This is a genomic window from Novosphingobium sp., assembly GCF_031417815.1.
Taxonomy (GTDB): domain Bacteria; phylum Pseudomonadota; class Alphaproteobacteria; order Sphingomonadales; family Sphingomonadaceae; genus Novosphingobium.
On sequence record NZ_JANOWI010000001.1, the window covers coordinates 1 to 110,768 of the forward strand.

Here is a 110,768-nt window from a genome sequence, read left to right on the forward strand (position 1 = left end):
GCGCGGGGTGCCCGCAGACAAGATCACGCTCAGCCCCAACGGGGTCGATCTGGCGCTGTTTGGCCACAGCGCCGCCCCAGACCCGCAGCTTCGCGCGCAACTGGGGCTGGGCGATGGGCCAGTGATCGGCTTCATCGGCAGCTTCTACGATTACGAAGGGCTGGACGATATGATCGCGGCAATGCCGCTGCTGTTGCAGCAGGTGCCGGATGCGCGGCTGCTGCTGGTTGGCGGCGGACCGATGGAGGCCGCGTTAAGGGCGCAGGCCGAAGCGAGTGCAGCGGCCGATGCAATCCGCTTTGCCGGCCGTGTGCCGCACAGCGAAGTGGAACGCTATTACGCGCTGGTCGATGTGATGGCCTATCCGCGCAAGCAAAGCCGCCTGACCGATCTGGTCACGCCTTTGAAGCCGCTTGAGGCCATGGCGCAGGGCAAGCTGGTTGCCGCGTCCGATGTCGGCGGGCACCGCGAACTTATCACGGATGGCGTCACCGGCACACTGTTTGCGCCTGATTCTCCCGCCGCACTGGCTGCGGCGCTGGGTGCCTTGCTGGCGGCCCCGGCGCGCTGGCCGGCACTGCGCGCGGCTGGCCGCGCCCATGTTGCCGCCGATCACGATTGGGGCCGCAATGTTCATCGTTATCACGTTGTTTACCAAACCTTGTTAGGCCGATCACCGGAAAACCCGGCGCGCCGCGCAGCCTGAATGGGCGGCGGCACCGGGGCAGGTAGATCGAAGGGGGGCACGCAACACCGTGGCCAAGCAAAAGCGAACACCGGTCAATAGCAAGCCAATTACCAGCAACCCGCTGTTCCCGGCGGTGGTTGCGCTGTGGTTTGGCGCCTTGTTCGGGCTTGGCAGCCTTGCGGTGCGCGCCTCGCTTATCGAAGAGCTGGTGCTGAGCAGCCGGATTGACCTGATCGTTCCGGCCGCCGCGCCGCCGCTGGGCGTTACCGCCCGGATCATGCTGGCCCTGATCCTTGCCACGCTGGGCGCCATGATCGGCCTTGTCTTTGCCCGGCGCCTTGCCCGGCCCAGAATCGAATTCAAAGAACGCAACCGGGGTGCCCGCGGTCTTGCCGAATCGGCGCCGAAAATCAGGGCGCGCGATGCCCATCCCGACGCGCCTTCGTGCACGCCGGTTTCGATCCGCGATCTCGATCCCGCCCTGCCGTCAGCACCCGACAACCTCATTGCCGGACGCCGCCGCGCGCTTACGGTCGATCATGGCGAAGACCATTTCGTACCGCACGAATTTGCACCGCTGCCTGGCGGCGAACCGCAGATCCTAGATATGGCCGGATTGGCGGCAATGCCGGCCCCGGCTGCGCATGTGGCCGATACGGCACCGGCGCTGCAAGGCTTTGATCGCTCCGCGCAGCTTGCGCCGGTCACCTTGCCTGCAGCGCTGCCCGTTGCAGAGCCGGCCCGGCAGGTCTTCCAGGCCGAAGCAGCCGCACCCCTGGCCGCTGCGGTTGCGGCGCTGGCACCTGAAAGTGCCGCTGCCCATGCCGATGGCCGCCAGGTCTTCGGGATGACCCAGCCCGCACCGCAGCCCGAGAGGCCGCGCCAGATCTTCGGCATGGCGGTGGCAGACGATCACGTTCCGCAGAATTTCGTCCGCGACGCGGGCTATGGCACCACCGTGTTCGATACCGAACTGCCGCAACCGCTGTTCGAGCGCGAAAGCGCGCTTGCAGCGCCACCGCAGCTGGCCGAGGTGGTCATTCCCGCACCGCAACACTTCGAAGCGTTTGCGCCTGGAGCTGCGCTGGTGGCGGATGCACCGGTTCTCGCCACACAACAGCCGCTGCCCAGTCCGGCCGACCTTGGCTTGACCGACCTTGCCACGCGCCTGGCCGAATCGATGCGCCGCCGCCGCGCCGCCCGGTCGGCTGCTGCAGCCGGCATGGCCGAACCGGTTATTCCGCAAGCCATGCCGCAAACCGCGCCAGTAGCGCAAACCGACGCGCCTGTGACTGAGCCAATGCTTGCTGTACCTGAGCCTCAAGGGTTCGCTGCTCCGATGGCGCGAGATCTCGCGGTCCACCAGATTGGCGCTGCACCGCAAGTCCCGCAGGATATCGTGGCTGCTGTGGTCTCGGCCGCGATTCTGGCACCGGTTGAAGCGGCGCAGATCGACGAACTTCCCAATGCCCTGCGACCGCTTGCGCTCGATGCCTTCCTTGAAGAAGACGTCGAATTTGAAAGCACATTGCTGCCCCCGCGGCGCATCGCCTTTGCGCCGACCACCCCGGCGCAGGTTCCGGTAGCGGCAGCAGTTCCCGTCGCTGCTGCGCCGATTCCGGCCGCCTATGAACCCGCGCCGATCGGCATCGAAGAGGTGGCCGAAGAAGCGGAGGCCGAAGAAAATTATGCCTCGCTGCTCGGGATCGCGCAGCCGCGCGCCGGGTTTGTCCGCATTGATCAGCCCGAAGCCGATGGCGCGGCGCCCGAACCGGTGGTGATTTTCCCGGGCCAGATGCCGCTCGGCCAGCCGCCGGCGGGGATTGCTCCGGCCGAACAGCCGCTGGCCGATGGCAGCGCGTTCCGCCGGTTCGACAGTCCGGCTGCTGCCGGTCACGGTCAGCCGGTCGAGATGGTCAGTGCGGCGCCTGCGGTTGCCGCGATCGAAGCCGATCAGGCGCTGCGCACGGCGTTGGCCAGCCTGCAAAGGATCAGCGGCGCGGCTTGAGCCCGCGAAGCGATCGTCCCAACCACATTGCTATTCAAGCACCGCCTGGCTCCAGCTCGGAGCGAAGCGTCGCTTTCGCAGTTGCAATAACAGCTTCCTGTCGTCATGGGAAAAGTCTGCGCAATATTCACTGCGTTTCGCAGCAAGGAATCTTGCGCAAAATTGCCGGAAAACCGCGATTTGCGCGTCCGCGTGCGCGAATCGTGCGCCGCTCCGGTGCGTGACAGGAAGATTGATCGATGGGCTACCCGAGGCCGCAAGGGCTGTATGATCCGGTGAACGAGCATGACGCGTGCGGTGTGGGTTTTGTCGCCCATATCAAGGGCGCGGCGAGCCACAGCATCATTACCCAGGCTTTGGAAGTGCTCAAGAACCTTGACCATCGCGGTGCGGTCGGGGCGGATCCCTTGCTCGGCGACGGCGCCGGGATCCTGATCCAGATTCCCGATGCGCTCTATCGCGGCTGGGCGAGCGGCGAGGGGCTGACCCTGCCGCCGGCCGGGGACTATGCGGTCGCGATGTGCTTCCTGCCGCAGGACCGGTCGGCGCGCGATTTCGTGATCGGCGCGTTCGAAAAGTTCATTGCCAAGGAAGGTCAGCGACTGATCGGCTGGCGTGATGTGCCGGTGAATGCCACCGGGCTGGGCAAGGCGGTGCTCGAACAGATGCCGGTGATCCGCCAGTGCTTTGTCGGCCGGGGTGAGCTGTGCCCCGATCAGGACGCGTTCGAACGCAAGATCCTGACGATCCGCAAGCAGACCCAGAACCCGCTGGCCGCGCTGGCGCAAAAGCATGGGTTGCCGGGGCTGACCGAACTGTACATGCCCAGTTTCTCGAGCCGCACCGTAGTCTACAAGGGACTGCTGCTGGCAACGCAGGTCGGCGATTTCTACCGCGACCTGACTGATCCGGCCTGCGTTTCCGCACTCGGCCTGGTCCACCAGCGCTTTTCGACCAACACCTTCCCCAGCTGGAAGCTGGCCCACCCCTATCGCCTGATCGCCCACAACGGTGAAATCAACACCGTGCGCGGCAACGTCAACTGGATGAATGCCCGCCGCCGCACGATGGAATCAGAGCTGCTTGGCCCCGATCTCGACAAGATGTGGCCGATCATCCCGCACGGCCAATCGGACACCGCCTGTCTCGACAATGCGCTCGAACTGCTGCTGGCCGGTGGTTACAGCCGGGCCCATGCGGTGATGTTGCTGATCCCCGACGCCTGGTCCGGCAATCCATTTATGGTTGCGCGGCGCCGCGCGTTCTATGAATACCACGCCGCCTTGATGGAGCCGTGGGATGGCCCGGCTGCGGTGGCTTTCACCGATGGCCGCCAGATCGGCGCGACGCTCGATCGCAATGGCCTGCGCCCCGCGCGCTTCGTGGTGACTGACGATGATCTGGTGGTGATGGCGTCTGAATCGGGCGTGCTCCCGATCAAGGAAGACAACATCGTACGCAAGTGGCGGCTGCAGCCGGGGCGCATGCTGCTGATCGATTTTGCCCAAGGGCGGATCATCGAGGACGAAGAACTGAAGGCCGAACTGGCCGCCGCCGAGCCCTATGAAGACTGGCTGGCGCAGGCCCAGTACAAGCTGAAAGACCTCGATCTGGTCGAGCCGGAACTGGCTGCGGTGCCGGTGGAAACCACCACGCTGCTCGATCGTCAGCAGGCCTTTGGCTACACCCAGGAAGACCTCTCGCGCTTCCTCGAACCGATGGCGGTCAATGCCGACGATCCGCTCGGTTCGATGGGTACCGACACGCCGATCGCCGTGCTCTCGAACCGCAGCCGGCTGCTCTACGACTATTTCAAACAGAACTTTGCGCAAGTCACAAATCCGCCGATCGATCCGATTCGCGAGGAACTGGTGATGAGCCTGGTTTCGATGATCGGCCCGCGCCCCAACATGCTGGGCAAGGAAGCCGGCACGCACAAGCGGCTCGAAGTCGATCAGCCGATCCTGACCAACGATGATGTCTCGAAAATCCGCTCGGTCGAAGCGGCGCTCGATGGCGCATTCCGCACCGAAACGATCGACACCACGTGGAATGCTGCCAGCGCAGCTGCGGGGCTCGAAATGGCGCTCAAGGAGATGTGCTGGGCGGCGACCGAAGCGGTGCTGCAGGACAAGAACATCCTGATCCTGTCCGACCGCGCGCAAGGTCCCGGGCGGATCGCGATGCCGGCGCTGCTGGCCACCGCGGCGGTGCATCACCACCTGGTGCGCCAAGGCCTCAGGATGCAGGCCGGGCTGGTGGTCGAAACCGGCGAAGCGCGCGAAGTGCACCATTTTGCGGCGCTGGCGGGATACGGCGCCGAAGCGATCAATCCCTATGTGGCGTTTGAAACGCTCGAAGATATCCGGGTGCGCAAGGGCCTCCAGCTTGACGCCAAGGCGGTCCAGAAGAATTACATCAAGGCGGTCGGCAAGGGTATCCTGAAAGTCATGTCCAAGATGGGCATTTCGACTTACCAAAGCTATTGCGGCGCGCAGATCTTCGATGCGGTGGGTCTGTCCAGCGTGTTCATCGATGCCTACTTCACCGGTACCGCCACCACGATCGAGGGTGTCGGCCTGGCCGAAGTGGCCGAAGAGGCGGTCCAGCGCCACCGCGCGGCCTATGGCGACAATCCGATTTACAAGACCATGCTCGATGTGGGGGGCATGTACGGCTTGCGTCTGCGCGGTGAGGAACATGCCTGGACCGCAGACAACATCGCCAGCCTGCAGCACGCGGTGCGCGGAAACGTGCCCGAAAAGTACAAGGCCTTTGCGCAGTCGATCAACGATCAGTCGGTTCGGATGCTGACGATCCGCGGGCTGATGGAACTGAAGTCGGCCGAACGCCCGATCGACATCAGCGAGGTCGAGCCGGCCAGCGAGATCGTCAAGCGCTTCGCCACCGGGGCGATGAGCTATGGCTCGATCAGCTGGGAAGCGCACACTACGCTGGCCGAAGCGATGAACCAGATCGGCGGCAAATCGAACACCGGTGAAGGCGGCGAGGATCCGGTGCGGTTCAAGCCGATGCCCGATGGCCGCAACTTGCGCTCGGCGATCAAGCAAGTCGCCAGCGGGCGTTTTGGCGTGACCACCGAATACCTGGTCAATGCCGACGATATCCAGATCAAGATGGCGCAGGGTGCCAAGCCCGGCGAAGGCGGCCAGCTGCCCGGCCACAAGGTTGACAAGACCATCGGCGCGGTCCGCCATTCGACCCCCGGGGTCGGCCTGATCAGCCCGCCGCCGCACCACGATATCTATTCGATCGAGGATCTGGCCCAGCTGATCCACGATCTGAAGAACGTCAACGGCGCGGCGCGGATCTCGGTCAAGCTGGTTTCGGAAGTGGGCGTCGGCACGGTTGCCGCGGGCGTTTCCAAGGCGCGCGCCGATCACGTCACGATCTCGGGCTATGAAGGCGGGACCGGCGCTTCGCCGCTGACCTCGCTCACCCACGCGGGCAGTCCGTGGGAAATAGGCCTGGCCGAAACCCAGCAGACCTTGCTGCTCAACAACCTGCGCAGCCGGATCTGCGTCCAGGCTGATGGGGGCCTGCGCACCGGGCGCGATGTTGCCGTGGCGGCCTTGCTGGGGGCGGACGAATTCGGCTTTGCTACCGCGCCGCTGATTGCGGCAGGCTGCATCATGATGCGCAAATGCCACCTTAACACCTGCCCGGTCGGCGTTGCCACGCAGGACCCGGTGCTGCGCGCGCGCTTCACCGGGCAGGCCGAGCACGTGATCAACTACTTCTTTTTCGTTGCCGAAGAACTGCGCGCGCTCATGGCCGAAATGGGCTTCAGGACCGTGGGCGAGATGGTGGGCCGGGTTGACCGGCTCGATGCCCGCCAGGCGGTCGGCCACTGGAAGGCCCGCGGGGTCGATCTCGGCCGGATTCTCTACCAGGCCCCGTTGGGCGACAGTGCCTCGCTCGGCTGGTCGGGCACGCAGGATCACGGGCTCGAAAAGGCGCTCGACAACGATTTGATCGCCGCCGCCGCCGATGCACTGGACAGCCAGTCTGCGGTGGTGATCGAACGCAAGGTGATCAACGTCAACCGCGCTGTCGGCGCGATGCTGTCGGGCGAAGTGGCGCGGCGCTATGGCCACGCCGGCCTGCCCGATAACACCATCAAGGTGAAGCTGACCGGGGTGGCCGGGCAAAGCTTCGGCGCCTGGCTGGCCCACGGGGTGACGCTCGATCTGACCGGTGATGCCAACGACTATGTCGGCAAGGGGCTTTCGGGCGGGCGCGTGATCGTGCGCCAGCCGGTCCACGTCGATCGCGATGCCGGCGAGAACATCATCGTCGGCAACACCGTGCTCTATGGCGCGATCGCGGGCGAGGCGTTCTTCAACGGCGTTGCCGGCGAGCGTTTTGCGGTGCGCAATTCGGGTACGGTGGCGGTGGTCGAAGGCTGCGGCGATCACGGCTGCGAATATATGACCGGCGGGGTGGTTGCCGTGCTGGGCAAGACCGGACGCAATTTCGCCGCGGGGATGTCGGGCGGGATCGCTTATGTTTATGATCCCGATGGCCAGTTCGCGGTGCTGTGCAACCAGGCCCAGGTCGATTTGCTGCCGATTTCGCCCGAGCGTGACGACGATGAGGGCATCGGCCGGCCGCAGCAACGCACCGTCAGCGCCGCCAACGCCGGGATGGGCGATATGCTGCGCCACGATGCCGAGCGTTTGCGCGTGCTGCTGGAACGCCACCACCTCCACACCGGCAGCAAGCGTGCCCGCATGCTCCTCGATGACTGGGCGGCAACGCTGGGCAACTTCGTCAAGGTAATGCCGAGGGACTACGCGCGGGCATTGCAGCAACAAGAGGCCGAGCGGCTTGAAGCCGCCTCGGTCGCCGCGGAATAGGGCCAAAGAACGATGGGCAAGGAAACCGGCTTTCTCGAGCTTGACCGCCACGACCGCACTTATGCGGATCCGAAGGAGCGGGTGCATCACTATCACGAATTCGTGGTGCCGCAGGCCGAACCGGCGCTGCGCGCGCAGGCCAGCCGCTGCATGAATTGCGGGATTCCGTATTGCCACAGCGGCTGTCCGGTGAACAACAACATCCCCGACTGGAACCACCTGGTTTACGAAGGCGATTGGCTCAATGCGCTCGAAGTGCTGCATTCAACCAACAATTTCCCCGAATTTACCGGCCGGATCTGTCCCGCCCCGTGCGAGGCGAGCTGTACGCTCAACATCAACGATGCCGCCGTAACGATCAAATCGATCGAATGCGCGATCGTCGACAAAGGCTGGGAACAGGGCTGGATCCAGCCGCAGCTGCCCACCCGCCACACCGGCAAAAGCGTCGCGGTGGTCGGCTCGGGTCCTGCGGGCATGGCCTGCGCCCAGCAGCTTGCGCGTGCCGGGCATTCGGTGGTGTTGTTCGAGAAAAACGACCGCGCCGGGGGCCTGCTGCGCTACGGCATCCCTGATTTCAAGCTCGACAAGCATCTGATCCAGCAGCGGTTGGTGCAGATGATGGCCGAAGGGGTCGAATTCCGCACTTCGACCGAAGTCGGCGTCACCGTCTCGGTCACTTCCTTGAAGGAAAACTTCGATGCGGTGGTGCTCTCGGGCGGGGCGGAAGAACCGCGCCCGTTGCTGATCCCGGGGTTCGAACTGCCCGGGGTGCGCTTTGCGATGGAATTCCTGACCCAGCAGAACAAGCGCAACGCGGGCGATGATGAAGTGCGTGCCGCGCCGCGCGGTTCGCTGACCGCCACCGGCAAGCACGTGGTGGTGATCGGCGGCGGCGATACCGGCAGCGACTGCGTCGGTACCTCGATCCGCCAGGGCGCGGCCTCGGTCACCCAGATCGAAATCATGCCGAGGCCGCCCGAAAAAGAAGACAAGGCACTGACCTGGCCCGATTGGCCGATGAAGCTGCGCACCTCGAGCAGCCACGAAGAAGGCGTAAGCCGCGACTGGGCGATCCTGACCAAGCGCGTGGTGGGGACCAACAGCCAGGTCACCGGACTCGAATGCGTCCGGGTCGAATGGGTCGGCGGCCAGATGGAGGAGATCGCCGGGAGCGAATTTACCTTGCCGGCCGATCTGATCCTGCTGGCGATGGGCTTTACCGGGCCCAAAAAGCAGGGGCTGGTCGATCAGGCCAAAGTCGATCTCGACGCGCGCGGCAACGTCTTTGCCGATACCTTCAGCTACCGCACCAGCGACCCGCAGATCTTTTCCTGCGGTGATATGCGGCGCGGCCAGTCACTGGTGGTCTGGGCGATCCGCGAAGGCCGCCAGGCCGCCCGCGCGGTCGACGAAATGCTGATGGGGGCAAGCGAGCTGCCGCGCTAGCGCGCCTGTGACGATCCGCACAAGGGCTGAACGAGGTCGCCGGGTTGCTGGATCTGGGCCTGTGCCAGCCGGTCTTCGCGGCGGCAGATAAAGTGAGCCAGATGATAGCTGGTCGAGGCCAGCAGCCAGCCGGCCGGAAGGTCGAGCAGATAGTGCCACCGCGAGGCGATTGAAGCCACCGCAATGAACAGCGTTGCCAGCACGAACGGCGGCACCAGCGGCTTGCCATAGGCCCGTGCGAACAGCAGGAACAGCAGTGCCCCGGCATTGTGGAGCGAGGGCATGGCAGCCAGCCCGCCGGTGAAGTTCTCGTCGCCATGTGCTGCCAGCCAGGTGGGGCCTTCATGCACCGAGTGGCGGTAGAAATCGAGCATGCCTTGCTGGTTCAGCGTGTTGAAGGGGTTGACCCCCGGTTCGAACACGAACGGCCCGATCGCCGGCATCGCGAGGTAGAGCAATCCGCCCAGGAACTGCATGATCATTACCGCGATTATCAGTTCGCGCACGCGCTCGGGTGTGCGCACGGCGTGGTAGATGAAGCTGGTGTAGAACATCATGATGAAGACCAGCATGTAGGCGTTGGCATCGGGTGGAATGATCGTCCACAGGGCTTCGCGGACCTTCATGCAAGCGCTCACCACACCAGAGAAATGGGCATCGAATGACCACAGCCACCCATCGAACAGCAGCGGATTGATGTGCGGAATCCATAGCTTCAGGTTGAAGTGCGCGAGCAGCACCGCGAGGTAGCACGGCAACGCAAACAACACCCGCAGGGTCTCGTCGCGCTTGCTGTAGAGATGGATCGCCGCGGCAATCACGATCGCTCCGGCCAGCGGGTAGATGTAATGGATGCCGAGGAACGCCGACCGCTCGCCGTTGGGGAAAGAGATCGGCAGGTGGTACACCAGCGACAGCGCCGCCATGACCGCCAGCGCCGCCACAGCGATAATCAGCTCTGGTAATATCCAGACCTTTTTCAGCACACCCGCCCCGCTCCATATTCAGCTGTTTCGCTAGCGGAAAATGGTTAATTATGGCTTTGCGGAACATTTTGACGCGGGGCCGGGCAGGGTGTTCAGCCCGGTTCTCACGCCGCGTCGACCAGCACCACTTCGCTGTCCTCGAGCGCGGTCACCGCGATGGCGCTCTCGCCGGTGATCGCCACCCCGTCGCGCGCCTGCGCCTCAACTGCGCCGATCCGCACCTTGCCGGTCGCGGGAACCAGGTAGAGGTGGCGGACCGGCGCGGTTTCATAGCGGACGGTCTCGCCGGCCTTGATGAAGGCCCCGGCAACGCGGCTACTGGTGTTGATTTTCAGCGCCTCAGCGTCTTGCGGCAGGCCCGAGGCGAGCGTCACGAACTGGCCGTCGCGGCCCTGCTTGGGGAACGGGCGGGTGCCCCAGCTGGGTGGGTGGCCGGTGCGGTCGGGCATGATCCAGATCTGGAACAGCGTGCAGTCTTCGTCCTCAAGGTTGAATTCGGCGTGCTGGATCCCGGTGCCTGCGCTCATCACCTGGACGTCGCCTGCGCCGGTGCGGCCCTGATTGCCCAGGCTATCCTTGTGGCTGATCGCGCCTTCGCGAACATAGGTGATGATTTCCATGTTGTCGTGGGCATGCGGGGGAAAGCCGCTGTTCGCCGCGATCACATCGTCATTCCACACCCGCAGAGCGCCCCAATGCGTCCGCGCCGGATCGTGGTATCCGCCGAACGAGAAGTGGTGATGGGCATCCAGCCAGCCGTGATTGGCGGCGCCGATGGTGCTGAACGGGCGAAGTTCGATCATGGCAAAGTCTCCAAGCGGCAGGGGCTGAAACCCGCCTCGCCGCACTAGATAAGCACTGCCACGGTCCGCGCCAGATGGTTACCGCCGCGATACTGCCTGCGGGGAATTGCAGACCGGCGGGACCTTGTGCTGTGCTGCCAGCCGGGAGGAGTTCACGCAAAGGCGCAAAGGCGCAAAGGCATTGATGTCGCGCCGCAGGCATGTCGCTCAATCGCCTCCGGTTGAACGATCCCCTGTTAAAACAAGGCTTCGCCTAAAACCTTGACTCTTCGCGCCTTTGCGCCTTTGCGTGAACCAAATTGCCCCAGCCCGCTGCCCCCGCTAAGCGCCGCGCATGACCAAACCCAAAATCGCCTTCCTCGCCTGCCCCGATACCCTGCCCGGATCGCCCAGCCGCCGCCCCGATGCGTTCGAACACGATCTGCTGCTGGGTGCGATCCGCGCCGGGCTGGATGGCCGCGCCGATCTGCACGCCATCGATTGGCGCGCGCCCATGGACCAGCTCACCACCTACGATCTCGCCTACCTCGGCACCCCGTGGGACTATACCGAGGCGAAGGACGAGTTCCTGGAACGGCTCGACATGCTCGAAGCCGCCGGAGTGATCGTCGCCAATCCGGCTCCGGTGATTCGCTGGAATTCGGACAAGCTCTACTTGCGTGATCTGGAACAGTGCGGCGCAGTCTCGATACCCACGCTCTGGCCCCAAAGCGCTGGGCCGGACGATGTCGTGGCCGCCTTCGATCACTTCGATTGCGACCGCGTGGTGGTCAAGCGCCGCGTTGGCGCCGGCGCGATCGGGCAAGACAGCTTCACCCGCGCTGCGCCGCCCCCGGCGGACTGGCGGATTGACCAGCCGGCGATGATCCAGCCGTTCCTGCCCGCGATCCAGCGCGAGGGCGAACACAGCTTCATCTTCGTCAGCGGCCAGTTCAGCCACGGCCTGATCAAGCGGGCGGCCCTGGGCGATTACCGCATCCAGTCGCTCTACGGCGGGATCGAAGTCGCGGTGGACCCCGCCCCGGCCGACCGCCAGGCCGCCGAAGCGGTCATGGCCATGCTGCCCTTCGCGGCACCCCCGCTCTACGCCCGGATCGACATGGTCCGTCTGGACAGCGGCGAACTGGCGGTGATCGAGGCGGAGCTGATCGAGCCGTACTTGTACCCGCTGCAGGGGGCAGAGTTTGGGGTAAAGATGGCGGAGGGGATGTTGGGGTTGGTGGGGTGAGCATCATCGGTTGTCGCCATTGAAGGCAATGGTTTCGCTGCCGGATTGTTTCGCAACTACAGGAACGAAAAGGCCCGGTCGTCTCAATTGCCCGGCCCTTGAAACCAAAGAGAATTGCAAAATAGTGGAGAAGATCTTCGCTTTGCAAGATTCAAGATGGTTTCGTTCCCACGATGTTCTATCATCACGCGATGGCGAAAAGGATCACCGACAACCAGCTGATGGGTGAATTGGGCGAGGCGGCCGTTCGTAAACGGTTCCTGTCCATTGGCTTCCAATTCGATTCTCGAAGCCGATTGGAGGCTGGTATCGACGGCCTAGCGGAAGTCATGATTGATGGAGAGCCGACGGCGCGGATGATCGCGGTCCAAATCAAGTCAACCCGAGCAGGTAGGTACACTTCTGAAACTGATTCTGCGTTTAGCTATCTGTTAGATGTGAAAGACTTAGCCTACTGGAAAACATCCAATCTTCCAGTCATCGTCGTAGTGTACCGTGAGAGCGATGATAGCCACTATTGGGCCCAGGTTCAGTTTCAGCCAGGTGTTGAGCAACGGAGGCTGAGATTCGACAAAGCTAAGGACGTTTTGGATAAATCCTCGCGCGACCGGCTTGCCGCTTTGACGGTCCCCATCAGCGGCTCTGGCTATTATGTCCCGCCGTTGGGTGGTGGCGAGACCGCCATCGTCAATTTGCTGCCGATCAAGCTTCCAGCAGAGATATTCGTCGCCAGCACACCCTTTGATCGTAAGAGTGCGATTAAAGAAATGTACAGCAGCGGGGAGACGGCACGTTACGACTGGGTTATTAAAGACGGAACATTCTGGTCGTTCCACGACCCACGCGAGGCGGTCACACGCATGATCGTTGATACCGATCAAGTAGAAGCCATCGAGACTGCCGTTATCGGATATCACGAAGACATCGACGAACAGAACAACTTTGCGTTTCTATTGCGTCAGACATTCCAGCATCAAATGCAGGTTGATTTGGCTTGGGACAAGGATAGCCGAATATTCTACGTGAAGCCGCATGGGGACAGCAAAACACGAACCTTCCACTACCAGTCGGCGAAGGTGAAAACGAAAGCGGACGTGGTAAACGTTACCATGAGCACGAAGATTGAGGGAAAGGTGGGCTTCGTCCGGCATCACGGCTTTGCCCCCAAGTTCGAGTGCATGATGGACCAGTGGTTTTTGATGGTAAGTCCGACCTACCACTTCACGACGAATGGATTTTCGCGTCATCCGTTCCCGGACGCATTACTCTCTGGGAAGAAACGTCTGGAAAACAATGCGGCGATCCGGGGCCAGGTGATCATGTGGCATCGCTTTATCACGAAGGATGAAGAAGGCGGAGACGATTTGTTTGCCGGATCAGCCGGGCCGCCTGTTGCTTTGCGTTTTGATCCACCACCAGAGATCGAGCTGCCTACCACCGTGCCAGACGATGTATGGGGTCGACGGCCGGTCGTAGAGGAAGTTGACGGCCAAATGGCGGGGTTGTTGATGTAATGAAATTTGACTGCCAGATATTCGATGAGCCACTGCTCGAATTTGGTGATCAGCATAGTCACCAAGATCCTCGCTTAGGTCTGATCGACGCCGGGCCGTTACAGGCACCGTTGGGAGACAAGATCCGTGTGGGCGTGGTGGGAGATGCAAAAACGGTCGAGGGCTCAAAGCAGTTCTTTGCTGCCGCTGCGAGTGGATTTGTAACGAAGGCAGAGAGCCACCCGAACATGAACCCGAATTTTCCGGGGCTGCATAACAACAATCCGTTTCGTTGCGGCTTCGACATTGACGATGAGGCCTGCGGCGTGCTCACGAAGGCGCAGATTGATCAAATCACGAAGGAGCCAAATCACGCAAAAGCTATCGAGATGGCCGTCGATGCCATTATGGATATACTTCGGACAATCGACGACAGCGGGAACCGGCCCGACGTTGCTCTCGTAGCGCTCCCAGTGGCAGTGATCGGGCGGGTTTGGAGCGCGAAGTCCGATGCTGAAGGTTCGACCGAACAGGATGACGCTGGCGGCCCCGACGCACCAAACTTTCGAGGCCTACTCAAAGCCAAGGCGATGCCTCTCAGCTTCCCGATTCAGATAATCTGGGAAGACATCATCGACGAGAAGGCGAAAATTCCACAAAAGGTGAAGGTCAGCAGCGACCGGAAGATTCAAGACCAAGCGGGCAGAACTTGGAACCTCCTTACCGCGCTCTACTACAAGGGCACCGGGCGGATTCCGTGGCGCCGGTTGCCCAAGGAAGGTGAATTCCTCGCATGTTACATCGGGGTAAGCTTTTACCGGGATATTAGCGGTCAACAGCTTTGGACCAGCGCAGCACAGATGTTCGACGAGCGCGGCCGAGGATTTATTCTGAAAGGCAAGCGTGCCCAGACAGAGAGCCGTGGTCGCCACCCCTACATGAACGAAGCTGATGCCCACGATCTCGTGAAGGGAGCGCTGAAGGCCTATCGCGACCACCATAAGCACCCACCTGCCCGTGTGATTATTCTCAAGACATCAAGGTTTCGCGCCGAAGAAGCAGTTGGAATCTTGCGTGCACTCAATGAGGCTGGAACTGCGTACCGTGACCTCGTGTGGGTGCAAGAGTCATATGATGCAAAGATTTTGCGCGATGGTGATTACCCGGTCCTGCGGGGAACGTTCGTAGAACTGGATGGTAAGGGTCTGCTCTACACGAATGGCAGCATTCCATATTATGGCACCTATCCCGGGCTGTATGTGCCACGCCCATTATTCCTGTGCCCACATCCCAGCAGCGACAGTACTATCGCCCAGATTGCAGAAGAGGTGTTATCCCTCACCAAGATCAACTGGAACTCAACGCAAATGAATCAGCGACTACCGGTCCCGATCCGTGCTGCTCGCAAGGTTGGTGAAGTTCTGAAGTATCTGGAGGAAGGTCAAGTTGTTAGTCCGGATTACCGGCGATATATTTGAGAATCCGACAAACCGGAACACTCAGCATCCCGACCAAAACCTTTCCTACACCCCCCAACCCTGTCATCATCCCCGACGCCGTCAGCTTACCCCGGCGGCGAGCGCCAGTGCGGGCTCCGGGCCGCGTGGTTCTCCTTAAAGCAGGCCGCACCGACGCTGTGCGGATGGGTTTCATCAACCAACTCGGGATTGTCGTGGAAAATCAGTGGGGCCTTTTACAGCTAGTGCAATTCGGACTGTGCGAAAGTACATCTCTGGTCGTGCCGGGGTGCTCGGTTCGCCGAAACGGGGACACTTTGCACAGGACCTTGTCCATAATGTCCAGTCGCTTGCCATCCGCCCCGCGCCAAGGCACTCTTCGCCGATGACTGACACCGCCGATCTCACCGCATTCCGTGCCGAAGTGCGTGCCTTCCTCGCCAATAGCTTGCCAGCCGATCTGGCGCGGGCCGGGCGGCGGGCGACTTCGGTGTTTTCGGAGCCGGAACATTCGATCGCCTGGCAGAAGATCCTCACCGCGCGGGGGTGGGGGGCGATTGACTGGCCGGTGAAATATGGCGGCACCGGGTGGTCGGCGCTGCAGAAGTATGTGTTTGCGGCCGAATGTGCGCGGGCCGGAACGCCCAATCTGTTGCCGCAGGGGCTCAAGATGGTCGCCCCGGTGCTGATGCATTATGGCACGGTGGAGCAGAAAGCGTTCTTCCTGCCGCGGATCCTTTCGGGCGAACATTACTGGTGCCAGGGCTTTTCCGAGCCGGGATCGGGATCGGACCTTGCCAGCCTGAAGCTGAAGGCGGAGCGGGACGGGGATCACTATGTGCTCAACGGATCGAAGATCTGGACCACCCATGCCCACCACGCCAACTGGATGTTCGCGCTGGTCCGCACCAGCGCCGAGGGCAAGCCGCAGGCCGGGATCTCGTTTGTGCTGATCGACATGGCGACGCCGGGGCTCAAGATCGATCCGATCATCAGCCTGGCGGGCGAACATGAGCTCAATCAGGTGTTTTTCGACAATGTCCGCGTGCCGATCGCCAATCGGCTGGGCGCGGAGAACGAGGGCTGGTCGGTCGCCAAGTACCTGCTGACCTTTGAGCGCGGCGGGCGCTATGCCCCCACGCTGTTCGCGGCCTTGGGCCGCCTGCGCGACGAGGCCGGCGATGATCCGCTGCTGCAGGAACGGATCGCCCGCGAGGCGGTGACGGTCGAAGCGCTGGAAGCGATCGAGCTCAAATCGATCGGGGCCAGCGGGGCGCAGGCCGCGCTCTATGCCTCGGTGCTGAAAGTGCAGGGGACCGAGGCCGAACAGCGGATCGCGGTGCTGGGCTGCGAGGTGGCGGGGCCGGAAGGCTGGGCGATCCCCGATGGCCAGTCGAGCGACCGGCTGGCCACCGCCGTGCCGCGCTATCTCAACGGCCGCGCGGCCTCGATCTATGCCGGGTCGAACGAAATCCAGCGCGATCTGATTGCGCGGGTTTCGCTGGGGTAAGGCACCACCCTCGAGATACGCAACGTCAGAGTGGAGGCTAGCCCAACGTCGCCGCATGCCGCGCCAGATGCGCAGTGCGCGGGCCAAAAGTGCTGGCGATCACCAGGCCGCGCTTGAACATGCCGCCGAGGTCCAGCTCTTCGGTCACGCCCATCCCGCCGTGCAATTGCACCGCGCCTTCGCCGACAATCCGCACCGCATCGGTGGTTTCGACCACCGCAGCGCTGACCGCGTGGTCCCAGCCCGGCGTGCCTTCGGCCAGCACCGCACGTTCGATCAGCGCCCCGGCTTTGAGCAGCGCCATGTGCATATCGGCCATGCGGTGGCGCAGCACCTGAAAGCGGGCGATCGGCTGGCCGAACTGCTCGCGGCTGTTGAGATACTGGGCGGTATCGTCCAGCATCCGCGCCATCAGCCCGGCGCATTCGGCGCAGCGTGCGGTGAGCCAGGCCCGCCGCGCCCATGTGGTGATTTCGGCCGCGTCGCCGCTCAGGTTTTCGCCTGCGGTGGCGGGAATGGTCAGATCGGCCGTTTCGGTGCCATCGAACATGGCGCGGACGCGGCGTTCGGCCTCGTCCGCCGCAACCAGACGGGCGCCCCTTCCGTCCAGCACTAGCAGCCAATCGGCCTTGGCTCCGCCCGCGACCAGTGCCGGATCGAGCGCCAGCGCGATCCGCGCCGATCCATCGGCCAAGCTGGGCAGCAGGGCGTGACCGGGGGCCAGCCGTGCCAATGCGCTGGCCGCCAGGTGGTGCGAAAGCCAATCGGACCCGGCCATGGCCGGACCCAGCGCCTCGGCCACCACCGCGCGCTCGATTGCCCCGCCGCCGGTGCCGCCGCTTTCTTCGGGAATGCCCACACCCATCAGGCCCAGATCCTGCGCCAGGCCCTGCCAACCGGGCCGCGAATTATCCGCCAGATAGCGCTGGAGTGCATCGCGCAGCATCGCTGCGGTGTCGGTCAGGGGAAGATCAAGGGCCATGGCGGCAGGTTGTGCCAAGATCAGACGCGCCAGTCCACTGCTGCGCGCCCCTTGGCTTCCAAAAAGGCATTGGCCTGGCTGAAATGACGGCAGCCCAGAAAGCCCGCATGGGCTGACAGCGGGCTGGGGTGCGGCGCGGTCAGCACCAGGTGATGGCTGTTCGCCAGACCAGGCACGCTGTGTGCCTTCTTGCGCGCATGGTTGCCCCACAGCAGGAACACGCAAGGCTCGCTTTTGGCGGCGACGGCGGCAACCACCGCATCGGTGATCTCTTCCCAGCCCTTGCCGTGGTGCGATGACGGCTTGCCGTCTTCCACTGTCAGCGCGGCATTGAGCAGCAGCACGCCCTGGCGCGCCCAGGGGGTCAGGTTGCCGCTGACGGGCCGCGGCAGGCCAAGGTCGCTGTGCAGTTCCTTGTAGATGTTGGCCAGGCTGGGCGGCACCCGCACCCCGTCCTGCACCGAAAAACTCAGGCCGTGGGCCTGGCCCGCACCGTGATAGGGATCCTGCCCCAGGATCACCACCTTGACCGCGTCCAGCGGGGCCAGTTCAAGCGCGGCCAGCCGCGTCCCTGGCGGGGGATAGATGGTCTTGCCCGATGCCGCTTCGGCTGTGAGGAACCGGCCCAGTGCGCGCGACTTGGGGGCGGCCAGCACCGCTTTGAGCGCGCCTTGCCACGAAGCGGGAATCGCTGCGCCGTTTTCCATCACCACTCTGCCGATTGCGGGGCTTTCCACACGGGTGCAATCAGCCTAAGCACCTTGGCGATATGGCTGTCTATCTCTACGAAGAAGATCTCCCCGAAGGCGTGCTCGCTCCCGGTCCGGTCGCTGTCGATACCGAAACCATGGGGTTGATGACCCCGCGCGACCGGCTGTGCCTGGTCCAGATTTCGGATGGCGGGGGTGATGAGCACCTGGTGCGTTTTGCGCCCGGATCTGCCTATGCCGCCCCCAACCTGCAGGCCGTGCTGGCCGATCCGGCGCGGCTCAAGCTTTATCACTTCGCCCGCTTCGATCTGGCCGCGATCGCGCACTATCTTGGGGTTACCGCCGCGCCGGTGTTCTGCACCAAGATCGCCAGCAAACTGGTGCGCACCTACACCGATCGCCATGGCCTGAAAGATCTGGTCCGCGAACTGCTGGGCAAGGAACTGTCGAAGCAGCAGCAATCGAGCGACTGGGGCGGCGCGGAACTCTCCGATGCGCAGCGCGAATATGCCGCATCCGATGTCCGCTATCTCCACGCGATGTACGCGATCCTGGCTGAACGGCTGGCGCGTGAACACCGCAGCGAAGCCGCGCAGGCGGCCTTCGATTACCTGCCACACCGCGCCCGGCTTGACCTGATGGGGTGGGCCGACAAGGACATTTTCTCTCACGAAGCATGAGCCAGAAGGCTGATCTTATCCGCGACAAGCGCCAACACTGGGCCGCGCCCGGGGGTTGGCATGATCGCAAAATCAGGCTTTTGGCCGTCGTGCTGCCGGGACTGCTGGGCATGGTGGCCGCGGCGATGGTGATCGGGCCGCTGTTCACCCACGGCGAAATCAGCTTCCTGCTCGATCGCACCAAGGTTGCCTCGACCAGCGAACGCATCCGCGTCAGCCAGGCGATGTACCGCGGCGAAGACAAGGATGGTCGGCCTTTCACGCTTACCGCGGGCAGTGCGGTGCAGAAATCGCTGGCTGATCCCACGGTGCGGATGGAGGACCTGGCGGCGCGCATCCGGCTTGACGATGGCCCCGCAGAGTTGACCGCGACGCGCGGCTTCTACGATTACAAGGGCGAGATTGTGCGGGTTGAAGGCCCGGTCCGGTTCAGCGCCGCCGATGGCTACCGGATCGTGACTGACAACGTGATGATCGATCTCAACAACCGCCGCTTGTTTGGCAGCGGCGGGGTCAGTGGGGCGATTCCGGCTGGCACCTTCAGCGCCGACCGGTTAAGCGCCGATCTTGACCAGCGGATCCTGACCCTTGACGGGAATGTCCGCATGCAGTTCCAGAACAACTCTTTCAGGATGCCGCGATGAGCCACAGCTTCGCCACCCTCCGCTCCACCATGCTGCGCTCGGCACTCGGCGGCTTCGCTATCGGCGCGGCGGCGATGCTGGCGCTGGCACCCAGCCAGGCGCAGGTCTTTGAAGGGCACAATTCGGATGCGCCGGTCAGCGTCGCAGCCGATCACGGCGAACTGCTCGGACGGCAGGACCGGGCAACGCTTTCAGGCAATGTGGTAATCACCCAGGGTGACCTTACCGTGCGCGCTGATCGTACCACGCTGGCCTTTTCAACCGGCGGCGGCAGTTTCAAGATCCACCGGCTCGATGCAGTGGGCGGCGTGCGCGTGACCCGCGGCAACCAGAGCGCGAGCGGCGATGTGGCGATCTACGATTTCGATCGGCGGATCATCACGCTGGTTGGCGGCGTGGTGCTGCAGCGCGGGTCTGATCGGCTCAGCGGCGGGCGGCTGGTGATCGATCTCGATAGCAGCATTTCCACGCTTGATGGCCGCGCCGGGGGCAGCTCGCCCGCGCTGGGCACACCGTCCAGCGGTTCAAGCAGCAGCGGCCGGGTGACGGGCACGTTCACGGTCCCCAAGCGGAACTAGATTTTGGGCAAGACCGCCCCCCGGCCTGAGCGGGTACTGCTGGCGCTGCTTGGCTCGGCCGATTGCCCTGCGGCTGGTGCCTTGCCAGGGCTTGATTCCAATGCCTGGGGGCGCATCGCCGAGATTGCCGAAACCCACCGGCTGGGGCCGTGGCTGCACAGCCTTCACCGTGACAATCCGCTGGTTCCCGTGCCGCTCAAGGCCGAATGGGCGGCAGCCTATCGCCAGGCTGCGCTGACCGCGCTGGCGCAGCGGGCCGATCTCGAAGCGTGCTGCGGCCTGCTCGAAACGCATGGCTTTGCCCCGCTCGCGCTCAAGGGTTCGTTCCTCGCCCGCCACGCCTGGCCCGATCCTGCTTTGCGGCCGATGCGCGATATCGATCTGCTGGTGGCGCAGGACCGGGTGCTGGCGGCTTACGACCTGCTGTTGGCTCATGGTTATGCCCAACCGGCGGGTTCGAAGCTTGATCTGGCCGACCATGCCCGGTTCGAACAGCACATGCCCGCGCTGCAGATGCCGCGTGGCAGCTGGCTTGAACTGCACATGCGCATGTCCGAACTCGACGGGCGGCTCGAATACGCCACTCCACAAGGCAATGAGGCCGCAGTGATCGCCCGCGCGGTTGTGATCGATAATGTCCGCTATCCCGCTGCTAATGACATGCTGAGGCATGTCATCACCCATGCGGTCTATGGCCACCGCTTCGATTGCGGGCCGCTGCTGCTGGGCGACGTGCGATACTTGATTGCGCGCCACCCGGTCGATTGGGACTCGTTCTGGGCCGAAGCACAAGCGGCGAAATGGGCGCCGGGTGCAGCGCTCGTGTTCGCGCTGGTCCGCGAATACCATGGGGCGGAAGCCGTGCCGAAACACGCTGATGAACCCGATGCGACGCCCGAAATGCTCGACCTTGCCCGCGATCTGATCGTGCAGGACTGGGAAACCAAGATGTTTTCGCGCTTTGCCGCCGTGCTCGCCACCGGCGGGTTCGGCTACGCCTGGCGGCGGATCACCGGGCAGGTCGCAGGCGGGGCCGAGGGCGGCGTGATGATTGACCGGGCGCAGGACGGCGGGCGGCTGCGCTGGGCCTGGCGGCGCGGGGCCAGCCTGCTGCGCGACCTCGCCGATCCGCGGATCCGCGCGCAGACCCGGCAACTGGCGCGCTATCGCCGCTGGCTGACCCGCTGATCACTCCATCGCCGGTTGTTCGGGGGTCAGGTCGGGGATCTTGATGACCTGCGCGTGATCGCCTTTGGCGTCCGGGTCCACGCGGTCCGGGACGGTGCAATAGGCAGTCAGCAGCACGCCGAGCGACCACAGCACCGCTTTCCAGCGGCTGGCAAAGACCTGATTGAGACGAACGCCAAACCCAAGCATGGCGCGCAGGCTAACCCCGCAAGGTTAAGGAAGCTTGCCCGCCGCGCGTTTCAATTCGTACAGCAGATCGAGCGCCTCACGCGGGCTCAGCGCGTCAACGTCGATCGCGTCCAGCCGGGCGCGCAGCTGATCGACCACCTCATCCTTGTGTTCCGCTGCAGCGGCGAACAGCGGCAGATCACCCAGCCCGGCAGCAATCCCGCCGGTCTGCTCGCGGCCCTTTTCCAGCCGGTCAAGCACCGCCTTGGCCCGCGCCACGACCGGCGCCGGAACCCCCGCCAGCTTGGCCACGGCAAGGCCATAGGAACGGTCGGCCGGCCCTTCGGCCAGCTCGTGCAGCAGCACCAGTTCGCCTTGCCATTCGCGCGCCCGGACATGGTGCAGGCTGAGCGCCTCGCAGCTTTCGGCCAATCGCGCGAGTTCGTGATAGTGGGTCGCAAACAGGCAGCGGCAGCGCGTTACCGAATGGACCGCTTCAACCACCGCCCAGGCCAGCGCGAGGCCGTCGTAGGTCGATGTTCCGCGCCCGACTTCGTCGAGGATTACAAAGCTGCGCTCGCTCGCCTGCGCCAGGATTGCGGCGGTTTCGACCATCTCGACCATGAACGTCGAACGCCCGCGCGCGAGGTTGTCTGACGCGCCGACCCGGCTGAACAGCCGGTCGACCAGCCCGATCCGTGCCGCTTCTGCCGGAACGAACCCGCCGGCCTGGGCCAGTAGCACGATCACCGCGTTCTGGCGCAGGAAGGTGCTCTTGCCGCCCATGTTGGGCCCGCCGATCAGCCACAGCCGGTCGGCATCGGACAAGGTGCAATTGTTGGCCACAAACCGCTCGCCGCGCGATGCCAGCGCCGCTTCGACCACCGGGTGGCGGCCGCCTGCGATCTCGAGCACGCGGTCTTCAAGGATTTGCGGACGACACCAGCCGCCCTCGGCCGCACGCTCGGCCTGCGATGCCGCAACGTCGAGCCGCGCCAGCGCCGCAGCGGTTTCGGCAATGCGATGGCGCGCGACAACCGCCATTTCGCACAGCTGGGCAAAATGCTCTTCCTCGCGCGCCAGGGCAAAGCCGCCGGCCTGCGCAATCCGGCTGGCTTCCTCGTGCAGCGCCACTGCGTTGAACCGCACCGCGCCGGCCATGGTCTGGCGGTGAGTGAAGCCGCTATCGGGCGCGATCAGTGGATCGGCATGCCTGGCCGGCACTTCGATGAAATAGCCGAGCACCCCGTTGTGCCGGATCTTGAGCGCGGCGATCCCTGTCTCGGCGCGATACTTGGCTTCAAGCGCGGCGATCGCGCGGCGTGCGTCGCCCGAAATCTGGCGCAATTCGTCGAGCCCGTGGTCGAAGAGTTCGGCGATGTAGCCGCCCTGGCTGCGTTCGGTCGGCGGGCTGGGAACCAGCGCGCGGCTGAAATGGTCGGTCAGCGCACCGTGCCCAGTGAGCGCTGGAAGCAGCGCATCGAGCAGCGCGGGGCGGTCCTTGCGGCCCTGCAGGTGATCGTGAATCCGCCGCGCTTCGCTCAGACCATCGCGCAATTGCCCCATATCGCGCGGGGATCCGCGCCCCGCCACCACCCGGCCCAGTGCGCGGCCAAGATCGGGAACGGTGCGCATCACCTCGCGCAGATCGCCGCGCTGCAACGGATCGTCGTGGAGCCACTGCACCAGCGCCAGTCGCGCTTCGATTTCCGCGCCATTGGTCAGCGGTGCCGAAAGATCTTCGGCCAATTGCCGCGCGCCAGCCCCGGTGACGCAGCGGTCAACCGCCTCGATCAGGCTGCCGCGCCGTCCGCCCTGGCTTGAGGCCAGCACTTCAAGGCTGGTCCGGGTCGCCTCATCCATCGCCAGGTGCGCATCGCCGATCCGCGCCACCGGCGGCAGCAACAGCGGCAGGGTGCCGCGCCCGACATGTTCAAGATAGCCGATCAGCCCGCCAGCCGCCGCCAGCATCGGGCGCGACAATGCTCCGAACCCGTCGAGCGTCGCGACTTCGTGCAGTGCCTTAAGCCGCGCTTCGCCCGCATCGCTGGAGAAATCGCGGGCCGGGCGGACGATCGCATCGAGCGGCAGGTCGGCCATGCCTTCGGGGGCGACCAGCTCGCTGGCCCCCAATCGCGCCAGTACCGCGCCAAGCCGGTCGGCCGGGCATTCTTCCAGCTCCATTCGCCCGGTCGATATGTCACACGCCGCCACGCCATAGCTTCCGCGCAGATCGCACACCGCAGCCAGCACATTGGCCCGGCGCGGCTCGAGCAAGGCTTCTTCGGTCAAAGTCCCTGCGGTGACGAAGCGGACGATATCACGCGCCACCAGCGTTTTGGAACCGCCGCGCTTTTTCGCTTCCTCAGGTGTTTCGGTCTGTTCGGCAATCGCGACGCGGCAGCCGGCCTTGATCAGCCGGGCGAGATAGCCTTCGGCCGCATGGACCGGCACCCCGCACATCGGGATTGGCACGCCCTGATGCTCGCCCCGGCTGGTCAGCGCGATATCGAGCACCTGCGCGGCGTGCCGGGCATCGTCGAAGAACAGCTCGAAAAAATCGCCCATGCGGTAAAACAACAGGCAATCACCGGCCTCGGCCTTGAGTGCCAGGTACTGCACCATCATCGGGGTTGGGGCGGAGGCGGCGGACATCACCCCCGCGATAGCCCACAATCGGCGATTCGCGAGGCTTTACCGCGCAGCTTTCCCCTATCGCGTTTGTGCGCCATCCGTTAGGGCAAGGCCCTGTTTGCGGGAGATACCAGTGTCAGACGAAGCCCGGATCAAATTCACCGAACGCGAAGCGCTGTTTTATCACAAGACGATCCGTCCGGGTAAGATCGAGATCATCGCCTCGAAGCCGATGGCGACCCAGCGTGACCTCAGCCTGGCCTATTCGCCGGGGGTGGCCGTGCCGGTCCAGGCAATTGCCGATAACCCGGCCGATGCCTATGAATATACCGCCAAAGGCAATCTGGTGGCGGTCATCACCAACGGCACCGCGATCCTTGGCATGGGCAACCTTGGCGCGCTCGCCTCGAAGCCGGTGATGGAAGGCAAGGCGGTGCTGTTCAAGCGCTTTGCCGATGTTGATTCGATCGACATCGAGCTGGATACCGAGGATCCCGACAAATTCATCGAAGCCGTCGCGCTGATGGAGCCGACCTTTGGCGGGATCAATCTGGAAGACATCAAGGCCCCCGAATGCTTCGTGATCGAGCAAGCGCTTCGTGAACGGATGAAGATCCCGGTCATGCACGATGATCAGCACGGCACTGCGATCATCGCCGCGGCCGGGCTGGTCAACGCCTGCTATCTGACCGGGCGTGAATTCAAGGACGTCAAGGTGGTGGTCAACGGCGCGGGCGCATCGGCGCTGGCTTGCACGGCGCTGATCAAATCGATGGGGGTGCGCCACGAAAACGTCACCGTCTGCGATACCAAGGGCGTGATCTATATCGGGCGCGCCGGGATCGATCAGTTCAAATCGGCCCATGCCATCCAGACCGACCGCCGCACCTTGAAAGAAGCGATGGTCGGCGCAGACATCGTGCTGGGGCTCTCGGCTGCAGGCGCAATCACGCCGGACATGGTCAAGGACATGGCCCCGCAGCCGATCATCTTTGCCATGGCCAACCCTGATCCTGAAATTACCCCGCCCGATGCCAAGGCGGTGCGGCCCGATGCCATCGTCGCGACCGGGCGCAGCGATTATCCCAACCAGGTCAACAACGTGCTGGGTTTCCCGTTCATCTTCCGCGGCGCGCTCGATGTCCGGGCCACCGCGATCAACGAAGAGATGAAGATCGCCGCGGCCCAGGCAATCGCCGCGTTGGCGCGCGAAACCGTTCCCGAGGAAGTGGCTGCTGCTTACGGCAAGAAGCACCACTTCGGCCCCGAATACATCATCCCCGCGCCGTTCGATCCGCGGCTGATGGAAGTGGTCTCCTCGGCCGTGGCCAAGGCGGCAATGGATACCGGGGTGGCGCAAAAACCGATCGAGGATTTCGATGCCTATCGCACCAGTCTGAAAGCGCGGCTCAATCCGACCACTTCGGTGCTGACCCAGGTTTACGAGCAGGTGAAGGCCAATCCCAAGCGGATGATTTTTGCCGAAGCGGAAAACGAAATCGTGCTGCGCGCGGCGATCCAGTACCGCGATTTCGGCTATGGCGAACCGGTGCTGGTCGGCCGGACCGATGCGGTGATGGCCAAGCTGGCCGAACTGGGGGTCGAAAACGCCAACCACTTTCAGATCGAGAATTCGGCCACTTCGGCTCACATTCCAGCCATGGTCGAGCTGCTTTACGAACGGCTCAAGCGGCGCGGGTTCCTGGAACGTGATGTGCGCCGGATGGTCAATCAGGACCGCAACGTCTTTGCCTCGATGCTGCTCAAGTTGGGAGTGGGCGATGCAATGGTCACTGGCATGACCCGCACCTTTGCCCAGACCATGCGCGAAGTGCGCCAGGTGCTCGATCCGCAGGAAGGCCAGTTGCCGTTCGGGATCCACCTGATGATCGGCAAGAATTACACCACGTTCCTGGCCGATACCACCGTCAACGAACGGCCGAGCGCGCAGGACCTGGCGACAATCGCCAAGGAAACCGCCGCGGTCGCACGGCGGCTGGGGCATGAACCGCGCGTCGCCTTCCTGTCCTATTCCACGTTCGGCAATCCGCCGGGGCGCTGGCTTGAACCGATCCGCGAGGCGGTGGCGATCCTCGATGCCGAACAGCCCGGGTTCGAATATGAGGGCGATATTGCGCCTGATGCGGCGCTCAACCCCACGGTAATGAAGAACTATCCGTTCAGCCGGCTGTCGCAGCCGGCCAACGTGCTGGTCTTCCCGGGGCTGCAATCGGCCAATATCTCGGCCAAGTTGCTGCGCGAACTGGCCGGCAACGCCACGATCGGGCCGATGCTGCTGGGGATGGAAAAGCCGGTGCAGATCGCCCCGATGACCGCGATTGCACCCGATGTCCTGACCCTTGCCGTGCTTGCCGCAGCGGGCGTGGTGGGCTGAGCTGATGATCAGCCGCCCCCGCCGCAGCGTGCTCTATCTCCCGGCCTCGAACCCCAAGGCCGTGGCCAAGGCCCGCACCCTTGCCGCCGATGTGCTGGTGCTCGACCTTGAAGACGCGGTAGCGCCCGAAAACAAGCCCGAGGCGCGGGCCGGCGCGGTTGCCGCGCTCCGCGAAGGTGGTTTCGGCCACCGCGAAGTCGTGATCCGGGTCAACGCGTTTGGCACACCGTGGGCGCGCGAAGATCTGGCTGCTGTGGCGGCGGCCGGTCCTGATGCAATCCTGGTCCCCAAGGTCAGCAGCACCGCTGACGTGCTGGCCTATGACGCGGCAATCGCCGCCGCGCCAGCGCATACCCGGCTGTGGATCATGGCCGAAACCTGCGCGCTGATCCCGCGGCTTGACGAAGTCGCTGCGCTCTCGGTTTCAACCCGGCTGGCAGCTTTGGCCATGGGGACCAACGATCTGGCCAAGGAAATGCGCGCGCAACTGAAACCCGGTCGCGCGCCGTTCCTGCCGATTTTGTCCGCCACGGTCTGCGCTGCGCGGGCCCACGGCTTGCTGGTGTTCGATGGGGTCAGCAACGAATTCAAGGACATGGACGTGGTCCGCGCCGAATGCGAGCAGGGGCTGGAATTCGGCTTCGACGGCAAGTGCCTGATCCACCCCGATCAGGTCGAAACCTGCAATGCCGTGTTCACACCCAGCGCGGCTGAACTGGCCTGGGCGCAGGCAGTGGTTACTGCCTTTGCCTTGCCCGAAAACGCCGGGAAAGGCGCGATCCGGGTCGAAGGCAAGATGGCCGAACTGCTGCACCTGGATCAGGCCCGGCGGCTGCTCGCGATTGCAGGGGCCATCACGGCCTAAAGCCAGGCGCGGTAGACGCCGTAGAGGCTGGTCGCCGTCAGCACGACACCGACCAGCACCAGCATGGTCTTGGGGTTGAAATGCTTCGCGGCCCAGGCCCCAAATGGCGCGGCGAGGAGCCCGCCGATCAGCAGACCGAGTGTCGCGCCGGCCAGATCGGCAAAGCCGAGGTGCCAGATGAACGCCGCGGAAACCGCAATTGTAAGGAAAAATTCGACCGCGTTGACGGTGCCCACCACCTTGCGCGGATCGGCACCCTGGATCAGCAAGTTCGAGGTGACCACCGGACCCCAGCCGCCGCCGCCCGCTGCATCGAGGAAGCCGCCGAACAGGCCGAGCGGCGCAATATGGCGCGCTTCACGGTGCTCATGTTCGTGCGCGAAGCCTTTGTAGAGCAGGTAGATACCGATGCCTGAGAGGTAGAGCAGCACGAACGGCTTGACCACGGCAGCGTCCAGGCTGGTCAGCACATAGGCCCCCAGCACCCCGCCGGTTACGCCCGGGATCAGCAAGCGGAAAAACAAGCGCTTGTCGACATTGCCATGCAACAGGTGGCTGATCCCCGACGTTGCCGTGGTAAAGCATTCGACCAGATGGACCCGCTGGGATGCAAGCGCAGGGGGAACCCCCAGCACGCCAACCAGCAACGTGTTGGATATCACCCCGAAGGCCATGCCCAGCGCGCCATCGACCAGCTGTGCGGCAAACCCGACTCCGATAAACGGTAAAAGCGCTGAAAGGTCGAAGCTGGAAAAATCCATGGCCGGCCGCACTCCCGCTGGCGATTCTCGACCTAACGACTAGAGTTAACGCAGGTTCCCGCCCACAAAGAAATACAGCGCCGCGCCCAAACGAAAACTTTGCGCGCCAAAGCGCCTTCAGCTGAGCGCCAATGCGACCGCCGCTGCCGCATGCAGCGCGGTGGTATCGAACAGCGGTACCGCACTATCGCTTTGATCGACCAACAGCATGATTTCGGTGCAGCCCAGGATAATCCCTGCTGCGCCGCGTTCGATCAGCCGGGCAATCACGCCGCGATAGGCCACGCGCGATTGCTCGCGCACCACGCCGGCCACCAGTTCGTCGTAGATCACCCGGTGGACCAACGCGCGGTCTTCGGCATCGGGCACCAGCACCTTCAGTCCGTATCGTTCAGCCAGCCGTCCGCGATAGAAGTCCTGTTCCATGGTGAAGGCCGTGCCCAGCAGACCGACCGTGCCGATCCCTGCGGCTTTGACTGCCGCTGCTGTCGGATCGGCAATGTGGAGCAAGGGCAGGCCAGCTGCCGCTTCGACCGCACCCGCCATCAGGTGCATGGTGTTGGTGCAGATGATCAGCGCTTCGGCCCCGGCCCCGGCCAGCCGCTGGCCGGCATCGCACATCCGCTGTTCCAGCTGCGCCCAGTCGCCAGCGTGCTGCAGCGCTTCGATCTCGGAAAAATCGAATGACCACAGCAGGCACTTGGCCGAAGCGGTGGGGCCGCGCACATCGCGCACCCCCTGATTGATCAGGCGGTAATAGTTCGCCGAACTTTCCCAGCTCATCCCGCCGATCAGGCCAAGGGTCTTCATGGCGTCCTCCGAAATTTGAAGTACCAGACCTCGTGCTCATAGACGGTGCGGGCCTTGTGCTCGTAGCGGGTTTCAGGCCAGCCGCCGGGGCGCTGCTGGAAATCGCCCGGGCCCTCGATCAGCCACTCGAACTGGTGGCGGTGGCGGCGCATCACTGACAGCGCGTGGCGAACATAGACCGGGTGATCGGTGCCGAAGCGGAATTCACCGCCCGGATTCAGCTTCGCGGCGAACAGATCGAGCGGCCCATCGTTCATCATTCGCCGCTTGGCATGGCGCGCCTTGGGCCAGGGATCGGGGTGGAGCAGATAGAGGAAACTTAGCGAACCATCGGGAATCCGCCGCAGCACTTCCAGCGCATCGCCGTGATGGATCCGGACATTGCCCAGCGGCGGGTGCTGGCCGCCATCGCCATCGACATGCGCCAGCGCCTGGGCGACCCCGTTGAGGAACGGTTCGGCGCCGATGAACCCGTGATTGGGCAGCATATCGGCGCGCCCCGCCATATGTTCACCCCCGCCAAAGCCGATTTCGAAATGCAAGGCGCGGTTATCGCCAAACAGCACTTCGGACGTGACCGGGCCTTCCGCGGGCATCGCAATTCGCGGTAGCAGGGTATCGACCAGCCCTTGCTGGCCAGCGCGCAGTGGCTTGCCCTTGGCGCGGCCATAGAGGCGGTTGATCGTGGTCGGGTCACCGGGTTTGTGCGCTGTCATGTGCGGCCCATACAAACCAAAACGGCCCGCCGGAAGGGGCGGGCCGTGATGTGACGAAATTACGGGTAGTTCAGACTTAGGCGGGCACTATCAAGCGGCTTGCGCCTCTTCGCCCGGATCGCGCAGCACATAGCCGCGGCCCCAGACGGTTTCGATGTAGTTTTCACCCTCGCAGGCGTGCGCCAGTTTCTTGCGCAGCTTGCAGATGAACACGTCGATAATCTTGAGTTCGGGTTCGTCCATCCCGCCATAGAGGTGGTTGAGGAACATTTCCTTGGTCAGCGTGGTGCCCTTGCGCAGCGAAAGCAGCTCGAGCATCGCGTATTCCTTGCCGGTCAGGTGAACCCGGGCGCTATCGACCTCGACGGTCTTGGCATCGAGGTTGACCGCCAGCTTGCCGGTGCGGATGACCGACTGCGAGTGGCCCTTCGAACGGCGCACAACCGCATGAATGCGGGCGACCAGCTCTTCGCGGTGGAACGGCTTGGTGACGTAATCGTCAGCCCCGAAGCCAAAGCTGCGGACCTTCGAATCCATTTCCGAAATCCCCGAAAGGATCAGCACCGGGGTCTGCACCTTGGCGACGCGGAGCTTTTTGAGCACGTCATACCCGTGCATATCGGGCAGGTTGAGATCGAGCAGGATGATATCGTAATCATAGAGCTTGCCGAGATCCAAGCCTTCTTCGCCCAGATCGGTCGAATAGACATTGAAGCCTTCGGTGGTCAGCATCAATTCGATTGCCCGGGCCGTGGTCGGCTCGTCTTCGATCAGCAACACGCGCATGGGTAAGTCCCCTTCAGCCCCGTTTTCGCGATAACAACCCTTCGGTAAGGGGTGTTGATCGCCATTAACCATATGACCAATGAAAGAGAAAGGTTAATTTCTCGTAAACGGCGGAACTGCGCGAGTCGTTTGGTTGGGTGCGGCCGGACCTCCGTCCGGCCTTGCAACACCAGCCCGCTCCCCCTCCCGACCACTCATTAGGGTATCCCTAGGATATGGGTGGCCGGGAGGGGGAGCGGGCTGGTGTTGCAAGGACAGGCGGATGCCTGTCCGCACCGGCGTCAGCCGGAGAGTGTCGCCGTCCCCGGATGGTGCTTGTCGAGGTGCTTGCGCACGATCTTCAGGTTTTTGCTGTTCGAGCGGTAGACAAAGTCGAACAGATCGCCCGCCACCGGCACCGCGCCCAGTAGGCTGTCGATCCCGACATTGCCGGCCATCTGCCACAGCTTCCATTTGGGCATGCCAAGATTGCGCGCCTCCCAGACAATGTAGAGCCCCATTCCGGCGGTGACGACATCGCCCAGCACCGGCACCAGTCCGATCAGCGCATCGAGCCCGACCTTGCGGCCAAGCCCCGGCACCTCGATCAGACCTTCGAGCAGCCGCTCAAGTGCCTCGATCCGTTGCCGGACCGATTGGGGATCGGTGCCGAGCGGAATTTCGGGAATCATCCGCTTCAGCGGTTCGGGTCCAGCCATCTTGGTGCCAAGCCTTTCGGAGCGAACAAGGGCGTTCGCCAGTGTTATCTGGGAAGGATTGCCATCGGCATCAAGGGATGGATGGCCCAGCGATTGGGCGCGAAGCCGTTTATGCTGGCGCTGATCAGCGACCAGCGCACCGGCACGCCGAACGGGATATAGCTGTTGGTGATGGTCAGCTGGGCTTCGGCGCTGGCGTAAAGATCGGCGCGTTTGACCGCATCGGGTTCGCCCAGCGCTTTTACGACCAGCTGGTCGGCGGTGGGATTGCAGACCGTATTGGCGGCCGAACATGCCAGCTGGTCAAGGAACCAGGCTGCGGCCGGATAGCGCGCCACCACGTCGACCAGCCGCAAATCGGCATCGGCGGCGGCGCTCACGCGGCGGCTGTCGAGGCCGATTGCTTTCAGATCCTCGGCAATCCGTTCAAACAGCAGATCGTTGCCCGGACCGCCGGGCATCGCCACCCTGAGCGGCGTGACGGGGCGGCCTGCCGCTCTCCACCGGGCGATCCGCGAGGTGGCGAGCGCGCGCCGCTCCTCGATGGTGCGGCCCAGCCAGCGTTCCGCGATCGAACCATTATCGCCATCAAGCCCCGGATTGACCACCCGGTTGGTTGCCACCCAGCCGCCCAGGCTGATCAGCGCGGCCAGCGCCTCGCGGTCAATCGCCATGGCAATCGCCTCGCGGTTTTCGGCCAGCGAGAGCAGGCCGTCGGCATGAACCACGGCCAGCCCGAACAGCCCCTGGACCGGATCCATCCGGATTGCGCCGCGCGAAACGCCGGAGCTGGCGATGCGTGGAAAATCGGCAAAGGTTCCGCCCAGCACCAGGTCGATATCACCCTGCGCGAACAGCTTGAGCGCAGCTTCGGCCCCGCTCGCGGAGAAGCGCAGCTTGCGGGTGTGCTCTTGCCACCCTTCTTCGGGCGGCAGGCCGCGGTCTTCGGGCGCGATCGGTGCCAGCAGGACACCGCTGAGCCTCAGTTCAGAATCGCTGGCGCGCTTGCTGGTCATTGGTCCGGCCCCGCGGCGGGCATGGACCAGGCCCAGTTCGGGCTGGGCCAGCAATTGCAGGAAATCGGGCATCGGCTGCTGCAGGCTAATTTCAATCACCCGGCCAGCCATGGCCCTGACTTCATCGATCACGGCAAGATTGGCCCCCAGCGGCTGGCCGCGTTGCGCGGCAATCGCCTGCTGCAGTGCGGTCTGCGCGCTTTCTGCCGAAATATCGCTTTTGTCGCCCCACTTGCCGTCGCGCAGGCGGAAGATATAGCTCAGGCCATCATCGGTCACGATCCAGCGATCGGCCAGCGCCGGCGCGACATTGCCCTCGTCGTCGAAGCCGACCAGCCCTTCGACCGTCGCCCCGCGCAGCAGCCGCGCCGCATGGGGCATGCGGGCATCGGCTGAAAACAGGGATTGCGGATCACCGATCGCCACGATCTGGACCGGGCGATCGTCATTGCCGAAGCAACCGGCAAGAGGCATCACCAGCAAGGCTAGGGCGATTGTTCGGGCGAATTGCGGCATGGCCAGCGCCCTCTTACGGCTTTGGCGGGGCCGCGCCAAGACCGCGCCAACTTTGCGGCATTTTCAAAGCTTGCGCTGGGCTCCGGGGTCACTGGCCAACAAAGGCGGGCGCACGTAACGCGGGGTGGTTTCGCCGCTGGCAAGCGGCGCGCGCACTACCAGTGGATCGATCTCTTCGCGGAAGGCAACGCCAAAGCGCCCGTCCTGGACCCAGGCCACCGATCCTTCGATCCAGCCGACATTGCGCAGGTTGGTCCAGACCAGCTGCCCGCGCTGCACCGGCGTGGGGCATTCAGCCATCATACCGCCGACCGAAAGGTTGCGCACGCGGATGCGCTGTTCGCCTTCGACACCGTCGATGCGCAGATCAGCCATCACGAACAGGCTGTCGCGTGCGATCTGCCGTTGGCCGCTTTCACCCATAATCCTGGTCTCAACCTCATTACCGTGCCGGTTCGCTATGCTGCGCGCCCGAACGAGCTAGCGACGCCAATTGAGTGAAGCCTAAACCGAAGTGGCAAAAATCCGGTTAATGCAACCAGGCCGCTCAATCATCGCGCGAAATTTTCTCGCGGCGCTCGTGGGCTTCCTGGGCTTCGACCGTCATGGTGGCGATCGGGCGGGCGGAAAGTCGGCCCAGACCGATCGGTTCGCCGGTTACCTCGCAATAGCCGTATTCGCCTTCCTCGATCCGGTGCAGCGCCGAATCGATCTTGGCGATCAGCTTGCGTTGCCGGTCACGGGTGCGCAGCTCGATCCCCCAATCGGTCTCGCTCGAGGCCCGGTCGTTAAGATCGGGCTCACGGATCGGACCGTCTTGCAGCAGCTGCAAGGTTCCCTGCGAAGCGGCATGAATCAGCTTTTTCCATTCCAGCAGCAACCGCCGGTAATAGTCCAGCTGCGCCTCGGACATGTAGGGTTCGTTTTCGTCGGGAACATAGTTGCCCGCGATTGCCCGTTTGGCTTTGGCCAGGACATCGATTTCATCGCCAAGAACGGTTGCCATAAAGTCTCCACCAAAGCGGCTGGCCTGTGCGTCCTGACGATCCCGGGAATACCCGGTAACCTCGCAGCAGAGCAGTCGAGCGCGCCTATAGTCGTGGGTAGAATCCCGCACAAGCGCCAAACCGCGCCGCGCCTAGAATGTTCCACATGAGGCCCGGCTGAACAGGCCATTACAGGCCCCATTACCGGCCATGTGTTCCCAAATCGTAACAAACGCCCGCCAGAAGGTTTCGCGGCGTTAACCAATTGTTGACCATGTTCGGGAAGGTTCGGACCTGCAGCGGGCCAGGAAAGCCTGCTTTTTAGGGGGTTAGAATAATGAACACTGCATGGAACACCACCGGATCGGTCGCTGTCGCGGACGAACGCGGCGAAGATCTGCTGGTCGCAAGCTGCCTGGCCGCCGCCGCGCAAGGCGAAATCAGCGCCTACTACGATCTCGGTGTCGCCTATTCGACCGGCAGCCACGGCGTCGCCTGCGATCTGATCGAAGCGCACAAGTGGTTCAACCTGGCAGCGGTGGGCGGCCATGCCGAAGCGCAGATGTGCCGCGCCGATATCAGCGATGAAATGACCGCGCGCGAAGTGGCCGAAGCCCAGCGCCGCGCCCGCGAATGGCTCAGCGCGTCGGTGCGCAAGGCGGCCTGATCACGCGGTCTTTCTAAACGGGGTGCGGTTTTCAAGGTAGTTGCGATCGGCTGCCACACCGGCCCGTTCGCGTTCCAGGAAATCTGCGATCGCCTCGCGAAATCCGGGATGGGCGATCCAGTGCGCGGACTGTGTTTCGACCGGTTCGTACCCCCGCGCCAGCTTGTGCCCGCCTTGCGCCCCGGCCTCTACCCGGCCCAGCCCCAGCGCAATCGCCGCATCGATCGCCTGATAGTAGCATAGTTCGAAATGCAGGAACGGCTTGTCGAGCACGGCCCCCCAATAGCGCCCGTATAGCGCATCCGGCCCAATGAAATTGAGCGCCCCGGCCACCGGCAGTTCGCCGATGTACGCCAGCATCAGCAGGATCGAATCGCCCATCCGTTCGCCCAGCAGGCTGAATGCCGCGCGGGTCAGATAGGGCTGCCCCCATTTGCGCGATCCGGTATCCTGGTAAAAGGTCCAGAAGGCGTCCCAGTGCGCCTCGGTGATTTCGGTGCCGCGCAGATGGCGAATTTCCACCCCATCCTGCGCCGCGGCGCGCTCCTTGCGTATATCCTTGCGTTTGCGTGAGGAAAGCTGCGCGAGGAAATCATCGAAACTGGCATAGCCGCGGTTCTCCCAGTGGAACTGGATATCGCTGCGCAGCATCCACCCGGCCGCTTCGAACAGCGGCACCTGACCTGGCGCGATGAAGGTGGCGTGCGCCGATGAAATGCCGTTGGCTTCGCACAACTGTTCGGCTGCGCGCAGCAGCGGCATGGCCAGCGCTGGATCGGCCAGCAGCAGGCGCGGGCCGCTGGCGGGGGTGAACGGCGCGGCGATCTGCAGCTTGGGGTAATAGCTGCCCCCGGCGCGGTGCCAGGCATCGGCCCAGCTTTGATCGAACACATATTCGCCCTGGCTGTGGCTCTTGAGGTAAGCTGGCATCGCGGCGATCAGGCGGCCCGCAGCATCGGCAATCGTGATCGGCGCGGGCGACCAGCCGGTGCCAGGCCCGACCGAGCCCGAATCCTCCATCGCCGAGAGGAAGGCATGGCTGACAAACGGGTTGCCGCCCGCCAGTGCATCCCATTCGGCTGCAGGCAAGGCACCAATGCTGTCGCCAACCCGCGCCTCGATCACACCGCGCCCGGCCCTTCGGCGATCGGTGCGTCGGCGTAAAGATCGGCGCGTTCGCGGTGTTCGAGGCTGCGCACGGTCCAGGTCAGCAACGGCAAGCCGCGCTTCCTCTGGCCCGCGGCAAAGCGGCTGGGCAGATCGCGGATATCGTAAGCGAGGAAATCGGGCCGGGCATGCCACAGGCTGAGCCGGCGGCGGACCATGCCGGGCAGCGCCTTGTCGTTGTTCTCGGTCACCACCAGCCCGCGCACCGTGAGCGGCGAATGCTCGGCAAACCAGCGCACCACGCGCGGATCGAAGCTCATGATCGCGTGCGGCCCCAGATAGCCTTCCAGGTCACGCCGCACAGCCAGGCACAGCGCACTGGTGCGGCGACCGGCATCGCGCGGAGTCTTGATCTCGATCAGCACCGGCACCGTGCCACCGATCTGGTCGAGTATCTGGCGCAAGGTCGGGATTGTATCGGTGCTGCCGGACAGGACGATGCGGCTCAGTTCATCGGTGCTGCGATCAGCCAGCAAGCCCGCTTCGCCAGTCAACCGCTCCAGATCCTTGTCATGGAAAATCATCGCCCGGCCATCGCCCGAACGCTGGACATCGCATTCGATTCCCATGCCCCGCGTGATCGCTGCAGCGAAGGCACTGCGCGAATTTTCCGGCACCCCGGAACCGTGCAGCCCGCGGTGGGCATAGCCGCAGCGGCTCAGCCAGGCGACCTTTTCAGGCGTTGGGGGCGGGCTGCGCCAGCGATCAAGAAGCGCGAACGGCGACAATCGCATCCACTTCCACGGCCACGCCCAGCGGCAGGCTGGGCACGCCCACCGCGCTGCGGGCATGCTTGCCGGCCGCGCCGAACACCGCGACCATCAATTCCGAAGCGCCATTGGCCACCTTGGGCTGATCGGTGAAATCAGCGGTGGAATTGATGAAGGCGCCCAGTTTGACCACGCGTTCCACCCGGTCGAGCGATCCTAGCGCGGCTTTGAGCTGGGCCAGGATCATCAGCGCGCAGCCCTGCGCGGCCTCAATCCCCTGCTCAAGCGAAACATCCTCGCCCAGCCGGCCCTTGAACAGCTGGCCATCGACGAACGAGACCTGGCCCGAAACATAGGCCAGCCCGCCGGCTTCGACTACGGGGACATAGGCCGCGACCGGGGCGGCAGCTGCGGGCAGGATGATGCCGAGTTCGGCGAGTCTTGCGTCAATGCTCATCGTTTCATCCTAAAGGCGGGAGAGCAGCCAGGGCAAGGCATGTTCCCAGGTGTCGATCCGGGCGTGCGCGTGGCCGGCCTCAAACCCGCAGGTGATGTGCGGGGCCAGCGTCGGTTCGCCGCACAGGTGCAGGCGGTCGATATGCGGAACCATCTCGGCGGCCGAGCCGTGGTGCTGGGCCAGATCGTCGATGAACACTGCGTGCGAAGGCTGATACTGATCGAGGATCGCCTGCAACGCTGGTCCTTTCGGGCCCTGATTGGTGAACACCGGCAGGTCGATCCCGTGGCTCAGCAATTGCTGGCGACGCGGCTCGTTGTGGCGGTCGCTCAGGTTGGTCAGGATCACCACGTCGGCGTGATCTTTCAGCGTGTTGATCGCATGGACTGCGCCTTCGATCGGGGTCTGGCGGTGCATTTCGCCATCGAAAAACAGCCCTAGCAGCCGCCAGATTTCCTCGGGCGGCACCGGCTCGCCGCTGGTCTTGTCGCGGATTGCCTTGGAAAAATCGTTGCCGACCAGCTTGAACGAAACCGGCTGGGTCTCGTCCAGCCACTCGCCAAACGGCACGATCATGTGCAGCAGCACTTCGTCACAATCGCTGATGATCAGCGGCCTTGCCATCGTTCTAAAGCCTTTCTCTCGCAGCCATCAACTGGGCCGGTTCAACCCCAAGCGCCTCGGCCGCTGCGACCAGATCGGGTTCATGGCTGGCGAGGAATTCGAGCACCGCGCCCAGCACCGCCGGATCGCCAAGCCCGCCGCGTAAGGCATCGGCATCAAGCCCGGTCAGCGCCAGCAGCCGCTCGGCCCGGTCGCTATCGCCCAGCACCCAGCCGAGCGCGCCCAGCGCCAGCGCCTGGGGATCATGGTCGGGGGATTTGCGGTCGCGCAGCAATTGTCAGGCTTTCGCAGCAAGAGTAGGGCTTGCCCCATGGCAAAGCGCATCCTTGTTGTCGAGGACAACGACCTCAACCGCAAGCTGTTCTGCGATGTGCTGAAAGCGCACGGCTATGCGGTGGAGCCTTGCGCCGACGGGATGCTGGCGCTCGACGCCGCGCGGCAGTTCGTCCCCAACCTGATCATCATGGATATCCAGTTGCCCAATGTCTCGGGGCTGGACCTGATCGAGGCCGCGAAAAAGGACGCCGTGCTGCGGGCGATCCCGGTGCTGGCGGTGACCGCCTATGCGGGAAAGGGCGACGAGGAACGGATCAGGGATGCGGGGGCGGAGGGCTACCTCGCCAAGCCGGTCTCGATCGGCCCGTTCATGGCGGCGGTGCGGGGGTTGGTGGAGAAGGTTGGGTAGCTGAATTCCTCGCTGCCATCACCCTTGCAAGTTCGTCCACCGACATGGATCGGCCAATCAGTGTGCTGCGGATGGGTTCAAATGCTCGAAGCATCCGACCATATACTTCGATCGTTGGATTGTGTGAATTTAGGTCCCAATCTCGGGTTCTAAATCGACTAAACCGCGCCATGTCATGGATTAGAAATCTGCTGATACCGAGATGCTCTGTCTCGTTGTTGCCATCGAAACCCGGAAACTTGATGCGTTCTCCGTAGGGGTTTGCTGCCTCGGCCAACTTTATTTTGTCAACATCATTCAAATGTTCGTGTGCTTCCTCGATAAATGCCCACATATCGAGGACATCGACTACAAACCTTACCCGACTCTGCTTGTCAGCGTGGCCATGAAAAATGCCAGGCATTTCCCAGCCCAAAGCCCAAAAATGCCCGCCGCTAATGGCTTTTTCTACCAAGGCATACTGATCAGCTGATTGAATTTTCAAGTCTTTCATCATGTTGACCAGCATCATGGCAATAAGCTTTTCGCCGTCGCTGAAGGTCGGAATGCGACCCTTGTTGTCGTGGGCTAGTCCAGCTTCGATCAGTCGACGCACGGCCTCGGCACGTGAAGGTGTGTCATCCTCTGCTGTGCGCCATTGATCGAGGCGATCGATTAGATCGCTATCAATGCGCATTTCAAATCGCTCGGTACTCATAACGGTACTCCGTACATAGTTACGTAATTCCGTCGTAGATACCGGTCTGTTGGATTTGTGTCAATACGTTCGACGACCTAGGATTGCCGCATCAAAGCGCAGAACTTGACAAATCCCCCTCCCGCCCCTTTTCCGCCCCATTCATCGGCCAATGCGCCGCCAAGACCTTTCAGGAGTTACCCTAGCCCATGGACCGCGCCGCAACCGCCGCCAGGATCGCCGCCTTGATCGAACCGTTCAACAAGAAGGGCGTGGCGATCAGCGATACCACCACTTTTGCCGGCGATCTGGAATTTGACAGCCTGACGGTGATGGATTTCGTCGCCGCGATCGAGGATGATTTCGACATCATCATCAGCATGAACGCGCAGGCCGAGATCGAGAATTACGGCCAGCTGATCGATGCCGTGGTCAAGCTGCAGGGCTGAGTTTGGCCCCGCCCCGCCGGGGAGGGGCAACGAGACTTGGTGGCTTTGCCACCTAGTCGCAGTGGGGTGGGGGTTTGACGCTGGCGTGGAGCCCCCACCCCAACCCCTCCCCGCCGGGGAGGGGCTTTCAGGTTCCAAAGTTTGGGTGTTTGTATGACCGACTTGTTCTCCAAATTCGATCCCTTGATCGAAATGCGTCGCGCGCTGCTGTCCACCGGGCAGGAAGATCCGTTCAGCCTGGTGATGGAAAAGGTGCTCTCGCCGACCGTCGCGGTGTGCAACGGGCGCGAGACGATTTTGCTCGGCACTTACAACTACATGGGCATGACCTTCGATCCCGATGTGATCGAGGCGGGCAAGCAGGCGCTTGACGATTTCGGCAGCGGCACCACTGGCAGCCGGGTTCTAAACGGCACCTATGCTGGGCACCGGCTGGTCGAAGAAGCGCTCAAAGAATTCTACAGCATGGACCACGCGATGGTCTTTTCCACCGGCTATCAGGCCAATCTGGGGATCATCAGCACGATTGCCGGCAAGGGCGATTACATCGTCCTCGATATCGATAGCCACGCCTCGATCTGGGATGGCTGCAAGCTTGGGGACGCTGAAGTTGTGCCGTTCAAACACAACGATATCGAAGCGATGGAAAAGCGGCTCAAGCGCATTCCCGAAGGGGCCGGCAAGCTGGTGATCCTGGAGGGCGTCTATTCGATGCTGGGCGATATTGCTCCGCTCAAGGAGATGATCCGCGTAGCCCGCGAGAACGGCGCGATGGTGCTGGTCGATGAAGCGCACTCGATGGGCTTTATCGGCCCCAACGGGCGCGGTGTGGCCGAGGATCAGGGCTGCTTGGAAGATGTCGATTTCGTGATCGGCACGTTCTCGAAAAGCGTCGGCACGGTTGGCGGCTTTTGCGTTTCGAACCATCCGAAGTTCGAGATCATGCGGCTGGTCTGCCGTCCCTATGTGTTCACCGCCAGCCTGCCGCCATCGGTGGTTCACACCGCCGCCACCTCGATCCGCAAGCTGATGCACGCGGGTAACAAGCGCGCGCATCTGTGGGAAAATTCCCGGGTGCTGCATACGGCGCTGCGCGAGGCGGGGTTCCAGCTCGGCACCGAAACCCCGCAAAGCGCGATCATCGCGGTGATCATGCCCGATCTGGAACGCGGCGCGGCGATGTGGGAAGCGCTGCTCCACGAAGGCCTCTACGTGAACCTTGCGCGCCCCCCGGCCACGCCTGCGAACATGACGCTGCTGCGCTGCTCGCTGTGCGCCGAACATACCGCCGAGCAGGTTCAGACGATCATCGGCATGTTCAAGCGCGCCGGGGCCACTGCCGGGATTCTCTAGCGTGGCGATGCTGGGGCCGCGCTGGCGGATCGGCGGGCTGGCAGCCGTGCTGCTGGCCTTGCTGGCGCTGCTGCATCGCGGCCTGCTGTTCCCGCCGCGTGGTCTCACGATGGTGGAGCAGCCCTGCGCCGCGGTTGCCGATAGCAAGCTGATGCTGCCCGGCGGCGATTGGGGCGCGATCTGCGCCTATCATGCCGACAACGCGCGGCTGATCGCCGCTGGCACGCGGCCGCGGCTGGTGCTGTTCGGTGACTCAGTCTTTCAGGATTGGGGCGAACTTCAACCGGGCCTGTTCAATGACAGCTGGGTGGGCCGCGGGGTTCGCGGGCAGGGGACGATGCGGCTGCTGGCGCGGTTCCGCCCCGATGTGATCGCGCTGAAACCGCGAACCGTCATCATCGCCGGCGGGATCAATGATCTGATCGCCGCAGACACGCTGATCGGCCCCGACCAGTTCATCGCCAATATCGAATCGCTGGTCGATCTGGCTGAGGCCAACGGGATCACGGTCATTCTGGCGACGCTGCCGCCGGTCGATCGCTTTGCGGTGCGCCCCGGCTTCGCGCCGCAGGCGATGACGGCAGAGCTCAACCGCCGCCTGCGGGACCTTGCCCAGCGGCGCGGTCTGGTATTGGCCGATTTCAACGCGGTGCTGGTCGCCCCCGATGGCCTGTCGCAGCGCGCCGGTTTCAGCGATGATGGCATTCATCCGACACTAGCGGCTTACCGCGCGCTTGAACCTGTGGTGCGCGCGGCGCTTGCCGAAGCTGAGGCAAAGCGCAACAAGGCTGTGCCATGAACACGCGCTTGCTCTCGATCGCCCTCGCGCTTGCCGTGCCTGCCGCACCGCTGGCCGCGCAGGCCGGCCAGACGCCCGCGTCGCCCGTCCCGGAGACTGCCATGCTCGATGATCCTTGCGCCGGGCGCCCGGCCGATCTCTATGATCCCGCTGCCGACTGGGCGTGGCTGTGCCGCTATCATGCCGCCAATCTCGCGCTGGCGGACCAGAGCATCGACACCGTGTTCCTTGGCGATTCGATCACCGAGGGCTGGGGCTATGCCGATCCCGGCATGTTCGCGCCCGGCACGGTCAATCGCGGCATATCCGGGCAGACCAGCCCGCAACTGGTGCTGCGCTTCATGGCCGATGTCGTGGGCCTGCACCCGCGCGTGGTGCACCTGATGATCGGCACCAATGACATTGCCGGCAACACCGGGGCGACATCGCCGCAAGCCTTCAAGGACAACATTCGTGCCATGGCCGATCTGGCGGCCGCCAACGGGATCATGATGGTGCTGGGATCGGTCCCCCCGTCCGATCGGATGACCTGGCAGCCCGCATTGCGCCCGGCCCGGCAGATTGCCGAACTCAACGCCTGGCTCAAGGCTTTCGCGGCCGAACGCGGGCTGGTCTATGCCGACTATTACGGCGCGCTGGCCGGCGCGGGCGGCGAATTGCCCGATCGCTATGGTCCCGATGGGGTGCATCCCAATGCCGCCGGTTACGCGGTGATGCGTCCGGTCGCGCTGGCCGCCGTGGCCGAAGCGGCCGCCCGCGCCGCCGGGCCAGGGTGGCAGCGCTGAGCGCGCGGCTGGCGGGCAAGCGCGCCGTTATTACCGGCGCAGCGCAAGGCATCGGCAAGGCGATCGCCGCGGCCTTCGCGGCTGAAGGGGCAGAACTGCTGCTGGTTGACCTTGATGCCGGGCGACTGGCGGATACCGCAGCGGAACTGGGGCACGAGGGCCTTGTCGCCGATCTGGCCCAGAAGACCGAAGTCGAACGGGTCTTTGTCCGGGCGGCCGAGCGGTGGGGCGCGCTCGACCTGCTGGTCAACAATGCCGGGGTAACCCACGCTGCCGACCTCGACGATCTGAGCGAAGAGGACTTCGACCGGGTCTTCGCGATCAACCTCAAGGCTGCGCTGTGGGGCACGCAGGCCGCAGCCCGGCTGATGGGTGCCAATAGTTCTGGGGGCGGCGCGGTGATCAATATGAGCTCGGTCAACGCGGTCCTGGCGATCCCCAATCAGATTCCCTATGCAGTATCCAAAGCTGCACTGAAACAACTGACCAATGTAACCGCATTGGCACTTGCGCCCAAAGGCATCCGGGTCAACGCGATCGGTCCCGGCTCGATTCTTACCGACATGCTGCGCGGGATCATGAACGACCGCGCCGCCGAAGACCGGATCATGGCGCGCACGCCGCTGGGCCGCTGCGGCGAACCGGAAGAGATCGCCGCCATCGCGGTGTTCCTCGCCAGCGCGGAAAGTTCGTACATCACCGGTCAGACGATTTACGCCGATGGCGGCCGGCTGGGCCTCAATTACACGATGCCGCCGCGGGCCTGAGCGACGAAGCGCTTGCCACCAAAGCGGTCTGCGTTCAGTCTTGGGTTGGGTCGGCGGCATCAATCTCGGGGGTGAACATGCGGATCGATTACCGGACTTTGAGCATGGCGGCTGGCTTGCTGCTGGCAGTGCCCGTGCTCTCGCAGGACCAGTCCGCCGCTACTCCCGCCCCCGAACAAGGCGCCGCCCAGCCGCATCACGATCATTCCGATACCGCCGCGCCCAAACGGCCCGAACTGATGTCCGGTTATGGCGGCGGCGGTTTTGCGATCACGACCAGCGTACCGCAGGCGCAGGCGTTCTTCTCGAACGGGATGGAACTGGCCGCTGCATTTGCCCACAAGGCGTCGATCCTGGCGATGGAAGAGGCCGCGCGGCGTGATCCGGCCTGCGCAATGTGCTGGTGGGGGCTGGCCTATGCCAAGGGGCCGACGATCAACTATGGCGCCGATCTGGCCGAACGGGCTGAGCTGTTCAAATACCTCGTCGTTGCCGAAGACCTGGCCAAGCGGACCGGCACCCGGCGTGAGCGCGATCTGATCAAGCCACTGCGCAAACGCTTCCGCCCCGGCAGCACAATCGAAAAGCGCGACACCGAATTTGCCCGCGACATGGTCAAGCTGGTCGGGAAATATCCGCAGGACAATACCATCGCCGTACTGGCCGCCGATGCGATCATCCAGGCGATGAGCGATGCCAATTACAAAACCGAAGCGATGAAAGCGGTCGGCCTGCTCGAAACGGTGCTGGCCCGCGCGCCCGACGATACCCCGGCGATCCATTTCTACATCCACGCCTCCGAGATCGCCGGGGTGCCGGCGCGCGCCGAACCCTACGCCGACAAGCTGGGAACATTGGCGCCGCGTGCCAGCCACCTGATCCACATGCCCAGCCACACCTATTACTGGGTCGGGCGGTATCAGGATGCGGCAACGGTCAATGCCCGCGCGGTCGAGATCGGCAAGGAGAATGCCATCCGGCTCGGCATGCCCGAACCCGAAGGGGTCTGGGGGCTGCCCTACCATTCGCACAACGTGATCTTTGGCCTGGGCGGCGCGCTGATGGCGGGCGATGCCAAAATCGGGCTTGAACTGGGGCGACCGCTGGTCGACCGGTCAGAAATGCGCGAGGAGGCGCATCCGATCGATCAGCTGCTGGCTGCGGCGGGCTATTTCGCCATTGCCCGGTTCGATGATCCGGCTGCGGTGCTGGCCCGGCCGAAGCCCAAGCTGGAATACCTTCAGGCCGCCTGGCACTATGCCCGCGGCGAAGTGTTTGCCCGGCTGGGTGATCTCAAGGGGCTGAAGGCCGAGATCGACGCGATCGTGGTGCCGGATTTGACCGCCACTGCGGTTAACCCGGCCGATCAGATGGTGGTGATCGTTCGCCAGGTGCTGATTGGCCGGCTGGCCATGGCCGAAAAACGCTGGGACGATGCCGCCAAAGCGTTTCGCTTGGCCGCCGAGGTTGAGGAAACCGACGATTTCATGCGATTCTCCGATCCGCCGGCTTTCTGGTACCCGGTGCGCCGCGATCTCGCTGCGGCGCTGCTGGCGGCGGGGGACAAGGCAGGGGCGCTGCGCGAAATCGACGCATCGCTCACGCTGCGGCAGAAGGATCCGGTTGCCATGGCGCTCAGGGACACGATCGTCGGCGCGTAGCACCGCGCTATCATTCTGATTGCACAAATAAATTCGGCCCCGTGATCAGCTCATGGAATGAACTGACACGGGGCCGAGTCTGTTGCTGCCCGTTGGGTCGCGTAACGAACAACAATCTCCCGCTGTTTGACCAGCGGTTCGTGGACACCTTTTGGCATTGCAGATGCTTTTGCGAAAGGGTTGCAACCCGATGATTTTCCGATGATACCAACCGGCACAACGGGTCGCGAAGGCGTTTCGGGTTTCAACAGGCCCGGATTGATCGTGGCAATTGATGTTCGAACAAGGTAGCAGCCTGCTTGACGCCGCGCGACAGTAACCCCGCCGAACCGGATCAAACGGCCTCCATGCAGCGCGGCGAAGCGCCGCTGCGTGCTCCGGTCGTGCTGGCCGATACCGCGCCCTTTTCCCTCGGCGAACTGGCGGTCGATCCGGCCATGCGGGCCGTGCGCTATGCCGATGGTGAAACCGAACGGCTTGAACCGCGGGTCATGGAGGTGTTGATCGCCCTGCACCGCGCCGATGGCATGGTGGTCAGCCGGGATGATTTGCTGGCGGCGTGCTGGCGCGGACTGGTGGTCGGTGATGATGCGATCCAGCGCGTGGTGCAGCGGCTGCGCAAGGTGGCGGGCAAGGCCGGCTCGTTCCGGATCGATACGATCAGCAAGGCCGGCTACAGCCTGGTCGATCTGTCCGCCAAGGCCGAAGGGGTGCGCGGCGATGCGCCAAGCCTGGCGGTGTTGCCGTTTGCCAACCGGTCAGGTCTGGCAGTGGACGAGAGCTTCGCGCTGGGCATGGCCGAAGACCTTGTCCACGCCCTTACCCAAGGGGTCAACGTCAGGGTTATCGCCAGCTCTGCAACCGTGCGCTTTCGCATCAAGCCGATCACCGATTACCCCGCGACCGGGCAGCGGCTCGGGGTGCGCTATTTCCTTGGCGGCAATGTCCGGCAGGCCGGTGAATCGCTTCAGGTCACCGCCGAACTGATCGAAGCGGCCAGCGGCGCGATCGTCTGGTCGCAGCGCTTTGAGCGCCACCTTGATGAATTTGCCGCGCTGCAGGGCGATCTTGTCACCGAAGTTGCGGCCGTGCTTGGCGCAACCATCTACAAGCTTGAGATGGACCGCGCGCTGCGCAAGCCGGCCAACCTTACCGCGTGGGAATGCACGGCCCGGGCGCTGGCCGCGATCCGTGAATATGACGCCGAATCGCTGATGCGTTCGATCAGCGAAAGCCAGCGCGCGGTAGAAATCGCGCCAGATTATGGCTTTGCCCGGGCGATCCATGCCCAGACAATTGCCGGAGCCTACTTTTCGCTCAGCCCGCCCGATGGCGAGCGTGAGCGCGAGATCCAGAACCACATCGACCGTGCCTTTGCGCTTGATCCGGACCATGCCGGATCGCTGGCGGCGATTGCCACCGCCAGCGCCTATATCGGCCGCCCTGCCGATGGCCTGCCCCGTGCACAGCGCGCTATCCGGCTGCGCCCCGGCCACGGCCTGGCCCATTATGCCGCCGGGGTGAACAGCCTGCTGCTGGGCGACGAACATGCCGCGCTTGGCCATTTCGGCGATTTTCTGAAGGTCGAACCGGAAAGTCACCTGCACTACATCACCCATGCCTGGCGCGGGATCTCATGCGCGCGGCGCAAGGATCACGATGGCGCACGCGCCGCGTTTGATGATGCCTTCAGCCTCTATCCCGGACAGTTCATCGCGCTGCTGGTGCTGACCTGTATCGAGCAGCACGAAGGCCGCAGCGACGTCGCCGCGCGCCACCTGAGCACCGCGCGCGAACTGGAACCGACCGCTACCCTGGTGCTGCTCAAAGCGCGGATTGGCCGCTTCTTTGCCGGATCGCCGCTGCGCGATGACATGCAGCGCGCGCTGGAAAACCTGTGGCCGATGGTGACCAACGCGCCGTGACGATCAGATCGGCAGATCGGCCCCGCTTTGCTGCGCGGCCTTGGCCCGGCCAAATCCTGCGCGCTGGCTGAGCCGCTCAAAATAGGCGGCAAAACCAGGGGTCACTTGCGCTTCCAAGCCGATCCGCTGCGCCAGCATCACGGCATAGCCCAGCGAAATGTCGGCCATGGTGAAGCGCCCGGCGCAGGCAAAGTGGCCCTCCAGCATGGCTTCGGCGCCCCGCAGCCGCGATCCGAACCACTGGGCATAGTCCTCCGCCGCCTGGGCAAGGCGCCGCTCGGGTGGTTCAAGCCGGGTGTAACGCAAGTGGATGGTCTGCGGGAACGTCAGCGTTGCCTCGCCCATGAAAAGGAAATTCATATAGGCGGGATAGGCTGCTTCACCGGGCGCGACGGCCAGGTCTGAAGGGCCGAAACGGGTGGCGAGCACATGCGGGATCGCGGCGCTTTCGGTCATCAGCTGGCCATCGATCAGGCAGGCCGGGACGGTGCCTAGCGGGTTGATCTCGCGGTAGCCTTCAACCGTGACGCGCGGCGGAAACGGCATCAGCGCAAGATCGTAAGGCAGGCCCAGCTCTTCGAGCGCCCACAGCACGCGGAACGAACGCGCATCGCGGCAGTGGTAAAGCGTGATCGCGGCGCTCACCGCAGGGCCCCGGCGCTGGACACGCTTTCGCATTTGTGGCCGCCATCCTTGTGGCCACCGCCCAGTAGCGTGATCGCGGCAAAGCCTGACAGCACCAGCACCACGAACCCCGCGGTGGCGAGGCCCAGGTACTTGTCGATGAAGGCCTTGATCGGGGCGCCGAACAGGCGGAACAGAATGCCCACCAGCAGGAAGCTGATCGAGCGCGAGACGACCGAGCCGAGCACGAAACGCAGCAGGTCCATCCCGATGAACCCGGCGGTGATAGTCAACAGCTTGAACGGGATTGGCGTCGCGCCCTTGGCCACGAAGATCCAGAACCCGTAGCTGTTGAGATAGCACGCCGCTTTGGGGAAGCTCTCGGTCAGCCCCAGCCAGGCCAGCAGCTGCGCGCCCACCGTATCATAAAGAAAGTGCCCGATGGCATAGCCCAGCATGCCGCCAGCGACCGAGCCCAGCGTGGCAATGAGCGCGAAGCGGATCGCTTTTTTCGGTTCGGCGAGGCACATGATGCCCAGCAGCGGGTGCGGCGGGACCGGGAAGAAGCTGGCTTCGACGAAGGCAAACAGCGCCAGCCACCATTCGGCATGCGGATGAACCGCCTTGGCCATGGTCCAGTCGTAAAGCTTGCGCAGCATCAGCATCCCCCGAAATCCGTCGTTGCGTGCCTGCTTAGAGAGCGCGGAAGCGCGCAGCAAGTGCCGATCGGATGCTGGCCAGAGAACCGATATGGTTCTTTATGCTTGACTTCGTAACGCTCATATGGCACAAATACGGAACATCGCGACAAACCGATTCGAGGCGCAACGGCCTCGCCGGGCTTCGCGCTTCCTCTTTAACCCGGAGAGTGCCCGATGGTGGACGCCACCAAGTCCGGCAGCCGTTCGCGGCCTGCTGCTGCCAAGCCGACCTTTGCCCGGTGGTCGAAGGTTTTCCTGGCCGAACTGGCGACGACTTCGAATATTTCCGCGTCGGCCAAAAAGGCGCGGGTGCCGGTTGCCACCGTTTACGAAACCCGCCGCCGCAATCCCGAGTTCTACCGCGCCTGGCAGCAGGCACTGTGCGAAGGATACGATCATCTGGAAATGGAACTGCTGATGCGGCTGCGGACCGGCGAGATCAAGCGCGCCGCCGGTGCCAAGGTGGGTGTGCGCACTTATGAGAACGCGGTGGCGCTGCGCCAGCTTGCGGCTCACAAGGACAGCGTCGCCCGGCAGCGCGCTATCCGCGATAACGAGAGCGCCGCCGAAGTTGTCGAATCGATCAATGCCAAACTCGATCTGATGCGCCAGCGGGCATTGGCTGCCGGTGAAGATGTCTGGGCGGTGGAAGGCGACGATGAACCGGCGTGAATTCAACCGCCGCTTGCGCTTTCTGCTGTCGCGACCCCATCCCGAACGGATGGCGGTACTGGCCGCGATGACCCCGCAGGAGCAGCGCGAATTCCGGCATGTCTGGCGGATCTACGCCCGCAACGCGCAGGTCGTCCCGGCCAGTGACTGGCGGACCTGGCTGATCCTCGCTGGACGCGGATTTGGCAAGACCCGGGCCGGGTCCGAATGGGTTCGCGAACTGGCAGAGGCTGAGCCCGCGGCACGAATTGCTCTGGTCGGCGCAACGCTGGCCGAGGCCCGCAGCGTGATGGTGGAAGGAGAAAGCGGAATTCTGGCGATCTGCCCACCGGGCCGCAGCCCGACCTTCGAGCCATCACTTCGGCGGCTCACCTGGCCCAACGGCGCGGAAGCGACGCTCTATTCCGCCGGCGAGCCTGAAAGCCTGCGCGGGCCGCAGCATGGCTATGCCTGGTGCGATGAAGTGGCCAAGTGGGACAATGCCAATTCCCGCGCAATACGGGCATGGGATAATCTGCAATTCGGCCTGCGGTTGGGTGAATTGCCGCGCTGCCTGGCCACCACTACGCCGCGCGCCGTGCCGCTGGTGCGCAAACTGACCGCCGGGCGCGCTGGCGACATCGCCATTACCCGGGGCAGCACCGAGGACAATACGGCCAATCTTTCGGCCCGCTTTCTCCGCGATATTCGCACCAGCTACGGCAAGACCGCGCTTGGCCGCCAGGAACTCGATGGCGAACTGCTCGAAGACATCGAAGGCGCGCTGTGGACCCGCGCCTTGCTTGAGTCCTGCCGCGAGCCGGCCCCGTCCAGCCCCCTGATCCGCACGGTCGTTGCGGTCGATCCGCCGGCCACGCACCGCGGCGATGCCTGCGGGATCGTGGTTTGCGCGCTGGGCGAAGACGGGATCGGCCGGGTGCTGGCCGATTGCAGCCTCGAAAAACCCAGCCCGGAACGCTGGGCCCGCAAGGTTGCGCAAGTAGCCGAAGCGTGGAGCGCCGACCGCGTGATCGCCGAGGCCAACCAGGGCGGCGATATGGTTGCCAGCGTCCTGCGCGCCGCCGAGATTTCGCTGCCGCTCAAGCTGGTCCACGCCACCAAGGGCAAAGTCGCCCGCGCCGAACCGGTCGCCGCGCTGTATGAGGCGGGCCGTCTGCGCCACGTCGGGCTGCTGCCAAAGCTGGAGGACCAGCTCTGCGGGCTGCTGTCGGGCGGCGGATACGAAGGGCCGGGGCGTTCGCCAGACCGGGCCGATGCGCTGGTCTGGGCGCTGTCGGAATTGATGCTGGCGAAGGCCGGATCACCCAAGATTCGCACGACGGGATAACCAAATTCACTCCTACTAGTTACACTGACTAACCAAAAAGGTGCTTCAGATGTCCTTCTTCCAGTCGCTGGCCGACGCCTTCAAGGGCGGGGCCGGGCGCGTGCCTTTGGCCCGCAATTTTACCTCGCCGTGGCTTTATGGGGATCTTGGCAGCGCCAAGGCACCTTATGATTACAACCGCGCCGTCAAACGCGCTTACCTTGAAAATCCGGTGGCGCAGCGCGCGGTGCGGCTGGTGGCCGAGGGGATCGGCGGGGCACCGCTGGGTCCGTGCGATCCAGCGCTGGCAGCGCTGGTCACGGCGACGAGTGCGGGGCAATCGCTGCTCGAGACGCTGGCGAGCCAGCTGCTGCTCCACGGCAATGCCTATGTCCAGGTGATGAAGGATGCGCTTGGCCGCCCGGTCGAACTGTTTGCACTGCGGCCCGAGCGGGTCAGCGTGGTGGCCGGGGCCGATGGCTGGCCGCAGGGTTTTGCCTACAAGGTTGGCGAGACGGTGTTGCAGGTGCCGGCGCTCGATGAGGACGCTTCGCCGGGCCTGATCCACCTCAAGTCATTCCACCCGGCCGACGATCACTATGGCGCGGGCTGTCTGGCCGCAGCCAACGAAGCGGTGGCCACCCACAACGCTGCGGCGCTGTGGAACCGCTCGCTGCTGGAAAACGCGGCGCGGCCATCGGGCGCACTGGTTTATGATCCGGGCGATGGCGGCGGGCTTTCGCCCGATCAGTTTGACCGGCTCAAGGCCGAACTGGCTGAGGCCTACGCCGGGCACATCAATGCCGGAAAGCCGATGCTGCTCGAAGGCGGGCTGAAGTGGCAGGCGCTCAGCCTGTCGCCGGCCGATATGGACTTTGCCGAGCTCAAGGCCGCCGCCGCGCGCGATGTCGCGCTGGCTTTCGGGGTGCCGCCGATGCTGCTGGGGCTGCCCGGCGATGCCACTTATGCCAATTATCGCGAAGCCAATCGCGCGTTGTGGCGGCTCACGCTGCTGCCACTGTCGGGCAAGATCCTGTCGGCGCTGTCCGAAGGGCTGGCCACCTGGTTTCCGGATGCCGCGCTCGCGATCGATCTCGACCGGGTTCCGGCACTGGCCGAAGACCGCGAAAAGCTGTGGGCGCAGGTCGGCGGCGCAAGCTTTCTGTCCGATGCCGAGAAGCGCGCGATGCTGGGGCTGGTGCCCGCTGCTGATGGGAACAAACAATGAACAGAGACGAAATGGTTGCCCGTCTCGTCGCCCAGGCCGAGGACGAGGGCGCCGATCTGGTGACGTTGCGCGCAATCATCGAAGAGGCCAGCGAGCTGGGCGCCGAGCGGGTGCTGACCCGCATGGGGCTGGATGATCCTTCGGCCCATGCTGATCTGTCCGAACTGCGCCAGCTGCTGCAGGCCTGGCGCGATGCCAAGACCAGCGCGTGGAAGGCCGTGGTGACCTGGATCGTGCGCACCGCGCTGGCGCTGGTGCTGGTCGGGATCGCGTTTCGCACCGGTGCCATGGGGCTGCTCAAGTGACCCCGGATCAAGTCCGGGGCGATGGCAGCACGCTGCGGTTCGCCGGCTACGCCGCGCTGTTTGGCATCCGTGACGCCGGGCGCGACGTGATCCGCAAGGGTGCATTTGTGCGCACGCTGGCCGAACGCGACGCGCCGCTGCCGCTGTTCTGGCAGCACCGCCCCGATCAGCGGATCGGCTGGATCGAACAGGTTGGCGAAGACGAACGCGGGCTCAAGGTGATTGCCTCGATCGACAATCCCGATGGCGGCGCGGCCGCAGCGCTCAAACGCGGGCAGGTTACCGGACTGTCATTTGGGTACCGCGCACGCGATTTTTCGCGCGGCGCCGACGGCCGCGATCTGACCGAAGTCGATCTGTTCGAGGTCAGTCTGGTTTCGCACCCGATGCAGCACGGCGCGCGGGTGCATCTGATTTCCTAGTTCCTCCCCCTCCCCGTGCCGGGGAGGATCCCAAAGCGAAAGGTAATTGCTCATGGACAATGAAATTCCCGAAGAGGCGCTCGGTGCCTCGTTTGATATCGTCGCGCGTCAGGATGCGGCGGAGCAGGCGCTTGGCGCGCTGCGCGGCGATGTTGATGAAGTGAAAACGCGGCTCGAAAAGGTCAGCCGCGCCGCCGCCCGTCCGGCGCTGGCCGGATCGGATATGGCCAGCCCCGAACTCAAGGGCTTCGTCGATGGCTATCTGCGTTCGGGCCGCACCGGCGAACTGAAGTCGGTCACCGGCGGGATTGTTGCCGATGGCGGCTATGCCGTGCCGCGCGAAATCGATGCAATGATCGCTGCCCAGCTCAAGACCGTCAGCCCGATCCGTGCCATCGCGCAGGTCGTCCAGACCAGCACTGCCGGTTACCGCAAGCTGATCACCAACAGCACCGCGGCATCGGGCTGGGTCAGCGAAACCGGGACGCGGCCCGAAACCGTCACCTCGAAGTTCAACGAAATCGTACCGCCCTCTGGCGAACTCTATGCCAACCCGTCTGCCAGCCAGGCGATGCTTGATGATGCCGCCTTCAACCTCGAAGAATGGCTGGCGGGCGAGATTGCCAACGAATTCGCCCGAGCCGAAGGTTCGGCGTTCGTCAATGGCACCGGCACCAACCAGCCCAAGGGTTTCCTGACCCAGCCGACCGCGCTGACCACCGACGCCACGCGGGCATTCGGAACGCTGCAGCATCTCGTTTCGGGCGCGGCCGCTGGCTTTGATACCGCTCCGGAACTCAAGCTGATCGATCTGGTCCACAGCCTGCGCTCGGGCCACCGCCAGGGTGCGGTGTTCGTGATGAACAGCAAGACGCTGGCCGCGGTGCGCAAGTTCAAGGCCGCCGATGGCACCTTCTTGTGGCAGCCGGGCATTTACGAAAACGCCCCGGCGCGCCTCCTGGGTTACCCGGTGGTCGAAGCCGAAGACATGCCCGATGTCGCCGCCAACACGCTGCCGATCGCCTTCGGCAACTTCAAGAACGGCTATCTGATCGCCGAGCGCAAGACCACTTCGATCCTGCGCGATCCCTACACCAACAAGCCTTACGTCAATTTCTACGCGACCAAGCGGATCGGCGGGCAGGTGCTGGATAGCGATGCGATCAAGGTGCTGAAGATCTCGGTGTAACGCGTTGCTCCGCCGCGAGGCGGACTACAATCTCGGGACCGGCTTCCTCCCGGTCGGCCCCCGCGCCCGCGCCGCTGCCTTCCCCCTCGGCGCGGGCGCACCCTTTTCCGGAAAATCATGGAGCCCCTCGATGAAGCGGCTTATCGTCATGCCTGCCGTGCTTGCGCCTGCAGCCCTGGCCGAACTCAAGAACTGGCTGGGCATCACCACCACGCCCGATGATACACAGCTTGGCGCATTGCTGCGCGCCGGGCTGGAACTGTGCGAACAGTTCACCGGTCTGATGCCACTGCAACAGGTCTGCGAAGAGATGCTTCCCGCGATGACCGACTGGCAGGTGCTGTCGGTGCGCCCGGTCCAGGCCATCACCGCGCTCGAGGGCGTACCTGCGGAAGGCGCGCGCTTTGCCCTGCCGGTTGCGAGCTATGCGTTCGATCTGGCTGCTGATGGCAGCGGATCGGTCCGGATCAGCAATCCGGGCAGCGCCGGGCGGGTTGCCGTGCGCTTCACCGCCGGGTTAGCCGCCGATTGGGCCGCGCTGCCCGATGGCCTGCGCCACGGCGTGCTGCGCTTCGCCGCGCACCAATATCGCGAACGCGATGATGATGCCGCAACAGGCACAATGCCGCCCGCTGCGGTTGCCGCGTTGTGGCGGCCGTGGCGCCGGATGCGGCTGGCATGAGCGATCCGTTCGCCTCCGCTGCTGCCAGGTTGCGGGCTGCAGCCGAGGTCATCGCTGCTGCACGCTATGAACAGGCGCAGCTAGCGGCGCGCGATCCCGCGGCCGCATGGCGACGGGCGAGCCTGGTCTGGCCGCGCTTTACCAAAGGATAGCCAACGATGGAAATTGCCCTGCGGACCGCGCTGATGGCCTGGCTGGCCGCCGATCCGGCGCTGTCCGGCCAGCTCAATGCGATTGCCGAAGAAGCGCCATCGCGCACCGCCTTGCCGTGGCTGGCGGTTGCCGCTTCGGCCAGCGCTGATTGGAGCGCCAAGGAGGTGGCGGGCCGAGAGGTCCGGATCGCGCTCGAACTGCACTGCCGCGGCGATCAGCCCGATAGCGCTGGCGCATTGGTCGCGGCGATCGAAGCGCGAGTCACTGCTCTGCCCCAAGCCCAGTCGGGCTTCCAGGTGGTCACGGCGCAGTTCCTGCGGGCCCGCGCCGAACAACGCGCCGCCAACACCCGCGCGGTGCTGCTTGAGTACCGCTTCCGGGTGCTTGCCGCCTGACGCTGCAAAATTCACGCCCCTCCCGCAAGCGGAGGGGGCCTCAAAGGAGAATCCTATGACCGCCCAGAAAGGCAGCGCCTTCCTGCTCAAGATTTCGAACGGCGCCACCCCTGCCGTCTACCAGACCGTTGCAGGCCTGCGCACCACGCAGATGTCGATCGCCGGTGATGCAGTGGTGACCACCACCAAAGACAGCGGCGGCTGGCGCGAGATGTTGTCGGGGGCCGGGGTACGTTCGGTATCGGTCAGCGCGGCGGGGATCTTCCTGGGCAGCGCAGCCGAAGCCCAGGTCCGCGCCAATGCCATGAACGGCACGCTCGATGATTACGAGTTGAGCTTTGAGGGCGGCGAAAAGCTGCGCGGGCGCTTTCTTGTCCAGAAGCTCGACTACTCGGGCGATTTCAATGGCGAGCGCAATTACACCTTGCAGCTCGAAAGCTCTGGCGCGGTCGCATCGGCATGACCCGCCCGGCCAATCCGTTTCGCGGCGAAGCCACGCTGGTCGTGGCCGGATCGCCGCGTCTGCTCCGCCCCAGTTTCGCCGCGCTGGTCGCGGCCGAGGAAGAGCTGGGCCCACTCTTCGCGCTGGTCGAGCGCGCTGGGGCGGGGCAGCTTCGCCTGGGCGAGATGACCGCGCTGTTCTGGCATTGTCTTGAGAGCCGCGACGGCCTGAGCCGCGACGCGGTGGGTGAAGCGGTGATGTCTGCCGGACTTGCCGCGTCCAGCCAACCGCTGCGCGTGCTGCTGGGCCAGATCCTGCAAGGCGAGGACAGTGCCTGATCGCGACGAGCGGCGTTTCGGGCCAGCTGCGGGCCGGCTTGCCGGGCTGACCGCACGGATGCTCGGCTGGCTGCCCGACCAGTTCTGGGCGGCCACGCCTGCCGAGCTGGCCTCGGTCCTTTCCCCAAATGCCGCGGCGTCCGACCAGCCCCTGGCCCGCAGCGAGTTGAACCGCCTGATGGAGCGCGACAATGTCTGATCCCGTCGATACTTTAATGCTTGAGGTTCGCGCCAATACCCAGGGCTTTGCCAGTGATGTTGCCGCCATGCGCAGCACCTTCGACGGCACGCTGGTCGATGGCTTTTCGCGCGCCGGCGATGTCCTCGAACGCGGGCTGCTCAGTGCACTGCGCAAAGGTTCGCTTGGCTTTGAAGACTTGCGCAAGATGGCGCTGGGCGTGATCGACCAGATCGCGGCGCGCTCGCTTGATACGCTGTTTTCCTCGATCGGCCTTGGCGGCGGATCGGGTGGCGGCGGGCTGGGGGGGCTGCTCAATATCGGCGGCCTCGTCGGTTCGCTGCTCGGTTTGCCGGGCCGCGCCACCGGCGGTCCGGTTTCGCCCGGACGCGGCTATGTCGTGGGCGAACGCGGGCCCGAACTGTTCGTGCCGACCAGTGCCGGGCGGATCGAAAACCAACTCGGCGGGGGCCGCCGGGACGTGAATGTCTCGATCTCGATCGCTGCGCCGGCCGGGGTCAGTGCCCCGCAGGCATTGCAGCGTTCCAGCCGCCAGGTCGCCAGCGCCGTGCGCCGCGCGCTTTACGAAGCCTGATCAAACGATCCTCTCCATTTTTGCCGAATGGCACAAATGGGGTGGTGGATCGCCGAAGGCGAGACGGAGGGGTCTCTAACCCTCGCGCCATTACCCCTCCGTCAGCCGCTTCGCGTCTGCCACCTCCCCGTTTGTGCTTCGCAAAAATGGAGGGGACCTAGCAAGAGGAACTCCCATGGCCTTCTGGCTCGCCGCCAAACGTGAAGGGCAGGACAGCGACTGGATCCAGCGCTTTGATCCGCGTTTCTGGACCGTCAATTTCCCGCGCCCGATGATGGCCGCGATTACCTGCCTTGCACCCGATGCGCTGCGGGTCGATTGCACGTTCCTGCGCCAGGGCGACCTTGCCGGGATCATCTGGGACAGCGTTGATAGCGTCGATCACCCCTTGCTGGCCTATCGAACGCGCCGTGACTATGCGCATTGCACATTGAAATTCCGCTGGAGATCGGGCGGGGTAATTGCACTCGATGCGGTCAACGGACCGGTCCTGACCATTGAGGGCCGCGATGGCGCGGGCCGGCCGCGCACCTGGTACGTGCGCCTGTGGAACTATGCGCAAGGGTCTGCCAGCGATGCGCAGATCACGTTCAATTTCTCAGACCTCAAGGGCGGATACGTGCTGCCCGGCGATGCCGATCCCGTGCATCCCGCCGATATCGACCGGATGTTCATTTCGCTGGTTGCACCCGGGTATGCCGCCGCCAGCACCGCGCCGCTGGCCAGTCCGGTCGAAGGCTGGGCCGAGCTCAGCCAGATCACCTGCGATGGCAATGCGATGCTGGAAATCGGCGATGTGATCGTGCCGCCGCACGGGCTGGCCATGGCCACTGCCTATGATGATGCCAGCAACCAGACACCCGAGCGGCTGGTGCGAAATGCCTTGCATCTGGGCTATCGCGGCAGCTTGCTGCACTATGCCGGGATGAGCCACTACATGCGGCTCGCCCATAGCGCTGGGCAATTCGTGGTGCCGGGCAGCGGCGATCCGCTTTGCACCCCGGCCAAGGTCTGGCACCGTGCCTTTCTGGCCGCGGCCAAAGCGGCGGGGTTCAGCCCGGTCTTGTCCTTGTCCTATGAATTGCTGGCCCAGCATTGCCCGGCTGCATGGCAGCAAAAGGCCAGCAATGGGGATCCCGCCCGCACGGCGTGGGATCCGCCCTCGGCCTTGCTTTCGCCTGCCAACAGCGCCGCGATGGGCTGGCTTCAGGCCGTCGCCGCCGGGTTCGTGACCCTGATGGAAGAAGCCGGCGTACCGGTGCGTTTCCAGATCGGTGAGCCATGGTGGTGGGTCATGGCCGATGGCCACCCGTGCCTTTACGACGATGCCGCCAAGGCGGCGCTGGGCGGCAATCCGGTGGTAATTGCCGATCTGCGCGTGAGCCTCACTGCCGCGCAAAAGAGCCTGCTTGACGCCGCCGGAGTGCTGCTGGTGAACTCTACAGTGGCTTTGCGCAATGCGGTGCGTGCGGCCGCCGCGCCGGCCAGCGCCGAAGTGCTGCTGCTCACCTTCCTGCCCGGCGTGCTCGATCCGGCCATGCCCGAAGTCAGCCGGATGAACCTGCCGACCGGCTGGGCCAGCCCGGCTTTCGACCGGTTGCAGGTGGAAGACTACGACTGGCTGATCACCAGGGCCGATGCGTTCCGCCGCCAGGCCTATGCCGCCATCAACGCCCGCCTGGGCTACCCGCCCGCAGCGCAGGACTATCTTGCCGGCTTTGTGCTTGATCCCGCAACCCGCGACCGGTGGCGCGCCATCGATGCCGGGCTCGACGAAGCAGGCGAACGCGGCGTCCACGAACGCTTCGTCTGGGCGCTACCGCAGGTGTGCCGCGACGGTTTCGTCCGCCTTCCCCCAGCCAGCGACGAGGATGACATGCTGCCTTTCGACGATGTGCCCTATCCGCTCGCACTGGGCCGCGATGCCATGGTGATGCCCGAATTTTCGACCAGCGTTGCGGTGACCGCGTCCGGGTTCGAGCGGCGCAATTCGTTGTGGTCGAATGCCCGGCTGCGCTTTGATGTCGGTCCCGGGATCCGCTCCGAAGAAGAACTCGGTACGCTGCTCGCGTTCTTCCGTGCACGGCGCGGCGCAGCGCGCGGGTTTCGCTTGCGCGATCCGACCGATTTCAGTTCGGGCGGGATGACCGGTGCGCCGACCATGGCCGATCAGCTGCTCGGTACGGGAGACGGGCTCAAAGCCGATTTCCCGCTGGTCAAGGGTTATGGTTCGGGTGTTGCCCTGCAGCAGCGGCGGATCACCCGCCCGGTCGCGAACACCATTGCCATCAGCGTCGATGGCATTGCAAGTACCGGCTGGTCGCTGGTGGAAGGCGGCGTGATCCGCTTTGCCGCGCCCCCCGCCGCAGGCAAGGCGGTGCGTGCCGGGTTCCTGTTCGACGTCCCGGTCCGCTTTGCTGAGGACAAGCTTGAAGTGGCCGGTGCGGTCTTCGCGGCGGGCGACGCGCCGAGCGTTCCGGTTATCGAAGTGCGTGAGGCTTCGGCGTGACCAGAGTCTGGTTTGACCAGCCGCTGGAAACGGTTGCCACGTTCTGGCGGGTGATCCGCCGCGACGGCGTGACGCTGGGGTTTACGGCGCATGACCGCGACCTGTGGTTCGAAGGGACGGCACACCGCGCTGCTCCCGGCATGGTGCCATCGGCGATCCGCCGCAGCGCCGGCTTCGAACCTGATAGCGCCGAAGTCCAGGGGGCGCTCAGCCACGACGCGCTTTCGGCGTTTGATCTGGCGATCGGGCGCTTCGATGGTGCGCGGGTGATGATTGGACTGGTCGATTGGGAAAGCCTTGAAACCCATGTCGTCTATCGCGGCACAATCGGCGCGGTGAATGAAGAGGCCGGCACGTTCACCGCCGACCTGGTCTCGCGCAAGTCCGAACTGCAGCGCGATCCGGTGCCGCGCACCAGCCCTAGTTGCCGCGCAGAGTTTTGCGGACCGGGTTGCACGCTTTCGCCAGCACGGTTCGATCATACGGGCCAGTTGATCAGCTTCGACCCGGTGCAGAACGCGGCGGCGGTTACAACGGGCGCAACACTGGCGTCGTTGGCGGGCGGACGGCTGCGCTGGCTCGATGGGCCATATGCCGGGCAGACCGCCGGGATCATCGGCATCAGTGCCGGCCGCTTGCTGCTGGACAATCCGCTCGATCAGGTGCCGCCGGCGGGAACCCGTGTGCTGCTGCGCGAAGGCTGCGATCGCAGGCTGGAAACCTGCGCTACGCGCTTTGCCAATGCGGTCAATTTCCAGGGCGAGCCGCACCTTCCTGGAAACGATCTTATCACCCGGTACCCCTCGGCCCCGCAATGACCGCGCGCTGCCTTGCGCGCGAGGCCGAGCGCCTGGTCGGTGCGCCATTTCGCTTGCACGGGCGCGATGCCGGCACCGGTCTTGATTGCATCGGCCTGTTTGCCGCCGCGATGTCCCGGGCCGGAAAGCCCGTTACCGTGCCGACCGGATATCCGCTGCGGGTCAGCGATCTTGCGCGCTGGTTGCCAGATCCGGCCGCATGCGGCTTGTGTCTGGCAGTACCGCCGTTCCAGCCGGGCGATGTCGTGTTGCTGCGGCCCGGGCCTGGGCAGGTACATCTTGCAATTGCCGCCAGCGATCTCGCCTGGATCCATGCCCACGCCGGGCAGCGCAGGGTCGTGCGTGACGCCGCGTTGCCTGCCGGCACGCTTATCCATCACTGGCGCCCGGGGCGCCCCGATTGAGCAGGAACCCATGGCAACCTTGATCCTTTCCGCGATTGGCACGGCCTTTGGCGGGCCGCTTGGCGGTGCCCTCGGCGCGCTGATCGGACGCCAGGTCGACAACCTCGTGTTCCGGTCGCCCGCGCGCGAAGCGCCCCGGTTGGCCGAACTCAAGCTCACAACGTCAAGCTATGGCCTTGCGATGCCGCGGCATTACGGCCGGATGCGTGTTTCGGGCCAGGTTATCTGGGCGACCGATCTGGTCGAATCGCGCGATCAGCAGGGCGGCGGAAAGAGCAGCCCGGCGACCACCAGCTACAGCTATTCGGCCAGCTTCGCGATTGCGCTCGGCAGTCGCCCGATTGGCTCAATTGGCCGGGTCTGGGCGGACGGCAAGTTGCTGCGCGGCGCAGCGGGTGACATGAAAGTGGCCGGAACCATGCGGTTCCACAGCGGCGAGGCCCAGCAGTCCGCCGATCCGCTGCTTGTCCTTGCCGAAGGCAGTGATCGTTGCCCGGCCTATCGCGGCCTTGCCTATGTTGTCTTCGAAGACCTTCAGCTCTCCGAATTCGGCAACCGCATCCCGACACTTTCGTTCGAGATCTTTGCCGACACCGGCACGCTCGATCTCTCCCGGCTGGTTGCCGGGGTGGTCGAAGATTGCGATGCCGATCTGCCGCTTACCGGCCTTGCCGGCTTGTCGTGCGAAGGGCCACTGGCCGAAACGCTGCAGGCGCTCGATCCGTTCTATGCGATCGATGCCGATGCGGCCGAAGAACAACTGGTGCTGCGCCCGGAACGACTGCAGAGCGCCGTTATTGCGCTGCAGGAAAGTGCCACCTCCACCCGCCGAGAGGATTTCGGAGGCAACGCGGGCTATGCCCGCAAGCGCGCTGGAGAGACACAACAACCGGTGCGGGTACTGCGCTATTATGATGTCGATCGCGATTTCCAGCCCGGTGCGCAGCGCGCGTCAGGCCGGCCATTGCCGGGACAGCCGCGGGCAATCGAGCTGCCTGCCGCGCTGACCGCAAGTGATGCGCGCATGTTGGTGGAAACGGCGGCGCAGCGCAGCCAATGGTCGCGGCAGACCATTTCCTGGCGGGTCACCAGCCACAACCCCGCAGTGCGCCCCGGCGCAAAGGTTTCATTGCCCGGCCACCCCGGACTATGGCGGGTCGAAAGCTGGGAATGGCATGACCAGGGCATCGATTTGTCACTGGTGCGCCTTTCACCCAACGGCGCGTTGACGCTTTTCGCGGACCCTGGGCGCGCAAGCCAGGCCAGCGACATCGTTGCCGCTCCCACCACACTGATCGCTGCCGAACTTCCCTGGGACGGCAATGCCACGACGCCGGTGCCGCTGATCCTCGCCGCCGCATCGTCCGCTTTGGCAGGATGGAGCGGGGCGGCATTGTATGTTGATCAGGGCGACGGTGCCTTGCAGCCCTTGGCCACCAGCGGCCGTTTCCGGGCCAGGATCGGAACGGCATCAGCAGTCTTGCCGGCGGCCAATCCGCTGCTGTTCGACCGTCATTCGAGCGCTATCGTGACCTTGTTGGCAGACGATTTTGCGCTGGTCGACGCCACGTCCTGGCAATTGACGATGGGCGCAAACCGCGCGCTGCTGGGCGATGAGATCATCCAGTTTGCAAGCGCCGAGCCGCTTGGCCAGCGCCGCTGGAAGCTCAGCGGATTGTGGCGCGGGCGCGGCGGGACCGAATGGTCGGTTGCCAGCCATGCGACCGGCGAGCGCTTCCTGCTGCTCGACGGCGGCGGCACCGTACTTGATCCGCAGGTCGTCGGGGATACACCCCAGGCGGTTATTGCCGCGATCGGGATTGGCGATAGCGCGCCGGTTACCGCACCGATTGCGCTGCGCGGTATCGGCTGGCGACCATTGCGCCCGGTCCATGGCCGGGTTGCGCACCTTTCCGATGGTTCGGCGGTGCTTAGCTGGACCCGGCGCGCGCGCGGCGGCTGGACCTGGAACGATGCGGGCGAAATGCCGCTGAATGAACAGAGTGAAGCCTATTCGGTCAGCTACGGCAGTAACAGCGCCGGGGAAATTGCCACCTGGGACCTTGCCGTACCGAACCTTGCTCTGCCCGCTGCTGCGTTCGCGCAACTGACGCAGGCCGTGCCAGGCGGGCGCTTCCTTGTCCGTCAGCGCGGCGATCGCAGCCTGTCCGATGCGCTTGCTATTTCCGTAACCTAAGCTCTCAGGAGTCCACCGACCATGCCCGATCCGATTTTCGATAGCCGTACAGCCCGCTTCGATCTGCCGCTGCTGTTTTCCGGACAGGCCCAGAAAGAAGGATTCGTCAATGAAATGGCGGCGCGCATCGACGCCATGCTGCACATTGCGATCGAAGCCGAACAGCCGGCCCCGGCTGCCAGCCCGCTCGATGGCCAGGCGTGGCTGATTTCCGCCACACCAAGCGGCGCGTGGACCGGAAAGGGAGGACAGATTGCGGCCCGTCAGGCCGGCAACTGGCTCTATTTCCTGCCGCGCCACGGACTGCGAATGTTCAACCGCGCCACCGGTCAATTCATCCAGTATACTGGCACCTGGACGGCACCGTCGCGACCGCCGGTACCCAGCGGCGGGACCGTGATCGATGCCGAAGCGCGATCTGCCATTAGCGCCCTCGTCGCCGGGTTGACGGCCGCCGGTATTCTTGCCCAGCCCTAGGATCTGGGTCTGACTGCGGGGCGAAGGGATCCACCGGGTGGCAAACGAGCTGATTTCCGCGTCGTTTCATGCGGTTCCACAGAAAAATCGCGACATTTGTGCAACAGTTGGAACTTTTGACCGCTTGCGTGGTTTAAGGCTTGCAGTTAGACACCGCTGCACTCGGTGGATCAATCCTAAATAAGGGGAAACTCAAAATGCGCAAACTCGTCATTGGGATGGCGCTGGCTTCCACTGTCCTCGCGACGCCGGCACTGGCACGCGATGACTCGTGGTACATCGAAGGCGACTTCGGTGGTACGCTAGTCGAAGACATGCAGAACCTGGTCAGCACCGGCAACGGCACGCTGAGCACCAAGACCGGCTACGATGTCGGTGGTATCGTTGGTTACGACTTCGGCGGTTTCCGTCTCGAAGCCGAAGCCAGCTATCGCCGTGCCGGCGCGGAAAGCTTCTCTCCGTCGCCGTCGACCAATCTCAGCGGTGCGAACCTTGATGGCAGCGCCAGCGCGCTGAGCTTCATGGTCAACGGCCTGCTTGACTTCGGTCCCGACGATGGCCTGCAAGGCTTTGTCGGCGGTGGTGCCGGTATTGGCCGCGTCAAGGTGCGCGTGAATACTCCGTCGCTGCTTTATGTGGACGATTCGGATAGCGGCTTCGCCTGGCAGGCGCTGGCCGGCATCCGTTATCCGATCAGCGACAACGTGGATCTGGGTCTGAAGTATCGCCTGTACAATCAGGACAACGTCGATCTGGTTACGCCCCGTCAGGGCGCGGTCAGCAGCCGTTTCCGTTCGCACTCGCTAATGCTGACGCTGGGCTACAACTTCGGTGCTCCGGTCGTTGTGGTGCCGCCGGTAGTGGTTGAAGAAACCCCGCCGCCGCCGTCGGCTCCTCCGCCGTCGTCGTCCTCGCCGCCCCCGCCTTGCAACAAGGGCCCTTACATCGTGTTCTTCGACTGGGATAAGTCGGACATCACGCCTGAAGCGGCTTCGATCCTTGACAGCGCCGTGGCTGCCTATGGCAACTGCGAAAGTGTTCCGATCATGCTGGCGGGCTATACCGACCGTTCGGGTTCGACGACCTACAACCAGGGTCTGTCGGAGCGCCGGAACGCTTCGGTTACGGAATACCTGACCTCGCGCGGCGTTCCGTCGGGCGCGATCACCGGCCAGGGCTTCGGCGAATCGAACAACCGGGTTCCGACCGCCGATGGCGTCAAGGAACTGCAGAACCGCCGAGTGGAAATCACCTACGGTCCGGGTTCGGGCATGTAAGCCAAGCCTTAATCGGCAAAATGATTGGGGGGCCGGAGCAATCCGGCCCCTCTTTCGTTATGGTGCAAGTGGCTATGCATTCGAGGAGCATTTTGATGACGCGCTTGATCCCGGGTTCGATTGTTTTCACAGCTCTGTTGGCCGGTTGCACCAGTCTGGGCGAAGTGCCGACCGCCAAGGTCGCGACGACGACTGTCTATCTCGCCAATGGGCTTCCGGCCGGCACAGCTGTCATTACGGCGGCGGGTGATCGGCTGACGCTGAACCTGGCAGCTACCGGACTCGCGCCGGGAACCCATGGTGTTCACCTGCACATGGTTGGCACCTGCACCGCGCCGGGCTTTGCCTCTGCGGGCAGCCATCTCAATCCGTCGGCCCGTCAGCACGGCAGCGCCAATCCGGGCGGCAGCCATATGGGCGACTTGCCAAATCTTGTCATCGATGTGCAGGGACGCGGCGTGCTCTCGGCCCAGCTCGGCGGCAATCGGCCAGAGCTTGAGGCTGCGCTGTTCGATAGCGACGGAACGGCCCTGGTGATCCATGCCCAAGCGGACGATTACAAGACCGACCCCACCGGAAACAGCGGCGAGCGGATTGCTTGTGGCGTCATCAAACGCAGTTAGCTGTCTGCGCCGCGTTCCACCACCGTGGCTTCGGCTTCCGGCACCGTGCGATAGGCATAGTAGAGCAGGGCGAGTGCGATCGGCGCGACCCCGATCAATGACAGCACGCCGGTGCGCAGATCGCCAACCGGCTGGCCGTTGACGACCGTGCCAGCAAGATCCGAGATTTGCCCCACGATATAGGGTCCGAACGCCAGGCCAACCAGCGTCGTACCAAGGAAAAACGCGGCAGTCGCCGTTCCGCGCATCCGCGGCAGAACGAGATCCTGCGTGGTTGCTGCCGCCGCGCCAAGCGCCGCGGCTCCGCACATCTGCGCCAGAAAGGTCATGGTGTAGAACAATGTGCTGTTTTCGGTTGTGAAGCCGATCCAGATCGGCACGATCGGTGCAATCACCCCGAACACGATGACCAGCACCCGCCCTGCCGGGTTATTCGCACGCAGCGTGTCGGCCAGTCGCCCCCCGATAATCACCCCCAGGAAGCCGCCGAGCGCGCCATTGGCGCCAAGAATGAACGCCAGCTCCTGCTTGTCGAGGCGCAGTACCGTCTCGGCATAGGGTGCCGCCCAGAACCCCAGCGCCCAGGCCACCAGCGAGACCAGGCTGTAGCCCAGCGTTGTGGTGATGAAGGCCGGTGTGCCCCAGATCAGCCGCCAGGTTGCCGGATCGCGGGCCTTGAGCGTGCAGGCCCACGAAAAGACCGCATAGTAACCCAGACCAACCGAAGCCCACTGCGGCAGGTTGCCGGTCAGCCCGATCATCCCCCACGCGAAGAGCGCGACCACTGCGGCCGCTGCCAGATTGAGCGCCAGCGCTGACGGCCCGCGCTGCCATGCACCAAGCAGCGTGAAAGGCGGTACGATGGTTGAAAGGTCGGTCAGGAAATTGGCGAAGGGTGTCGGTGAACTGGGGCTTTCCACCCCGTCCATCGCGCCGCGCACCGGTTCGCGCAGGGTCAGCACCCACAATGCCATCAGCAAGCCGGGGATCCCGACGGCGAGGAATGCCGCCTGCCAGCCGACCAGCCCGAGCGGCCCGCCGCCCGGGTAAGCCGCGTTCCACAGCTGGCCGATCTTGGCACCGATCAGCAGCGAGACCCCGCCGCCGATATACAATCCTGAAGAGTAGATCGCGAGCGCGGTCGCCCGCTGGCGCTTGGGAAAATAGTCCGAGATCAGCGAATAGGCGGTGGGACTGGCGCTCGCCTCACCAACACCTACGCCCATCCGCGCCAGCGACAAGGTCAGCTGGTTGCGCGCAAAGCCGGAAAGTGCGGTCATGGTCGACCACAGCGCCAGGCCGATTGCGAGCAGTCGCTTGCGGTTCCAGTTATCCGCCAGTCGGCCAAGCGGAACCCCGAACAGGGCGTAGAACACCGCGAAAGCCGCGCCGCCAAGAAAACCCAGATCGCTGTCGGTCAGCCCGAGGTCCTTCTTGATATCGACTGCCAGGATGCTGAGGATCTGCCGGTCGATGAAATTCAGCACATAGACCAGCACCAGCACCACAAGCACATACCAGCTATAGGAACTCGCCTTCTTCTCGGGCGGGCTGTCGGTGGGTGTCGGCTGCAAAATCTCTCTCCCTTTGTCGCCTATCCGGCGGCGTACACGGTTCCGTCTTCAAGCCCGGCCTTGGCAAAGCCTTCGCGCCGCAGCCGGCAGCTGTCGCACAGGCCGCAGGCCCGGCCATCGCTTTGTGGATCGTAGCAAGACCAGCTGAGCGCCGGATCAAGCCCCAGCCGGTCTGCTTCGCGCGCGATATCGGCTTTGCCGAGATATTGCAGCGGGGCATGGATGGTGAAGGGGCGACCTTCGGCTCTGGCTTTCGTGGCAAGCTGGGCCAGTTGGGCGAAGCCTGCGATGAATTCAGGGCGGCAATCGGGGTATCCCGAATAGTCGAGTGCATTGACCCCGATGAACAGATCGCGCGCGCCGATCGCTTCGCCCCAGGCCAGCGTCAGCGAGAGAAAAATCAGGTTGCGGGCCGGGACGTAAGTGACCGGGATGTCCGTCCCGACCCCATCCTTTGGTACAGGCATGTCATCGGTCAGCGCTGATCCGCCGAACTGGCGCAGATCGAGCGGCAGGATCACGTGGCGATCGACCCTGATCGTCGCGGCAATGGTTGTTGCAGCCTCAATCTCGCGGCGGTGACGCTGGTTGTAATCGATCGTCAGCGCGGCAATCCGGTAACCTGCTTCGCGCGCCAATCCCGCGCAGACCATCGAATCGAGCCCACCCGACAAAAGCACTACGGCAATTGGCCGGGTATCAGGCTGCTGCGCTGTCATGCAATCGGGCTAGCCGCTGCGATGATTGAAGGCAATGCCTTGGCAGGGTATCAGCAATCGCCGGTGCGGCGCGCCTCGAAGGCGAATTCGAACGGCAGGCCATCGGCAATTCCAGTCCCGTCGATCTGCACCAGGCGGCTGGTTTCGCGGCGAATATGCGTGCGGCCATTACCGCGCCCTGGGCAGCTGTACTGCACCACCACCTCTCCCGGACGATCATCGATCACATAAGTTGCGCAGGCCGGACCTGGATGGCGCAACTGAACGAGTTCGCGGCCACTGCGCACGCACAGCCGCTGGACCGGGTTTCCGGCGCGATCGCGAAACTCCCAGCTGCCCGGAGCAAGCTGGTCGAGCATCACCAGCGCCTGACCGCCGGCCAGAACCGGCGCTGCACAGGCGAAAAGGCCGGCCGCCAACCCCAACCAGCTACGCTTCATCCCGATTGCCAAGCCAACGCCTTTCCATGACACGCCGAATCCGTGCGCTCTCCGTCTTATATCATCGGCTGATTGGGCGGCAAAGCGTTCTATACTATCGACAAAACGAGCGCTCAGGCTGGGATTTCAAACAACCGCGAGCAAAACGCGCAATCGACCACCACCAGCCCTGCTTCGTTGCGCATGTCAGCCCGGTCTGTGTCCGGGAATTGCGCGATGACCGAAGTATAGTGCTCCACACTGCAGCGACAGCCCCGTTCAAGCGGGCGACCGGCTTCGACGCGAACTTCCGCTTCGTCGTGAAACAGCCGCCAGACCAGCGCTTCCAGCGACAGGTCGGGATCGATCAACTCTTCGTGACGGATGCTCCCCGCGAGCGCGGCTACGTGTTCCCACTCCGGATGGTCGAGCCGCACATGCAGGCGCTCGCGCCCTTCCTCGCCTTCGGCCAGATGCTGCAACAGCAGCCCGCCAGCCACACAGTGCCCGCCTTCGCTGCGGGTCGCGATGCGGATCAGCGTCGGCACCTGTTCGGATTGCGCAAAATAGGCTTCGCAGGCTGCGCCGAGCGAATCCCCTTCAAGCGGAACAATCCCCTGATAACGCTGGCCGGTGGTCGCCACATCGAACGTGATCGCCAGGTAACCCCGCCCAAACAGCGCATAGAGCGAGGGGTTGGTGCCCAGCGCAGCCAGCCGTTCGGCATCGTGGCGGACATAGCCGCGCAGTTCGCCGCCGCGATAATCGCAGACCAGCAGATCGACCACGCCGTCTTCGGTTTGTGCCTGCATCGTCAGCTGACCTTCACCGTCCTTGAGCAGCGATCCGATCAGCGCGGTGACGACCAGGGCTTCGGCCAGCAAGTGGCGGATTGCCGGCGGGTAAGCGTGCGCACCCTGGATCAGATCAAGCACCGGCGAAAGCCGCACAACCCGCCCGCGCGCGTTGCGTTGGGGAATGGTGAAGCGCAGCACCCGGTCAAAGCCGGTCTCGTCTTCAGGAATCGACGAGGGCAAGCTCACAGTTGGCCGAACACCCAGCGCAATACGCTTTTCTGGGCGTGGATGCGGTTTTCAGCCTCGTCCCAGATCACCGATTGGGCTCCGTCGAGCACGCCGTCGGTCGCTTCCTCGCCGCGGTGCGCGGGCAGGCAATGGAGGAACAGCGCGCCCGGCGCAGCCCCGGCCATCAGCGCCTCATTGACCTGATAGGGCATCATTGCCGCGATCTTGGCGGCACTGTCACCCTGGCCCATCGACACCCAGGTATCGGTGACGACGACATCGGCACCAGCCACTGCCGCGTGCGCATCGCGATGCGTGGTGATCGTTGCGCCGCGCGAGCGGGCCTGTTCGATATAGGCGGGATCGCTGTCGAAGCCTTCGGGAATGCCCAGGCGGACATTGAACTTCATCAAGCCGGCCGCCTCGATGATCGAATTGAGCACATTGTTGCCATCGCCCAGCCAGGCAAGCTCGAGCCCGGGCAGCGCCTTGCCGTGTTCAACCACGGTCTGCAGGTCGGCGACGATCTGGCAGGGATGCGATCGGTCGGTCAGGCCATTGATCACCGGCACGCTGGCGTGGGCGGCCAGCTCTTCGATCTTGGCATGATCGCTGGTCCGGATCACGATTGCATCGACCATCCGGCTGAGCACCCGGGCGGTATCGGCGATCGATTCGCCGCGGCCCAGCTGCATCGTCCCCGCTTCCATCGCCAGCGCGTGTCCGCCGAGCTGGCGGATCGCCGCATCGAACGAAACGCGGGTGCGGGTGGAGCTCTTTTCGAACACCATCGCCAGCACCCTGTCTTTGAGCGGCTGGTCGGCATCTGCGCGGCCCTTGGGCCAGCCGATGCGCGCCGCCTTGCGCTCCATCGCGTCACCCACCATCGCTGCCAGCGCATCGCCGCCGGCGTCCGACAGTTCAAGGAAATGCCGGGTCACGCCGCCGCCGGGGGTTGGTAGCTGGCCGCACCGGCCGAGAGCTTGTCGAAGAATTCATCGATTTCGGCATCTTCGATCACCAGCGGCGGGACCAGCCGGAGCGTGTTGTCGCCCGCTGCCACAGCCAAAAGCTGATGATTGTCGCGCAAGTGCGCCACAAAGCCGCGCGGCTCCAGCTTCATCTTGACGCCCAGCATCAGGCCGGTGCCGCGGACCAGTTCGAACAGTTCGGGGTAGTTGCCGATGAACTGTTCAAGGCGGCTGCGCAGCCGGTCCGATTTGGCCCGAACTTCGGCCAGGAATTCATCGTTGGCGACAGCATCGAGCACCGCTTCGCTGGCTGCTATGGCCAGCGGATTGCCGCCATAGGTCGAGCCGTGAGTGCCCACCACCATGCCGCGCGCGGCCGTTTCGGTCGCCAGACAGGCGCCGATCGGAAAGCCGCCGCCAAGGCCCTTGGCACTGGCCATGACATCGGGAACGATCCCGTATTGCTCATAGGCATAGAGCGTGCCCGAACGCGCCATGCCGCACTGCACTTCATCGAGTGCGAGCAACAGATCATGCTCGTCGGCCAGCGCGCGTAGCCCCTGCATGAATTCGATCGAGGCCGGACGGATCCCGCCTTCGCCTTGTACGGGTTCGACCAGGAAGCCCGCCGTGTTCGGGCCGATCGCCGCTTGGGCACCTTCAAGATCGTCGAAATCGACATATTTGAAGCCAGGCAGCAGCGGATAGAATCCCTTGTGCATCTTCTCCTGGCTCGATGCGCTGATCGTCGCCAGGGTCCGGCCGTGAAAGGCATTGTTGAAAGTAATGATCTCGAACTTGTGATCGTGGCCGACATGCTGGTGATAGGCGCGCACTGTCTTGATCGCGCATTCGACCGCTTCGGCACCTGAGTTGGTGAAGAACACTGTATCGGCGAAGGTCAGGTCGACCAGCCGCTGGGCCAGGTGCTCACCCTGCGGGCTGCCATAGAGGTTCGACACGTGCATCAGCGTTTCGGCCTGTTTCTGGATCGCGCCGATCAGGCCCTTGTGCGAATGGCCCAGCAAGTTGACCGCAATCCCGGCCGCGAAATCCAGATAGCGTCGGCCGTCCTCCCCGATCAGGTGGCAGTGTTCACCGCGCACCGGCCGGAAGCCGCAACGGGGATAGACTGGCATCAGCGGCGTGATCGACATTGCTTTTGGTCCTTCGCACTTTCCCGGCGGATCAGGCAAACGACAAATGGCGGCCCGCCGGGACCGCCATTGCCGTGTTTCTGGAGTGTCGCGTGGCGGCGGTCAAACGATCCGCCGCCAATCGCTGGCAGGTCAAACCTGACTCGGCACCAGGTTGACCGCCGAGTACTTGCCTCGTCGATCGACTTCGATGTCGAATTCCACCCGGTCGCCCTCGTTGAGGCCGGACATGCCCGAACGCTCAACCGCGCTGATGTGCACGAAGGCGTCAGGCTGGCCGTCATCGCGGGTGATAAAGCCGAAGCCCTTCATCGCGTTGAAGAACTTGACCGTGCCGGTGGCACGTTCGCCGGTCAGCTGACGCTGCGGTGCTTCTTCACGCTTTTCAACCGCGATCACATCGCCGACCACTTCGAGGTCGCTGGCCGAAACCTTGCCTCCGCGATCGACGAGCGTGAACTTGAGCTGCTGGCCTTCGGCCAGACCTTCAAGGCCTGCACGCTCGACCGAGCTGATGTGAACGAACACGTCTTCGCCGCCGGTATCCTGCTGGATGAAGCCAAAGCCCTTGCCCGCGTTGAAGAACTTGACCGTGCCGGTGCCTTCGCCGACCACTTGGGCGGGCATGCCGCCGCGATCACCGCCGCCACCGCCGCCACGCGGGCCGCCAAAACCGCCGCCACCGCCGCCAGAGCGCGGGCCGCCCCGATCACCACCGCCGAAGCCGCCACGATTACCGCCGCCAAAACCGCCGCCACCGCTGCTGCCGCCGCCGAAGCGATCACCGCCACCGCCGCCGCTGAACCGGTCTCCGCCGCCGCCGAACCGGTCACCACCGCCGCCGCCGCCGCTACCGCCGAACGGATCGAAAGTTTCTTCGCCGAACCCGTCACGCTTGTCGCGGCCGCGGCCACGACGCCCTCTATCAAAACCCATAAAGTCGAACTTACCTTCGTTTCGCCCCAATCAAGACTGCCCGGCGGCGCGGACGAAACGCACCGGGCGACAAAACAGACGGCTGGAAAGCCCTCAACTCTGCAGTTATCCACATAGCCGAATTCGTTGGCGATGGCGAACGGATTCGCCAGTCCCGCGCGGGGGCGTTGCAACTGTTGCATTTATGCACATAGCAAACATTCAACCCGCGCATTTCCAGCGCAATTTCGTGCTTTCCCGGGTTTTGGAAGCTTGCAATGGCGCGGACCAATTGGCACAGCGACGGGGCGGTGGTGCCAGTGGCCGGAGCCCGGATCGGCACCTGCGATTCGGCGGATACTGCGCAAACGAAGGGGTTCTTCAGGATGTTTCGCCGACTCTCGGATCAGGTCTTCACCAGTGAGCAGATTGATGTCGCAGCCGTTGCCGAAGCCGCCGCGCAGGGCATCACGCTGATCATCAACAACCGTCCCGAAGACGAAAGCGCGGACCAGACCCCCGGCGCAGCAATTGCCGCTGCCGCCGCCGCTGCCGGGATGGCCTACCGCGCCATTCCCGTTACCCACGCGGGTTTTTCGGAAAGTCAGGTCAACGCCATGGCAGACGCGCTTGCCGGGACAGACGGTCCGGTGCTGGCCTATTGCCGATCGGGCACCCGTTCGACCCTGCTGTGGGCGTTGGCCGAGGCACGCCGCGGAGTCAGCCCGCATACCCTGACCACCGCCGCCGCTGAAGCCGGGTACGATGTGACTCCGGCGCGCGCGATCATGGACATGCTGGCAGCCAGCAAGGCATAGCACGGCGATGGGGCAGCTTTTCCAGATCGGCGGTTCGGTGATTGCGATCCTTGCGCTGGCCTTCGCGTGCGCGCGGCTGGGGCTGGGCAAGGACGTGCGGATCGCTTCGGAAGCGGAAGCTATGCGGTTGGCGCGTGAGGCGCTGTGCGGGTTCGAGCCGGTCGATCTGGTGCTGGACCGGGCCGGGATCGGTGCGCTGCTGCGCGATGCGCAGGGCCGGGTGATGCTGCTGCGCCGCCACGGCGCCCATTTCGCTGCGCGCCTGCTGGATAATCATGCCGACGCGCGGCTTGATCGCAACTTCCTGACGCTGGGCACCGGTGAGGCCCGGTTCGGGCAGATCACGCTCGATCTGGGCGAAAAGGCGCAAAGCTGGGCCAGCAGCCTGCGCCATCTGGGGGGCGGGGCCAGTGCCTGATTTCAATCCGGTTGATTATGCGGTGCCCGGCTTCGTTTTGCTGGTGCTGCTTGAAATGCTCTGGGCGCGGGCCAGGGCGCCCGACACGTATGAACCGGGCGATACGCTGACCTCGCTGGCGATGGGGCTGGGCAGTACGGTGGCGGGTGTGCTCAGCGCCGGGCTGATCACGGCGATGTTCTATGGCCTGTATCCATTCAGGGTGGTCACCATCGGCTGGCAGTGGTGGGCCTGGACCCTGTGCTTCGTGCTCGATGACCTGGCCTATTACTGGTTCCATCGCTGCGCCCACCGCGTGCGCTGGATTTGGGCCAGCCACGTCAACCACCATTCCAGCCAGCATTACAACCTGTCGACCGCGCTACGCCAGACCTGGACCGGCACGATCGCGCTGGGTTTCATTTTCCGCCTGCCGCTGGTGCTGATCGGGTTCCACCCGGTGATGATCTTCTTCTGCGGCGGGATCAATCTGATCTACCAGTTCTGGTTTCACACCGAAGCGATCAAGAAAATGCCGCGCTGGTTCGAAGCAGTGATGAATACGCCCAGCCACCACCGCGTCCACCATGCCACCAATCCGGTCTATCTCGATCGGAATTATGCCGGGGTGTTCATCGTCTGGGACCGGATGTTCGGCACCTTCCAGGGCGAGCTGGACGGGACCCGGATCCACTACGGGATCGTCAAGCAGCTCGGCAGCTTCAACCTGCTGTGGGTGGCGTTCCACGAATGGACCGGGATCGCCCGCGATGTCTGGCACGCGCCGTGGGGCGCGAAGCTGGGATACATCTGGCGTCCGCCCGGCTGGAGCCATGACGCCAGCCGTGACACATCCGACACGATCCGCGAACGTTGGCTGGCGCTGCGCGGCGAAGCACCTGCCGAATAGCGTTGCACTGATTTAAGTGCCCGGTTAACCCGCCGGCCGAACCTTGGAGAGGAATCGGCAGGATGGACCAGTTCGACGTGATCGTCATCGGCGGCGGCAGCGCGGGCAGCGCGGTGGCCGGGCGGCTGAGTGAGGATGGCACGCGCCGGGTCTGCCTGCTTGAAGCGGGCGGCCACAACGACACGATCCGGATCAAGACCCCTGGCTTCATGCCGTTCATCCCCGACAAGTCGAACTGGCGGTTCGATACCGTGGCGCAAGCAGGCCTGAACGGCCGCACCGGTTATCAGCCGCGCGGACGCGGTCTGGGCGGTTCCAGCGCGATCAACGCGATGGTCTATATCCGCGGCAACCATTTCGATTACGATCAATGGGCCCAGCTTGGCTGCACCGGCTGGAGCCACGCCGATGTGCTGCCCTATTTCAAACGCGCCGAGGGCAACGAGCGCGGCGGGGATGCGTGGCACGGCGGCGATGGCCCGCTCAACGTGATGGACCAGCGCTGGCCCAATCCCGGCAGCAAGGCCTTCGTGGCCAGCGCTGCTGCGCTGCAATTGCCCGAGAACCCCGATTTCAACGGCGCCAAGCAGGATGGTTTCGGGCTTTACCAGGTCACGCAAAAGGCCGGTGAACGCTGGTCGGCAGCGCGCGCCTATCTGAAGCCGCGCCCCAACCTGGCGATCCGCACCGGGGCGCTGGTCGAAAAGATCGTGATCGAGAATGGCCGCGCGGTCGGGGTCGCGGTCCGCTTTGGCGGCAAGCGCGAAGTGCTGCGAGCAGCGGGCGGCGTGGTGCTTTGCGCCGGGGCATTCGGCAGCCCGCAAGTGCTGATGCTGTCGGGCATTGGCCCGGCCGCGCACCTGGCCGATCGCGGCATCGCCGTGGTGCAGGACCGCGCCGCCGTGGGCGAAGATCTGCAGGATCACATTGACTATGTCGCCAGCTGGGAAACCGCCTCGAAAGACTTTTTCGGTGACAGTCTGGCCGGAACCTGGGCGATGGCCAAATCGGTGATCGAACACCGCCTGAAGCGCACCGGGGTGATGACCACCTGCTTTGCCGAAGGCGGCGGGTTCTGGCGCTCGGACCCCGATCTGCCCGCGCCGGATATTCAGTATCACTTCGTGCCAGCGATGCTCGAAGATCACGGCCGGACCAAAGTGAAAGGCCACGGCTTTTCGATCCACGCCTGCGTGCTGCGCCCCGAAAGCCGGGGGACAGTGCGCTTGAACTCAGCCGATCCGGCCGCCGCCCCGGCGATCGATCCCAATTTCCTCAGCGATCCGCGCGATGTGGCAACACTGCGCGCCGGGGTGCGGCTGATGTACCGCCTGGCCGAAACCGGGCCGTTGGCCGACTATGCCGGCAAGGCGCGCCATCCGGTCAATCTGGCCGACGACGCCGCGCTCGACCACCTGATCCGCAGCCGCGCCGATACGGTCTATCACCCGGTCGGCACCTGCCGGATGGGCGCGGACGCGGCCAGCGTGGTCGATCCAACGCTCAAGGCGCGCGGGATCGATGGGCTGTGGGTCGCCGATGCCAGCGTGATGCCGCGCCTCGTCTCGGGCAACACCAACGCCCCCTCGATCATGATCGGCGAACGCGCCGCCGATTTTGTGAAGGCTGCGCTGGCGTGATATGACGCCGCGATGAGCGTCGCCTTTCGCCGCGAGAGTGATGAGGAACATCTCGAACCCAAGTTCGAGCTGCCGATCCCGCTCGGCCCCAATCTGGTCACCGCGCGCGGGCTGGAATTGCTTGAGACGAAAGTGGCCGAACTCGAAGCCGCGCTGCCTGCGCTGACCGATGAGGTGGAGCGCAAAGCCCACCAACGCGACCTGCGCTACTGGCGCACCCGGCTGGCCACAGCGGAGCTGAAAGAGGCGCGGGCGGATGGCGTGGTCGGCTTCGGCTGCCGGGTCGATCTGGTCGTAAACGGCAAGCCCCGCACCATCGAACTGATCGGGCACGATGAAGCTGATCCGGCGGTTGGCAAGCTCGCGTTCACTGCCCCGCTCTGCCGCGCAGTGATGGGGGCGGAAGTGGGGGATGTGCTGGATTTCGGCGGGAAGGTTGGGGCGGTTGAGTTGGTCGGGATTGGTGTCGCAGAGAACTTACGATGACAATCGAATTTGCGCGGACACTGTTTGAGACAGGTCGGTCGCATGCACTTGCATCGGATCTCCTTTATCGTTCAGCGCTTATCGAGGGGGCAGAACGGGATATTGCAGACCCCGAAAACTTTGCGTTCAACGGCACCTATTCGCTTTCGACGCAATACCTCTTGGGTCTCGGTCTGGAGCTAATGTTGAAGGCCGCAATCGTAGCGTGGAGTGGCCAGTGCGATGAAAAAGCGCTCCGCGATATTGGCCATGACCTAGTCAAAGCCAAAGAGGCAGCTGAAGCCGCTGGCTTCAAGTCCGAAGCGCCGAACCTACAAGAGATTTTGAATGTCTTGAATGAGCCCTTCAAGCAGCATTGGTTCCGGTATGGCAGGCCAACCAAGTTTAAGCTGCCGGGAGATTTCACGCAGGTTGTGGCTGCACTTGATGTCCTCGATGCGGAGCTGCGAATACGACTCTGGGCAGATTAGGGGTGAAATTCCGCTTCGAGTCGCCCCCTTAGTCTCGACTTCGTCTTACGGCTTGCGCGATTACACGATGTTCCAGTCGGTCTGCATCTTCGCCAGCAATTGCATGGGCGCAACGAAGCCAAACCCCGTGTCAAGCACGGGGAGACGGGTCAGGGTTGGTCACGATGACATTGCTTGCCTTCGCAAGGCCCCTCCCCGTTGGGGAGGGGTTGGGGTTGGGGTTCTACGACAGCGTGGACGCGAGGCCTGGCGGCCTCGCTCCACCATCCCCAACTCTTTCCCGCCGGGGAAGGGAGATTCAGGCTACCCCCGCGGCCCCTTTGGCTTGCCCTTGTGAAACACCCTTGGCCCCTTCGCCCCCGGACCACCCTGGCCGCGATGCGGCTTGGGGGGTGGGCCGCTGCGGCGTTCGTGGGGGGCGTTTTGGGGCGGGGCTTCGCTGTGTTCGATGGTGATCCCGCTTTCATCGTCGCCGTCGATCCCGGCGGTGCGTTTGACCGCGTCGGCGAATTTGCGGGCTACGGCGTTGGGCACCTGGAAGTGGGTTTCGGTCTGGCCGATGCGGATCGCGCCCACCTCATTGCGGGTGATGTGCCCGCGCCGGCATAGCAGCGGCAGGATCCAGCGCGCGTCGGCGTTCTGGCGGCGGCCAACGTCCATCCGGAACCAGACCACGTCCTCGAACCCGGGGCGGTGACGTTCAACCTGCGCGGCGCGCTGGGCTTCGTGGTTGCCGGCGATCAGTTCTTCGGGCGCGGGCATCGCGGCGCGGTGCGCGCGCACCAGTGCTGCGGCGATGTCTTCAGGGCTGCGTTCGGCCAGCAGCCGGGCGGCGATTTCGCGGTCTTCCTCGTCGGCTTCTACGGGCGCGAGCAGCGCGGCGATCAGACGTTCGCGGTCATTGCGGCGGATGTCGTCGGGGGTCGGGGCTTCGCGCCACTCGGCCTCGATCCGCGCGCTGCGCAGCATCGATTCGACCCGTTTGCGGCGCGGGTAGGGGACCACGATCACCGCCGTGCCCTTTTTGCCGGCGCGTCCGGTGCGGCCCGAGCGGTGCTGCAGCGCTTCGGCATCGCGCGGGATTTCGACATGGACCACCAGGCTCAGCGTCGGCAAATCGATGCCGCGCGCGGCCACGTCGGTCGCCACGCAAACCCGTGCGCGGCGATCGCGCAAGGCTTGCAGCGCGTTGTTGCGCTCGGACTGGCTGTGCTCGCCCGATAGTGCCACCGCCGCGAACCCGCGTTCGATCAAGGTCGCATGCAGGTGGCGGACATTGTCGCGCGTGGCGCAGAACAGCATCGCGGTTTCGGCTTCGTGGAAGCGCAGCAGGTTGACCACCGCGTGCTCGATCTGCGCCGGGGCGACGGTCACCGCCTGATAGGCGATATCGCCGTGGCCGCGATCCTCGCCCACGGTCGAGATGCGCAGCGCATCGCGCTGATAACGCCGCGCCAGCGCAACGATAGGCTTGGGCATGGTCGCCGAAAACAGCAGCGTGCGGCGGGTCGCGGGGGCGGCGTCGAGCAGTTCCTCAAGGTCTTCGCGAAAGCCCATGTCGAGCATTTCGTCGGCCTCATCGAGCACCACGGTGCGCAGCGCGGTCAGGTTAAGTGCACCGCGTTCGAGATGATCGCGCAGTCGGCCGGGGGTGCCGACGACGATATGCGCGCCGTGGCTGAGCGCGCGGCGCTCCTTCGACGGGTCCATTCCGCCAACGCAGGTGCCGATCCGCGCTCCGGCCTTGGCATAAAGCCAGATCAGTTCGCGGCTGACCTGCAAGGCCAGTTCGCGGGTTGGTGCGATCACCAGCGCGAGCGGCGCGGCGGCGACCGGCAGCGCGCCTTCGGCCAGCAGCTCGTCGGCCATGGCGAGGCCGAAGGCGACGGTCTTGCCCGATCCGGTCTGTGCGGAAACCACCAGATCACGGCTCCGCGCTTCGGGCGCGATGACCGAGGTCTGGACAGGGGTGAGGGCAGTATAGCCATGCGCGGTGAGCGCTTCGGCGAGAAGCGGCGTTACATCGGGGAAAGTCATGATGAGCGCGCCCTTACAGACAGAAGGGGCGTTTGGCTTGCTTTCTTTTGGTCAGTGCGCGCAGGCTAGCGCTTCAACCACGTCCTCCACCCGCGCCGGATCGCCCAGCGCCAGCACGTGGCCATCGCTGGCGGCGTGCAAGGGATCGCCGTTCCAGTCGCACATCACTCCGCCCGCGCCTTCGACCACCGGGATCAGCGCGGCATAGTCATGGAGCTTGAGGTTTGCCTCGCAGACCACGTCGAGGTGGCCGCTGGCGAGCATGGCATAATTGTAGCAATCGCCGCCCATCACCATCCGCTTGTGATCGGTCTTGGCGGCCAAGGCCATGAAGTGTTCGCCCTGGTGATCGTCGAAATAGTGGGGCCCGGTGGTGGCCAGCGCCGCTTCGGCCAGGCTGGGGCAGGGGCGAGTACGGACCGGCTGGCCGTTGAATGTGGTCGGCTTGCCGGTGATCCCGATCCAGCGTTCGCCCAAAATTGCCTGGTCGATCAGGCCCAGCACCGGCCAGCCTTCTTGCACCAGCGCGATCAGCGTGCCGAAAATCGGCCGCCCGGCCATGAAGGCGGTGGTCCCGTCGATCGGATCGAGCACCCAGGTCCGGCCCGATGTGCCGTTGGTCGCGCCAAATTCCTCGCCGTGGATCGCGTCGCCCGGAAATGCGGCGACGATCAGGTCGCGCATCGCCTGTTCGGCAGCGCGGTCGGCTTCGGTTACCGGCGTGCGGTCACCCTTGCGCTCGCTGCCGATCCCGCTGCGAAACAACGGCCGGATCACCGCGCGCGCCGCATCGGCAAGGCGATTGGCGAGCGCAAGTTCGGTGTCCAGTTTCATAGACCAAATCTCTCGCTAAGAACCGGGTATCGATCCGAATGGTCGCCGTGATGGTTGTCCATGCCAGGCTTGGTCAGCAATCCTTTTTTGCGCCAGACACGATCTTCTTGCCAGCCCACCCAGCTTTCGATGCGTCGCACTGGATTCTCGCGCCATTGCACGTTGCAAGCCAGCATTGTGTTGAAGAAATGCAGTGACGAATAAGGCAGATGGTCGTGAATCCACCACGCGAGCTGCACCCACTCGCCAGGCTTGGACAAAACGTCAGCAACTTCCGGGATCACAATACAAGCGGTCGCACCCATGTTGCCCGAGCCATCGGTGCGGTCCCATATGTGGTCAGCAAAATTTGCCTCGTTTCGGGCACAGTTCAGTCCGAGCGAATTGCCCAATTGGTTGACGGCGCAAGACCGAAACGCAGAACGTATATGAATTCTACCAAAACGCTTTTGCAGCGGCTCCAAAAGTTCCTGGCAAAGATGTGACCCCGCTTCGACAGCCAGGTCCAGGTCATCAGGCACATTGATCACGCCGTGCTTGATCGCGGTTTCTGAATAAAGGAACTCACGTAAGAAGAAGTGTTCTGAAAGCCTTTTTCGGCCAATCTGGTCGAGCCCGTCGAACGAGATCGCATTACCGGACATCGGTTCAATCCCACAGGCTCGAAACCGAGCTTTCCTCGGCAATCCGGTGGATCGCTTCGCCAATCAGTGTCGCGATCGGCAGGATCCGGATCTTGGCTGCGGCCTTGGTCGCTTCGGTCGGCTGGATCGTGTCGGTGATCACCAGTTCCTTCAGTGCAGAGGCGCCAACCCGTTCTACCGCCGTACCCGAAAGCACCCCGTGGGTGAGATAGGCGGTGACGCTCTTCGCGCCCGAATCCATCAATGCCTGCGCCGCGTTGCACAGGGTGCCGCCCGAATCGATGATGTCATCGATCAGGATGCAGTCCCAGCCTTTCACATCGCCGATGATGTTCATCACTTCGCTGCTGCCGGGTTTGTCGCGGCGCTTGTCGACGATCGAGAGCGGCGCATTGTCGAGCCGGCGGGCCAGCGCGCGGGCGCGGACCACACCGCCGACATCGGGCGAGACGATCATCAGGTTGTCGCCGCCGCTGCGCTGCAGGATATCGGCGGCCATCACCGGCGCGCCATAGAGGTTGTCGGTCGGGATATCGAAGAAACCCTGGATCTGTCCGGCGTGAAGATCGACCGCCAGCACCCGGTCGGCCCCTGCCATGGTGATCAGATTGGCGACCAGTTTGGCCGAAATCGGCGTTCGCGGGCCCGGCTTGCGGTCTTGCCTGGCATAACCGAAATAGGGCACCACCGCGGTGATCCGCTTGGCCGAAGAGCGGCGCAGCGCATCGATGCAGATCAGCAGTTCCATCAGATTGTCATTGGCCGGCGCGCTGGTCGATTGCAGCACGAACACGTCTTCGCCGCGCACGTTCTCGTGGATCTCGACGAAGATCTCGTCATCGGCGAAGCGCCGCACATCGGCCTGGGTCAGCGGCAGCTTGAGATAGTCCGCAATCGCCCGTGCCAGTGGCAGGTTGGAATTTCCGGCCAGCAGTTTCATGCGATTCGCCCTCTCATCCGCAAGATCAACCCTGGCCCGGCCTTAGCGGGGCAGGGGGGCATTGCAAGAAGGTGGTGCGGCTAGGGTGTGGATCAGCGCTTGATGCGGTGTTCGCCGGAGACCCAGCGAACCGTGCCCGAACTGGCGCGCATTACCACGCTGTTGGTGGTCAGCACGCCGTCCTTGCGGCGCTTGACCCCTTTCAGCAACGAACCGTCGGTCACCCCGGTGGCGGCGAAGATGCAATCGCCCTTGGCCAGTTCCTCCAGCTTGTAGATCTTGTGCAGGTCCGCGATGCCCCATTTGGCGGCGCGTTTGCGTTCATCGTCATTGCGGAAGATCAGGCGGCCGTTGAACTGCCCGCCAACGCAGCGCAGCGCCGCCGCCGCCAGCACGCCTTCGGGCGCCCCGCCTGAACCCATGTAGAGATCGATCCCGGTATCCTCGTTGGTCACCGCGATCACCCCCGCCACATCGCCATCGGGGATCAGCGCAACGCCGCAGCCCAGCGCGCGCAGTTCGGCGATCAGCGCGGCATGGCGCGGCCGGTCAAGCACGCAGACCATCAGGTCGCCCGGCTCCACGCCTTTGGCGGCGGCCACCGCCTTGACGTTTTCGGTCGGGCTCTTTGCCAGATCGATGATCCCGTCGGGATAGCCCGGGCCAACCGCCAGCTTGTCCATATAGACATCGGGCGCGTTGAGCAGATTGCCTTCTTCGGCGCAGGCCAGCACCGCCAGTGCGTTGGGGCCGGCCTTGGCAGTGATGGTGGTGCCTTCGAGCGGATCGAGCGCGATGTCGATCCTGGGGCCGGTGCCGATCGCGCCGCCAACCTTTTCGCCGATGAACAGCATCGGCGCTTCGTCACGCTCGCCCTCGCCGATCACCACGGTGCCGTCGATCGCCAGCTCGTCAAAGGCCGCGCGCATCGCTTCGACCGCGGCGGCATCGGCCGCTTTTTCATCGCCGCGCCCGATCAGCTTCGCGGCGCTGACGGCGGCGGCTTCGGTCACGCGGACCATTTCGAGCACCAGAACACGGTCGAGAACCTGGCTGGCGGGGGGCTGCGAAGTGGTCATGGTGGTTCATCTGGCCTTTATGCATAGGTATGTACGCCGGGCGCTTAACCGGGGCAGACCCGATTGTCGAGTATGACCGGCCACTTGCAGGATTTGCGCTGCGGGCTATACCGATTGCCAGGTCGGGCTCGTGCCCAATAGGAGGGAACTCAAGATGACTTCACCGTTGCTGACTGCGGCGCGCGTGGCAATCGCCGGCGTGGTTGCCGCCGCCATGCTGGCGCCCGCCGTGACTCAGGCCGAAGACAATTCGATGAAGCGCAAGCTTGATGCGCTGGGCCAGAAATACGAGATCGACAACGATGGCGATTTCAAGATGACTTTCAAGTTTTCCGAAGACCAGCGGACCCAGATCGTGTTTGTCTCGGGCCATGTCGAAGAAGCCAAACCGCTTATGATCCGGCAGATTTTTGCGCCGGTTGCGCAAGTCAAGGATGACAAGATCGGCGGCCGCGCGCTTGATCTGCTGCGCGACAATTTCGGGCTCAAGGTCGGCGCTTATGAAGTGCAGGGCGATTTCCTGATCTACAACGTCAAGCTTAACGACGATGCCAGCAGCGCCCAGCTGCAGAAGGCCATCAACATGGCGGCCGCGGTGGCGGACGAGAAGGAAAAGGAAATCAGCGGCGCGCGCGATACTTTCTGATCGCTGGTGCCGGTTTGATCCATTCAGCCGCGATTAACCGCCGCGCCCCTTCCTGACTTGCGGGTTTGGGACGGGAGCGGCGATGCGGAGTTTGGCGATCCTGCTGTGCCTGGCGGCGCTGGCCGCCGCGCCTGCCCCGGCCGCTCCTCCTGCCGAAACCGCAGCGGCCGATCGCAAGGCGCAGGACATGATCGACAACGCCAAAGCCGTCTACGGCGACGCACCGGGTGGATCGCGCTGCGCCAAGACCGATCCCGACGAGATCGTGGTATGCCTCGATCGGCCCAAGGATCAGCGGGTGCCGTCGACCGCCCAGACCGATCCCAATTCGCGAGCGGCGCGGCGGGCGCTTGATGGCAATATCCCCACCGCGCCTCGGTTCGATCATGGCTATTGCCCGTCGTGCCCAAAATTCGGCGCGGTGCCAACGCCCGCCTACTATCTTGACGTAAGCGCCCTGCCGTCCGCGCCCGAAGGTTCCGACGCCGACCGGATCGCCAAGGGCGAAGCGCCCGCGCCCTAATCTTCGAGGATGTGCAGGACCAGCGGCGCCTCGCTGAGACTGTCCGAGCCTTCGAGCAGCCGCAGCGCTTCGCTGACCGCGCTTTCGGGGCCTTCGTGGGTGACCAGCGCGACCATCACTTCGCCGCTCTCGCCGGCCCGGCCCTTCTGGATCAGGCTTTCGATCGAGACCCCGGCATCGCGCAGCGCGGCGGCAATCTCGGCCAGTACGCCGGGGCGGTCCTTGACCATGAAGCGCAGATAGGCGCGGCCCAGGCGGTGCCCGCTGGGGGCCGGGGCCATCGCTTCGAGTTCAGCCACCGGCATCGAGAAAGCGTTGGCAACCTCGCCCCCAACCCGTGTCGAACGCGCGATGTCGATCAGGTCGGCCACCACCGCGCTGGCGGTGGGGCCATCGCCCGCACCCGCGCCCTGGAACAGCAGCCGGCCCGAAAAGTTGCCTTCGGCGACCACCGCATTGGTGGCGCCATCGACATGGGCCAGGGGGTGATCCATCGGCACCAGATGCGGCTGGACCCGCTGGAACAGGCCTTCGCTGCCCGCATCGGCCATGCCGATCAGGCGAATGACATAACCCAGTGCATGGGCCTGGGCGATATCGGCGGCGCGCAGCCGGGTGATGCCGGCCGTGTCCACGCTCGCAAAATCCAGCCGCGTGCCAAAGGCGATCGCGGCAAGGATCGAAAGCTTGTGAGCCGCATCAATCCCTTCGACATCGAAGGCCGGATCGGCTTCGGCATAGCCCTTGGCCTGCGCTTCGGCCAGGACATCGGCAAAATCGCGCCCGCTGTCTTCCATCACCGTCAGGATGTAATTGCAGGTGCCGTTGAGGATCCCGTAGACCCGCTCGATCGCATTGGCCGCCGCGCCTTCGCGCAGCCCCTTGATCACCGGGATCCCGCCCGCCACCGCGGCTTCGAACTTCAGCGCGACCTTGTGTTCTTCGGCCTTGGCGGCCAGCTCCAGACCGTGGTGCGCGATCATCGCCTTGTTGGCGGTGACCAGCGCTTTGCCGGCCTCTATCGTGGTGCGCGAGCAGGCCAGCGCCGGACCATCCGAGCCGCCGACCATCTCGACCACCACGTCGACATCGGCGCGCTCGCCCAGGATCACCATGTCGTCTTCCCAGGCATAAGGCGACAGATCGACACCGCGCGCCCGGGTGCGGTCGCGCGCGCTGACCACGGTGATCGCAATCGGCCGTCCGGCGCGCCGTTCGATCAGCGCCTTGTTGGCTTCGACCAGCCGGATAACCCCGACCCCGACTGTACCAAGACCAGCAAGTGCAATTCTGAGCGGCTCTGCCATGATGCTCCCTTTTCGCGCCGCGCGGCCTTAGGCAGCGCAGGCCAGCGGGGCAAGCCGATATGCTATTTGCGGGTGCGCGGGCAGGGTCCAAGCTGACCCATCGCAAAGGCATAGTCCTGCGCGGCAGCCATCCGGTCGTCGATCGCTTCTGAAACATTGGCCGCGGCCGGCAGGCTGGGCGGGAGGAAACAGGCGAGCCGGTACCAGGCCAGGCTGTCACGGTCGGGCGCGCCGCTCCCCGAAACGAGTTCGCTGAACGAAACCCCCCATACCGGTGCTTGCACCGGGCTGCGGCGCACAGTCATCGCCGCCGGTTCGTCGTTTGCGGCGGTCAGGAAGATCTGTGTTTCGCCTTCGCCGGCCAGGTTGCCCGGCACGTGGATGGCCTGGCGCACCCCGGTGATGCGCTGCGGTGCGCCGGGGGCATACAGTTCGGTCAGCAGCGCCTTGACCCGCTCTTCCAGACGAAGATCCCAGACCAGCTGCGCATCGGGCGCGACCAGCTGCAATTCGCCGGGCTTTCCTGCCACCGTGCGCGCGAACAGGATCACGCTTTTCTTCTTGAGCTTGGGCACCTTGCCTTTGCTATCGAGCGGCATATCGACAAGATAGCGCAAGTCCTGGCCAAGCGGCGTGGTGCCACCGATAACGGCTTCGGTTTTCGCCTCGATATAGATCCGGACCCAGCCGGGGCGCAGCCCGGGCGCGCGTTCGGGCTCGACCACCGCCACCTTGCGAACCTTGGCGCGCACCACCAGCGGGGCATGATCGGCGAGGTCCGCAAGGTCCGCATAGCTTGGCGCTGGCGCTGCCATGATCGGCGAATCAGCCGCCCGGGCCATGGGTTGAATCGCCGCGGATATGACCAGCAATGCCGCCAATGGCTGCCACAACTTACGTTTCAAAGCCGAACCTGTCATTCTCACATCATCCCGACGAAGCATCCGCAACCGCAGGAAACGGCGGCATTTCATGCTATCACAGCATTAGCACAGTTGAATCAGAGGTTAACGGATAAAGCGTTGCGCACACGCGATCACGAAGCTAATGATTCAACAAAACCGGGCCAATCAAAGCAATGGCCTGCGATCTGGCTCTGGGGACGTCGGGCGTCTTCCAGGTTATTCTGGGTTGACCCGCAGGGTGGATAAGAACGATTTTGGGGCGTCCGCCTTTCCTTTGCGGAAAGGGCGGGCGTTAGGTCCGGGTTTCGGCCCGGAGGACTGGTATGGAGAGATGCATCTGAATGGCCTACGCTGACCAAGAGATGAGCGGCAACAGGATTGCCGCCTTTGTCCTAGTCGCCCTTCTGCACCTTGCCCTTGGCTATGCGCTGGTTACCGGCCTGGCCTATCAAGGGTTTCAGGCAGTGGTGAAGAAGGTGACGACCGTCGATATCAAAAAAGACGAGCCGAAAAAGGAAGAGAAGCCGCCGCCACCCAAGAAGGACGTGACGCCGCCGCCGATCGTGGTGCCGCCGCCAAGGGTCAATCTGTCTCCGCCGCAGAACAACGTGGAAACGGTCGATCGCGCCCCGCCGGTGCAACCGACTCAGACTTACGTGCCCCTTGCCACCGCAACGGCTGTTGCGCCGACGCCGCCGCCGCCCAAGGGACCGACCGTTGCGGCCAAGCCGAAGGGCGATCCGAGCCGCTGGGTGACCAACGATGACTATCCGACCCGCGCCGCGCGTGAAGAACGCCAGGGCACGACCGGGTTCCGTCTCAGCGTTGGTTCTGACGGCCGGCCGACCGGGTGTGACATCACCTCGTCGAGCGGCAGTCCGGATCTCGATTCGACCGCCTGCTCGCTGCTGATGCGCCGTGCAAAGTTCACGCCGGCCATGAAGGACGGCGAGGCGACGACCGGATCGTGGGGCAGCCGCTTCCGCTGGGTGCTGCAGGACGAATAGGAATGGGCGGGGCTCGGCAGTGTGCCGGGTTGCCGCATGGGTTTAACGTTTCAATGCTTTTTGAGAGGACTATCGCATGGTTTTTGAACTTCTCGCCGCAGCTGCTTCCGCAGCCCCGCAGAACAAATTTGGCTTCGCCGAAGCCCTCGAGCAGGGCGGTTTCATCGCCTATGCGACGGTTTCCATTCTCGGCATCATGTCGTTCGGCTCGTTCTTCATCCTGATCACCAAGTGGATCGAGCAGAACAAGATCATGAGCCAGCACAAGGCGGTCCGCGCGAACTTCTGGCGCGCACCTTCGCTCCGCGACGGCGCGGCCAAGCTCGACAAGAACAGCGCCTGGCGCCAGGTCGTCGAAGACGGTCTCGCCGCTGAAGACCAGCACAGCAAGATGGTCAACGAAACCGATGCGCACGATTGGCTGCAAGGTTCGCTGACCCGTTCGGAACAGTCGATCAACGCCCGCCTCGCCGGCGGCCTGCCGTTCCTCGCAACGGTCGGTGCAACCTCGCCGTTCATCGGCCTGTTCGGGACAGTGGTGGGCATCTACCGCGCGCTGATCGCCATCGGCATCGCCGGTTCGGCCTCGATCGACAAGGTCGCAGGCCCGGTCGGTGAAGCCCTGATCATGACCGCGCTCGGTCTGCTCGTCGCGGTTCCCGCGGTGCTCGCCTACAACTACCTGCAGGCCCGCAACAAGCGCATCGCCGAACATCTGTCGGGCTTCTCGACCGACATTCTGGCCAACATCAATTCGAAGGGTGCGGTGCGCCCGGCCGTGACGGCTGCAGCAGCTGCTGCCAAGCCCGCCGCCGCTGCTCCGGCTCCCAAGGCCTGAGTAACAAGCTGAGCACGGTGCGGGTGGCGCTTGGCCATCCGCACCGGGCCCGGACCAGGGACCCGGTTTTCGCCACCTGGCGGCAACCCGGCCCCAACAAGAACAGATAGGATTTGACTCATGGCGATGTCAGTTGGCGGCGGCGGCGAAGAGAAGCCGATGTCGGACATCAACACCACGCCCCTCGTGGACGTGATGCTGGTGCTCCTGATCATCTTCCTCATCGCGGTTCCGATCGCGATCCAGACGATCCAGAAGCTGAAGATTCCGATCTTCCCTTCGTCCGAATCGAAGGACAAGGTCGAAAACCTGCTGCTGACGGTGAGCACCACCGATGCAGGTGGACGCAGTGCTGGCGATCCGGGTTTCGAAGGGGCTTCGCTGGGCGGAGAATGCCGCGTGTATTTCAACAACACGACCGCGGTGGATTCGCAGGAACTCTACGATATGGCGTTCAAGCGCCTTGATACGATCGTGAAGAAGGCCGGTGGCGCCGAAGCGATCAAGAATAACCCCGAAGCAATCCCGCAGGTGCACATCCGCGGCGATCAGTACGCCCCGTGGCGCTGCATCGCCGGTGTAATCTATAACGTCCAGGTGTCCGGTTATCCGACCGTCGGGTTCATTTCGACCCCGGTCGATCCGAACGGCTAAGTCAGCAAACCCGGAAGCCAATTCAGGAGTAACCCAGCATGTCAATGTCAGGCGGCAGCGACGATGGCGAACCGATGATGGAAATGAACACGACGCCGCTTATCGACGTCATGCTCGTTCTGCTCATCATGTTCATCATCACCATTCCAGTCGCGACCCATGCGGTGAATATCGATCTGCCGGCGCCTCAACCGCCGACGAACGTTCCGCCGCCCAAGCACGACAAGAACAAGGTCTCGATCACCCCGTCGAACGAAATCACCTGGAACAACACCGTCATCACTGACGGCCAGCTGGTTTCGCTTCTGCAGGAAACGATCAAGATCAAGCCGGAACCCGAACTGCAGTTCCAGCCCGATCCGTCGGCGCCTTATGATACTGCGGCCAAGGTGCTCAACATCATCAAGGGCTCGGGTGTTTCGGCCTTCGGGTTTGTCGGCAACGAACAGTTTGCGACGTTCGGCAAAGCGCCGGGCGCCCCGGCTGCGTCCAACTAGACGCAACGGTATACGACCACGCGATGGTTCGAAGGGGGCGGAGCAATCCGCCCCCTTTTCGTCGTCCGCAGCATCCGCGCTCCGAATCTGTTGCCGCGGAAAGCCAGTGCGCGCAGGGGCGGACTCTCGCCGCCCCCATCTGCGTCCGACAGCGCGCCAATCCGCACCTGTTACTGCGCCATCAGGCCACGTCACCCCGGTCGATCCGCATCGCCGTGCCGGCCAGCCCCTCGGCCTCAAGCAGCAAGGCATCATCGGCCTGCCCGGCGGGCAGCGATTCGCGCCCGATCATCACCAGCACCGGCACCGCCAATGGGCTGACCCAGTCAAGCCGCACATGGCACAACTGCGCGGCGGCACGCGCAAGCAGACGGGCGAGCCGGTCAACATCGGTCATCCGGGCGCGGGCATCGGCCCAGGCCGCTTCAAGCAGCACATGGCCGGGCTCGTACTTCCTCAGCACGTCATAGATCAGATCGGTCGAGAAGGTGACCTGCTTGCCGGTTTTCTTCTTGCCGGGATGCTGGCGTTCGATCAGCCCCGAAATCACCGCAACCTCGCGGAAAGCGCGGCGCAGCAGATAGCTGTCCTGGACCCAGTCGGCGAACTCATCGCCCAGAATGTCGCTCGACAGCAGCGCGGCCGGATCATCGATCGCGCGTAACCCCCACACGGCGAGCGAATAGTCGTTGGCCACGAAGCCGAGCGGCATCAGCCCGCGGATTTCCATCCGCCGCGTGATCAGCATGCCAAGCGACTGGTTGGCCGGCCAGCCCTCGAAGGTGTAGAAAACGCTGTAATCGCGCCCTTCGTGCGGGAAGCTTTCCACCAGCAGCTTTCCAGGCGCAGGCAGTTCGCTGCGCCAATCCTGTACTTCCAGCCATTCACGTACGTCATCGGGAAAGCGGGCCCAACCGGCGCGGTCAGTCAGCAAGGCCTGGACCCGCGCGGACAGATGCGTGGTCAGCGCGATGCGCTGACCCATATAGCTGGGGATTTGCCCCGGCCGCTTGGCCGCGCGAACCAGCAGCTCGGTCTCGCGCATCGCCTCGACTTCCAGATCAAGCCCGGCAAAGCGGAAGGTGTCACCCAGCTTGAGCGCGGCGGCAAAATTTTCCTCCACCCGGCCAAGCGCGCGGCCGTTCCGGAACCGCACTTCCACCATCTCGCTATCAACGATGATCCCGGCGTTAAACCGGTGGCGCGCGGCCTGCTCAGGATGGGTCAGCCGCCACAGGCCGTCCTTGCCGAGCACGATCCGCCGGAACCGGTCATAGGCTTTGAGCGCGTAGCCACCGGTGGCAACGAAAGCGAGCACCCGGTCCCATAGCGCCGCATCGAGCCAGTGGAAGGGCTCAGCGCTCTGCACTTCGGCGAGCAGCGCAGCGCCATCGAACGGCCCCGCGCAGGCGCAGCCCATCACGTGCTGGGCCAGCACATCAAGCCCGCCGGGGCGCAGTTCCTCCCCGTCGCGCTGCCCCGCCTCCACCGCTTCGAGCGCCGCGAAAGCTTCGAGGAACTCAAACCGGTTGCCCGGTGCCAGCAGCGCCCGGCTGGGCACGTCAAGCCGGTGCCCGGCGCGGCCGATCCGCTGCAACAGGCGCGATGATCCCTTGGGCGCGCCCATCTGCACCACCAGATCGACATCGCCCCAATCGATCCCGAGATCGAGGCTGGCGGTGCAGACCAGCGCCCGCAGCCGCCCATCGGCCATCGCGCCTTCGACCTTGCGCCGCGCCTCCTTCGACAGCGAGCCATGGTGAATGCCGATCGGCAAATTGGCGTCGTTGGCTTCCCACAACCGCTGGAAAATGAATTCAGCCAGGAAGCGCGTGTTGCAGAAGATCAAGGTCGTCCGGTTCTGCGCGATCGCCGCGATCAGTTGCGGCACCGCCCAGGCAGCAGCATGGCCGCTCCACGGGATGCGTGCCTCTTGCGGCAGAATGATCTCGAGCTGCGCGGGCGCGCCGCTTTCGCCGATTACCAGATCGACCGTGCCGGCCTGGCCATGCGGAGCCAGCCAGGCGCGGAAATCCTCTGGATTGGCCAGCGTGGCCGACAGCGCCACGCGCTGCATCGCCGGGGCCAAAGCCTGCAGCCGGGCCAGACACAGCGACAGGAGGTGCCCGCGCTTGGTTGGCGCAATGGCGTGAACCTCGTCGATCACGACGCGCTTCAAGCCCGTAAACAGCGTGGCGGCTTCGGGATAGGACAGCAGTAGCGACAGCGATTCAGGTGTGGTCAGCAGCACGTGCGGTGGGCGCGCGCGCTGGCGGGCCTTGCGATCACTGGGGGTATCGCCGCTGCGCACTTCAACCCGCATCGGCAGGCCGAGCGCTTCGATCGGGGCCAGCAGGTTGCGCTGCACATCGTGCGCCAGTGCTTTCAAGGGCGAGACATAAACCGTGTGCAGCCCGTCTTCGGGCAGCGCGCCTTGCGATCGGCAGAAATCCGCCAGACTGGGCAGAAACCCGCCCAGCGTCTTGCCCGCCCCGGTATCGGCCACCAGCAGCGCGTGATGCCCGCGCGCAGCGCTTTCGAGCATTTCGGCCTGATGGCGGCGCAGTGTCCAGCCGCGGCTATCGAACCATTTTGCCAGTTCGGGGGGAAGCGCGGGCGCGGTCATTGTGCTCATCAATGCACCCAATGGTCAAGTGTTGCCATCACCATTCCCCCTATCGCTGCCGCGCCCGCACTGCCACAACCGCGGCATGCAAAGCCTGGCGACACGCGACCTTACGCAGTTGGGACTGGCGCTTGCGCTGGGCCTGCTGATCGGGTTGCAGCGCGGCTGGGCGATGCGCGACCAGCCAGCCGGGAGCCGCTTTGCCGGGATCCGCACCTATGGCCTGTTCGCGTTGGCGGGCGGGCTGGCCGGGGTGCTGCAGGCGCGGGCCAGCGCGCTTGCTGCGGTGCTGCTGGCCGCCACCGCTGCACTGGTGCTGATGGGCTATTGGCGCAGCACGCGCGGCACTGCTTCGGTCAGCGGCACGGCCAGCCTGACCGGGTTGATCACCCTGGCCGCAGGCTATCTGGCCGGCAACGGTGAACCGGCCTTGGCCTCGGTGCTGGCCGGGATCACGGTGCTGCTCCTGTCGCAGCGCAAACGGCTGCACCATGCGCTGCGGCACATCGCTGCCGAAGAGATGGCGGCGGTAGCGCGCTTTGCGCTGATCGCGCTGGTCATCCTGCCGCTGCTGCCCGACACGCCGATGGGGCCATTCGGTGCCTGGCGGCCGCGCCAGCTATGGCTGGTGGTGGTGCTGGTCTCGGGTTTTTCCTTTGCGGGGTATGCCGGGGTCAGGCTGATGGGGCCGGCGCGCGGGATCCTGGCCACTGCGACGGCGGGATCGATGGTCAGTTCGACCGCAGTCACCGCCGCGCTCGGCGGTAAATTGCGCGAGGCTGAGAGCGGCTCGGCGCTGCTCAATGGCGGGGTGGCGCTGGCCAGTGCGGTGATGTTCCTGCGGGTGATGCTGCTGTGCGCGGTATTGGCGCCGTTTGCATTGCCAGGTTTTGCCCGGATCGCAGTTCCGGCCATGCTGGTGAGCCTGGCCGGCGCGGCCGTGCTGCTGCGCCGCGCGCGCGGCGAGGCAGCGGGCGAGGCGGGGCCGGTGAGCGTGAAAAACCCGTTTGAAATGAAGCCCGCGCTGCTTTTGATGCTGCTGACCATGGCGCTGACCGTGGCCGCGCGCTGGGTGCTGGCACGGTACGGCGATGCTGGCCTTGCCACTGTGCTGGCGATCGCAGGCACGGTCGATGTCGATTCGGCGGTCATCACCATGGGCAACTTGCCTGCGGGCACGCTCGGCCCGCGCACCGCGGCGCTGGTGCTGGCAGTGCCGGTAGCGCTCAACACCGCGTTCAAAACCGCGACGCTGCTGGGTCTGGCCGGACGCAAGGGGGCGGGCGGGGCCTTGACGATGCTCGCCAGCCTTGCTGCGATGGGCGGCGGGGCGCTGCTGGTTTGAAATATGATAAGGGGGGAACATGACTGACCTGACCAAAACCGATCCGCTGGATGACTTCGCCCGCCGCAAAATCACGCTGCTGGGCAAGGAAAAGCTGGTCTATGTTGCCGGCAGCGGCCCGGCGGTGATCGTGATGACCGAAATGCCCGGGATCAGCCCGCACGTGGCGCGTTTTGCCCGCTGGGTGGTGGGTGCCGGGTTCACGGTCTACATGCCGCACCTGTTTGGCAAGGATGGGGTGCCGCCCAGCCCGCTCTATGCGCTGAGCGGGATGATCAAGGGCTGCATCAGCCGTGAATTTCGCGCCTTTGCCTCAAACGCCTCAAGCCCCGTCACGCAGTGGCTGCGGGCGCTGGCGGCGCAGGCGCACGGCGAGGCGGGCGGCAAAGGCGTGGGCGCGATCGGGATGTGCTTCACCGGCAATTTCGCGCTGTCGATGATGCTCGAGAAAGCGGTGCTGGCCCCGGTGCTGGCGCAGCCGAGCCTGCCGCTGAACAATCCGGCCGGGATGCATATCGCGCCCGATGAACTGGCTGCGGTCAAGGCGCGACTGGAAGCGGAAGACCTGACCGTGCGCGCCTACCGGTTCGAAGGCGACAGCTATTGCCGCGCTGAACGCTTTGCCGCCTTTGCCGAGGCGTTGGGCGACCGCTTCGAAGGGCGCGTTCTGCCCGATAGCGCGGCTAACCCCGATGCGCTGATGAAGATGCCGCATTCGGTGGTGACGCTGCACCTGATCGACGAGGCCGACCAGCCCACAGTGCAGGCGCGCGACGAGATCCTCGATTTCTTCCGGATGCGGCTTAGCTGAAGGTCTGCGCCGTTTCGCCACCCGGTTCGCCGGTCAACTGCCAATAGCTGGCGGCACCGATTGCGGTGAAGCACACGGTCATTGCGGCCTGGACACTGGTGGCGACCAGCGTCGATACCAGCATCGCGGCCTGGCTTCCGGCAACCAGCAGCACCAGCGCGTGGACCAGACCTTCGATCACGGTGGTCGATACGAGAAAGGCGATGAAGACCAACCCGAAGAAGAACAACAGGCGCAGTGCGTTGCCTTCGGTCACGTGCCACGAACGGCGCAGCGCTTGCGCCGGGTTGGCCAGCGCTTCGACCATCACCACCGGTGCAATCAAGGAAAGCCGCACCAGCGCCCAGATCCCAAGGCCTAATCCGGCACTGACGCCCAGCACGGTCAGTCCCGGGCTTTTCATCGCATCGCCAAGGATCATCGGGACCAGCAGCATCGATCCTACGGCCGCGCCGAGGATGATCTGCGCGAAAATCACCGTCGGCATGCGCTTGAAGCCGGTGCTGATCGCCTGACCAACGGTCGGCCGTGATGCATCAGTAAACAACGCCAGCATGGCCAGGGTGCCGGCCAGATGGAACAGCCCGCTGGCCACCAGAGCTGGCGCGTTTTCGCGGTAGTATTCGCCCATCGTTGCCAAAGCCGCCTGCAAATCGGCCCCTTCGGCCAGCGCCGGCGGGGGCAAGAGGATTGCCACGGCAAAGGCCGGCAGCACCACAAAGACCCCGGCCAGCGCTAGCAGCAGGTCGCGGTTGGCCTTGATCAGGGCGACCGCACGCTGCCAGGCGCGGTTGCTGTCAAACGGGCGGCGCAGGGGGCTGGTGTTCATGCCCTCTTGATAACCACAGCAAATGCCGCCACGCAAACGGTCAATGGACGCTTTGCTTGCCCCCGGGATCGAATTGCGCCGTGAAACGGCGCCGGTGCCCTATCGCGGTGCGCTCGATTTCATGACCACGCGCAACGCTGCAATCGCCGAGGGCAGCGCAGAACAGCTGGTCTGGCTGCTTGAGCACCCGCCAGTCTACACCGCCGGAACCAGCGCGGCGGCGGCCGAATTGCTCGACCCGCGCTTCGAAGTGGTCGAAGCCGGGCGGGGCGGGCGCTATACCTATCATGGCCCGGGGCAGCGGGTCGGCTATGTGCTGCTCGATTTGCGCAAAAGCGCGCGCGACGTGCGCGGCTTCGTCCATGCGCTCGAATGCTGGGTGATCGATACGCTGGCGGGCTTCGGGGTTGAAAGCTGGCGCAGCGAAGGCCGGATCGGCATCTGGACCCGCGATATCGATGGGCGCGAGGCCAAGATCGGCGCAATCGGGGTGCGCATTCGCCGCTGGGTGACGATGCACGGTTTTTCGGTCAACCTCTCGCCCGATCTGTCGCACTTTGGCGGGATCGTGCCGTGCGGAATTGAGGCGTTTGGCGTGACCAGCCTGGCGCGGCTGGGACATTCGGTTGATTCAGAGGCGTGGGATAAGGCATTGCTGGCCCGTGCGCCGCAATTCCTGGCGGCGCTCGATCGGCCCTGCAAGGAGAAGGCGGCATGATGCGCTCAGTTGTGACGATGACCTGCCTCGCGCTGGCGCTTGGCGCTTGCAAAAGCGAGGAAAAGAAGGCCGCCGGCGGCACCGCATCGGGCGAAGTGCTGCCCGGATCGGTCAGCGATGCGATGCTGCCGCTGGATACGGTCAAAAGCCAGGCGCCGCTCGCCCCCAAGGTCGAGGGGGCCGACAAGGGTGCGGCCCAGCCCGGCAAAGATGCCACAAAACCGGCGGCCAAGCCTGCGGATGTGCAAGTGGCCCCCGCCGCCCCCGAAGAACCCATCAGCCAGGAATAGCCGCTTCGCCTGGCCACGCAAAAAGGGGCGCACCGCAGTGCGCCCCTTTCGTTTGCCGATTGGCAGTCAGGCTTAGAAGCGGAAGCCTGCCCGCACCCCAAGGCCCTTCGAATCGCCGAAGTCGCCCCAGACCGTCACCACCGGACCGCCATTGGCATCGCCGCCGAGGCCGGCTTCGACCCGGTAAGTGGTGCCGCGCGCGTCGGGCAGCAGAGTACCGCTGGTGGTGCCACTGGTGATCGTCAGCGCTTCGCCGTCTTCCTTGAATTCGTGGAACACCTTGACCCCCACGAAGGCACCCATGGCCTGCGGGAAGATCATCCGTGCACCCAGCCGGCCGCGCATCGATTCCGCACCGTCATAGCTGAAGCTGGTGCCATAGAGCGTGGTCGGATCGATCTTGGTTTTGACCCACGACAGGCCGCCGTTGAGATCGAACTTCATGCTTTCGCCGGTGGTGCGGAAGCCCAGTTCGCCGTCCCACCCTTCGGAATGGGCATCGTTCATTTCAACGCCAAAGCCGCGGGTGTTGTCGAGGAAGCGGATGTCATAGTCATCGCGCTTGTACATCACCCCGCCGTAGAGCCCGGCCTGGCTACCGAACAGGGCATAGGCACCGTAGTTGTAGCCTTCGATGTTGTAATCGGCGACGGTGCCATTGTTGGCCTTGTTCTTTTCGTAACCGGCCGTCACCCCCACGGTGAACCCGCCAAGACCGAAGTCGATCCCGCCCTGGGCCCCGCGGCGCCGGTTCTCGACCTCGCTCGAATAGGTCAGGGTCTGGCCGAACAGCGTGCTCGAAGTGGAGGTTTCGCCCCACTTGTCGCGGCTTATGTAGAGGTTGGCCCAGACGCCGACCGGGGTGGTCTGGTTGTCGCGGTAGCCGTGCCGTCCGGCAATGCCATCATGGTAGGCATCGAACGACTGGTACCACAGGTCCGAACCCATCCGCGCCAGGGGGGCAAGGCCCGTAACCCCGGCGTTGAAGTTGCTGGAGAGGTAATAGTCCGCCCCGCGCAGGTCGAGGCCATAAGTCAGCAAGCCATTGTTGACCGAGGCCGGATCGAGCACGAACGAGCCCGCCGCCGTGGTTCCGCCGCCGTCAACCACCAGCGCGCCGGTGGGATTGAAGGTTGCGGCCGTACCCAGATAGGCAACGCCCAGCGTAGTGCTGCCGGTGATGTTGCCCGAAACCACCAGACGGTCCGAAGCGGTCAGATCGGCATTGGCATCGATCAGCACGCGGCTGCCCGCGGTGCCGGCATAGTTACCGGTGATCGTGGTCACATCGCCGTTGGCACCGTCCTGCATGTCGATAATGCCGGTGGCGCCGTTGATGAAGTTGGGAACGGTAATCCCCACCGGTCCGGCTTCGGCGTTGAACCGCCCGGAATTGGTGAAGGCAGTGGCAGCGCCGGCGGTCAGCGTTGAACCGGCGGCAAAGTTGACCGTGCCGGCACCGGCGTTGGTGAAGGTTTCAAGGTTGGCCAGAACCCCGGTGCCGGTCACGTTGATGGTCCCGGTGTTGTTCACCAGATCGGTGCCAATGCCAAAGTCCTGGGTCCCGGCGATGGTGTAGGTGCCGGAGTTGTTCAGGGTATCGTTGCCATCACCGGTGCCGAACGTGGCCCCGCTGGCGACCGTGAAGGTGCCGGCATTGTTGATCACATCGTTGCCCAGCCCCAGATTGACCACACCGTTGACGGTGGTGGTCGAACCGGCCCCGGTGGTCAGGGTGTCAATCCCGTCACCGCCCAGCAGGGTGCCGTTGATGGTGAGGGTGCCGTTGTTGGTGACGGTATCGTCGCCCAGCCCCAGATCGAGCGAGGAACCCGCGGCGATAGTGGTGATGCCGGTGTTGGTCACGGTGTCGTTGCCGTCACCCAGCGTGCTGGTGCCGGTCAGCGCCAGGGTACCGGCATTGCTGACGCTGTCAGCCAACGCTGAAAGCTGAAGCGCACCGTTGATGGTTCCGCCGGCATTGTTGGTCAGCGTGGTCTGGGCTCCAGAAGTGACCGCAGCGGCGGTGCCGGTGATGGTCCCGCTGTTGTTGACGACCAGCAATCCGCCAGCATTCGGCGCGGCGATGGCTGTTGCGCCCGAAACGGTGCGGGCGGCAGAAACGTTGACGGTGGACGTACCGGCGGTGTTGGCCGATATTGCGGTCGACGTCGCATTGGTGACATTGCCGCCAGTGACATTGACGTTGATCGGGCCGCTGGTCGAGCTGAGCAGCAGGCCCGCAGCCGGCGCGCCGGTCGAGTTGACCGTTCCGGTCACGTTGGTTGTGATCATCCCAGCGGTCGAAGTCGCCGAAACGTCCGAACCTGCCGCCGTGATCGCGCCGGTATTTAGCAGGATCGAACCGTTGCTGGTCTGCGCGGAAAGGCCAATCGCACCCGCATTGATGGACGAGAACGAAGCGTTGATCGTGCTGCCTGCAGCCGTGTTGACCAAAGTCACGCCGTTACCGGTGACAGAGCTGATTCCCCCCGGCGAGCTGATATTGATGGCGACCGGGCTCGTCGCCGCGCTGGCATCGATCCACAGCCCGTCGCCGGTACCCAGATTGGAAATGCTGCCGGTGCCGAAATAGGTAACGGGCGCGCCGGTGCTGGTGATGCTGAGCGCGCCGGTGCTGCCGCCGACGGTGGGGGTGTTGCCTGCGTTCACCGCGATCGAACCGGTGTTGCTGATGTTGACGCTGGTCGCCGAAGTGCCCGTCTGGGTCAGCGCCAGGCCATAGCCATCGACCGCGCCGGTGACGTTGACGTACTGCGAACCGGTGCTGGTGTCATAAGTCTGCGCGCGGGCGCTGGTGGGATAGACGGCCGCCGTGGTGTCGGTGGTGGTCGTCACGGTGCAGTTGACCGTGTCGTTGGGAAGGGTGGTCGTCGCCTGCGCACAATCGGCATAGGCGGGTGATGCAAGCGCGAACAGCGAAACGGTTCCGCCAAGGGCTACGCCTAGGCGCAGCGCGGTGTTTTTAATGGTCATGACTTTCCTCATTGCTTCCTGAAGGGGGCAAATGCGAAAGCCATAACTTGAGCAATAGTTCCGACCAGAACCGAGATTAAATCTCGAAATGATCTATTTGGCCGAAGATCGGCGGTTCCCGGGGTTAGTTTTCCAGGCCCAGAATGCGCTGGGCGAGGGTCAGGTGCGGGCGATCGATCATCCGTCGGTCGATCTGCAAGGTGCCCGCATCGGGGTTGGCCTTGAAGGCTTCGATGATCGCGCGCGCTTCGGCCAGCTCGGCTTCGCTTGGCGTGAACGCGGCGTTGATCACCGGCACTTGCGCCGGGTGGATCGCTAGCATTCCGGCAAAGCCATCGGCGCGCGAAGCCTCGGCCATGCGCCGCAGCCCTGCCTCGTCGGCGAAATCGGCGTGGAGGGTGTCGATCGCCATGATCCCGCGGGCATGGGCGGTCAGCAGCGTCTGCACCCGGGCGAAGCGGAAGGTGTCGGTCCATTCGCCATCGGACCGGCGCTTGCGGGTCGCTCCGATTGCAGCGGAGAGGTCTTCCGCGCCCCAGGTCAGCCCGCCCAGCCGGGGCAGCGATGCGGCGGCATAAGCCGGGATCGAGATTGCCGCGCTGGCAGTCTCGCTGACCAGAGGCATGACCTTGATCGACCCGGCCGGCAACCCGGCGCGCGGTTCAAGCTCGTAAAGCTCGGCAGCCAATTGCTGGATCGATTCGGGTCCCGCACTCTTGGGCAGCATGATCCCGTCGGGTGCGCCGGGCAGCACCGCGATCAGATCGTCGCGCCAATAACGGCTGCCCAGGTCATTGATCCGCACCCACCGGCCCATGCGTTTGCCGTCGGTGACCTTGGACTGGTGCGCGCCCAGCCAGGCGGCGGTCATGTCGCGGGCGCGGGCTTTGTTGTCGGGCGCCACCGAATCCTCAAGATCGAGGATCACCACATCGGCTGCGGTGCCGGCGATCTTGTCGAGCTTCTTTTCGCTGTCGCCTGGAACGAACAGCCAGGACCGAACTGCCATGATCGTTGGGCCTCCCTCGCTCAGGCCGGTACTAGCGCCGGATAGTCGACATAACCTTCCGGCCCCGGCAGATACCAGCTTTTCGGCACGTTGGTATTGGGTGCCCATTCAGCGCCCACGCGGATCCGTTCGGTCAGATCCGGGTTCGAGATATAGGGCCGGCCAAAGCTGATCGCATCGCAGCGGCCGTTCGCAACGTCGGTTGCGGCTCCGGCAGCGGTGTAATCGGAATTGAGCACCAGCGGTCCCTTGAAAAGCGCGCGGATCAGGCCATCCTGCTGGGGCACATCGGTACGCCCAAAGGTGCCTTCGGGCCCCGGCTGGCGCAGTTCAAGCCACGATACCTTGAGTTCCTGCAGAACCTTGGCCGCTGCACCGAAGATCGAAGCCGGATCGCCATCGTCGCACCCTTGCGAATCGCCATTGGGCGAAAGCCGGATGCCGACATGGTCCGCGCCCCATACGGCGATGATCGCTTCGAGCACTTCGCGCATGAAGCGGGTGCGGTTTTCTGCGCTGCCACCGTATTCATCGGTGCGCAGATTGGTACCGCTACGCAGGAACTGATCGACCAGATAGCCGTTGGCGCCGTGCAGCTGCACGCCGTCAAACCCGGCGACTTTGGCATTGGCCGCGGCTCGGGCATAGTCTTCAACGATCCGCACGATATCGGCCTTGGTCGCGGCGCGGGCCTGCTCATGCGGCTTGCGCCCCGTGGGCGTGTGAGCATGATCGGGCGCGGTGGTCGCGCTGGCCGAAACGCCCGGTTCGCCGCCGAGGAAATCGGGATGGACGATCCGGCCCATGTGCCACAGCTGCAGCACGATCTTGTCACCGTCCCGGTGCACCGCGGCGGTCGTCAGCTTCCAGCCTTCGGCCTGCGCAGCGCTCCACGCGCCGGGCGCGGCGGGCCAGCCCAGCCCTTCAACGCTGATCCCGGTCGCTTCACTGATGATCAGCCCGGCGCCGCTGCGCTGGCGGTAATATTCAGCCATCATCGTATTGGGGATCGATCCGGGATCGGAGCGGCCGCGGGTCAGCGGGGCCATCATGATGCGGTTCTTGGTCTCGATCGCGCCGATGCTGAGCGGCTGGAACAGGGCGTCGTGCAAGAGGCAGGCTCCTTCGATTTCGTTTTGCAATGTGATTGCCTCCGCTAAGGCATGGCCATGGCGAATGCAACGGGGGTTGAGGGACAGGCGCAGCCGCGCTGGAACGCGCTGCATTTCGCGGCGCTGATGGGCGGTAACGTCGCTCTGGCGGTCGGTCCGTGGTTTGTCCGGATGGCCGATAGCGGCCCGGTCAGCGCCGGGTTCTGGCGTCTGTTCCTGGCCGTGCCGCTGCTGTTCGCGCTGGCCTTGGCCAATCGCCAACAAGTTACCGGATTTTCCCGCGCGACCTGGCTTGCGATCCTGGGCAGCGGCGTGTTCTTCGGCCTTGATATCGCCAGCTGGCATGTGGGGATCGAACTGACCCGGATGGCCAATGCCACGCTGTTCGGCAATTCGGGCAGCCTGGTGGTGATTGCGATCGGGCTCTATGCGCTGCACCGCGCGCCGCGCCGGGGGGAATGGCTGGCCTTTGCGCTGGCCATCGCCGGATCGGCAATCCTGCTCGGCCGCAGTCTGGAGATTGGACGCGAAACGCTGATCGGCGATCTGTTCTGCATCACCGCCGGTCTGCTTTACGCCGGCTATATCGTGCTGCTGCAAAAGCCGCGCGCGCACTTAGGTAGCTGGGCGGTGCTGGCCTGGTCAAGCAGCGCGGCAGTGCCGGTGCTGCTTGCCGCCGCGCTGATCGCCAAGGAGCCGTTTTGGCCGCAGGTGTGGTGGCCGCTGATTGGCCTCGCGCTGACCAGCCAGCTGACCGGCCAGGGCCTGCTGGTCTATGCGATGCGCCACTTTACCCCGCTGGTGTTTGGCCTCGCGCTGCTGACCCAGCCGGCGATTGCGGTGGCGCTGGGCTGGCTGGCCTTTGGCGAGACGCTGGTGGGAATCGATTTTGTCGGCATGGCGATGGTCGCCGCTGCGCTGGTGCTGGCCCGCTCGACGGATCGCTAGGGCTGGGCTAGCCTGTCTGCTCGAGACTTTTCGGGAGAGCCTGCCGATGAACCGCCTTACCCTGCTTGTCGCGACGGCATTGGCCCTGATGCCAGTAACCTCGGCGCTCACGGCCACTCCGGTTCCCGCCGCACTTGCCAGCCAAGGTGAAATGGATGGCCTGTTCGACCAGGTCAGCGGTCTGTTCATCGCAGCGGCAATGAAGAGCTCCCCGGTCGAGGCGACATCGCTCGGCGAACATCACTACGATGCGTTGCTGCCCAATATTACCGCCAAGGGCCGCGCCGACCGCACCAACCTTTGGCGGATGATCCTGCAATCGCTCGGGCAGATATCCCCGCGTGAGTTGAGCCGCGAAAAGCAGGTCGATTTCGCACTGCTCAACAACGAATTGCAATACCGCCTGTGGCAAAGCGACGTGTCGCAAGACTGGGCCTGGAACCCGCAGATCTACAACGATACCGCGGCGGGATCGCTTTACACTTTGGCGGCGCGCGATTTTGCGCCGTGGGATGTGCGGCTGAAATCGGCGACCGCGCGGATGGAGGCCTTGCCCGCGTTCCTGCTCGAAAGCCGCAGGCAGCTCGATCCGAAGCGGGTGCCAAAGATCTTCGCTGAAACCGTGGCCAGGCAGAACGCCGGGATCATGGAGATTGCCCAGGACATGCTGGCCCCGCACGCTGATGCTTTGCACGGCGCAGACCGGGCGCGGTTCGACGCGGCGCTGGCAGGCCTCAAAATGGCGGTGACCGACCAGCAGACCTGGCTGGAAACGGTGCTGGTCCCGCAGGCCAAGGGCAATTTTCGGCTGGGTGCCAAGCTCTATGACCAGAAGATGAAATTCGGCCTGATGAGCGATATGTCGCGGCGGCAATTGAAGGCCCGCGCGCTGAGGGCCAAAGCCGATACGCGGGCCGAAATGTTTGCCATCGCGTGCGAGGTCGTGGCGAAAGACGGGCTGAGCATGGTTTGCGATCAGCGGCACACGCCGCAATTTCAGCAGAGCATGATCGAGAACGCGCTGGCGCTGTCCTATGAAAAGCGCCCGGCGCGCGGAAACCTCGAACAGCGTGCGCGCGAAACGCTGGCCGATGCCACCGCTTTCGTGCGTCAGCAAGGCTTCGTCGCGATGCCCGATGGCCCGGTTCGGGTGATCACCATGCCCAAGTTCCAACAGGGCAACGCGGTCGCCTACAACGATCCGCCCGGCGTGTTCGAAAAGGGCGGCGAAAACTTCTACGCCGTCAGCCCGATTCCCGCTGACTGGAGCGACGCGCAGGCGAAAAGCTTCCTCACCGAATACAACGATTACATGATCCACGACCTGTCGATCCACGAGGCGATGCCGGGGCATTACCTGCAGCTCGATCACGCCAACCGCTCGCCCGATCTGCTGCGTGCCTATCTGGGTTCGGGTCCGTTTGTGGAAGGCTGGGCAGTCTATGCCGAAGGGATGATGGCGGATCAGGGCTATCTGAACGGCGATCCGCTGTTCAAGTTGACGGTGCTGAAAATGCGGCTGCGCTCGGTAACCAACACGCTGCTCGATATCGGTATCCAGACCGAAGGCATGAGCCGCGACCAGGCGATGGACCTGATGATGAAAGGCGCCTTCCAGGCCGAGCGTGAGGCGGCGGGTAAATGGGTGCGCGCCCAGCTCTCCTCGGTCCAGCTGCTCAGCTATTTTACCGGCTACAGCGAACACATGGCGCTGCGTGAGGAAGCGAAGAAGCGCTGGGGCAAGGACTACTCACTGCGGCGCTACAATGACACCGTGCTCAGCTTCGGCTCGCCCCCCGTGAAGTATGCCCGGGCGCTGATGTTCGGGTTGGCGGTGCGGTAGGATTGACACTATAGCATTTTTGATATAGTGAGAGTGGCAATGGCTTGGACTGTCGGCTTTCTTGATGCGGCGGCTGAAGCCGAATTGCTCGGCCTGCCCCGCGATATGCGAGCCAAATTCGAGCATATCGTGCACATGATCGAGAACTTCGGACTTGAACAGGTGCGCGAACCTTATGTGAAGCACCTTGAAGGTGTGTTGTGGGAAATGCGGCTGTCCGGACGCGATGGTATCGCGCGGTCGATCTATCTCACAGCGAACGGCAAGCGGGTTGTGATCATGCGGACATTCCGGAAGAAGACGCAAAAAACCCCGCGCCGTGAAATCGAATTGGCGCTGAATCGCGCGAAGGAGTTGAAATGAGCACGTTCATTCCCGCATCCCGGCTGTTCAAGGAATGGCGCAAGGACCCCGAATTCGTTCGCGAATACGACGCGCTTGAGGAGGAATTTGCCCTCGCCGCGGCGCTGATCAAGGCGCGTGCGGATGCCGGGCTGACGCAGGAAGAACTCGCCCAACGCATGGGCACCACCCAAAGCGCAATCGCCCGCCTCGAAGGCGGCAAATCGCGGCCCTCGACAACGACGCTGGCCAAGCTGGCGAAAGCTACGGGGACGCGGTTGCGGGTTAGTTTTGAGCGGATTGCTGGTTAGGCAAGTCAGGCAGCCTTCTGTTTGGGGTGCGAGGCGTCCCAGCCTTTGCAGGCGAGCAGGATCGATTTGGGGACCGGGCGGGTGCCGTTTGAATAATAGGCTACGGTCCGGCGCGAGATGCCGAGCTCGTCGGCTGCGCGAGCCAGCGAGAGGCTGCTCGCCAGCCGCCATTCGAGGAATTCGCGCGAATCCGCCCGGCCGATTGCGTTGAGTGTTTCAAGCCACAGGCTGTCCGCACCGCGTTCGGCGCCATCGGCCCAGACCACGCTGTGGCCCCAATCGCCGACCGAAGCCGGACCCTTGGCCTTGGGCACAGACACTTCGGCAGCGGTGCCATCCGACCACAGCAGGAACAACTTCGCACTGCCGCGCAGTTCGGCCTGCTTGATCGTGCGCATCCAGTCGGCGTTCATCGGTTCAACTCCTGCCATTTGTCCAGCAACTCGGCCTGCCGTGGCGCTGCCCAACCGAGTGCTTCAACCAGCACCCGACGCGGCACCGAACCGACGATCACCTCCAGCGTCGCAATCGCAACCGAGGCGCGGAAACCCGGGCCCTCGATATGAAAATGCGGCACGCCGTGATCCCCGGCGTAGAGTGCGATCTTCCAGTTCGGGCCGCGATGGAGGGTGACCATGAATACACTTTGTAGTGCACATAATGCACTATATCAAGCAATTTGTGAGTTGCTTCCCAGATCGACTGGCTATCGAGCTAACGAAAAATCTACTTCGATGCCAACTCGCCTTGCACCAGCTCGACAAGTCGACGCAGCGTCAATTCGATTTGATTTTGTGTGGCGTTCACCTTCGAAGCCAAAACAGGCAGGTGCACATCGCCACGATGCAGGCCATTTTTATATTCTTCTTTGAATACACCCTCTGTGCGGGAGGCATCTTGAGCTAACTCGATGCATTTTTCCCACTCGTGCAATAATTTGGGGAACCGAGTTGCAACTGAGAAATTGATCTTCTCGACCTTCAGATCTATACCTTCGTTGTCCGCAATATGCAGATCTAGGAATTTATTATAGTCAATATGATTTTCCATCACCAATCGGCATTTTAAGAACCATGATGTTTGTGATCTTCCCCATTTTGTAATAAGGGTATACAGTTCCTCGCCTCTTTCACTAGCAGTTCTGCGACTCTCATCCTGAAGTTGCCATCTTCTCGCTCTTTGACTTAAGTGCAAGCCAACCAGTACCGATGCAAATACGCCGACGAGCGCGATCGAGGCTCCACCAGCGGGCCCAAACCAAAACCCCAAATCTAGTGCAGACGATTTCAACTACCGCGCCCCCAAATCCCCCATCCCAACAGTCCCCCCGGCCATCGCCAGCATCCGGTCCAAACTCTTCTTCGCCTGCAGCCGGAGCCCTTCCTCGATCTCGATCCGCGGGGTCAGGTCGCGCAGCGCGAGGTAGAGCTTTTCCAGCGTGTTGAGCGCCATGTAGGGGCAGATGTTGCAGGCGCATTGGCCATCTGCGCCGGGCGCGCCGATGAAGTGCTTGCCCGGGATCGCCAGTTCCATCTGGTGGATGATGTGGGGTTCGGTCGCGACGATCAGGGTATCGCCGGGGAAAGTCTTGGCGAAATTGAGGATGCCGCTGGTGCTGCCGACGTAATCGGCGTGGTCGATGATGTGCGGCGGGCATTCGGGGTGCGCGGCGACCGGCGCGCCGGGGTGCTGGGCTTTGAGCTTGAGCAGTTCGGTTTCGCTGAAAGCTTCGTGGACGATGCAGACGCCCGGCCACAACAGCATCTCGCGATCGAACTTGCGGCTGAGGTAACCGCCCAGGTGGCGGTCAGGCCCGAAGATGATCTTCTGGTCCTTGGGGATTTGCGAGAGGATCGTCTCGGCGCTGGAGCTGGTGACGATGATGTCGCTGAGCGCTTTCACCTCGGTTGAGCAGTTGATGTAGGTCAGTGCGATGTGATCGGGATGGCGTTCACGGAACTGGGCGAACTTTTCGGGCGGGCAGCTGTCTTCAAGGCTGCACCCGGCGTCCATATCGGGCAGGATCACGGTCTTTTCGGGTGCGAGGATCTTGGCGGTTTCGGCCATGAATTTTACCCCGCAAAAGGCGATCACCTCGGCGTCGGTCGCGGCGGCTTTCTTCGACAGTTCAAGGCTGTCACCGATATAGTCGGCAAGGTCCTGGATCTCGGGCTTCTGGTAATAATGCGCCAGGATCACCGCGTTGCGGTCCTTGCGCAGCCGTTCGATTTCGGCGCGGATGTCGACGCCGGCGAGGTTTTCGGTCTGGATGGTCATCGGGGGCGCCCTTCAATAAATCATGCGCCCCAGATGGTCGTTTAGGCGGCGGCGATCAAGCCCGGATCACGCCGGCGGCGGAGGCGGCAGGGCAAGGCCGGGTACCGCCGCCCCGGGGCTGCCGGCAACGGCCGCGTGGTAGAGCGCGGCGCCGATCGGCGATCGGGCGATTGCATCGGCCGCGATCAGCGTCACCACGATCGCCGCCGTGCCGCGCCACCATGCAGGGTGGACCCGGCCATGCACTCTGCGGTCGCGCACCATACCGGCGACCGGGAAGATCAGCCCGGCCAGCACCGCGGCTTCGAAGGCATAGGGTGTCAGCAACGGCATCGGCAGCAAGCGGCCAAAGCCCGGGCCCGCGATTGCGGCAAAAGCGCAGACGTGCAGCCGCATGTGCCAGTCGCTCTGGCGGCGGTTGGCTACCGCCCAGGCGGTCAGGCCGGCGAAGCAGACCAGCGTTGCCGGATTGGCGATCAGGAATTCCTGCGGAAAGAAGAAGAACGGCGCTTGCCCGGCGCGGACCTTGGCCACGATCACGACCAGCGCCGCGGCGATCATCAGCGGGATCCACACCGCGGCCAGCTTGCCGAGCGTGCGGTGCATCGCAAAATCGCGGCGCATCGCGGCATTGGCCTGGGCGACGAACAGCATGACCCAGCCAAAGAAGATCACCGCATGGGCATGGACCCTGAGCGGCGCGGCAAAGGTTGACCGCCCCATCAGGTACTGCGTCGAAAAGCCCGCCACCATCAGCAGCGCCATCGCGCAGGCCAGCTTGAAGAAAAACCGCTCTTCGCTGGCCGGTGCGGCCAGCCCGGGGGCACCGGGTGCAAGTGTCGCCATCGAGAATTCTCCCCTCGTTCGCGCGACCCGTGTTGTAACGATAATGCACCAATTGATCGACCCGGACAATGCCGCTGGTCGGGGCGCGGTCTACTCCGCGTCGAACCGCACGTCCACGCTGACATTGCTGTAACCCGCAACCTTGAGTGGCACACCGAGGTTTTGCGCCACTGCCTGCTTGGCCGCGCCGCGCGCCAGTGCGATCAGCGCGGGATTGGCGGCCTGCTTGTTTGCCTCGCCCTCGGCAACGATGGTGTTGTCGCGGGTCAGCTTGGCCTGGGCATCGCCGGTGATCCACACGCCCGAAGCGATGTAACGGGCCTTGGCTTCATCGAGGTTGGGCTTCGACACTTGCAGCGGCGGCAGGGTGACGGTCAGCCGCCTAGCGCTTTCGTCCCAGCTGAAACGCCTGGCATCCAGCTGCGAGAGATCGAGCGTATAATCGACCCGCGCCGGGATGACCGCCACCTGCTTGCTTTTGAGGAGGCCGAAGCCGCGTTCATCGTGGGCATCGACCAGGGTGACGAGCTGCGCCGAAAAGACCGTCAACCGGTTGGACTTTTCGAATGCGGCCAGGCTGGTGGCGATCGGATCGCCGGACGCGGCCGGGCCGTAAAGCTGCCAACCGAAAAACCCGGCCAGCGCCAGAGCCCCGCTGGTCAGCAACCAGGGCGCGCGGGCGCGCGTGGCAAAGCTCAGCGCAGTCGCCACAGGTCGCCCTCGTCGCTCACCACGGTGCGGTTCCTCAGATCGATCAGATGCGCCAGCACCGATCGGCCCGCCGCACCCACCAGCCGCGGATCGAGGCCTTTGTACATTGCCGCGACCATTTCGGGGATCACATGCGGTGCCTGCCCCAGCAGCCGCAGGATCTGCGCCTCGCGTTGGCGGCGATGGCCCAGCATGCCGCGCACCAGCTGGCGGGTCTTGCCAATCGCGGGGCCATGCGCCGGATAGAAGACCCGGTCGTCGCGGGCGTAGAGCTTGTCGAGGCTGGCCATATAGGCGGCCATGTCGCCATCTGGCGGGCTGACCACGCTGGTCGACCAGGCCATCACATGATCGCCGGTAAACAGCGCGCCGCTTTCCAGCACTGAATAGCACAAGTGGTTGCTGGTGTGGCCGGGGGTGGCGACCGCTTCGATCGTCCAGTCCGGACCGGCGAGGCGCTCGCCATCGGCCAGCACGCGGTCAGGGGCGTAGCTCGCATCGAAAGCGCTGTCGGCGCGCGGGCCATCGTCGCTGATCGTCAGGGCCGCGCAGCCGATAATCGGCGCGCCGGTTTTGGCTTTGATCACGGCTGCGGCAGGGGAGTGGTCACGGTGGGTGTGGGTGCACAGGATCGCCGCGATCGTGGACTTGCCAACGGCCGCCAGGATTGCCTCGACATGACCCTTGCCATTGGTATCGGCACCCTTGAACGGTGATGGGTCGCCGTCTGCGCCGCTATCGGCCGGGCCCGGATCGATCACCGCCACTTCGGATCCCGCGCCGACGATGTAGGTCTGGGTGCCGGTGAAGGTATAGGGCGAGGCATTGGGTGCCAGCACGCGGCGGACCAAAGGTTCGCACTGCTCGCTGAGGCCGGTGGGCCAGGGTTTGGCAGGGATGTCCATCAAGCCGGATATGGGGAGCCGGTTCGCTCAAGTCGAGCGAAAGGTTAGCTCCGCACCTGCTGCCCCAGCCGCGCGCGCAGCGCGGCGATGGCGCTGGGGGCATTGGGATCGCGCTCGCGCCAGCCTGCGTCGAGCCGCTTGAGCCGGGCGTGGAAGCGTTCGCTGGCGCGGACGAGATCGCGGGCCGGCACGTCGAGCAGCCCCATGCGCGCGGGATCGCTTTCGGGAAAATCGGTTAGTTTGCCATAGCGGCGCAGCTGGAATTCGGAGAGTTCGCCGGCGAAATAGGCGCGGTGGTTAAGCAACCAGGCCACAGCGTGCATCATCCGCGTGGTGGTACGCAGCGCCTCGCACGACAAGGCAACGCGCGCCTCATCTTCCTCGCCCGCCGCATCAAGCCGTCCGGACAGCGCAAAGGCTGCACGCACGTCGTCCGACAGGACGAGCGCTTCGCAGTACAACCCCTCCACGATGCGCGGATTTATGCTCGCGGTTTTTACCATGGCAGCCGCGATAGGCCTGCAGGCGATCACCTGCCAACGGGGGGTGCTGGTGGTTGTGCACACCAATTTGGGACTGTCCCGTTTGGGGGCGATTTTTGGTCGCAAACGCGCCACGGTCTGTCGGAGCGGGCTGGTGTTGCAAGGACAAGGTTGAGGCCTTGTACGCACCGGCGTGAGCCAGAAAACTACGCAATTATATCCGGGATCAGGTAGTCCTTGACCATTGCGATCTGGTCCTTGAGCTTGAGCTTGCGCTTCTTGAGCCGGGCGATCTGGAGCTGGTCGGTCGCGCCCGCGCCGGTCAGCGCATCGATCGCGGCGTCAAGATCGCGATGTTCCACTTTAAGCACTTCGAGCCGTTTCTTGAGTTCCTCTTCATTCACGGCGCGAATTACCCCTTTTTTCCCGCTTGTCGCGGCGGCGTGCCCGCTTGCCGCAGGATGTCTCCGGATCGCCTTGCAAGATAGGATTAATATGCTTGAATGACAATCGCGATGCCCGCCGGTTGCCGAGTCGGGAACTGGAAGGGGTCCGCAGCCCGAAGGGGGCTATTACAAGGAGAATCCCCTATGGAACAGTCGCATGTCAGTGCATTGCAGCTCAAACACGCCGGTCTTGAGCGCCGGATAGCCGACGAAATGAGCCGCCCTTTGCCTGACTTGGAGGCGCTCCAGTTGCTCAAGAAGCAGAAGCTGCGAATCAAGGAGGAGATAAAGCTTCCCTGAGTCCCGAACGTGGTTCCCGGCGCGGGCGTTTTGCCCGTTGCCGGGCCCGCTCTCTAAGATATCCGCCATTGCCGTGAATTCGTTTGCTGGCAGGTGCATGCGCGTTTGCTTGAGACCAGCTTTGGTCTAGGCTGATGCCATGCCACCACCCAGCGCCGTCTCCGCCGCCCGCACGATCCTGACCCGCCTGCACGATGTGATGGCGTCGCGCAGCAATGCGCAGACCAAGCTCAACACCGTGGTCGATGTGATCGGCGAAGGGCTCGATAGCGAGGTCTGCTCGATCTACCTGCTGCGCGAAGGCCAGCTTGAACTGTTCGCCACCCGCGGGCTGTCACAGGACGCGGTCCACGTCACCCGGCTGGCTATCGGCGAAGGGCTGGTCGGCACGATTGCCGACAATATCGATACGCTCAACCTGGCCGAAGCGACTGCGCATCCGGACTTTTCCTATCGCCCCGAAACCGGCGAAGACAAATACCATTCCTTCGCCGGGGTGCCGATCGTGCGGCGCGAACGCGCGGTGGGGGTCTTGTGCGTCCAGCACGTCGATCCGCGCCGGTATGACGAGATTGAGATAGAGGCCTTGCAGACCGTGGCCATGGTCCTGTCCGAACTGATCCACAGCGCCGATCTGATCGACGAGGAACAAACCGCGCTGAGCCCAGCACAGACCGGCCCGGTGCATTTGACCGGGCTCAAGCTGGTCAAGGGGCTAGCGGCGGGCAATGCGGTGTTTCACCAACCGCGCATCACCATCGAACATGTCATGGCCGAAGACCGCGATGCTGAACTCAGCCGCGTCTATCTCGCCTTCGACAAGATGCGCGAACAGATCGACCGGATGCAGGCCCAGGCCGAGTTCGGCGTCGGGGGCGAGCATGAAGAGGTGCTCGAGACCTACAAGATGTTCGCTTATGACGAAGGCTGGAGCCGCCGGATCATCGAGGCGATCGACAGCGGGCTGACCGCCGAAGCCGCGATCGAACGCGTTCAGCAGCGCACCCGCATGCGCATGCGCCAGATCGACGATCCGCTGCTGGCCGACCGGATGCACGATCTGGAGGATCTCTCCAACCGCTTGCTGCGGATCGTCTCGGGCCAGATGGGCACCGCGGCCAGCCAGGGACTGCGCAGCGATACGATCCTGATCGCGCGCAATCTGGGCCCGGCCGAATTGCTTGAATACGACAAACGGCGGCTGAAAGGCGTGGTGCTTGAAGAAGGCTCGCTCACCGCGCACGTGGTGATCGTGGCCCGCGCGATGGGCGTGCCGGTACTGGGCCGCGTCCACGGGCTGAAGGGCGCGCTGCGCGAAGGTGACGAGCTGCTGCTCGATGCCGATCAGGGCCAGGTGACGCTGCGGCCGACCCCGGTTATGGCCGAGGCGTTCGGTGCCCGCTTTGCCAAAAGCCGCGAACGCCAGGCCGCCTATGCCAAACTGCGCGATGTCGAACCTTTTACCCGTTGCGGCACCCGCATCCAGGTGATGATCAATGCCGGGCTGCGCGATGACATGCCCGGGCTGCAATTGACCGGGGCCGACGGGGTGGGGCTGTTCCGCACCGAGTTCCAGTTCCTGGTTTCGGCCACGCTGCCCGCGCGCGAACGCCAGACCCGGCTTTACCGCGATGTCCTCGATGCGGCTGGCGACAAGCCGGTAGTGTTCCGCACGGTCGACATCGGCGGCGACAAGGTGTTGCCTTATCTGCGCCACAACGACGGTGAGCATGAAGAAAACCCGGCGATGGGCTGGCGCGCGCTGCGCGTTGCGCTGGAACGCGGCGGGCTGCTCAAGGTCCAGGCGCGCGCGCTGCTTGAGGCGGCGGGCGGGCGCACGCTCAACGTGATGTTCCCGATGGTCTCCGAACCGTGGGAATTCGATGCCGCGCGCGACGTGTTTGAAAGCCAGCGGCGCTATCTCAAGGGGCAGAAAAAGCTGATGCCCGAGGCGATCCGCTATGGCGCGATGCTCGAAGTGCCGGCACTCGCCGAAATGCTCGATGTCATCGCGCCCAAGCTTTCGTTCCTGTCGATCGGCACCAACGATCTGACCCAGTTCCTGTTCGCTGCCGATCGCTCCAACCCCAAGCTGGCCGAACGCTATGACTGGCTCAGCCCGGCGATCATGCGGTTCCTGCGCCGGGTGCTGCTGAGCGTTGCCGGGCATCAGGTCGATGTCACGGTCTGCGGCGAAATGGGCGGACGCCGGCTCGAAGCACTGGCGCTGCTCGGCCTTGGGATCCGCCGCCTGTCGATCACCCCGGCCAGCGTCGGGCCGATCAAGGAACTGGTGCGCAAGGTCGATCTTGC

115 protein-coding genes (1 of these 115 running past the window's edge) are annotated in these 110,768 nt (G+C 64.2%); 65 read left to right on the forward strand and 50 right to left on the reverse strand.

The features are described 5' to 3' along the window. The 4 genes from RMN99_RS00005 to RMN99_RS00020 all read left to right on the forward strand — a co-directional run. A partial coding sequence (locus RMN99_RS00005) for a glycosyltransferase (RefSeq protein WP_309621227.1) occupies positions 1-706 on the forward strand: 706 nt, incomplete at its 5' end. 49 nt (positions 707-755) lie between these two features. After that, the gene (locus RMN99_RS00010; RefSeq protein WP_309621228.1) at positions 756-2,696 is read left to right on the forward strand and encodes a hypothetical protein; all 1,941 of its coding nucleotides are present in this window, start codon (positions 756-758) and stop codon (positions 2,694-2,696) included. Positions 2,697-2,935: 239 nt separating this feature from the next. Beyond that, positions 2,936-7,576 (forward strand): glutamate synthase large subunit, encoded by a 4,641-nt coding sequence (gene gltB / locus RMN99_RS00015; protein ID WP_309621229.1) that lies wholly within the window; start codon positions 2,936-2,938, stop codon positions 7,574-7,576. Positions 7,577-7,588: 12 nt separating this feature from the next. Further along, positions 7,589-9,025 carry a glutamate synthase subunit beta gene (locus tag RMN99_RS00020; RefSeq protein ID WP_309621230.1) on the forward strand — a complete coding sequence of 479 codons (1,437 nt, stop codon included), beginning with the start codon at positions 7,589-7,591 and terminating at the stop codon, positions 9,023-9,025. Here the strand turns inward: RMN99_RS00020 and RMN99_RS00025 are convergent. Together RMN99_RS00025 and RMN99_RS00030 are read right to left on the reverse strand one after the other, a co-directional pair. Next, positions 9,022-10,011 carry a phosphatase PAP2 family protein gene (locus RMN99_RS00025; RefSeq protein ID WP_309621231.1) on the reverse strand — a complete coding sequence of 330 codons (990 nt, stop codon included), beginning with the start codon at positions 10,009-10,011 and terminating at the stop codon, positions 9,022-9,024. The two genes, RMN99_RS00020 and RMN99_RS00025, sit on opposite strands and share 4 nt — an antisense overlap. Before the next feature lie 104 nt (positions 10,012-10,115). Next, complete coding sequence (locus RMN99_RS00030; protein WP_309621232.1) at positions 10,116-10,814, reverse strand: pirin family protein; 699 nt, start codon at positions 10,812-10,814, stop codon at positions 10,116-10,118. Positions 10,815-11,148: 334 nt separating this feature from the next. Between RMN99_RS00030 and RMN99_RS00035 the strand changes: the two genes are divergently transcribed. The 4 genes from RMN99_RS00035 to RMN99_RS00050 all read left to right on the forward strand — a co-directional run bounded on the left by RMN99_RS00035 (position 11,149) and on the right by RMN99_RS00050 (position 16,502). After that, entirely contained in the window at positions 11,149-12,042 is an 894-nt protein-coding gene (locus RMN99_RS00035) for a hypothetical protein (RefSeq protein ID WP_309621233.1), read from the forward strand. A 173-nt stretch (positions 12,043-12,215) separates the two neighbouring features. Further along, positions 12,216-13,556 (forward strand): DUF4365 domain-containing protein, encoded by a 1,341-nt coding sequence (locus RMN99_RS00040; protein WP_309621234.1) that lies wholly within the window; start codon positions 12,216-12,218, stop codon positions 13,554-13,556. Next, positions 13,556-15,013 (forward strand): hypothetical protein, encoded by a 1,458-nt coding sequence (locus tag RMN99_RS00045; RefSeq protein ID WP_309621235.1) that lies wholly within the window; start codon positions 13,556-13,558, stop codon positions 15,011-15,013. The genes RMN99_RS00040 and RMN99_RS00045 overlap by 1 nt, the downstream gene beginning before the upstream one ends. A gap of 364 nt (positions 15,014-15,377) precedes the next feature. After that, positions 15,378-16,502, forward strand: coding sequence for an acyl-CoA dehydrogenase family protein (locus RMN99_RS00050; RefSeq protein ID WP_309621236.1), 1,125 nt, complete (start codon positions 15,378-15,380; stop codon positions 16,500-16,502). 37 nt (positions 16,503-16,539) lie between these two features. Here the strand turns inward: RMN99_RS00050 and RMN99_RS00055 are convergent, their stop codons facing one another. Further along, entirely contained in the window at positions 16,540-17,484 is a 945-nt protein-coding gene (locus RMN99_RS00055) for an acyl-CoA dehydrogenase (protein ID WP_309621237.1), read from the reverse strand. A gap of 20 nt (positions 17,485-17,504) precedes the next feature. Beyond that, entirely contained in the window at positions 17,505-18,191 is a 687-nt protein-coding gene (gene ung, locus RMN99_RS00060; RefSeq protein ID WP_309621421.1) for a uracil-DNA glycosylase, read from the reverse strand. Between the two features lie 62 nt (positions 18,192-18,253). On the opposite strand from ung, the gene RMN99_RS00065 reads away from it, so the two are divergent. Genes RMN99_RS00065 through RMN99_RS00080 form a run of 4 tightly spaced genes read left to right on the forward strand, consistent with a single transcriptional unit; the run spans position 18,254 to position 21,284 of the window. After that, positions 18,254-18,874: a ribonuclease D gene (locus RMN99_RS00065; protein ID WP_309621238.1), complete on the forward strand. Its 621-nt coding sequence runs from the start codon at positions 18,254-18,256 to the stop codon at positions 18,872-18,874. Further along, a complete protein-coding gene (gene lptC / locus RMN99_RS00070) occupies positions 18,871-19,518 on the forward strand; it encodes an LPS export ABC transporter periplasmic protein LptC (RefSeq protein WP_309621239.1) in 648 nt (215 codons plus the stop codon). Before RMN99_RS00065 ends, lptC begins: the two co-directional genes overlap by 4 nt. Further along, positions 19,515-20,096: an LptA/OstA family protein gene (locus tag RMN99_RS00075; RefSeq protein ID WP_309621240.1), complete on the forward strand. Its 582-nt coding sequence runs from the start codon at positions 19,515-19,517 to the stop codon at positions 20,094-20,096. The genes lptC and RMN99_RS00075 overlap by 4 nt, the downstream gene beginning before the upstream one ends. A 3-nt stretch (positions 20,097-20,099) precedes the next feature. Beyond that, positions 20,100-21,284 (forward strand): nucleotidyltransferase family protein, encoded by a 1,185-nt coding sequence (locus RMN99_RS00080; protein WP_309621241.1) that lies wholly within the window; start codon positions 20,100-20,102, stop codon positions 21,282-21,284. Here the strand turns inward: RMN99_RS00080 and RMN99_RS00085 are convergent, their stop codons facing one another. Both RMN99_RS00085 and mutS read right to left on the reverse strand, forming a co-directional pair. Further along, a complete protein-coding gene (locus tag RMN99_RS00085; RefSeq protein WP_309621242.1) occupies positions 21,285-21,473 on the reverse strand; it encodes a hypothetical protein in 189 nt (62 codons plus the stop codon). Between the two features lie 24 nt (positions 21,474-21,497). Next, complete coding sequence (gene mutS / locus RMN99_RS00090; RefSeq protein WP_309621422.1) at positions 21,498-24,080, reverse strand: DNA mismatch repair protein MutS; 2,583 nt, start codon at positions 24,078-24,080, stop codon at positions 21,498-21,500. A 139-nt stretch (positions 24,081-24,219) separates the two neighbouring features. Here mutS and RMN99_RS00095 point away from each other — a divergent pair, with 139 nt between their 5' ends. Both RMN99_RS00095 and RMN99_RS00100 read left to right on the forward strand, forming a co-directional pair. Continuing rightward, positions 24,220-26,481, forward strand: a complete 2,262-nt coding sequence (locus RMN99_RS00095) for an NADP-dependent malic enzyme (protein WP_309621243.1) — start codon at positions 24,220-24,222, stop codon at positions 26,479-26,481. 4 nt (positions 26,482-26,485) lie between these two features. Then, on the forward strand, positions 26,486-27,346 hold the full coding sequence (locus RMN99_RS00100) for a CoA ester lyase (RefSeq protein ID WP_309621244.1): 861 nt from the start codon (positions 26,486-26,488) through the stop codon (positions 27,344-27,346). Here the strand turns inward: RMN99_RS00100 and RMN99_RS00105 are convergent. From RMN99_RS00105 to dksA, 8 genes are all read right to left on the reverse strand, one after another. Next, on the reverse strand, positions 27,343-28,107 hold the full coding sequence (locus RMN99_RS00105; RefSeq protein WP_309621245.1) for a sulfite exporter TauE/SafE family protein: 765 nt from the start codon (positions 28,105-28,107) through the stop codon (positions 27,343-27,345). The genes RMN99_RS00100 and RMN99_RS00105 overlap by 4 nt on opposite strands. Positions 28,108-28,224: 117 nt before the next feature. Next, positions 28,225-28,917, reverse strand: a complete 693-nt coding sequence (locus tag RMN99_RS00110; RefSeq protein WP_309621246.1) for an aspartate/glutamate racemase family protein — start codon at positions 28,915-28,917, stop codon at positions 28,225-28,227. Next, positions 28,914-29,633: a tRNA (guanine(46)-N(7))-methyltransferase TrmB gene (locus RMN99_RS00115; protein ID WP_309621247.1), complete on the reverse strand. Its 720-nt coding sequence runs from the start codon at positions 29,631-29,633 to the stop codon at positions 28,914-28,916. The genes RMN99_RS00110 and RMN99_RS00115 overlap by 4 nt, the downstream gene beginning before the upstream one ends. Positions 29,634-29,723: 90 nt before the next feature. Beyond that, entirely contained in the window at positions 29,724-30,419 is a 696-nt protein-coding gene (ctrA, locus tag RMN99_RS00120) for a response regulator transcription factor CtrA (RefSeq protein WP_309621248.1), read from the reverse strand. Between the two features lie 281 nt (positions 30,420-30,700). Beyond that, positions 30,701-31,117, reverse strand: a complete 417-nt coding sequence (locus RMN99_RS00125; protein WP_309621249.1) for a DUF4112 domain-containing protein — start codon at positions 31,115-31,117, stop codon at positions 30,701-30,703. Between the two features lie 44 nt (positions 31,118-31,161). Further along, complete coding sequence (locus RMN99_RS00130; RefSeq protein ID WP_309621423.1) at positions 31,162-32,607, reverse strand: ABC transporter substrate-binding protein; 1,446 nt, start codon at positions 32,605-32,607, stop codon at positions 31,162-31,164. Between the two features lie 105 nt (positions 32,608-32,712). Beyond that, positions 32,713-33,072 carry a PilZ domain-containing protein gene (locus RMN99_RS00135; protein WP_309621250.1) on the reverse strand — a complete coding sequence of 120 codons (360 nt, stop codon included), beginning with the start codon at positions 33,070-33,072 and terminating at the stop codon, positions 32,713-32,715. Between the two features lie 124 nt (positions 33,073-33,196). Then, positions 33,197-33,655 (reverse strand): RNA polymerase-binding protein DksA, encoded by a 459-nt coding sequence (dksA, locus tag RMN99_RS00140; RefSeq protein WP_309621251.1) that lies wholly within the window; start codon positions 33,653-33,655, stop codon positions 33,197-33,199. A gap of 317 nt (positions 33,656-33,972) precedes the next feature. Between dksA and RMN99_RS00145 the strand changes: the two genes are divergently transcribed. Further along, complete coding sequence (locus RMN99_RS00145; RefSeq protein WP_309621252.1) at positions 33,973-34,302, forward strand: hypothetical protein; 330 nt, start codon at positions 33,973-33,975, stop codon at positions 34,300-34,302. Here the strand turns inward: RMN99_RS00145 and RMN99_RS00150 are convergent, their stop codons facing one another. The 5 genes from RMN99_RS00150 to RMN99_RS00170 are packed head-to-tail and all read right to left on the reverse strand — an operon-like array spanning position 34,303 to position 37,534. Beyond that, positions 34,303-35,427, reverse strand: a complete 1,125-nt coding sequence (locus RMN99_RS00150; RefSeq protein ID WP_309621253.1) for a GNAT family N-acetyltransferase — start codon at positions 35,425-35,427, stop codon at positions 34,303-34,305. It abuts the gene before it with no gap. After that, the gene (locus RMN99_RS00155; protein ID WP_309621254.1) at positions 35,424-36,203 is read right to left on the reverse strand and encodes a glycerophosphodiester phosphodiesterase family protein; all 780 of its coding nucleotides are present in this window, start codon (positions 36,201-36,203) and stop codon (positions 35,424-35,426) included. Before RMN99_RS00155 ends, RMN99_RS00150 begins: the two co-directional genes overlap by 4 nt. Further along, positions 36,175-36,636, reverse strand: coding sequence for a RidA family protein (locus RMN99_RS00160; protein ID WP_309621255.1), 462 nt, complete (start codon positions 36,634-36,636; stop codon positions 36,175-36,177). Before RMN99_RS00160 ends, RMN99_RS00155 begins: the two co-directional genes overlap by 29 nt. Positions 36,637-36,645: 9 nt before the next feature. Continuing rightward, on the reverse strand, positions 36,646-37,260 hold the full coding sequence (locus tag RMN99_RS00165) for an HAD family hydrolase (RefSeq protein WP_309621256.1): 615 nt from the start codon (positions 37,258-37,260) through the stop codon (positions 36,646-36,648). A gap of 4 nt (positions 37,261-37,264) precedes the next feature. Then, positions 37,265-37,534 (reverse strand): DUF3572 domain-containing protein, encoded by a 270-nt coding sequence (locus RMN99_RS00170; protein WP_309621257.1) that lies wholly within the window; start codon positions 37,532-37,534, stop codon positions 37,265-37,267. 36 nt (positions 37,535-37,570) lie between these two features. Between RMN99_RS00170 and RMN99_RS00175 the strand changes: the two genes are divergently transcribed. Further along, positions 37,571-37,945 carry a response regulator gene (locus tag RMN99_RS00175; protein ID WP_309621258.1) on the forward strand — a complete coding sequence of 125 codons (375 nt, stop codon included), beginning with the start codon at positions 37,571-37,573 and terminating at the stop codon, positions 37,943-37,945. Here the strand turns inward: RMN99_RS00175 and RMN99_RS00180 are convergent. After that, positions 37,905-38,642, reverse strand: coding sequence for a YfbU family protein (locus RMN99_RS00180; protein ID WP_309621259.1), 738 nt, complete (start codon positions 38,640-38,642; stop codon positions 37,905-37,907). The genes RMN99_RS00175 and RMN99_RS00180 overlap by 41 nt on opposite strands. A gap of 188 nt (positions 38,643-38,830) precedes the next feature. Between RMN99_RS00180 and RMN99_RS00185 the strand changes: the two genes are divergently transcribed. From RMN99_RS00185 to RMN99_RS00215, 7 genes are all read left to right on the forward strand, one after another. Continuing rightward, positions 38,831-39,070, forward strand: a complete 240-nt coding sequence (locus RMN99_RS00185; RefSeq protein WP_309621260.1) for an acyl carrier protein — start codon at positions 38,831-38,833, stop codon at positions 39,068-39,070. Positions 39,071-39,223: 153 nt separating this feature from the next. Next, on the forward strand, positions 39,224-40,423 hold the full coding sequence (spt, locus tag RMN99_RS00190; protein ID WP_309621261.1) for a serine palmitoyltransferase: 1,200 nt from the start codon (positions 39,224-39,226) through the stop codon (positions 40,421-40,423). A gap of 7 nt (positions 40,424-40,430) precedes the next feature. After that, complete coding sequence (locus RMN99_RS00195) at positions 40,431-41,222, forward strand: GDSL-type esterase/lipase family protein (protein WP_309621424.1); 792 nt, start codon at positions 40,431-40,433, stop codon at positions 41,220-41,222. After that, positions 41,219-42,007 (forward strand): GDSL-type esterase/lipase family protein, encoded by a 789-nt coding sequence (locus RMN99_RS00200; RefSeq protein WP_309621262.1) that lies wholly within the window; start codon positions 41,219-41,221, stop codon positions 42,005-42,007. The genes RMN99_RS00195 and RMN99_RS00200 overlap by 4 nt, the downstream gene beginning before the upstream one ends. Beyond that, entirely contained in the window at positions 41,995-42,774 is a 780-nt protein-coding gene (locus tag RMN99_RS00205) for an SDR family oxidoreductase (RefSeq protein WP_309621263.1), read from the forward strand. The genes RMN99_RS00200 and RMN99_RS00205 overlap by 13 nt, the downstream gene beginning before the upstream one ends. A gap of 77 nt (positions 42,775-42,851) precedes the next feature. After that, positions 42,852-44,435 carry a hypothetical protein gene (locus RMN99_RS00210; protein WP_309621264.1) on the forward strand — a complete coding sequence of 528 codons (1,584 nt, stop codon included), beginning with the start codon at positions 42,852-42,854 and terminating at the stop codon, positions 44,433-44,435. 347 nt (positions 44,436-44,782) lie between these two features. After that, positions 44,783-46,360, forward strand: a complete 1,578-nt coding sequence (locus tag RMN99_RS00215) for a winged helix-turn-helix domain-containing protein (protein ID WP_309621265.1) — start codon at positions 44,783-44,785, stop codon at positions 46,358-46,360. Positions 46,361-46,363: 3 nt separating this feature from the next. Here RMN99_RS00215 and RMN99_RS00220 read toward each other — a convergent pair whose 3' ends face one another. Both RMN99_RS00220 and RMN99_RS00225 read right to left on the reverse strand, forming a co-directional pair. After that, positions 46,364-47,005, reverse strand: coding sequence for a glutathione S-transferase (locus RMN99_RS00220; protein ID WP_309621266.1), 642 nt, complete (start codon positions 47,003-47,005; stop codon positions 46,364-46,366). Beyond that, positions 47,002-47,643 carry a YqaA family protein gene (locus RMN99_RS00225; protein ID WP_309621425.1) on the reverse strand — a complete coding sequence of 214 codons (642 nt, stop codon included), beginning with the start codon at positions 47,641-47,643 and terminating at the stop codon, positions 47,002-47,004. The genes RMN99_RS00220 and RMN99_RS00225 overlap by 4 nt, the downstream gene beginning before the upstream one ends. Before the next feature lie 216 nt (positions 47,644-47,859). Between RMN99_RS00225 and RMN99_RS00230 the strand changes: the two genes are divergently transcribed. The 20 genes from RMN99_RS00230 to RMN99_RS00325 all read left to right on the forward strand — a co-directional run bounded on the left by RMN99_RS00230 (position 47,860) and on the right by RMN99_RS00325 (position 63,895). After that, entirely contained in the window at positions 47,860-48,357 is a 498-nt protein-coding gene (locus RMN99_RS00230) for a hypothetical protein (RefSeq protein ID WP_309621267.1), read from the forward strand. Then, complete coding sequence (locus RMN99_RS00235) at positions 48,344-49,684, forward strand: terminase large subunit domain-containing protein (RefSeq protein ID WP_309621268.1); 1,341 nt, start codon at positions 48,344-48,346, stop codon at positions 49,682-49,684. The genes RMN99_RS00230 and RMN99_RS00235 overlap by 14 nt, the downstream gene beginning before the upstream one ends. A gap of 49 nt (positions 49,685-49,733) precedes the next feature. After that, a complete protein-coding gene (locus RMN99_RS00240) occupies positions 49,734-50,891 on the forward strand; it encodes a phage portal protein (protein ID WP_309621269.1) in 1,158 nt (385 codons plus the stop codon). Continuing rightward, positions 50,888-51,196 (forward strand): DUF6127 family protein, encoded by a 309-nt coding sequence (locus tag RMN99_RS00245; RefSeq protein ID WP_309621270.1) that lies wholly within the window; start codon positions 50,888-50,890, stop codon positions 51,194-51,196. The genes RMN99_RS00240 and RMN99_RS00245 overlap by 4 nt, the downstream gene beginning before the upstream one ends. Next, positions 51,193-51,618: an HK97 family phage prohead protease gene (locus RMN99_RS00250; RefSeq protein ID WP_309621271.1), complete on the forward strand. Its 426-nt coding sequence runs from the start codon at positions 51,193-51,195 to the stop codon at positions 51,616-51,618. Before RMN99_RS00245 ends, RMN99_RS00250 begins: the two co-directional genes overlap by 4 nt. Positions 51,619-51,670: 52 nt before the next feature. Beyond that, a complete protein-coding gene (locus RMN99_RS00255) occupies positions 51,671-52,807 on the forward strand; it encodes a phage major capsid protein (protein WP_309621272.1) in 1,137 nt (378 codons plus the stop codon). A 130-nt stretch (positions 52,808-52,937) separates the two neighbouring features. After that, positions 52,938-53,489, forward strand: coding sequence for a hypothetical protein (locus RMN99_RS00260; RefSeq protein WP_309621273.1), 552 nt, complete (start codon positions 52,938-52,940; stop codon positions 53,487-53,489). Then, complete coding sequence (locus RMN99_RS00265; protein WP_309621274.1) at positions 53,486-53,641, forward strand: hypothetical protein; 156 nt, start codon at positions 53,486-53,488, stop codon at positions 53,639-53,641. Before RMN99_RS00260 ends, RMN99_RS00265 begins: the two co-directional genes overlap by 4 nt. 6 nt (positions 53,642-53,647) lie before the next feature. Next, positions 53,648-54,037, forward strand: coding sequence for a DUF3168 domain-containing protein (locus tag RMN99_RS00270; protein ID WP_309621275.1), 390 nt, complete (start codon positions 53,648-53,650; stop codon positions 54,035-54,037). Positions 54,038-54,092: 55 nt separating this feature from the next. Beyond that, complete coding sequence (locus tag RMN99_RS00275) at positions 54,093-54,500, forward strand: phage major tail protein, TP901-1 family (RefSeq protein ID WP_309621276.1); 408 nt, start codon at positions 54,093-54,095, stop codon at positions 54,498-54,500. Beyond that, positions 54,497-54,817, forward strand: a complete 321-nt coding sequence (locus RMN99_RS00280; protein WP_309621277.1) for a gene transfer agent family protein — start codon at positions 54,497-54,499, stop codon at positions 54,815-54,817. Before RMN99_RS00275 ends, RMN99_RS00280 begins: the two co-directional genes overlap by 4 nt. Beyond that, the gene (locus tag RMN99_RS00285) at positions 54,810-55,016 is read left to right on the forward strand and encodes a phage tail assembly chaperone (RefSeq protein WP_309621278.1); all 207 of its coding nucleotides are present in this window, start codon (positions 54,810-54,812) and stop codon (positions 55,014-55,016) included. Before RMN99_RS00280 ends, RMN99_RS00285 begins: the two co-directional genes overlap by 8 nt. Continuing rightward, a complete protein-coding gene (locus RMN99_RS00290) occupies positions 55,009-55,590 on the forward strand; it encodes a tail tape measure protein (protein ID WP_309621279.1) in 582 nt (193 codons plus the stop codon). The genes RMN99_RS00285 and RMN99_RS00290 overlap by 8 nt, the downstream gene beginning before the upstream one ends. A 175-nt stretch (positions 55,591-55,765) precedes the next feature. Further along, positions 55,766-58,099 carry a DUF2460 domain-containing protein gene (locus RMN99_RS00295; RefSeq protein ID WP_309621280.1) on the forward strand — a complete coding sequence of 778 codons (2,334 nt, stop codon included), beginning with the start codon at positions 55,766-55,768 and terminating at the stop codon, positions 58,097-58,099. Then, positions 58,096-58,917: a DUF2163 domain-containing protein gene (locus tag RMN99_RS00300; protein ID WP_309621281.1), complete on the forward strand. Its 822-nt coding sequence runs from the start codon at positions 58,096-58,098 to the stop codon at positions 58,915-58,917. The genes RMN99_RS00295 and RMN99_RS00300 overlap by 4 nt, the downstream gene beginning before the upstream one ends. After that, entirely contained in the window at positions 58,914-59,321 is a 408-nt protein-coding gene (locus RMN99_RS00305) for a hypothetical protein (protein ID WP_309621282.1), read from the forward strand. The genes RMN99_RS00300 and RMN99_RS00305 overlap by 4 nt, the downstream gene beginning before the upstream one ends. Positions 59,322-59,331: 10 nt before the next feature. Beyond that, positions 59,332-61,518 carry a phage tail protein gene (locus tag RMN99_RS00310; protein WP_309621283.1) on the forward strand — a complete coding sequence of 729 codons (2,187 nt, stop codon included), beginning with the start codon at positions 59,332-59,334 and terminating at the stop codon, positions 61,516-61,518. Between the two features lie 21 nt (positions 61,519-61,539). Continuing rightward, a complete protein-coding gene (locus tag RMN99_RS00315) occupies positions 61,540-61,995 on the forward strand; it encodes a DUF2793 domain-containing protein (RefSeq protein ID WP_309621284.1) in 456 nt (151 codons plus the stop codon). 197 nt (positions 61,996-62,192) lie between these two features. Continuing rightward, positions 62,193-63,272: an outer membrane beta-barrel protein gene (locus RMN99_RS00320; RefSeq protein WP_309621285.1), complete on the forward strand. Its 1,080-nt coding sequence runs from the start codon at positions 62,193-62,195 to the stop codon at positions 63,270-63,272. Positions 63,273-63,367: 95 nt separating this feature from the next. Then, the gene (locus tag RMN99_RS00325; RefSeq protein WP_309621286.1) at positions 63,368-63,895 is read left to right on the forward strand and encodes a superoxide dismutase family protein; all 528 of its coding nucleotides are present in this window, start codon (positions 63,368-63,370) and stop codon (positions 63,893-63,895) included. Here the strand turns inward: RMN99_RS00325 and RMN99_RS00330 are convergent. From RMN99_RS00330 to RMN99_RS00360, 7 genes are all read right to left on the reverse strand, one after another. Next, positions 63,892-65,469 (reverse strand): MFS transporter, encoded by a 1,578-nt coding sequence (locus RMN99_RS00330; RefSeq protein WP_309621287.1) that lies wholly within the window; start codon positions 65,467-65,469, stop codon positions 63,892-63,894. The two genes, RMN99_RS00325 and RMN99_RS00330, sit on opposite strands and share 4 nt — an antisense overlap. A gap of 20 nt (positions 65,470-65,489) precedes the next feature. Then, positions 65,490-66,188, reverse strand: coding sequence for a 7-cyano-7-deazaguanine synthase QueC (gene queC / locus RMN99_RS00335; protein ID WP_309621288.1), 699 nt, complete (start codon positions 66,186-66,188; stop codon positions 65,490-65,492). 50 nt (positions 66,189-66,238) lie between these two features. Next, positions 66,239-66,628, reverse strand: a complete 390-nt coding sequence (locus RMN99_RS00340) for a hypothetical protein (protein WP_309621289.1) — start codon at positions 66,626-66,628, stop codon at positions 66,239-66,241. A gap of 113 nt (positions 66,629-66,741) precedes the next feature. Next, a complete protein-coding gene (locus RMN99_RS00345; protein ID WP_309621290.1) occupies positions 66,742-67,644 on the reverse strand; it encodes an Hsp33 family molecular chaperone HslO in 903 nt (300 codons plus the stop codon). Between the two features lie 2 nt (positions 67,645-67,646). Continuing rightward, positions 67,647-68,573 (reverse strand): ornithine carbamoyltransferase, encoded by a 927-nt coding sequence (argF, locus tag RMN99_RS00350; protein WP_309621291.1) that lies wholly within the window; start codon positions 68,571-68,573, stop codon positions 67,647-67,649. Continuing rightward, a complete protein-coding gene (locus RMN99_RS00355; RefSeq protein ID WP_309621292.1) occupies positions 68,570-69,760 on the reverse strand; it encodes an aspartate aminotransferase family protein in 1,191 nt (396 codons plus the stop codon). Before RMN99_RS00355 ends, argF begins: the two co-directional genes overlap by 4 nt. Before the next feature lie 132 nt (positions 69,761-69,892). Then, on the reverse strand, positions 69,893-70,696 hold the full coding sequence (locus RMN99_RS00360; protein ID WP_309621293.1) for a cold-shock protein: 804 nt from the start codon (positions 70,694-70,696) through the stop codon (positions 69,893-69,895). Positions 70,697-70,953: 257 nt separating this feature from the next. On the opposite strand from RMN99_RS00360, the gene RMN99_RS00365 reads away from it, so the two are divergent. From RMN99_RS00365 to RMN99_RS00390, 6 genes are all read left to right on the forward strand, one after another. Beyond that, positions 70,954-71,493, forward strand: a complete 540-nt coding sequence (locus RMN99_RS00365; RefSeq protein WP_309621294.1) for a TIGR01244 family sulfur transferase — start codon at positions 70,954-70,956, stop codon at positions 71,491-71,493. A gap of 7 nt (positions 71,494-71,500) precedes the next feature. After that, complete coding sequence (locus RMN99_RS00370) at positions 71,501-71,911, forward strand: hypothetical protein (protein WP_309621295.1); 411 nt, start codon at positions 71,501-71,503, stop codon at positions 71,909-71,911. Continuing rightward, positions 71,904-72,800, forward strand: coding sequence for a sterol desaturase family protein (locus RMN99_RS00375; protein ID WP_309621296.1), 897 nt, complete (start codon positions 71,904-71,906; stop codon positions 72,798-72,800). Before RMN99_RS00370 ends, RMN99_RS00375 begins: the two co-directional genes overlap by 8 nt. 62 nt (positions 72,801-72,862) lie before the next feature. Continuing rightward, positions 72,863-74,440, forward strand: a complete 1,578-nt coding sequence (locus tag RMN99_RS00380) for a GMC family oxidoreductase N-terminal domain-containing protein (protein WP_309621297.1) — start codon at positions 72,863-72,865, stop codon at positions 74,438-74,440. Between the two features lie 12 nt (positions 74,441-74,452). Further along, complete coding sequence (locus tag RMN99_RS00385; RefSeq protein ID WP_309621298.1) at positions 74,453-74,926, forward strand: GreA/GreB family elongation factor; 474 nt, start codon at positions 74,453-74,455, stop codon at positions 74,924-74,926. Beyond that, on the forward strand, positions 74,923-75,396 hold the full coding sequence (locus tag RMN99_RS00390; RefSeq protein WP_309621299.1) for a hypothetical protein: 474 nt from the start codon (positions 74,923-74,925) through the stop codon (positions 75,394-75,396). The genes RMN99_RS00385 and RMN99_RS00390 overlap by 4 nt, the downstream gene beginning before the upstream one ends. Before the next feature lie 303 nt (positions 75,397-75,699). Here RMN99_RS00390 and RMN99_RS00395 read toward each other — a convergent pair whose 3' ends face one another. The 5 genes from RMN99_RS00395 to glpX all read right to left on the reverse strand — a co-directional run bounded on the left by RMN99_RS00395 (position 75,700) and on the right by glpX (position 80,930). Continuing rightward, entirely contained in the window at positions 75,700-77,433 is a 1,734-nt protein-coding gene (locus RMN99_RS00395) for a DEAD/DEAH box helicase (RefSeq protein ID WP_309621300.1), read from the reverse strand. A gap of 51 nt (positions 77,434-77,484) precedes the next feature. Continuing rightward, positions 77,485-78,267, reverse strand: coding sequence for an inositol monophosphatase family protein (locus tag RMN99_RS00400; protein WP_309621301.1), 783 nt, complete (start codon positions 78,265-78,267; stop codon positions 77,485-77,487). Further along, the gene (locus RMN99_RS00405; protein ID WP_309621302.1) at positions 78,264-78,911 is read right to left on the reverse strand and encodes a hypothetical protein; all 648 of its coding nucleotides are present in this window, start codon (positions 78,909-78,911) and stop codon (positions 78,264-78,266) included. The genes RMN99_RS00400 and RMN99_RS00405 overlap by 4 nt, the downstream gene beginning before the upstream one ends. 4 nt (positions 78,912-78,915) lie before the next feature. Further along, positions 78,916-79,851, reverse strand: a complete 936-nt coding sequence (locus RMN99_RS00410) for a ribose-phosphate pyrophosphokinase (protein ID WP_309621303.1) — start codon at positions 79,849-79,851, stop codon at positions 78,916-78,918. 92 nt (positions 79,852-79,943) lie between these two features. Further along, the gene (gene glpX, locus RMN99_RS00415; RefSeq protein WP_309621304.1) at positions 79,944-80,930 is read right to left on the reverse strand and encodes a class II fructose-bisphosphatase; all 987 of its coding nucleotides are present in this window, start codon (positions 80,928-80,930) and stop codon (positions 79,944-79,946) included. A 154-nt stretch (positions 80,931-81,084) separates the two neighbouring features. Between glpX and RMN99_RS00420 the strand changes: the two genes are divergently transcribed. After that, positions 81,085-81,576: a hypothetical protein gene (locus tag RMN99_RS00420; RefSeq protein WP_309621305.1), complete on the forward strand. Its 492-nt coding sequence runs from the start codon at positions 81,085-81,087 to the stop codon at positions 81,574-81,576. An 82-nt stretch (positions 81,577-81,658) separates the two neighbouring features. Continuing rightward, positions 81,659-82,099, forward strand: coding sequence for a hypothetical protein (locus RMN99_RS00425; protein WP_309621306.1), 441 nt, complete (start codon positions 81,659-81,661; stop codon positions 82,097-82,099). Here the strand turns inward: RMN99_RS00425 and RMN99_RS00430 are convergent. After that, complete coding sequence (locus tag RMN99_RS00430) at positions 82,096-83,406, reverse strand: homoserine dehydrogenase (RefSeq protein ID WP_309621307.1); 1,311 nt, start codon at positions 83,404-83,406, stop codon at positions 82,096-82,098. The two genes, RMN99_RS00425 and RMN99_RS00430, sit on opposite strands and share 4 nt — an antisense overlap. 62 nt (positions 83,407-83,468) lie before the next feature. Beyond that, on the reverse strand, positions 83,469-84,248 hold the full coding sequence (locus tag RMN99_RS00435) for a hypothetical protein (protein WP_309621308.1): 780 nt from the start codon (positions 84,246-84,248) through the stop codon (positions 83,469-83,471). Positions 84,249-84,652: 404 nt separating this feature from the next. Here RMN99_RS00435 and RMN99_RS00440 point away from each other — a divergent pair, with 404 nt between their 5' ends. From RMN99_RS00440 to RMN99_RS00455, 4 genes are all read left to right on the forward strand, one after another. After that, positions 84,653-85,318 carry an energy transducer TonB gene (locus tag RMN99_RS00440; protein ID WP_309621309.1) on the forward strand — a complete coding sequence of 222 codons (666 nt, stop codon included), beginning with the start codon at positions 84,653-84,655 and terminating at the stop codon, positions 85,316-85,318. Positions 85,319-85,394: 76 nt separating this feature from the next. Then, on the forward strand, positions 85,395-86,156 hold the full coding sequence (locus RMN99_RS00445; protein ID WP_309621310.1) for a MotA/TolQ/ExbB proton channel family protein: 762 nt from the start codon (positions 85,395-85,397) through the stop codon (positions 86,154-86,156). A 120-nt stretch (positions 86,157-86,276) separates the two neighbouring features. Beyond that, a complete protein-coding gene (locus tag RMN99_RS00450; protein ID WP_309621311.1) occupies positions 86,277-86,810 on the forward strand; it encodes a biopolymer transporter ExbD in 534 nt (177 codons plus the stop codon). Positions 86,811-86,848: 38 nt separating this feature from the next. Continuing rightward, positions 86,849-87,307: a biopolymer transporter ExbD gene (locus RMN99_RS00455; protein ID WP_309621312.1), complete on the forward strand. Its 459-nt coding sequence runs from the start codon at positions 86,849-86,851 to the stop codon at positions 87,305-87,307. A 181-nt stretch (positions 87,308-87,488) separates the two neighbouring features. On the opposite strand, the gene RMN99_RS00460 is transcribed toward RMN99_RS00455, so the two are convergent. Beyond that, complete coding sequence (locus tag RMN99_RS00460) at positions 87,489-89,933, reverse strand: ligase-associated DNA damage response DEXH box helicase (RefSeq protein ID WP_309621313.1); 2,445 nt, start codon at positions 89,931-89,933, stop codon at positions 87,489-87,491. 85 nt (positions 89,934-90,018) lie between these two features. Between RMN99_RS00460 and RMN99_RS00465 the strand changes: the two genes are divergently transcribed. Beyond that, on the forward strand, positions 90,019-91,278 hold the full coding sequence (locus RMN99_RS00465) for a DUF4010 domain-containing protein (RefSeq protein ID WP_309621314.1): 1,260 nt from the start codon (positions 90,019-90,021) through the stop codon (positions 91,276-91,278). Between the two features lie 19 nt (positions 91,279-91,297). Further along, positions 91,298-92,089: a dienelactone hydrolase family protein gene (locus RMN99_RS00470; protein WP_309621315.1), complete on the forward strand. Its 792-nt coding sequence runs from the start codon at positions 91,298-91,300 to the stop codon at positions 92,087-92,089. On the opposite strand, the gene RMN99_RS00475 is transcribed toward RMN99_RS00470, so the two are convergent. Then, entirely contained in the window at positions 92,082-92,918 is an 837-nt protein-coding gene (locus RMN99_RS00475; RefSeq protein WP_309621316.1) for a lipoyltransferase, read from the reverse strand. The genes RMN99_RS00470 and RMN99_RS00475 overlap by 8 nt on opposite strands. A gap of 43 nt (positions 92,919-92,961) precedes the next feature. Here RMN99_RS00475 and lipB point away from each other — a divergent pair, with 43 nt between their 5' ends. Together lipB and RMN99_RS00485 are read left to right on the forward strand one after the other, a co-directional pair. Beyond that, complete coding sequence (lipB, locus tag RMN99_RS00480; protein WP_309621317.1) at positions 92,962-93,636, forward strand: lipoyl(octanoyl) transferase LipB; 675 nt, start codon at positions 92,962-92,964, stop codon at positions 93,634-93,636. Then, complete coding sequence (locus tag RMN99_RS00485) at positions 93,633-93,926, forward strand: hypothetical protein (RefSeq protein WP_309621318.1); 294 nt, start codon at positions 93,633-93,635, stop codon at positions 93,924-93,926. The genes lipB and RMN99_RS00485 overlap by 4 nt, the downstream gene beginning before the upstream one ends. Before the next feature lie 72 nt (positions 93,927-93,998). Here the strand turns inward: RMN99_RS00485 and RMN99_RS00490 are convergent, their stop codons facing one another. The 3 genes from RMN99_RS00490 to RMN99_RS00500 form a co-directional block, all read right to left on the reverse strand. Continuing rightward, complete coding sequence (locus tag RMN99_RS00490; RefSeq protein WP_309621319.1) at positions 93,999-96,923, reverse strand: autotransporter outer membrane beta-barrel domain-containing protein; 2,925 nt, start codon at positions 96,921-96,923, stop codon at positions 93,999-94,001. Positions 96,924-97,047: 124 nt separating this feature from the next. Continuing rightward, entirely contained in the window at positions 97,048-97,932 is an 885-nt protein-coding gene (locus RMN99_RS00495; protein WP_309621320.1) for a CoA ester lyase, read from the reverse strand. A gap of 20 nt (positions 97,933-97,952) precedes the next feature. Next, positions 97,953-99,044 (reverse strand): alkene reductase, encoded by a 1,092-nt coding sequence (locus tag RMN99_RS00500; protein ID WP_309621321.1) that lies wholly within the window; start codon positions 99,042-99,044, stop codon positions 97,953-97,955. Between the two features lie 57 nt (positions 99,045-99,101). Here RMN99_RS00500 and RMN99_RS00505 point away from each other — a divergent pair, with 57 nt between their 5' ends. From RMN99_RS00505 to RMN99_RS00520, 4 genes are read left to right on the forward strand one after another with little or no spacing between them, the layout of a single operon-like run. Next, on the forward strand, positions 99,102-99,992 hold the full coding sequence (locus tag RMN99_RS00505; protein ID WP_309621322.1) for a DMT family transporter: 891 nt from the start codon (positions 99,102-99,104) through the stop codon (positions 99,990-99,992). A gap of 46 nt (positions 99,993-100,038) precedes the next feature. Next, complete coding sequence (locus RMN99_RS00510; RefSeq protein WP_309621323.1) at positions 100,039-101,835, forward strand: DUF885 domain-containing protein; 1,797 nt, start codon at positions 100,039-100,041, stop codon at positions 101,833-101,835. A gap of 39 nt (positions 101,836-101,874) precedes the next feature. Next, positions 101,875-102,198, forward strand: a complete 324-nt coding sequence (locus RMN99_RS00515; protein ID WP_309621324.1) for a type II toxin-antitoxin system RelE/ParE family toxin — start codon at positions 101,875-101,877, stop codon at positions 102,196-102,198. Then, complete coding sequence (locus RMN99_RS00520) at positions 102,195-102,488, forward strand: helix-turn-helix transcriptional regulator (RefSeq protein WP_309621325.1); 294 nt, start codon at positions 102,195-102,197, stop codon at positions 102,486-102,488. Before RMN99_RS00515 ends, RMN99_RS00520 begins: the two co-directional genes overlap by 4 nt. A gap of 5 nt (positions 102,489-102,493) precedes the next feature. On the opposite strand, the gene RMN99_RS00525 is transcribed toward RMN99_RS00520, so the two are convergent. From RMN99_RS00525 to RMN99_RS00565, 9 genes are all read right to left on the reverse strand, one after another. Then, positions 102,494-102,919, reverse strand: a complete 426-nt coding sequence (locus tag RMN99_RS00525) for a helix-turn-helix transcriptional regulator (protein ID WP_309621326.1) — start codon at positions 102,917-102,919, stop codon at positions 102,494-102,496. Continuing rightward, complete coding sequence (locus RMN99_RS00530) at positions 102,898-103,125, reverse strand: DUF4160 domain-containing protein (protein ID WP_309621327.1); 228 nt, start codon at positions 103,123-103,125, stop codon at positions 102,898-102,900. The genes RMN99_RS00525 and RMN99_RS00530 overlap by 22 nt, the downstream gene beginning before the upstream one ends. 89 nt (positions 103,126-103,214) lie before the next feature. Beyond that, entirely contained in the window at positions 103,215-103,778 is a 564-nt protein-coding gene (locus tag RMN99_RS00535; RefSeq protein ID WP_309621328.1) for a hypothetical protein, read from the reverse strand. Then, the gene (gene nadA / locus RMN99_RS00540) at positions 103,779-104,765 is read right to left on the reverse strand and encodes a quinolinate synthase NadA (protein ID WP_309621329.1); all 987 of its coding nucleotides are present in this window, start codon (positions 104,763-104,765) and stop codon (positions 103,779-103,781) included. It abuts the gene before it with no gap. A gap of 66 nt (positions 104,766-104,831) precedes the next feature. After that, a complete protein-coding gene (locus RMN99_RS00545) occupies positions 104,832-105,611 on the reverse strand; it encodes a hypothetical protein (RefSeq protein ID WP_309621330.1) in 780 nt (259 codons plus the stop codon). A gap of 90 nt (positions 105,612-105,701) precedes the next feature. Beyond that, positions 105,702-106,322, reverse strand: coding sequence for a DUF4230 domain-containing protein (locus tag RMN99_RS00550; RefSeq protein WP_309621331.1), 621 nt, complete (start codon positions 106,320-106,322; stop codon positions 105,702-105,704). Then, positions 106,307-107,227, reverse strand: coding sequence for an MBL fold metallo-hydrolase (locus RMN99_RS00555; protein WP_309621332.1), 921 nt, complete (start codon positions 107,225-107,227; stop codon positions 106,307-106,309). The genes RMN99_RS00550 and RMN99_RS00555 overlap by 16 nt, the downstream gene beginning before the upstream one ends. 44 nt (positions 107,228-107,271) lie before the next feature. Then, positions 107,272-107,730 (reverse strand): DUF1465 family protein, encoded by a 459-nt coding sequence (locus RMN99_RS00560; protein ID WP_309621333.1) that lies wholly within the window; start codon positions 107,728-107,730, stop codon positions 107,272-107,274. A 185-nt stretch (positions 107,731-107,915) separates the two neighbouring features. Further along, positions 107,916-108,113 carry a DUF465 domain-containing protein gene (locus RMN99_RS00565; RefSeq protein ID WP_309621334.1) on the reverse strand — a complete coding sequence of 66 codons (198 nt, stop codon included), beginning with the start codon at positions 108,111-108,113 and terminating at the stop codon, positions 107,916-107,918. 186 nt (positions 108,114-108,299) lie between these two features. On the opposite strand from RMN99_RS00565, the gene RMN99_RS00570 reads away from it, so the two are divergent. Together RMN99_RS00570 and ptsP are read left to right on the forward strand one after the other, a co-directional pair. Next, complete coding sequence (locus tag RMN99_RS00570; protein WP_309621335.1) at positions 108,300-108,455, forward strand: DUF465 domain-containing protein; 156 nt, start codon at positions 108,300-108,302, stop codon at positions 108,453-108,455. Positions 108,456-108,594: 139 nt separating this feature from the next. Continuing rightward, on the forward strand, positions 108,595-110,768 hold the 5' portion of the coding sequence (gene ptsP / locus RMN99_RS00575; protein ID WP_309621336.1) for a phosphoenolpyruvate--protein phosphotransferase. 103 nt of this gene lie beyond the right edge of the window; only the first 2,174 of its 2,277 coding nucleotides appear in the window; it begins with the start codon at positions 108,595-108,597; the stop codon falls past the right edge of the window.

What these genes read in the sequence shown, in the direction of transcription:
- gltB (WP_309621229.1), top strand. Translation starts at nt 2,936, where the DNA reads ATGGGCTACCCGAGGCCGCAAGGGCTGTATGATCCGGTGAACGAGCAT.
- RMN99_RS00020 (WP_309621230.1), top strand. Translation starts at nt 7,589, where the DNA reads ATGGGCAAGGAAACCGGCTTTCTCGAGCTTGACCGCCACGACCGCACT.
- RMN99_RS00030 (WP_309621232.1), bottom strand. Translation starts at nt 10,814, where the DNA reads ATGATCGAACTTCGCCCGTTCAGCACCATCGGCGCCGCCAATCACGGC.
- RMN99_RS00035 (WP_309621233.1), top strand. Translation starts at nt 11,149, where the DNA reads ATGACCAAACCCAAAATCGCCTTCCTCGCCTGCCCCGATACCCTGCCC.
- RMN99_RS00040 (WP_309621234.1), top strand. Translation starts at nt 12,216, where the DNA reads ATGTTCTATCATCACGCGATGGCGAAAAGGATCACCGACAACCAGCTG.
- RMN99_RS00045 (WP_309621235.1), top strand. Translation starts at nt 13,556, where the DNA reads ATGAAATTTGACTGCCAGATATTCGATGAGCCACTGCTCGAATTTGGT.
- RMN99_RS00050 (WP_309621236.1), top strand. Translation starts at nt 15,378, where the DNA reads ATGACTGACACCGCCGATCTCACCGCATTCCGTGCCGAAGTGCGTGCC.
- RMN99_RS00055 (WP_309621237.1), bottom strand. Translation starts at nt 17,484, where the DNA reads ATGGCCCTTGATCTTCCCCTGACCGACACCGCAGCGATGCTGCGCGAT.
- ung (WP_309621421.1), bottom strand. Translation starts at nt 18,191, where the DNA reads ATGGAAAACGGCGCAGCGATTCCCGCTTCGTGGCAAGGCGCGCTCAAA.
- RMN99_RS00065 (WP_309621238.1), top strand. Translation starts at nt 18,254, where the DNA reads ATGGCTGTCTATCTCTACGAAGAAGATCTCCCCGAAGGCGTGCTCGCT.
- lptC (WP_309621239.1), top strand. Translation starts at nt 18,871, where the DNA reads ATGAGCCAGAAGGCTGATCTTATCCGCGACAAGCGCCAACACTGGGCC.
- RMN99_RS00075 (WP_309621240.1), top strand. Translation starts at nt 19,515, where the DNA reads ATGAGCCACAGCTTCGCCACCCTCCGCTCCACCATGCTGCGCTCGGCA.
- RMN99_RS00085 (WP_309621242.1), bottom strand. Translation starts at nt 21,473, where the DNA reads ATGCTTGGGTTTGGCGTTCGTCTCAATCAGGTCTTTGCCAGCCGCTGG.
- mutS (WP_309621422.1), bottom strand. Translation starts at nt 24,080, where the DNA reads ATGATGGTGCAGTACCTGGCACTCAAGGCCGAGGCCGGTGATTGCCTG.
- RMN99_RS00100 (WP_309621244.1), top strand. Translation starts at nt 26,486, where the DNA reads ATGATCAGCCGCCCCCGCCGCAGCGTGCTCTATCTCCCGGCCTCGAAC.
- RMN99_RS00105 (WP_309621245.1), bottom strand. Translation starts at nt 28,107, where the DNA reads ATGGATTTTTCCAGCTTCGACCTTTCAGCGCTTTTACCGTTTATCGGA.
- RMN99_RS00110 (WP_309621246.1), bottom strand. Translation starts at nt 28,917, where the DNA reads ATGAAGACCCTTGGCCTGATCGGCGGGATGAGCTGGGAAAGTTCGGCG.
- RMN99_RS00115 (WP_309621247.1), bottom strand. Translation starts at nt 29,633, where the DNA reads ATGACAGCGCACAAACCCGGTGACCCGACCACGATCAACCGCCTCTAT.
- ctrA (WP_309621248.1), bottom strand. Translation starts at nt 30,419, where the DNA reads ATGCGCGTGTTGCTGATCGAAGACGAGCCGACCACGGCCCGGGCAATC.
- RMN99_RS00125 (WP_309621249.1), bottom strand. Translation starts at nt 31,117, where the DNA reads ATGGCTGGACCCGAACCGCTGAAGCGGATGATTCCCGAAATTCCGCTC.
- RMN99_RS00130 (WP_309621423.1), bottom strand. Translation starts at nt 32,607, where the DNA reads ATGCCTCTTGCCGGTTGCTTCGGCAATGACGATCGCCCGGTCCAGATC.
- RMN99_RS00135 (WP_309621250.1), bottom strand. Translation starts at nt 33,072, where the DNA reads ATGGGTGAAAGCGGCCAACGGCAGATCGCACGCGACAGCCTGTTCGTG.
- dksA (WP_309621251.1), bottom strand. Translation starts at nt 33,655, where the DNA reads ATGGCAACCGTTCTTGGCGATGAAATCGATGTCCTGGCCAAAGCCAAA.
- RMN99_RS00145 (WP_309621252.1), top strand. Translation starts at nt 33,973, where the DNA reads ATGAACACTGCATGGAACACCACCGGATCGGTCGCTGTCGCGGACGAA.
- RMN99_RS00155 (WP_309621254.1), bottom strand. Translation starts at nt 36,203, where the DNA reads ATGCGATTGTCGCCGTTCGCGCTTCTTGATCGCTGGCGCAGCCCGCCC.
- RMN99_RS00160 (WP_309621255.1), bottom strand. Translation starts at nt 36,636, where the DNA reads ATGAGCATTGACGCAAGACTCGCCGAACTCGGCATCATCCTGCCCGCA.
- RMN99_RS00165 (WP_309621256.1), bottom strand. Translation starts at nt 37,260, where the DNA reads ATGGCAAGGCCGCTGATCATCAGCGATTGTGACGAAGTGCTGCTGCAC.
- RMN99_RS00175 (WP_309621258.1), top strand. Translation starts at nt 37,571, where the DNA reads ATGGCAAAGCGCATCCTTGTTGTCGAGGACAACGACCTCAACCGCAAG.
- RMN99_RS00180 (WP_309621259.1), bottom strand. Translation starts at nt 38,642, where the DNA reads ATGAGTACCGAGCGATTTGAAATGCGCATTGATAGCGATCTAATCGAT.
- RMN99_RS00185 (WP_309621260.1), top strand. Translation starts at nt 38,831, where the DNA reads ATGGACCGCGCCGCAACCGCCGCCAGGATCGCCGCCTTGATCGAACCG.
- spt (WP_309621261.1), top strand. Translation starts at nt 39,224, where the DNA reads ATGACCGACTTGTTCTCCAAATTCGATCCCTTGATCGAAATGCGTCGC.
- RMN99_RS00195 (WP_309621424.1), top strand. Translation starts at nt 40,431, where the DNA reads ATGCTGGGGCCGCGCTGGCGGATCGGCGGGCTGGCAGCCGTGCTGCTG.
- RMN99_RS00200 (WP_309621262.1), top strand. Translation starts at nt 41,219, where the DNA reads ATGAACACGCGCTTGCTCTCGATCGCCCTCGCGCTTGCCGTGCCTGCC.
- RMN99_RS00210 (WP_309621264.1), top strand. Translation starts at nt 42,852, where the DNA reads ATGCGGATCGATTACCGGACTTTGAGCATGGCGGCTGGCTTGCTGCTG.
- RMN99_RS00215 (WP_309621265.1), top strand. Translation starts at nt 44,783, where the DNA reads ATGCAGCGCGGCGAAGCGCCGCTGCGTGCTCCGGTCGTGCTGGCCGAT.
- RMN99_RS00225 (WP_309621425.1), bottom strand. Translation starts at nt 47,643, where the DNA reads ATGCTGCGCAAGCTTTACGACTGGACCATGGCCAAGGCGGTTCATCCG.
- RMN99_RS00230 (WP_309621267.1), top strand. Translation starts at nt 47,860, where the DNA reads ATGGTGGACGCCACCAAGTCCGGCAGCCGTTCGCGGCCTGCTGCTGCC.
- RMN99_RS00235 (WP_309621268.1), top strand. Translation starts at nt 48,344, where the DNA reads ATGAACCGGCGTGAATTCAACCGCCGCTTGCGCTTTCTGCTGTCGCGA.
- RMN99_RS00240 (WP_309621269.1), top strand. Translation starts at nt 49,734, where the DNA reads ATGTCCTTCTTCCAGTCGCTGGCCGACGCCTTCAAGGGCGGGGCCGGG.
- RMN99_RS00245 (WP_309621270.1), top strand. Translation starts at nt 50,888, where the DNA reads ATGAACAGAGACGAAATGGTTGCCCGTCTCGTCGCCCAGGCCGAGGAC.
- RMN99_RS00255 (WP_309621272.1), top strand. Translation starts at nt 51,671, where the DNA reads ATGGACAATGAAATTCCCGAAGAGGCGCTCGGTGCCTCGTTTGATATC.
- RMN99_RS00260 (WP_309621273.1), top strand. Translation starts at nt 52,938, where the DNA reads ATGAAGCGGCTTATCGTCATGCCTGCCGTGCTTGCGCCTGCAGCCCTG.
- RMN99_RS00265 (WP_309621274.1), top strand. Translation starts at nt 53,486, where the DNA reads ATGAGCGATCCGTTCGCCTCCGCTGCTGCCAGGTTGCGGGCTGCAGCC.
- RMN99_RS00270 (WP_309621275.1), top strand. Translation starts at nt 53,648, where the DNA reads ATGGAAATTGCCCTGCGGACCGCGCTGATGGCCTGGCTGGCCGCCGAT.
- RMN99_RS00275 (WP_309621276.1), top strand. Translation starts at nt 54,093, where the DNA reads ATGACCGCCCAGAAAGGCAGCGCCTTCCTGCTCAAGATTTCGAACGGC.
- RMN99_RS00280 (WP_309621277.1), top strand. Translation starts at nt 54,497, where the DNA reads ATGACCCGCCCGGCCAATCCGTTTCGCGGCGAAGCCACGCTGGTCGTG.
- RMN99_RS00290 (WP_309621279.1), top strand. Translation starts at nt 55,009, where the DNA reads ATGTCTGATCCCGTCGATACTTTAATGCTTGAGGTTCGCGCCAATACC.
- RMN99_RS00295 (WP_309621280.1), top strand. Translation starts at nt 55,766, where the DNA reads ATGGCCTTCTGGCTCGCCGCCAAACGTGAAGGGCAGGACAGCGACTGG.
- RMN99_RS00305 (WP_309621282.1), top strand. Translation starts at nt 58,914, where the DNA reads ATGACCGCGCGCTGCCTTGCGCGCGAGGCCGAGCGCCTGGTCGGTGCG.
- RMN99_RS00310 (WP_309621283.1), top strand. Translation starts at nt 59,332, where the DNA reads ATGGCAACCTTGATCCTTTCCGCGATTGGCACGGCCTTTGGCGGGCCG.
- RMN99_RS00315 (WP_309621284.1), top strand. Translation starts at nt 61,540, where the DNA reads ATGCCCGATCCGATTTTCGATAGCCGTACAGCCCGCTTCGATCTGCCG.
- RMN99_RS00320 (WP_309621285.1), top strand. Translation starts at nt 62,193, where the DNA reads ATGCGCAAACTCGTCATTGGGATGGCGCTGGCTTCCACTGTCCTCGCG.
- RMN99_RS00325 (WP_309621286.1), top strand. Translation starts at nt 63,368, where the DNA reads ATGACGCGCTTGATCCCGGGTTCGATTGTTTTCACAGCTCTGTTGGCC.
- queC (WP_309621288.1), bottom strand. Translation starts at nt 66,188, where the DNA reads ATGACAGCGCAGCAGCCTGATACCCGGCCAATTGCCGTAGTGCTTTTG.
- RMN99_RS00340 (WP_309621289.1), bottom strand. Translation starts at nt 66,628, where the DNA reads ATGAAGCGTAGCTGGTTGGGGTTGGCGGCCGGCCTTTTCGCCTGTGCA.
- RMN99_RS00355 (WP_309621292.1), bottom strand. Translation starts at nt 69,760, where the DNA reads ATGTCGATCACGCCGCTGATGCCAGTCTATCCCCGTTGCGGCTTCCGG.
- RMN99_RS00360 (WP_309621293.1), bottom strand. Translation starts at nt 70,696, where the DNA reads ATGGGTTTTGATAGAGGGCGTCGTGGCCGCGGCCGCGACAAGCGTGAC.
- RMN99_RS00365 (WP_309621294.1), top strand. Translation starts at nt 70,954, where the DNA reads ATGGCGCGGACCAATTGGCACAGCGACGGGGCGGTGGTGCCAGTGGCC.
- RMN99_RS00370 (WP_309621295.1), top strand. Translation starts at nt 71,501, where the DNA reads ATGGGGCAGCTTTTCCAGATCGGCGGTTCGGTGATTGCGATCCTTGCG.
- RMN99_RS00380 (WP_309621297.1), top strand. Translation starts at nt 72,863, where the DNA reads ATGGACCAGTTCGACGTGATCGTCATCGGCGGCGGCAGCGCGGGCAGC.
- RMN99_RS00385 (WP_309621298.1), top strand. Translation starts at nt 74,453, where the DNA reads ATGAGCGTCGCCTTTCGCCGCGAGAGTGATGAGGAACATCTCGAACCC.
- RMN99_RS00390 (WP_309621299.1), top strand. Translation starts at nt 74,923, where the DNA reads ATGACAATCGAATTTGCGCGGACACTGTTTGAGACAGGTCGGTCGCAT.
- RMN99_RS00395 (WP_309621300.1), bottom strand. Translation starts at nt 77,433, where the DNA reads ATGACTTTCCCCGATGTAACGCCGCTTCTCGCCGAAGCGCTCACCGCG.
- RMN99_RS00400 (WP_309621301.1), bottom strand. Translation starts at nt 78,267, where the DNA reads ATGAAACTGGACACCGAACTTGCGCTCGCCAATCGCCTTGCCGATGCG.
- RMN99_RS00405 (WP_309621302.1), bottom strand. Translation starts at nt 78,911, where the DNA reads ATGTCCGGTAATGCGATCTCGTTCGACGGGCTCGACCAGATTGGCCGA.
- RMN99_RS00410 (WP_309621303.1), bottom strand. Translation starts at nt 79,851, where the DNA reads ATGAAACTGCTGGCCGGAAATTCCAACCTGCCACTGGCACGGGCGATT.
- glpX (WP_309621304.1), bottom strand. Translation starts at nt 80,930, where the DNA reads ATGACCACTTCGCAGCCCCCCGCCAGCCAGGTTCTCGACCGTGTTCTG.
- RMN99_RS00420 (WP_309621305.1), top strand. Translation starts at nt 81,085, where the DNA reads ATGACTTCACCGTTGCTGACTGCGGCGCGCGTGGCAATCGCCGGCGTG.
- RMN99_RS00425 (WP_309621306.1), top strand. Translation starts at nt 81,659, where the DNA reads ATGCGGAGTTTGGCGATCCTGCTGTGCCTGGCGGCGCTGGCCGCCGCG.
- RMN99_RS00430 (WP_309621307.1), bottom strand. Translation starts at nt 83,406, where the DNA reads ATGGCAGAGCCGCTCAGAATTGCACTTGCTGGTCTTGGTACAGTCGGG.
- RMN99_RS00435 (WP_309621308.1), bottom strand. Translation starts at nt 84,248, where the DNA reads ATGGCCCGGGCGGCTGATTCGCCGATCATGGCAGCGCCAGCGCCAAGC.
- RMN99_RS00440 (WP_309621309.1), top strand. Translation starts at nt 84,653, where the DNA reads ATGGCCTACGCTGACCAAGAGATGAGCGGCAACAGGATTGCCGCCTTT.
- RMN99_RS00445 (WP_309621310.1), top strand. Translation starts at nt 85,395, where the DNA reads ATGGTTTTTGAACTTCTCGCCGCAGCTGCTTCCGCAGCCCCGCAGAAC.
- RMN99_RS00450 (WP_309621311.1), top strand. Translation starts at nt 86,277, where the DNA reads ATGGCGATGTCAGTTGGCGGCGGCGGCGAAGAGAAGCCGATGTCGGAC.
- RMN99_RS00455 (WP_309621312.1), top strand. Translation starts at nt 86,849, where the DNA reads ATGTCAATGTCAGGCGGCAGCGACGATGGCGAACCGATGATGGAAATG.
- RMN99_RS00460 (WP_309621313.1), bottom strand. Translation starts at nt 89,933, where the DNA reads ATGACCGCGCCCGCGCTTCCCCCCGAACTGGCAAAATGGTTCGATAGC.
- RMN99_RS00465 (WP_309621314.1), top strand. Translation starts at nt 90,019, where the DNA reads ATGCAAAGCCTGGCGACACGCGACCTTACGCAGTTGGGACTGGCGCTT.
- RMN99_RS00470 (WP_309621315.1), top strand. Translation starts at nt 91,298, where the DNA reads ATGACTGACCTGACCAAAACCGATCCGCTGGATGACTTCGCCCGCCGC.
- RMN99_RS00475 (WP_309621316.1), bottom strand. Translation starts at nt 92,918, where the DNA reads ATGAACACCAGCCCCCTGCGCCGCCCGTTTGACAGCAACCGCGCCTGG.
- lipB (WP_309621317.1), top strand. Translation starts at nt 92,962, where the DNA reads ATGGACGCTTTGCTTGCCCCCGGGATCGAATTGCGCCGTGAAACGGCG.
- RMN99_RS00485 (WP_309621318.1), top strand. Translation starts at nt 93,633, where the DNA reads ATGATGCGCTCAGTTGTGACGATGACCTGCCTCGCGCTGGCGCTTGGC.
- RMN99_RS00490 (WP_309621319.1), bottom strand. Translation starts at nt 96,923, where the DNA reads ATGACCATTAAAAACACCGCGCTGCGCCTAGGCGTAGCCCTTGGCGGA.
- RMN99_RS00495 (WP_309621320.1), bottom strand. Translation starts at nt 97,932, where the DNA reads ATGGCAGTTCGGTCCTGGCTGTTCGTTCCAGGCGACAGCGAAAAGAAG.
- RMN99_RS00505 (WP_309621322.1), top strand. Translation starts at nt 99,102, where the DNA reads ATGGCGAATGCAACGGGGGTTGAGGGACAGGCGCAGCCGCGCTGGAAC.
- RMN99_RS00510 (WP_309621323.1), top strand. Translation starts at nt 100,039, where the DNA reads ATGAACCGCCTTACCCTGCTTGTCGCGACGGCATTGGCCCTGATGCCA.
- RMN99_RS00515 (WP_309621324.1), top strand. Translation starts at nt 101,875, where the DNA reads ATGGCTTGGACTGTCGGCTTTCTTGATGCGGCGGCTGAAGCCGAATTG.
- RMN99_RS00520 (WP_309621325.1), top strand. Translation starts at nt 102,195, where the DNA reads ATGAGCACGTTCATTCCCGCATCCCGGCTGTTCAAGGAATGGCGCAAG.
- RMN99_RS00525 (WP_309621326.1), bottom strand. Translation starts at nt 102,919, where the DNA reads ATGGCAGGAGTTGAACCGATGAACGCCGACTGGATGCGCACGATCAAG.
- RMN99_RS00530 (WP_309621327.1), bottom strand. Translation starts at nt 103,125, where the DNA reads ATGGTCACCCTCCATCGCGGCCCGAACTGGAAGATCGCACTCTACGCC.
- nadA (WP_309621329.1), bottom strand. Translation starts at nt 104,765, where the DNA reads ATGACCATCCAGACCGAAAACCTCGCCGGCGTCGACATCCGCGCCGAA.
- RMN99_RS00545 (WP_309621330.1), bottom strand. Translation starts at nt 105,611, where the DNA reads ATGGCGACACTTGCACCCGGTGCCCCCGGGCTGGCCGCACCGGCCAGC.
- RMN99_RS00555 (WP_309621332.1), bottom strand. Translation starts at nt 107,227, where the DNA reads ATGGACATCCCTGCCAAACCCTGGCCCACCGGCCTCAGCGAGCAGTGC.
- RMN99_RS00560 (WP_309621333.1), bottom strand. Translation starts at nt 107,730, where the DNA reads ATGGTAAAAACCGCGAGCATAAATCCGCGCATCGTGGAGGGGTTGTAC.
- RMN99_RS00570 (WP_309621335.1), top strand. Translation starts at nt 108,300, where the DNA reads ATGGAACAGTCGCATGTCAGTGCATTGCAGCTCAAACACGCCGGTCTT.